Below are 115,343 nucleotides of genomic sequence, written 5' to 3'. Positions count from 1 at the left end.
AACTACCTTACTGAAAGGACGGATTAGCTCTGCAGGAAAGGGCGTTGCCGGGGTTGCTGTAACCGACGGAATTAATGTGGTACTTAGCAGCGCTAACGGTAACTATGAGTTGCTGAGTAATAAAACCACCCAATTTGTTTATGTGTCTTTACCATCGGGATATGAATTTCCGCATGAGAATAGCATAACCCGTTTTTTTAGAACGATTGATCATTCAAAAAGCAGCTTTGTTTCTGATTTCGAACTGAAGAAGCTGTCCCTAAGCGATGATAAGCACACGTTTATTGTATGGGGCGACCCGCAGATTCAAACGAAGAGGGATGCGGAATTACTGGTATCTCAATCTGCACCCGATCTGAAGGAAGTAGTAGATTCCTACCGGGATAAGGTTCCTGTACACGGCATTGGTTGCGGCGACCTGGTTTGGGATAAATTTAACCTGTTCCCCGATTATAAAAAGGCTATTGCCCTGAGTGGTGTTCCCTTTTTTAATGTGATAGGGAATCACGATATGGATCTCGAAGCCCGCACGGATGAGGGCTCAACCAGAACCTTCAGGGAGCATTTCGGTCCCACATATTATTCTTTTAACCGCGGTAAGATCCACTATGTGGTACTCGACGATGTGTTTTTTATGGGAGTAGCCAAAAGATATATGGGATATATTGGTGAAAATCAATTGCAATGGCTTGAGCAAGACTTAAAGCAAGTGCCGGCAGGCGCAACCGTAGTAGTGAGTCTGCATATCCCAACTAACACCGGCCAACATGCCAGAAATAAAGATACAACCCCGGAGCTTGGAGGCGTGGTAGTCAATCGCCAACGCTTGTATGACGTATTAAAGCCGTATCAGGTTCATTTTATGTCGGCACACACGCACTTCAACGAAGTTTGGATTGAAGATAACATGACCGAACATAATCATGGAACCGTTTGCGGCGCATGGTGGACCGGGCCAATCTGCGGAGACGGTACCCCTTCTGGCTATGGAGTGTATGAAGTGGAAGGCGACAAAATCAGTTGGTATTATAAAGCTACGGGACATCCTAAAACTCATCAACTGAGAATTTATCCGGTAGGTAAACATAAAGATTACCCGCAGGAGGCATGCATCAACGTATGGAATTACGATAAAAACTGGCATCTGGAATGGTTTGCCGATGGTCGGCCAATGGGGAAGCCTGAGCAGCGAACCGCTTACGACCCCTGGGCGCATGAAATGTTTATGGGAGCAGAGAAGCCGAATCCGAGAGGGTGGGTAGAACCGAATCTGACAGACCATCTTTTCTTTGTAAAACCCGATGCTTCGGTAAAAGTGATAAAGGTAAACGCCACCGATCCTTTTGGAAACGTATATACTGAAAGTTTAAACCTAAACGCCTGATGACGATGTCGGAAACAATCAAGACAATTCTGCTATTCATGTTTATGAATAGCAGTTTTTTTATGGTGCAGGCTCAGGAAAAGCTTCCGGTGTTCTTAAGCAATTACACATTTTCGGGCGGAAGAACCGAAGTGGGGCGTATCACTTTAGGTGGAAAAACGGTAAGAAATGTAGAGATCTCCGGAGATCATGCTAAAGTATTTACTGTTAGAGATGGAGTAATTTCCATCCTTCCAGAGTATAATCTTAAAGGCGCTCAGTATGATATTATTATCTCTGCGAGGAATAAAGGTGCTGTAGTTTTAGATACGTTTAAGATTATAAGCGATGAATTTATTCAAAATAAAGTAATTGCTCACAGGGGTGCCTGGAAAAATACCGGTGTTCCCGAAAATTCGATTGCGGCGTTAAAGCACGCCGTTAATTTGGGTTGCGCCGGCTCAGAATTCGATGTGCACATGTCGGCCGACTCTGTGTTACTGATTAATCACGATCCAAGCTTTCAGAACATTTCAATCGGGAAAACGGAGGCACAAGAGCTCACACAGCTGAAGCTGTCGAATGGTGAGAGCCTGCCAACTCTTGTGAATTATCTGAAAGAGGGGATAAGCCAAAATACCACAAAACTAATCCTTGAAATCAAACCATCGGCCGTGAGCAAAGAGCATAGTATTGCTACTGCTCGTGAGGTTGTGTGTTTGGTTAAAGCTTTGAAGGCACAGGCGTGGATCGACTACATAAGTTTCGACTATGAGATCTGCAAGGAACTACAGAGGCTCGACCCTTTTGCCAGAGTGGCCTATTTGAACGGAGATAAATCACCCCAGGAGCTTAAAAAAGATAATCTATGGGGCTACGACTACCACTTTAGCGTGTTGAAGAAAAATCCGGACTGGCTCTCCATCGCAAAACAGGAAGGACTTACTACCAATGCCTGGACCGTAAACGATAAGGATACGATGATGTGGCTTCTTGAACGGGGCATCGATTTTATTACTACTAATGAGCCGGAACTATTGCTTGAAATGGTGAAAAAATAGCTTGCGAAAGTTGTGAGCTAGCGTTTGAATAACGTTTAGTTAACAAGTCCGCCCTTAATATAAGCTTATTATTACGCTTTTGTTACGTTTCTTCAAAAGGCCGAAAAACACTTTTCGGCCTTCTACTTTCGCAAGAAAAATGTATGAAATCTTTTAAATCCTTACTATTTCTCATTTCCGTTACAACAGTATTTTTTGCCTGCAAAAAAAATAACGGAGACCCGTTTGTTGAGCCTGAACAAATTGTTCCTGAAAATCCTGCAACTTTTAGAGAGGTCTCTACTATTACTCTCGGAACCACCGGAGCGGCTGAAATTTCAACTTACGACCCTAAAACTAAAAAACTCTTTGTAGTGAACAACGCCGTAGGCTCTAAAGTCGACGTGATTGATCTAAGCGCTTTTCCTACGATCACCAAGTCTCAAACGCTCGATTTCTCTACAACAAGCGGAGTTGCAAATAGCGTGGCTGTGTCAAACGGTCTATTAGCAGTAGCACTCGAAGCTTCTATTAAAACCGATAATGGCGCTGTGGCGATACTTAATACGTCAACGCTAACTGAAACAAGACGTGTTACTGTAGGTGCTCTGCCCGACATGGTGACGTTTAGCCCTGACGGGAATTACATCGTGACCGCAAATGAAGGCGAGCCAAATTCAAATTATACAGTTGACCCTGTAGGTTCGATTTCTGTAATCGATATTAAAAACAATTACTCGGTTAGAACCCTGGATTTTACTTCATTTGAAAGCAGCTTGGCAAATCTTAAGGCTGCTGGCTTCAGAATGTATGGCCTAAATGCCACATTCGCGAAAGATATAGAACCGGAATATGTAACCATCGCCGCTGATTCAAAAAAGGCATGGGTTACACTACAAGAGAATAATGCCGTTGCAGAAGTAGATTTGATTGCTGGCACTATTCTAAGAGTCGTACCACTGGGTGTGAAGGATATCAGTCTTTCGGCAAACGCGTTCGATATAAGTGATCAGGATAATAAGATGGAATTGGGTACCTGGCCTGTGAAAGCTTTCTATCTTCCCGATGCAATTTCTATGTTCAGCCTGAATAATGTTTCGTACCTGGCACTTGCCAATGAAGGTGATACCCGTGATTACGGTGCTGCTTTTAATGAGGAGGTAAGGGTATCGGCTTTGACTTTAGATCCAACCCGTTTTCCAACTGCTGCAACATTAAAGTTGAGTGCAAACGCCGGTCGTCTTACGGTTACCAGGTTCAATGGTGATACAGATGGCGACGGAGATTTTGATGAATTATACACCACCGGTGGCAGAAGCGTGAGCATCATAAATGCAAGTAACGGCCAATTGGTAGCAGAAATAGGGAAAGATTTGGAGCAGCGGGTAATTGCTGCCGGAAAATACGATGATGGCCGTTCTGATAACAAAGGAGTGGAAGTTGAGGCTGTTACAGTAAACAAAGTCAATGGTCAGATGATCGCCTTCATTGGTATGGAGCGGGCGGATATGATCGCGGTTTATGATGTCAGCAATCCGATGAGCCCTGTTTTTCTTCAGTTGTTTGCTACGGGCGACGCTCCTGAAGGACTATTGTATATCAAGCCTAAAGACAGTCCGAATGGAAGAAGCATTTTAGTGGTGTCGAGCGAAGGCGATGGTTCGGTGAAATTGTACCAGCCAGATAAAATATAGCGCGAAACAGGCAGCCGGCCAATGCTGGCTGCTTGTTTTTATCAAAGCGGTTGTTAATGTTAAGATAACACAGAGGTTACCGATACTTAATTCCCTGCTAACCCCAGCTTAACATTGCGGTAATACTTTTGCAATGAATCAAAATTGTAAAAGGTGAAACACAATCTCATTATCAGAATTTTAGCTCTCGTACTTTTTACCGGAGTGTTAATTTCAGAAACCTATGCACAGGCACCGGGCAAAATAGTCGGAAAGATTACCGACAAAAAAACCGGTGAAACACTAATAGGTGTCACTGTAAAAATCTCAGAAACTAATAAAGGTACCACTACAGATGTGGAAGGGCGCTACGCTCTAAATGGCCTTACCGCCGGAACCTTCACGGTAGAGTTCTCTTATATTGGATATCCTACTAAAAAGATCTCGGATATTGCTGTTTCCGCAGGGAAGGTGACTAACCTGGATGTGGTGATGGAAGAATCTGGCCAAGAGTTGAAGGCGGTGGTGATTACGGCGACTGCGAAGCAGGAATCAATAGGTGGATTATATGCTCAGCAAAAAAATGCTATAAGTATGTCGAGCGGAATCTCGGCAGATGTCATCCGTCGTTCGCCTGATAAAAATACAGGCGAAGTGTTGAAAAGAGTAAGTGGTGCCAGTGTGCAGGATAACAAATTTATCGTTGTGAGAGGTTTGAGCGACAGATATAATAATGCGATGATAAACAATTCGCCTTTGCCAAGCTCCGAGGCAGATAGGAAAACCTTTTCATTTGACGTTATTCCATCAGCACTTATTGATAATGTTATTATAAGTAAAACAGCGACACCTGATCTTCCGGGTGATTTTGCCGGTGGAGCTGTGCAGATAAAAACTAAAGACTTTCCTGATCTAAAAAACTTGCAAATTAGTTACAGCGTTGGTTATAACAGCATTTCAACGTTCAAGCCGTTCTATGGTAATTCACGAAATATTCTAGACTTTTCTGGCTTTGGTGCGTCTTCAAGGGCTCTGCCAGCATCTTTCCCGGCATCTCGGCAACGATATGTCAACCAGTCGATAGACCAACGCGTTGCGCAGACTAAGCAGTTTGATAATTCTTGGGGCATAAATAATCTGGGAAATACGATGCCTACGCAAAGTTTACAGCTTGTATATGGTAACTCGTTCCGTTTTAAAAATGATAGCAAACTAGGGCTCATTCTTTCGACGAACTATCGAAATGCAGCTACGATTTCGCAAGAAGAGCGGAACGACTTTAATGAGTCCGGGGCCACAGGACGCGGTATTCCTTTGTTTCAATACAACGACAGTTATTATAATTTTAGCTCTACGCTGGGCTTGCTGGCTAATATATCCTATATAAAAGGGAATCATAAGTTTGCGTTGAAAAATGTTTTCAACCAAAGCTTTGAGGATAATTATCTCCAGCGTTCAGGAGTATTCGATCTGCAATCAAGGCAAAAGATTTCACAGCAAGAGGTGAATGATAAATCACTTCTTAACTCCGTTCTGGAAGGAGAGCATCTTTTATCGCAAAAAAATAAATCGCGATTGAGCTGGAACACTTCGTTTAGTCGAATCACAAATGACCAGCCCGATTTACGGAGACTTGCCTATGTGAAGAAGGTTACCGATGCCGCTGATGTGGCTTACCAGGCACAGGTTCCATCGGTTGCTACGCCCTCTACTGCTGGTCGCTTTTTTAGCGAGTTAGACGAAAATATTTATGGCGCTTCGGCGAATTATACCCTACCAGTTGAGATTAGAGGACAAAGCCAAACTATTAAGGCTGGATTATCGAAGCAATATAAACAACGTAACGTGTCTGCCAGAGTGCTGGGTTATGTTATAAATACTGATGACTTCGCGGCTTCTGAAGCTTTGCTAAGTCTTCCTCAGGGCGAACTTTTCAGCCCGGTTAATATAGCTCAGGATAAATTTTACCTTGAGGATATTACCAATCCTGCCAACACTTATAAGGGATCGGGAGATTTAAATGCCGGTTATTTAATGATGACCAATCAATTGTTCAATAAGCTTAAAGCAACCTGGGGCCTTCGCGTTGAAAATTACATTGAAACACTTAATACGCGTGATAACTCCGGTGCAGTGAACATCGACAATAATTATTTCGATATACTACCCTCAATTAATTTATCATATGCGCTTAACGATCAGTCTAATTTGCGGGCCAGCTATGGAAGAACTGTTGCACGCGCCCAGTTCCGCGAACTTGCTCCATTTAGTTTCTACGATTTCGTTACAGGGACTGTGAAAATCGGAAACACCGAGCTTCAGCGGACTTCCATTGATAATATCGACTTACGTTATGAGTTGTACCCTTCTACCGGGCAGCTGATTTCATTCTCAGTATTTTACAAGCATTTAATAAAGCCAATCGAAAGTAATATAATCTCAGGGTCGACCGCCGCAAGTAAATCGATCTCGTATATAAATGCTCCTGAGGCCGATGTTTTCGGGGCAGAAGTGGAGTTGAGACATAATCTCGGTTTCATTAATTCGGGTTCCAATTTTTTTAAGAACCTTGTTTTTACGGCAAATGCTGCTGCAATAAAATCGCAGGTAAACTTTGTTAATGCAGTAACAATATTAGATAAGAGACCGCTACAGGGCCAATCGCCTTACCTTATCAATACTGGCCTTCAATATTCGGCACCTAAGACAGGCTTACAGGCTAATGTGCTTTACAACAGAATTGGACGAAGGATCGCGATCGTTGGTTTCGGCCAATACAGCGGCGATACTTTTCAGGCTGATTATCCAGACATTTACGAAGCGCCCCGCGATCTGATAGATCTTCAACTATCTAAATCAGTCATCAGGAATAAAGGAGAATTGAAGCTGAGTATCAGTAACCTGCTTGATAGTGATGCAAATTTTTACCAGGACTTGAATACGAATAAGCGCTACGATTCTAACACAGATCAGCTAATTAACTCCGTTCAGTTCGGCAGAACCATCTCACTGGGGTTTGGATACCGGTTCTAAGATTTAATCATAAGGTAACATAAGTTTAAATGCCTGATAATACAGTGAACTTATTTTTGGACATCTTAATAAAAAGAAAGATTATGAATATTAAAAGAACTAAATTTTTTACGGTTATGCTGTTTGCAGCGTTAACTGTGTTCAGTGCTTGTAAAGATAATGATCCCGTTGACGGCGAGATTATAGCGAAGGAACAGGAAATCATAGAGGGTCAGATAACCTCTACAAAAACCCTTGATGCGAATAAAGTTTACCTTTTGAGAGGATATGTTAGAGTAATGGCAGGCGGAAAACTTGTTATCCCAGCAGGTACAGTAATTAAAGGTGAAAAGGCTACTAAAGCAGCACTTTTTATTGAAAAGGATGGTGACATCGAAGCAAATGGGACGGCATCTAATCCTATTGTTTTCACATCTGACCAAGCTGTTGGTGTAAAGAAAGAAGGTGATTGGGCAGGTATAGTTATCGCTGGTAAATCCACGGTAAATACAGCCGACGGAACCGCCAAGTATGAAGGAGGAATCTTGGGCGCAGGTGTTGCAGAGTATGGTGGAAACGTTCCTGCAGACAATTCAGGAAGCTTTACTTATGTGCGTATCGAATTTGCGGGATATCCGGTTGAAGCTGATAAAGAACTTAACGGACTGACCCTTTGCGGTGTAGGTAGCGGAACAACTATTCACCATGTTCAGGTTTCTTACGGCGGTGATGACGGCTTTGAGTTTTTTGGAGGAACCGTGAATGCAAGTCACCTGGTGGTTTACAGAACAGTGGACGATGATTTTGATTTCGATCAGGGATATACTGGCAAAATCCAGTACGGTATTTCTGTAAAAGATCCTAACCTTGCTGATAAAAGTGTTTCTAAAGCTATTGAGCTTGAGAATAAAGGAGCCGTAACAGGTGGTGTTTATACCAAGCCAATTATATCCAACTTTACCTTTATTGGTCCAGGAGCCAGCTCAAACGCCAATCATGGTGCAGCTATTCATTACGGACTTAACAGCAGAATGGTTTTAGCTAACTCCATTATTGTTAATGCCAGAGGAAATGCTGTAGAATTTACAGAGTTCCCGGCTGCTGAAGCGCTTGCAGGCAGAGCAGGGTTCTCTAACAATCTTGTATTTGGTAACGCAGCCAATTACGGTTTGTCTGGAACTGTAACTTCTTTTGCAGATGCAGCGGCTTTAGCCACCTTTGCAGGAACAAAAGGAAATGCGACTGTAGCCAATTTGGATGCAGCAGGGTTTAATAGCATTGAGTTGGGTTCTCCAAATCTAACTCTGAAGGCTTCTTCTCCAGCAAACGGAAAAGCAAAGTTTGAAGGCGAATTAGCTACTGGTTTCACTGTAGAGACATTTGCAGGCGCTATGGGTACTGTTAACTGGACAAACGGCTGGGCCAACTGGGATCCAAAAAATACTACTTACTAAAAAACTCTTCAATATTTCTAAAGCCCTGCCAACTATGGTGGGGTTTTTTAGTTTAACGCATATCTTGTGGTTCGGCCTAATTAATCTAATCATAACATTCGCCCTGTTTCACTTTGCTATATGATCTCGTATAGTCATAAATAGTATTTATGAAAAAGATCATCATTATTCCCCTTGTGTCATTAACCGTCTGTCTGGCATTCTGTTCTAAGAATAGCATTGAAGTTAGCCCAAATAATCTTTCCGCTTGCCAAGCAAACTCCCAATGCTCCTATCTTTTTTCAGACCAAGCCGATGTGGATTCTTTTCATCGGGTTCAATCGGGTGCACATCGTCTGTTTTGGTTTAAAGATGAGCGGAATTTAGGAGGGTGTCAATTAATATCCACCTTATGGATTAAAGCCCCACTTAACAAGAATGCATTTTTATTAGATACCAAAGATATTGCAAATGGTCTCGTTAGCTATTCTCAATTATGCATATGCTGCACGTTAATAGGAGTAAAGTCTATCGGTGGATATGTTAAAGGAATCAATACAAATCCGGAAAAAAGCTCCGATCAAACAAAGTGGCTGATCGAAGCTGAGATAGTTTTAGCTACCATCCATAGTAGCAAACCCATTGATACCTTATATATAAAGCAATACTTCTATCCTAATTTCGTGTATAATTGAATAATTAGCAAAATTGAGATGTAATTGATATTGTAGACATGCTGTCTATTCCTGAAATAGCTTGACAGGTTTTACAACTGAAAAAAATGAAAGAAGTAAAGTCTGAAAGAGCAAAAGAGTTGTTTCCCAAAGGCGAGAGTCAACATGAACGATCGTTTCGACGCTGGTTAGTCAGAGAGATTGAGGCTGGCCGTTTAACGCTGGGAGGGGCACTGGAAAGATTTGATTTTGGGAGTACTAACCCCGAGAGTTTGGTTCGGTCGTGGCTATATCGCTACTCTTCGCCGGTATTGTTAACTTTACCGGTATTACCTCGAGGTAAATGGTCTTTACAGTAGTGTAATTTGCCATTACAAAGCGTAAATTGACTATTACGACTAAGTAAATTGAATTAGCTAGGGCTCATAAGCATAAACCACTTCATATCCCACATTTCTATACTTAGCCGCGACCTGACCAATTTTCAGATCGCCTGCCTGTGGCGTTGGCTCGCAAACATAATACTTCTTTCCCTTATACATAATCGGCTTACCTACCGGTTTATCAAACTGTACGGCCATGGTGATATGGGTGGGGTAAAGCAGGGCAATCATCGGTAAATTATAAATCTCTTTTACCAGGTAGAAAAAGAGGGCGGCTCTGTCGTCGCAATCGCTATATTCTGAGAATAGCGTTTGTTCGGGTGTTAAGCGTTTTTCCTTCCCAAAATTTAGCTCATCATCTTCATATAAAAAAGCATTTCGGGTAAACCGCATCAGGTAATCAATCCCTTTTTTCTGACTCATCCCGGATAGCGTCGTTTTAAGCGATGGAATTAACGAGCTATAAGTCTCTCTGCTAAGAGGAATATTAAAATACGATTTGAAGTCTACCACCGGATAATTAGCAAATATGGTTTGCACCTGCGGCGTCAGTTTAATCTCAAAATGATAAACCTTCTGGCGATATCTGAACTGGATGTTTTTGATAGTGTAATCTTCAGGCTTAAAATCTGGCATCTGGGTAACCTTGTAGGAAAACACATGTTTTGCTTCTTCAAGAGCAAGTTCTACCGGATAAATTTTATTGTTCTTTAAATCAATGCCAGGGTAATCGTGAATATTGAGACAAACGTACTGGTGTCCATCGATAATATAAAACGGGATATCAGAAATATCATCCTCACTTTTTACATAGAAAAGAAGCTTGTCCCCCTCCAGGGCAAGTCTTGCATCATAACCGGTCTTCGACAGAAAAAACCATTTGTATAAAGTGTACCGGTAGTAGTTTTCGGCTTTGGGCGCGATTTGTTGCGCAGTTTTACGGATCAGCTGATAATATAACCAGTCGTTAAGCTGGTGTTTATCTTTATAAAGAGCAAGTGCCTTCAAGATCGATTGATGCTTGCTCTTGTTGATGTCCGTATAAAACGACTTGATAGACGATTCGGTTAACTCTCTTCCAAATGCCACACTTGTGCCCTGATCTAACTCAAAATTGAAGGTGTTACCATAAAACTCAAAGCTGTAATTCTGTGCCCTTCCAAGTGTAAACACCAAGATGAGACTGAGAAATATGCTCCAAAATTTATGGTTCCTGAAATCCATGATTGGGCTTAATAAAATGGTTACATAATGATAATATTAAATATACGTATTTAGTTTTGGTAAGTTGTGATAAGAATCACGCTAAGTGCCAAAATTCTAGCAGGCATTTTTACCGACATTTTACTGTCGCTTACCGACTTCTCTCTCCGTTCTGCCTAATCGCTATTGTTTACATGTTGAAACTCCTATACTTTTATTCCAGAATGTCATTGTTTGAAAAGTGGGGTAGGGAAGGGGAATCTTTATCAGCTTTAGATTTAAAAGGCATAAAAAGATTTTATCTAAGTTTGATTAATTATTTAGCAAATGAGCGAAGTACAATTTAAGAACAGGAAAGCGGGAGCAGCCAAGAAGTGGGTGGGGATTGCTTTGTTAATTTTAGGATCAATTTTTCTTTTACAAAGCCTTGGGCTTTTTATTCCCGATTGGATAATAAGCTGGCCCATGTTTTTGATAGCCTTGGGCATTTTCTTCGGTCAGCGACACGAATATCGCAATCCCTCCTCTTATATTTTGATCATTATCGGAGTAATTTTCCTGGCCGATGAGGTGCTCCCCCATGCAGATTTTGATGAGTTCGTCTGGCCCATTGCCATCATCGGAATAGGGATGTACCTGATTATTGGCAAGAAGAAGATTACCAATTGGGGTAAGTCTGATGATGGATTGCCGCCGCAGGATCTGGCTTGGGATAAGCGCGTGAACGAAGACAACGAGCCGATTGCTCCACCACCTTTATCCTCTGCAGATGATTACCTGGATATCGTGTCGATTTTTGGTGGTGTAAAAAAGAACATCGTTTCAAAGAACTTTCAGGGCGGAGAAATAGTAGCCATCATGGGCGGTGCAGAGATCATCATGACTCAGGCCGACATTGGCTCTTCCCGCGTCGAGCTTGAGATAACACAGGTGTTTGGCGGGACTAAAATAATTGTTCCACCACACTGGAAAGTATCATCAGACCTGGTGGCAATTTTCGGCGGAATAGAAGACAGGCGTCCATTTATGGCCGAAAATGCACATTCGGATGAGAAGCACCTGGTGATAAAAGGAACTTCAATTTTTGGTGGAATAGATATTCGCAGTTTCTAAACGTGTCAAAGTCATTATTGTCGTCAACCCGCGTATTAAGTTTCCTTGCCGCCGCTTGGCTGGTGTGGATGGCAATGCACGCAGCCACGTTTTATTGGCTGGGATTTGACTGGCGGATGGCTTTTGCCGATGCAGTTATTAGCAACGTTATTATCTTGCTTTGTGCCCTGATTGTGAGCAATACGCTGCGCTACTATCAGCCGGGAAAAGGAAAGTATTTTTATATCGTTGCCTGGTGCATATTGCTGGCAGCCTTAGCCGTTTTCCTTACCAGATTGCTGCTTCTGAAGATCTATAGCAATGATGCTGTATACGAGGGTATTATTTATAAATCCTTAATACTCCGGTTTTGTGTAGGCTTTTTATTGATCACAGGCATGGGCCTGATTAGTATGCTTTGGTATACTCAGCAGGAGCAAAAAGAAAACGAACGGCGTAAAACAGACGCCGAAAGATTAGCCCGCGATGCAGAACTTTACAATTTACGGCAACAGCTCCAACCACATTTTCTGTTTAACAGCTTAAACTCAATAAGCGCTTTAATCGGCCGCAGGCCTGATGAAGCACGGACAATGATTTACCAGCTTTCCGATTTTCTGAGAGGGACATTACGCAAAGAAGAAAATGAATTTGTAAGCCTCGAAGAAGAACTTCAGCATTTACAGCTCTATTTGGATATTGAACAGGTAAGATTTGGGCATCGCTTAAAAACCGAAATCAAGCAGGAGGAGGGCTGTAGCCGTTTAGTTTTACCGGCGATGCTACTGCAACCGCTGGTAGAGAACGCTATTAAATTTGGCCTCTATGATACAACCGGCGAGATAACCATTACTATCGACGCAAAGTGTGTTCAAAACTACCTTGTGCTGGTTATAAAGAACCCATACGACAAAAGCACCGTAAGGCCCAACAGCGGAACCGGCTTCGGCCTGGGAAGTATCAAGCGGAGGCTATACTTATTATTCGCCCGAACCGATCTCCTTGATACAAGCGGAGAAAATGATATTTTTACAACTACCGTTAAAATCCCACAAGTATGACGAAGGCAATCCTGATAGACGATGAGCCATTGGCCCGCGAAGTTGTAAAAGAATACCTCGAAGAATATCCCGAGATACTGGTAGTAGCAGAATGCGGCGATGGCTTTGAAGGCGTCAAGGCGATTGCGCAGCATCAGCCCGACTTGATATTTCTTGACATTCAGATGCCGAAAATTACCGGGTTTGAAATGCTTGAACTTATTGAGCATCGCCCGGGTGTGATCTTTACGTCGGCTTTTGACGAATATGCAATCAAGGCCTTCGAAGCCCATGCGATCGATTATCTGCTGAAACCGTTCTCAAAGGACCGTTTTAAAAAGGCGGTAGAAAAGTGGATTGAAAAGCAACATCTGAGCGAAGTAAAGCAGCAGGTTCAGGATTTATTGCAGAATGCTCCGGTTTCTCCGGCTCACAGCGAACGTATCGTAGTAAAATCTGGCAGCTCTATAAAAATTATTCCTACCACAGATGTTACTTACCTGGAAGCCTACGATGATTATGTGAAAATCCATACGTCGGAAGGTGTTTTTCTGAAGAATAAAACCATGCAATTTTTCGAGAACAGTTTAGACGACAAGCAATTCGTAAGGGTTCATCGCTCCTTTATCGTAAAGGTTCCCGAGATAACGAAATTGGAGCCTTATGAAAAAGATTCTTACAGGGTAATTATCAAATCAGGAGAAAGTATGCCGGTGAGTAAAACGGGGTATGTGAAGTTGAAGGCTCTGTTGCAATTGTAGGGTTAAGGTCTCCACAATCTAAAATCCCACAAACCTCTCCATCTGCTGCGCTGTAAATTTTACAGTGTCCGCTTTAAATAATTTACCGTGCTCATCAAACTCTTTATGGATGCTAGGGATATGCAGCTTCAGCGACATCACCTCCAGGTTCATATAATGGCATATTCCTGTAAAGTGATCCACTCCCCGGATATTTCCATATTTTCCTGTCGAAATTCCGACCAGTGCTGCTTTCTTTCCTCTGAAACTGGCGGGGAATTCACAGGCATCGATAAACACTTTTAAAATGCCCGGAAAACTGCCGTTGTATTCAGGGATAATAAAGATAAATTTTTGTGTGGACGTGATTAGATCCTGGATGGGCTGCCAGCTTTCGATCTTCTGATTCTCATACATCGCCGGGTGAATAATTTTTTCCGGGAGGTTTCCAAGGGATAATATTTCAGCGTTCAGGCCCATGCTTTGCAGGCCGCTTTTATAGTATTCAGCAACTTTGAGCGTGTAACTTTCGGGGCGGTTAGTACTTGCAATAATGGTTGTCATTTGTGGATAATATGTGTAAAACCAACAGGCGCTGCGCTTATTAAATTGTTTAAAGTTTGTATCTTAGGCGATTGTTAAATGGCTTTCAGAACGGCAAAAATAGTATTTTAATTTGCTAATAATCTTTCTGTAAGCGCAAATTACCCTTGAAACCAGGATAAAGAATGAGTAAGATTATCGCGTTAGCTAATCAAAAGGGGGGAGTTGGGAAAACTACTTCATCAATTAATCTGGCAGCAAGTTTAGCTGTGCTAGAATACCGCACCTTGCTGGTGGATGCTGATCCGCAGGCCAATTCCACTTCAGGAATAGGTTTTGATCCGCGCACCATCAAAGCAAGTATTTACGAGTGCATCATAAACGATGTAGAACCTCAGGATGCCATACAAAAAACAGAAACACCAAACCTGGATCTGTTGCCGGCACATATCGATTTGGTAGGTGCCGAGATTGAGATGATCAATCTCGCAGAGCGGGAGTACAAAATGAAACTGGTACTGGATAAGGTGAAAGATGATTATGATTTTATCATCATCGATTGTTCGCCTTCTCTGGGATTGATAACCATTAACGCACTTACTGCGGCTAACTCGGTTATTATACCTGTACAGTGCGAGTATTTCGCTTTGGAAGGCCTCGGAAAATTGTTAAACACTATTAAGATCGTTCAGAATCGTTTAAATCCCGAACTGGAGATCGAAGGAATTCTTTTAACCATGTACGATGTGCGTTTAAGACTCTCAAACCAGGTGGTCGAAGAAGTTAAAACGCATTTTCAGGATCTGGTTTTTGAAACAATTATTCAACGTAATACACGTTTAAGTGAAGCTCCCAGCTTCGGTGTATCAGTGATTATGCATGATGCTAATTGCAAGGGTTCAATCAATTATCTGAACCTGGCACGTGAGATAATCCGTAAAAACGGCATGGTTGGCGAAGCCGAAACAAAACAAGAAACCGTTATTTCATGACGTATCAAAAAAAGACAGGATTAGGAAGAGGATTAAGTGCGTTGTTGGATGATACAGAAGCGGTTCAGTCATCAAAACCAGCCGCGGAAAGTGCAAGCGAATCAAAGCTGACCACCTCTTTGGGGACAATCTCCCATATCAAAATAAGTGAAGTGGAGGTTAACCCATTTCAGCCCCGTACCGAGTTTGACGAAACTGCGCTTCAGGAGCTTTCAGACTCGATAAAACTGCAAGGCTTGATACAGCCGATAACTGTGCGCAGGGCAGGTGCCAATCATTATCAGCTAATTTCGGGTGAACGCAGATTAAGAGCATCTAAATTAGCCGGCCTAAGCGAAATACCAGCGTATGTTCGTACCGCTAACGACCAGCAAATGCTGGAGATGGCTCTTATCGAAAATATTCAGCGCGAGAACCTCAATTCGATCGAGGTTGCACTCAGCTTTCAGCGGATGCTGGATGAATGCAATTTGAAGCAGGAAGAACTTGGCGAGCGGGTGAGTAAGAACCGTTCTACCGTTACAAACTATCTGCGTTTGTTAAAATTGCCGCCGGCGATTCAGGCGTCTATTCGCGATAACCAAATTTCTATGGGGCATGCAAAGGCTATCCTCGGTCTGGAGGAAGTCGATAAACAGCTATACGCACATAGAGAAATCATTAGCAAAGGCCTTTCTGTTCGGAAAGCAGAAGAACTTGTTCGCGAGATTCAAAATATCGGAATAAAAAAGACTGAAACAAAAGCCCAGCCGGTGTCCTTTGAATTTAAAAAGATTCAGGATGATCTGGCTTCTAAATTCGCCACGAAAGTAACCCTTAAAGTGCAGGGGAATGGTAAGGGTGCTATCGAGATTCCATTTGTTTCTGAAGATGATTTAAGTCGTATCCTCGAATTATTAGATTGGTAATGCATTATTTAAGAGTTTTTTGGATTGTGCTTGGCTGCTGCTTTTCGCTGTCGGGCTTTTCGCAAACAGACTCGAATGTAGTGGTGGTTGATTCTACCATTCGGAATCCCGATGCCAAACGTAATCCGATTTTCAACGCCCCGAAAGATACTTCCGCTAATTTGAAGGTCGAGGGTAAAACTGTCGTTTTTAAGGACTCTGCCCGGCTCGCTTTAGAGCAGATGCCGAAAACAGCAAGCAGGCGATCGGCGATGATTCCCGGCTGGGGACAGGTAACCAACAAACGTTGGTGGAAAGTGCCTATAATTTATGGCGGTTTTGTGTCTTTGGGACTCGCTGTTGAATTCAATCAGCGGTACTATCGAAAATTTTTAAAAGAACTTCAGTTTCGTTATGAACACGAGGGTGAAACCAGCGACCCTGAACTTGTTGTGATTAAAGATCAGCAGGGCCTCCTCCAATACAAAGATTTTTACCGCCGGAACCGGGACTTAAGTGTCCTGGCGGGGCTGGGATTATATGCAATCAATATTATAGATGCATACGTAGATGCCAAGTTCTTCAGGTTTGATATCAGTGATGAACTTGGACTTAAGGTAACCCCGGCAGTGGTTCCAATGGTTTCTCATGCCCAGGTATCGGGCGTTCCGGGAATAAAGCTTCAACTCAAATTATAGCCACACCATTCAATAAGTAAGAAATGATAGCTATACTTGCAGCATCATTTTCAATAATAAATTTTTATAATGAAGATAGCCCTTCTTGGTTATGGTAAAATGGGTCGTATTATAGAGCAGTTCGCTCTCGACCGCGGCCACGAAATAGTATTAAAGATCGACGAAAATAACGTTGACCAAAAAAACTCCGAAAATCTGAGGCTTGCCGATGTTGCAATAGATTTTAGCACCCCTCATTCGGTAATTTCTAATATAGAAAGTTGCTTTGAGGCGGGTTTGCCTTTGGTGGTTGGCACTACCGGGTGGTACGATAGAATACCTGAAATGAAAAATAAATGCGAGGAGAGTAATAATTCACTTCTCTATGCATCTAACTTCAGCGTGGGCGTAAATGTGTTCTTCTTTGTGAATGAAGTGTTGGCAAAGATTATGAACCGTTATCCTCAGTACGATGTGCTGGTTGAGGAAATTCACCATACTCAAAAGTTAGATTCGCCCAGCGGAACAGCGATTACCATAGCAGAAGGTGTTCTCGATGGTCTGGATAGAAAAAAGGAATGGGTGAACGAGCTCGTGGGTAATGGCGAAGAAGTAGTTACAAAGCCCGATCAATTACTTATCGAATCGCATAGGATTGAGGACGTACCTGGTACTCACACGGTGGTGTATAGTTCGGAAGTGGATGATATTGAATTTAAGCACAAGGCTCATGGCAGAGCCGGTTTTGCTCTTGGAGCAGTGCTGGCAGCAGAATGGTTGCAGGGGAAAAAAGGCTTTTACTCGGTAAAAGACATGTTTGATTTTAATATTTAAAGTTCTTAATGGAAAATCTTGGATTGAATATAGTTCTAATCTTAATTCTGATAGGTTATCATCTTGGCCTGTGGAAGTTATTTATAAAAGCCGGCCGGCCAGGATGGGAAGCTCTTATACCGGTTTACAGCTTTTATATCATGCTAAAACTAACCGGAAGACCTGTCTGGTGGATGGTTTTATATTTTATCCCGGTAATTAACGTAATAGTTTGGATAAGCATCCTGATCGATTTTGCCAAGAGTTATGGCAAGGTTGGTTTTGGCGAGCATGTAGCCAGTATTGTGGTGCCGTTTATTGCATTTCCGGTATGGGGTTTTGATCAGAAGACAAAATATCTGGGTCAATCTGCTACGCAGGAGTTTAAAGAAAAGCATCCATATAAAAAGACCGCAGCGAGAGAATGGGCAGATGCCATCCTTTTCGCTGTGGTTGCGGCAACATTAATCCGGAGTTTTATTCTTGAGGCCTATACTATTCCTACTGGTTCGATGGAGAAATCGCTTTTAATCGGCGACTTTTTGTTCGTGAGCAAAGTGGATTACGGTCCGCGCATTCCGATGACACCGATTGCTTTTCCTTTTGCACATCACACCATGCCTGTAACAGGTACTAAGGCATATATCGACGCTATCAACTTAAAGTACAGAAGGCTTCCGGGTTTCGTTGACATTAAGCGCGGAGATGTGGTAGTATTTAACTACCCTGAAGGTGATACGGTGGTTCTTGAAACTCAGGCTGAAGCAAGTTATTATCAGTTAGTAAGGCAAATGGGCAGGGAGCAGGTTCGTTCCAATCCAGGCTTTACCATCGTGGAACGGCCGGTTGATAAAAGGGAAAATTATATTAAACGCTGTCAGGCTATTGGTGGAGATACTCTAAGTATTGTGAAGGGCCAGGTTTATGTGAATGGGAAGCCGAATGAAAATTCGCCTACCAGCCAGATCTCATTTCAGGTAAGCACAGACGGAACGTCTCTTAATCCGCAGGCGCTGCTGGATATGAATATTTCTTACCGGGAGGAGGCTTTTGGGGTGTATACCTTGCATATGACTTACGAACAGGCAAAAGTTGTTGGTGCCTGGTCTAATGTCAAATCAGTGCGACCTGAGATAAGTGAAGCTAATGTGTCGAGTCCTGCTATATTTCCTCATGATCCGCGATACAAATGGAATGAAGATAACTTCGGCCCATTGGTTGTTCCGGGCAAGGGACTTACTATTAAGCTGGATACTCTAAATCTTCCTTTGTACCGCCGCGCCATTGAGGTGTATGAAGACAACAAACTGGAGTTGCGCGGAAGTCAGATTTTTATAAACGATCAGCCCGCCACCTCATATACCTTTAAGATGGATTATTACTGGATGATGGGAGACAATCGACATAATTCCCTCGATTCAAGATTCTGGGGCTTTGTTCCCGAAGATCATATCGTTGGTAAAGCGAAATTTATCTGGATGAGTTTCGATGCCAACGGATCGTTCTTGAGTAAGATAAGGTGGGACCGAATATTTATGGGGATACATTAATCTGCCAGATAAGCAAGATTTTAAGTCCGGGAGCCGATGCTTCCGGACTTTTGTTTTTAGGACTTATTATGAACGATTAGATTCCGTCTATTCCCAAAGTTTTGGCCATTTCATTTAAATCCTTCACTACTGGGTCAACCAATGGAATCCCATGAATCTTCCGTTCAGCTTCGGCTTCTAACTCCGGCTCGCCGGGAATAACCAACGGTTGATTCGCATCAATCGGTTTTGCCGATTTAAAACGCTCTATCCAATTATCCATATGAGATTTAAACTCCTCCACTGGACGGAATCCATCTACCCGCATGGCGCCTACAAAATGTCCGATACCGAGTCCGGGAAGATTAGGTAGCGGATCAAGGAAGCTTACGAATGGAGGCACCCAGGGGCCATAGTTTGCTCCTGACAGCACTGCTGATAAAATATCCACAGTAGCTCCGAGGCCAAAGCCTTTATGACTGCCATGTTCCCTGTCGCTGCCTAAAGGTAGTAAGGAGCCGCCTGCTTTCAATGCATGAGGGTCTGTAGTATTGTCGCCAGAATTGCTTTGAACCCAACCCTCTGGGAGGGGTTTGCCAGCTCGTTGGGCAATTTCAAGTTTCCCATTTGCAGCAGCCGATGTTGCCATATCAATGACTACCGGGGGGTATTTTCCCGCGGGAAAGGCATAGCACATCGGATTGGTGCCAAGTAAACGTTCTGTAGTAAATGTTGGCGCAACCAGCGGACTTGCATTGGTCATTGCGAAGCCTATCATATCCCGGCGAATGGCTTCAAGCGCATGATAGCCTGCTATCCCGAAATGATTTGAGTTTCTTACGGATACCCAGCCGGAGCCATACTTTTCAGCTTTTTCGATGGCTAGCTTCATGGCAAATGGGGCAACAACTAAACCTAATCCGCTGTCTCCGTCTACGGTCGCTGTAGTTGCCGTTTCATGAACTATAGTGATATTGGGTGTCGGATTAATCCTTTTTTTCTCCCAGAGCCGGATATAGCCGCTCAGGCGGGCAACACCATGCGAGTCTATGCCTCGTAAGTCCGATGCAATTAAAACATCAGCTGCGAGCGCAGCATCTTTTTCTGTACATCCAATTCTTTTGAAAACAGCTTCTGTAAAGTTTCTTAACTTATCTTCCTGAATAATATAGGAACTCATAAACAAGGTTCAAGTATAGTGAATTTGAAGTCTAAGGGCTTGAAATGCTGGATCAAGCTCTCTATGAAGAGATCGCCATATTGAGTGTAGAGCAATCCAAAGTTTTCTGTACGTTCTTGCAGGCTCTTGCCCGGAAAATACTTTTCACGGAGATGCTCTATTTGCGATAAAGCGTCCTGATGGTTTCTTTTCTCCGCTTTGATTAATTTTTGTTCCAGATTTGACAGCGCCTTTTCTAGCCGCGCCTTAATCGCTTCGGTACTGGGAGCGAGAGTAGTATCGATTCGGGAAGCCCGGGATTTTAACTTCTCAAACACAATATCAAACTCCAGGTATTCCTCTTTCAAGCTAAGCTGATGTTCTGAATTAGCCAGCACCCATTCTTTCTGTATTGTAGCAGGTGCTTTGAAAATGTCTTTTATTGTTAGTTTAAGGCGATCCAATTTGGTGCTGAAAGAAGGACCTGCAATGAGTGCAGAGTTTCGGGGTACGAGAATAGGAAAGCTTATTCCGAACTGCTCAAAGTTCTGTTTTAACTGCAGCCAGTAAATAATTTCAGCTCCGCCGCCGACATAGGCAAGATTAGGAAGAATCACCTCCTGATACAGGGGACGCATTACCACATTCGGACTAAACCTTTCCGGGAATTGTTCTATTTCTGATATGATTTCGTCTTTGTTAAAAGAAATGCTGGTGTTTAAAACCTGCCATTTTCCATCCTCAAAAATTATTCGTTCCCGTAGTTTATCTTTCAGATAAAAAAAGTTTATTTCTCTGGCGTGAATCTGGGTGTGAAAGCCGGCATCTTCCAGCTCTTTTGATGTTTTGTTTATCGCAGCAAAACTTTTTTGCTCAACAACATCTCCTTTAATGTAGGGAATAAACTGCTTTTTCAGGTCTGTGTTGTCGGCATCAATAACCACAAGTCCATATTTGGAAAAGAGCTTGTGCACCAAAAACCGGGTAGCATCGGCAAGGGTATTATGGCATAGATAAGCTTCTCGTAAGATGGAAGCAAGTTTCTCAGAGTTTTCGGAAATACCTAATGCACTCTGATATGCTTTCAGTGTCGCTTCTATTGATGAAGGATCAATCCGCCCGGTTGCACCGCTAACTTTTTCATCCCAGCTAAACTTCTTACCGTGAAGCCTGGTATGATTGATCTCAGCGAAATCATGATCTTCAGTCGCCATCCAATATACCGGTACAAAATTCTTATCAGGATATTTGTCCTTTAGCTGATCGGCCAGGTTGATTGCTGTTACAATTTTATAGATAAAATAGAGTGGCCCGGTGAAGATATTAAGCTGATGTCCGGTTGTAATTGTATAGGTAGTGGGCTTGCTGAGACTGTCGATATTATCAAATACCTTGTTTGACTGTGTATTGTGATACCGGGGATCTGAATACTGGTCTTTTAATGTTCTTGCCAGTACATCGCGGCTAACTAAGGGCTCTTTTTCCGCGAGCAGCCTGCCGAAGGAATCGGGATCAGGCCAACAGGATATGTAAGGCTCTAGTTTGGAATCGTGCGATAAATAGCTCAACAAAGTATCCGAAAAGCTATTTGTTTCGCCGTAATCGATGTAGGTTGCTTTCATCGTGGAGACGAAAATAGGGGAAAACTTTTATTCTCCCCGCGATGCATCAACTATTTGACAATTTGTCCATATAAATCGAAATCTTCCGCACGATCGATTTTTACGTTTACGAAACTGCCTGATGTTGCGTAGTTTGTGCTGGCATGCAAAAGTACTTCGTTATCTACTTCCGGAGAATCAAATTCAGTACGTCCTACAAAATAATCGCCTTCTTTTTTATCGATCAGCACTTTAAAGGTTTTACCCACTTTAGCCTCGTTTTTCTCATATGAAATAGACTGCTGGATGTCCATGATCTCTTCCACGCGTTGTTCTTTTACTTCTTCAGGGATGTCATCTTCAAGAGAGTGAGCGTGTGTTTTTTCTTCGTGAGAATAAGTAAAGCATCCTAATCTGTCGAAACGAGTTTCAGCAACCCACTCTTTCATTTCCTGGAAATCCTTTTCCGTCTCGCCGGGATATCCGCAGATTAAAGTGGTTCTTAAGGCAATCTCAGGAACCCTGTCGCGAATCGTATTCACCAGGTCTATTGTCTTTTGTTTGCCGATACCTCTGCGCATTGACTTTAGCATATCGTCGCTGATGTGCTGAAGGGGCATATCGAGATAATTACAGATGTTTGATCGCTCATTCATTACATCCAGAACTTCCATCGGGAAGCCGGAAGGATAGGCATATTGCAGTCTGATCCACTCTAATCCATCTACGTCCGAAAGATTTTTTAAGAGATCACTTAGATTGCGCTTTCCGTAAAGGTCGAGCCCGTAGTAGGTGAGGTCCTGGGCGATAACCACCAATTCTTTAGTTCCGTTCCGAACTAAATTCTTTGCTTCTTGTACCAGTTCTTCAATGGGTCTGGATACGTGTTTTCCACGCATTAACGGGATAGCGCAAAATGAGCAGGGGCGATTACAGCCTTCAGATATTTTGAAGTAAGCGAAATGCGAGGGAGTAGTTAAAAGTCGTTCGCCGAGCAATTCATATTTATAATCTGCACCTAAGTTGGTCAATATATTTTGTAGGTCATTGGTTCCAAAAAAGGCGTCGACATTTGAAAGTTCTGCCTCAAGCTCTGGTTTGTAACGTTCAGAGAGGCAGCCGGTAACTACCACTTTCCCGACTTTACCCTGTTCTTTTAATTCGCTGTATTGAAGTATCGTATCGATCGATTCTTGCTTAGCATTGTCAATAAAGCCGCAGGTATTAATGACAATGATGTCGTCTTTAGCGTTGATGCCCGATTCATGTACGACATCTATCTGGTTGCCTTTCAACTGGCCCATCAACACTTCCGAATCGTATACATTTTTAGAACAACCCAAGGTAATTACATTCACTCTTGGTTTTATTGCTGGTTTATTAACCGAAACTTTCGTCCTCATTCCTTCTCTTCTTATTTGAACAGACTTTCAACAAATTCTTTTTTGTTAAACAGCTGTAAATCATTTATTCCTTCACCCACACCGATATACTTAACCGGGATTTTAAACTGATCTGAAATTCCTATTACCACGCCGCCTTTGGCTGTACCGTCAAGTTTTGTTAAAGCTAAAGCATTAACGTCTGTTGCCTGCGTGAATTGTTTACATTGTTCAATTGCGTTTTGGCCGGTGGATGCGTCAAGTACTAAAAGAATTTCATGCGGTGCTCCGGGGACAACCTTTTGCATTACATTTTTGATCTTAGTAAGCTCGTTCATCAAGGCCACTTTATTATGCAATCGTCCCGCGGTATCGATAATGGCAACATCCTCACCGTTAGCTACTGCCGATTGCAGTGTGTCAAAAGCGACTGAAGCAGGGTCTGAGCCCATTGGTTGCGCTACCACCCGCACATTTACTCTTTCTCCCCAGAGTTTTAATTGCTCAACCGCAGCTGCACGGAATGTGTCTGCAGCGCCCAGAACTACTTTGCTTCCAGTTAATTTTAATTTGTGAGCCAGCTTACCTATTGTGGTCGTCTTTCCAACACCATTTACGCCAACAACCATAATTACATAGGGCTTATGGCTTCCATATTCAAAATTTTCGAAATCGCTGCTATTATTTTCAGCAAGGAGATCCTGTATTTCTGTTCTCAGAATGCCGTTTAGCTCGGAAGTGTTCACGTATTTATCGCGAGACACCCGCTCCTCAATGCGTTCGATGATTTTTAGAGTGGTGCTTACGCCAACATCCGAAGTAACCAGGATCTCCTCCAGCTCGTCTAAAACTTCTTCATCCACCGTCGATTTGCCGATAACAGCTTTAGTAAGTTTAGAGAAAAGGCCTTCCTTGGTTTTTTCTAAACCTTTATCCAGGGCCTCCTGCTCTACCGGAGTAGTTTCTTTCTTTTTGAAAAAATCAAATAATCCCATGATTCAGATGTGTAGATTTTAGATGTGCAGATATGCAAATAAGAGCTTCAAATAAATACAAAAAAAGCCCTCCAGATATAATCAGGACGGCTCTTGAATATTTTAAAGAAAAAAGATTAAACTTTTTTAGCTTCAGCAATTGCGTCTTTAACGTGATCGTTATGTGCAATGATTTCTTTAAATGTGTAAGCGCCGGTTTTAGGAGACTTTACCATTGTTATTACTTTGGAATATTCTTTACCTTTTCCGGTTTTCAGGGTTGCAACTACTTTCTTTGCCATGTTTTCTTAATGATTGAATTGATGATTGTTTGTTTTAGAATGATTGCCTTATCAATCGATCTACACTATCCTCAATTATTTAATTTCTTTGTGAAGAGTTACTTTTCTCATGTTAGGATTGAACTTCTTCAATTCTAAACGCTCAGTAGTATTCTTTTTGTTTTTGGTGGTGATATAACGAGACATCCCAGGTACGCCACTTTCTTTTTGCTCAGTACATTCTAAAATAACCTGAACTCTGTTACCTTTCTTAGCCATTTCTTTTCTTTATAATAGATTAAATAGATCCTTTTTTAAGGAATTTATTAACTACGGCAGTAATACCGTTTTTGTTGATCGTTTTAATAGCTGAAGTAGAAACCTTTAACGTGATCCAACGTCCTTCTTCAGGGATGAAAAACTTTTTTACTTGCAAATTAGGATGAAATTTGCGTTTAGTTTTAACGTTCGAATTTGAAACGTTATAACCATTCATGGACATTTTTCCTGTTAAATCACAAATTCTCGACATGACTATAGTATAATGTAATATTTTTTAAACTCGGCCTCTTTAAAGAGTTTGCAAATATCGGTAGAAGAAATAACATACGCAACTAAAAATTGGAAAAATAATCAGGCTTTTTATATAACAATTGAGCGCTTCTTTAAGAATTCTCTGGCAGCCTTAAAGTAATGCCAGGAAGAGGCTGGTTTCTGGCCAAGCCCTTCGTGATTTTCTTTCGATTGTTCTATGATTTATATCTGTTACAACAATATTTCTGAAATCTTTTTAACTTGTGCGCCACATACAATAACCAATTCAACGAACTTAACTAATAATAAACAATATGCTTCATGAACCCGCAGCTGAAGTAGGTATCGAAAATGCCTCCAAAAAGAAGGCCTCGCTAGGCGTCTGGTTTTTCTTCCTCTATCTTTTCTTTTATGCCGGCTTTGTAGTTATCGGTGTTTTAAATTATGAACTGCTTGCTACCGAAGTGTTCGCCGGACTTAACCTTGCGCTGGTTTATGGAATGGGACTGATCGTTTTTGCGGTTTTACTCGGCATCCTTTATAATTTTTTCTGCTCGCGCTACGAAGATGATCTTAACACAAAGGAGGAGAAAGTATGATATACGAAGTTTCTTATATCGCTATATTTTTCTTTGTGATTTTTGTTGGCCTTGTATTAGGCCTTTCCTTTTATTTTGCGCGTAAAACCAGCTCTGCGTCGTCATATTACGCAGCCGGCGGCCAGATTCACTGGGCGGTAAATGGTATCGCTTTCGCTGGAGATTATTTATCAGCGGCATCTTTTCTCGGCATCTGCGGAATGATCGCGACAGTAGGCTTCGATGGGTTTCTATACTCTATCGGCTTTCTGGCGGGATGGATCGTAGCACTTTTCCTCATAGCCGAACCCTTAAAGCGACTGGGTAAATATACCTTTACGGATGCGTTGAACTCGACATTTAAGTCTAGAGCTATCACTCTCACCGCGGCGATCAGTACGCTTATCGTTTCCATCTTCTACCTTATTCCTCAAATGGTGGGTGCCGGCGATCTGGTAACTCCATTATTAGGATTTCCGCATTGGGTGGGAGTAGTGCTGGTTGGAGCGGTGGTGATTTTTATTGTCGCCAGCGCTGGTATGACCTCCACTACTTATGTCCAGTTTATTAAAGGAGCGCTATTATTGGTTTTGTCGATTATATTAACCTTCTATATTCTGAAAAACGGCTTCACTTTAAGTCCGGATCATCAAGGGAAAGCATATCACAAATACATAAATCTAACCCCTCAAATGGCTGATAGCAGTGTTGTTGCCGTGGAAGGCTGGCAGGTACTTGCGCAGCAGCAGGTGAAGGGTAAGGATTTTGTAAAGCTTGAGAAAGACGGCGTGGAAAGATGGTTTCATCTTGCGAAAAAAGAAGGCAACTTCGTCCTAAAAGAAGCTCTTTCGATATCTGATGGGTCTAACGGCGAGAAGCTTTATAACGGAGAGCCAAAAGAGAAAGCTAACTTTTTCCAGGTGGGCCATATGAGTAAAATTATTGTAGATGGAAAGGAAGTGGAAAAAACCGGTCCGGTAGGGCCATTCGAATTTTTGTCTACCATTAAAAGCAGTGAGATCGTCAGATTTTCTGAAGTAAAGTTTAGCGATGAAGGTAAAAAGGTGTCTCTGTTTATACAAAATCCTACATCCGGCGAAAGCTTTATGCTACCGGGACTAAAATATAAGATCGGAAAAGGGGCCAGCTTCTGGAGTCGTCTTGACTTTATTTCGTTAATGCTGGCGCTCTTTCTTGGAACGGCGGCGCTGCCACATATCCTGATAAGGTATTATACGGTAAAATCACAACGAGATGCCCGCAAGTCGACGATCCTGGCGATTGCAGCCATCGGAGTATTCTATATCCTCACTTTATATATGGGTTTGGGTGCGGCGATAAATGGTGTTCAGGATGTGGAGTCGAGCAATATGGCGGCACCGCTGCTGGCCAAAGGATTCGGGGTGGTGTTATTTTCCATTATATCTGCTGTTGCCTTTGCCACTATTTTAGGCACTGTAGCCGGATTGATTATAGCGTCGTCTGGCGCCATTGCGCACGATTTAATGGATAATTACTTCAAAGTGGATCTTAGCGACGGAAAGAAAGTGAAAGCCGGAAAAATAGCCGCCTTCGGCGTTGGCATCTTTGCAATCGCACTGGGTATAGCGTTTAAGGGAATGAATGTATCCTTTTTGGTGGGATGGGCCTTTTCAATAGCGGCGTCTGCAAATCTGCCGGCAATCCTTTTCCTGCTTTTCTGGAAGAGAACAACAGCCAGCGGGATTTCGGCCTCAATTGTGGTTGGAATTGTATCGTCTTTGCTGATCATCCTCACTTCGCCAACCATGTGGGACCGGTACGGTTTAGATCCGGCTACAGCCTTCCATAAGCTGGATAACCCGGCGATAATATCCTTTCCGCTCGCAGTACTTACAGCGTATATCGTTTCGCTTATGACGAAGAAAGACCGTGTAGAGAAGGTGATAGGATAGGGAAGTAAGCCTGGTCGATCGGGAAGATTAGAATTCGAACGGCTGGGTATTGATAGAATAGTTTGAAACAAAGTATAATCATAAAATGAATTTGCAGATCAAGTCTTTTGACGAGTATAAGCGTGTTTACGAGTACAGCGTAAATGAACCGGAAAAATTCTGGGCCGAAGTTGCCTCGTCTTTTACCTGGAAAAAAAGATGGAACTCGGTATTAGAATGGAATTTTAAAGAACCCAATATTAAGTGGTTTCAAGGTGCAACCTTAAATATAACAGAAAATTGCCTTGACCGCCACCTTGAAAATAATGCAGATACTCCTGCGATCATCTGGGAACCCAATGACCCCGAAGAGCATCACAGGGTGTTAAGTTACCGGCAGTTGCATGATAAGGTATGCCAGTTTGCCAATGTTCTGAAAAATAATGGCGCTAAAAAGGGCGACCGGATATGTATCTACTTGCCTATGGTGCCCGAATTAGCCATTGCTGTATTGGCTTGTGCAAGGATTGGCGCCGTGCACTCGGTTGTTTTTGGTGGTTTCTCTGCGCAGTCTATTGCAGACCGTATAAATGATGCCGCATGTTCTTTGGTTATCACTGCCGATGGTGGTTTCAGAGGCAACAAAAATATTCCGCTTAAAGATATTATTGACGACGCCCTGGTGCAGTGCCAGAGTGTAGATAAGGTTATTGTGCTAACACGCAGCCGGACGCCAATCTCTATGATTAAGGGTCGCGATGTATGGTGGGAAGATGAAATTAAAAAAGTAGAGACACAGGGAAATCCCGACTGCCCTGCCGAAGAGATGGACGCAGAGGATATGCTGTTCGTTCTTTATACATCCGGTTCTACCGGAAAGCCTAAAGGTGTGGTACATACCTGCGGAGGGTATATGGTTTATGCCGGATATACATTCGCCAATGTGTTTCAGTATCAACCGGGCGAAGTATATTTCTGCACGGCTGATATCGGCTGGATCACCGGTCATTCGTACATCGTTTACGGCCCGCTTTCACAAGGCGCAACCAATGTTATGTTTGAAGGAATTCCTACCTACCCGGATGCAGGTCGTTTCTGGGACATTGTAGAAAAGCATAAAGTTAATATACTTTATACAGCGCCTACAGCCATTCGCTCGTTAATGAGCTTTGGCGACGAGCCGTTGAAAGGAAAAGATCTAAGCTCAATAAAGAAATTAGGTTCTGTTGGAGAGCCAATTAACGAAGAAGCCTGGCATTGGTACGATGAGAAAATTGGAGCTAAAAACGCGCCGATAGTTGATACATGGTGGCAAACTGAAAATGGCGGGATTATGATTTCGCCTATTGCAGGAGTAACTCCCACAAAACCCGGCTATGCAACACTTCCCCTTCCGGGGATACAGCCCGTTCTGGTGGATGAAAACGGAAAAGAGATTGAAGGGAATGGGGTAAGCGGGAATCTTTGTATCAAATTCCCATGGCCCGGTATTATCAGAACCACTTACGGAGATCACGAACGTTGCAGGCAAACTTATTTCTCGACTTACGAGAACATGTATTTTACCGGCGATGGGTGCTTACGCGATGAAGACGGTTATTACCGGATAACGGGCAGGGTAGATGATGTGTTAAACGTTTCGGGCCATAGAATTGGAACTGCTGAAGTGGAAAATGCAATTAATATGCATTCTGATGTGGTGGAGAGCGCAGTGGTTGGTTATCCTCATGAAATTAAAGGACAGGGTGTGTATGCCTACGTAATTCTTGGCACTTCAAGTCATGATAAGGAACTCACCCGTAAAAATATACTCCAAACAGTTACCCGGATTATCGGCGCCATAGCCAAGCCCGACAAAATTCAATTTGTTACAGGTTTGCCCAAAACGCGTTCCGGTAAAATTATGAGAAGGATTTTACGGAAGATTGCCGAGGGCGATACGGCGAATCTGGGAGATACAAGTACATTGCTTGATCCGGCGGTGGTGGAGGAAATAAAGGAAGGAGCATTATAGCCGGACGTTCTCTTCAGCTTAAAGGGTGGTTATTAGTTAAATCACCCTTTTTTATTGAATGTGCCGATTGTTCCAAGCGTGGCACGGCGTTTACTTTATCAGCAACGGAGCTTTTTTGATCAGTGACGGAGCTTACTTTATTAGCGACGGTGCTTACTTTATCAGTGACGGAGCTTACTTTATTAGCGACGGTGCTTACTTTACCAGTAACGGAGCTTGTTTGATTAGCGACGGCGCTTACTTTACCAGTAACGGAGCTTGTTTGATCAGCGACGGAGCTTACTTTATCAGTAACGGAGCTTGTTTGATCAGCGACGATGCTTACTTTATCAGCAACGGAGCTTGTTTGATCAGTAACGAGCTTTATTACGCTAAAAATAACACTGCGGAAAATCTCTGCCTTTTACCGGGATTCTGAATTTCAGCGAAATTTCATGTGAGCCTTTTTCTATCCGCGACAATTTTGTAGAAGTAAAATCGTAGGAGTAGCCAACGGCTAAGGTAGGCAGAACGTATAGTTGGGCAATAGCGTTAAAAGCATCTTTCGAACGGTATGAACCACCCAGCCAAAGCCTTTCTGCAAAGAGTACGCTTGCATTCATATCGATAAGAACCGGTGACCCGTTTACATAATTTATAATCAGGTGAGGTTTGAATTTTATCATATCTGACAGTTCTGCAATGTATCCGCCTTGAAGAATATAGTGCGGCCTGTAAGTTGTGGAAGAAGCTAAATTACTTATTTCGCCCAAGGGCCTGTAGTAAAAGTGAGGAGATGAAAGTCCCACATAATATTTCGGGCCAAAGAATACTACCCCCAATCCAAAATTGGCGCGCATCTGACTTTGATCTTCAAATACGGGGTCGGTGGTAGATTGAGGGCTTCCGGCATAGTTCATGGAATATTCTGCACTGTATGAACTTAGTCCCCCATTAAAGCCAACAGCTAAATACGATTGTTCACCGACCGGTACACGTTGAGCAACCGTCAGGTAAACGCCTTTTTCGGTTATTACCTCGCCAATCTGATCTCTGATTATGGAAGCCCCGACGGAGGTGTTACTTTCGCCCACTGGAGTATGAATGGATAAGGTTTGAGTATTAGGAGCTCCTTTAAGTCCAACCCATTGCTGGCGATATAAGGATGTGATGGTTAATGCCTCGTCGGTTGCGGAATATGCCGGGTTCAGCGCTAAACCATTAAACATATACTGGGTATACATGGCTTTTTGCTGAGCCTGAAGATTGGTGCAGGCCAGAAGCATAATGATTAAGCAAAGATCTCTTCTGCCGGCCAGAAACTTCAGGCAGCTGGCGACAGCTGAAATATTCCTGCTTGAGCAGTTGCAAGTCCTTTCTCTAAGTCTGAGTATATGTAGTAGCCGCCCCATCATTTCTTTCGCTTCAAAATTATATATCCCTTGTTAACCTTTTGTGCTCCGGCAACTTTGGTGTTAATGATGTAATAATATACGCCATCTACCAAGTCCTGCTGTGTGTTAGTCAGAATGCCCCGGTTTGCCTTACCCCTGAACGCGTTGTTTTCATTATCATAATTTTTAATTCTGAAGACTTCATTTCCCCATCTGTTAAAAATCATTACCTCATTATCCGGATAAGCGGAAATATTGTAGATGAAGAAGGTCTCGTTGCCGGCTCCATCTTCGTTTGGAGATGTCAGCGGATCCGGCCTTATATCGGGATTTTCATCTTTACCGGAAGGAGGGTCGTTACCGGGAAACATATCATGGATCACCACTTCGGCGCCGGTGCCTATGTCGACATATTTGGAGGAGACGGCGCTAATATCGACGAAGATATATTCGTCGGTTTCTTTAATGTCATCTTTAATAGCGGTTAAGACTACTTTTTCCGTAGTTGAAGTTTGTCCTGCTTTAATTAGAATGGTCAGGTTTCCCGAAGGAGCATAATCACTTCCGGAAACTGCGTCGCCGGTGTAAGCTAGTGAAACGATTACATCTTCATGGAGCGCCGCGACCAACGTTGCCGTGATGGACACCGTACGTCCTTCATGCATTTCGGATACAGCAGGCGTCAGATTCACTATAGTAGGTTCATAGATTGCAAGCGTCACAGTTGCCTGGCTGCATTCCCCATCGGCATCGCATACAGAGTACCTGAAAGTCTGGGCTCCCGCAAAATTATTTGCAGGCGTATAAGTGAACGTCCCGTCGGGATTGAATACGAGTACACCGCTTGCAGGGCTTGACAATTGAGTGAATGTGAGTGTAGTTCCGTCGGGGTCGCGGTCGTTGGTTGCAACCGTTCCGTTGATAACATGATTTACCCGGGCATCGAAACTATCATCAATGGCGACAGGCGGAGCGTTTACGGCGAGTGTCAATGCATTCTCGCTTACGCAGATCCGGTTTGTGATGGTCCATTTGAAGCTATACTCGCCTGGTACATGACCAGAGATTTCAGTGTCAGGGCTTGCCGGGTTATCTATTCTGATGTTGTTAGGTCCTGAGGTTTGGCTCCATTGTCCCGTGCCTATAACTGCTGTATTAGCTTTTAAAGGAACTTTTCTGGTAATGCTGTAGCGTTTCGAAGGGTCACCATAGGTTTCTGCCTGTGTAGGCAGAGGTATTACTGTGATTGCATACTCGGATGATGGTCCCTGGCAGCCGTTGGCCAGAGCAGTAATCGTATATACAATCCGTCCGGGCGATGTTCCGGTTGCGAAAAGTGTTTGTGTCGGAATTACATCTGTTCCGCTCAATGCAGTTTGGCCGCTAACACCGGTGGAACTGCTTACGGACCACTGGAAAGTTGCTCCCGGAGTATTCGATGTCAGGGTAACGGGTGTTGAATTTTTACCTGAACAAATTTCCTGAGATAGGGGCGAGTTTGTAATTAATGGTTTTGGAACGGTGATAGTAAATGTTTGCGAGGGGCCGGGACAACCGTTTGCGGTTGGTGTAACTGTTATCCTGGCTATAAGTGCATTGTTGGATGTATTTGTTGCCACGAATGACGGAATGTTTCCAGTTCCTGTAGCTGCCAGGCCGATAGCCGGATTTGAATTAGTCCAGGTATAGGTTGTTCCCGGCAGAGACGAGCTAAATACTATTGGAGTGGTAGCACCATTATTACAGGTAAATACATTGTTCACAGGAGTTATAGCAGGCAGGGCTTTAATGGTTAGCCTAACAGTGGTTCTGGTTAAACTGACACATCCAGCCGTATTAACAGCTTCAGCATAATAAGTTACAGATCCAACAGTGTTTAATGTGGGCGAAGCGACGGCTGATCCGCCGATCGCATCGGTATACCAGGTAACGCCCGCTGGCGAGCCCAACACCGCTCTAGCGTCTAAAGTTTGAACGGGTGTGCCCTGGCATTGGGTAATATTATCAGAACTAACCGCAGGCGGCGGCGGAGCAGGTGTGATAGTTAAGATGACAGGCGTTCTGTCCACGCTGGAACAAGTTCCGTCAAAATATTGTGCGTAATAGGTTACCGTGCCTGTTGCGCTTAAAGTTGGCGATGTTACCAATGTACCACCAGTAGCCGAGGTATACCAGGTCACACCATTCTGCGAAACTAGCACAGTTCTTGCATCCAGTGTCTGAATTGGCTTTTTCTCACATTCGCTAATTGAACTTGCTGATACAGCCGGAGGCGCCGGAGCAGGCGTAATGGTTAAGGTAACCGGAGTTCTTAGGATGCTGGAGCAGGTTCCGTTGAAATATTGCGCGTAATATGTTACGGTGCCCGTTGCGCTTAAGGTTGGCGATGTTACCAATGTTCCGCCCGTTGCGGCGGTATACCAGGTCACACCATTCTGCGAAACTAACACCGTTCTGGCATCAAGAGTCTGAACTGGCCTTTTCTCGCATTCTGTGATAGAATTCGCAGATACAGAGGGAGGTACGGGTGCTGGTGTAATGGTCAGGGTAACTGGAGTTCGTACGACACTTGAACAGGTTCCATTAAAGTACTCAGCATAGTAAGTTACTGTCCCCGTTGCTGCCAGAGTAGGAGAAGATACAAGGGTTCCTCCTGTTGCGGCAGTGTACCATGTTACTCCTGTAGAGGAAGATAATACGGTTCTTGCGTCAAGCGTCTGTAGCGGGCTTTTTTCACATTCTGTAATAGAGTTAGCGCTTACAGAAGGCGCTGCCGGCGCAGGTGTAATAGTTAATGTAACCGGAGTTCTGGGAACACTGTAGCAGGTTCCGTCGAAATATTGTGCGTAATATGTTACTATTCCTGCGGTGCTTAAGGTTGGGGAAGTGACGAGGGTTCCTCCCGTTGCCGCTGTATACCAGGTTACACCACTTTGTGAAACCAGAACTGTTCTGGCATCGAGGGTTTGCACGGGATTTTTTTCACATTCTACAATAGAACTTGCCGTTATCGCAGGAGCAGGAGGCGCCGGAGTTATGGTTAAAACCACTGGTGTTCTTGAGGTGCTTGAGCAGGTTCCGTTAAAATATTCGGCGTAGTAAGTAACAGAACCGGTATTGCTTAAAGTGGGAGAGCTTACTACCGAACCACCGCTGGCGGCTGTATACCACGTAATTCCCGCTGAGGAAATCATGGCATCATTAGCATTTAGTGTTTGAATCGGACTGGCCTCGCATTGAGTGATGTTGCCGGAACTGGCTGGTGCAGCGGGTGCAGGTGTAATAGTTAAGCTAACAGGCGTTCTGGATACACTGGAACAAGTGCCGTTAGAATATTCAGCATAATAAGTTACTGTGCCGATGGCGCTTAGCGTAGGCGATGCCACTGCAGTGCCACCGGTAGCAGCTGTATACCATGTAACTCCAGTAGCTGAAGCTAAGGCACTGTTTGCATTTAAAGTCTGAATCGGGTTAGTCTCACATTGGCTAAGATTACCCGAACTTGCCGGAGCCGGTGGAGCCGGAGTAATGGTTAGTGTAACGGGAGTTCTCAAAATGCTTGAGCAAGTGCCATTCGAATATTGTGCATAATAGGTTACGGATCCCGTACTATTCAAAGTCGGCGAAGCAACTACTGAATCATTCGCTGCGGCATCGTACCATGTAACCCCACTGTTAGAAGCCAATGCATTATTAGCATTTAGAGTCTGGATGGGACTGGTCTCACATTGGGTAATATTACCTGAGCTTGCCGGAGCCGCCGGAGCCGCTGTGATGGTTAAAGTAACCGCTGTTCTGGCCAAGCTTCTGCATGATGTAGTATTGTTAACAGCCTCGGCATAAAGTGTTCTTGAACCGGCAGTAGTACTTGTAAAGGTAGCAGGGCTAACCATATTTCCGCCTGTAGCGGCATCATACCAAACGATGCTATGTCCGGCAGGTACGGATGCCGTTGCGGTCAGCGTTTGAGAAGAACCATTTTCACAAACCGTTACATTTCCCGGTAAGGTTGGAGCCAGCGGAGCGGGGTTAATGGTAAGAGTAACCGCTGTTCTGGCTACACTGGAACACGTGCCGTTAGAATATTGTGCATGGTAGGTTACCGAACCGGGAGTATTTAAGGTGGGCGAAGCAACCACCGAACCGCCTGTAGCAGTATCATACCATGTTACCCCGGTAGTTGAAGCCAGGGCACTATTAGCATTTAAAGTTTGAATCGGACTGGTTTCACATTGTGTAATGTTACCCGAACTTGCAGGAGCCATTGGCGCTGCATTAATGGTTAAGACAACGGCTGTTCTGGACAAGCTTCTGCAGGAAGTAGTGTTGTTAACAGCCTCTGCATACAAGGTTGCAGAGCCGGCAGTTGTGCTTGTAAAAGTAGGAGGAACTACATTCCCGCCCGTAGCGGCATCGTACCAAACAATGCTGTGTCCGGCGGGTACGGATGCGGTTGCGGTCAATGTTTGAGAGGTCCCGTTTTCACAAACCGATACATTTCCTGGTAAAGTTGGAGCAAACGGAGCTGCATTAATAGTTAAGGTAACAGGCGTTCTGGATACACTGGAACAGGTGCCGTTAGAATATTGAGCATAATAAGTTACAGTTCCGGTGGCGCTTAAGGTTGGAGATGCTATTACTGAGCCACCCACAGAAGCAGTATACCAGGTAACCCCGGTGGTGGATGCCAGTGCGTTGTTTGCATTTAAGGTCTGGATAGGACTGGTTTCGCACTGTGTAATATTGCCTGAACTTGCGGGTGCTAAAGGGGCAGCAGTAATGGTCAGTGTAACCGGAGTTCTGTTGATACTTGAACAACTGCCATTAAAATATCCGGCATAATAAGTTACAGTTCCCACAGTGTTCAACGTAGGAGATGATGTTGATGTATTTCCTGTTAACGTGGTATACCAGGTAACCCCGCTGTTAGAAGCCAATGCATTGTTAGCATTTAGAGTTTGGATGGGACTGGTCTCACATTGGGTAATATTACCTGAGCTTGTCGGAGCCGCCGGAGCCGCTGTGATGGTTAAAGTAACCGCTGTTCTGGCCAGGCTTCTGCATGATGTAGTATTGTTAACAGCTTCGGCATAAAGTGTTCTTGAACCGGCAGTAGTACTGGTAAAGGTAGCAGGGCTAACCATATTTCCGCCTGTAGCGGCATCATACCAAACGATGCTATGTCCGGCAGGTACGGATGCCGTTGCGGTCAGCGTTTGAGAAGAACCATTTTCACAAACCGTTACATTTCCCGGTAAGGTTGGAGCCAGCGGAGCGGGGTTAATGGTAAGAGTAACCGCTGTTCTGGCTACACTGGAACACGTGCCATTAGAATATTGTGCATGGTAGGTTACCGAACCGGGAGTATTTAAGGTGGGCGAAGCAACCACCGAACCGCCTGTAGCAGCATCATACCATGTTACCCCGGTAGTTGAAGCCAGGGCACTATTAGCATTTAAAGTTTGAATCGAACTGGTTTCACATTGTGTAATGTTACCCGAGCTTGCAGGAGCCATTGGCGCTGCATTAATGGTTAAGACAACGGCTGTTCTGGACAAGCTTCTGCAGGAAGTAGTGTTGTTAACAGCCTCTGCATACAAGGTTGCAGAGCCGGCAGTTGTGCTTGTAAAAGTAGGAGGAACTACATTCCCGCCCGTAGCGGCATCGTACCAAACAATGCTGTGTCCGGCGGGTACGGATGCCGTTGCGGTCAATGTTTGAGAGATCCCGTTTTCACAAACCGTTACATTTCCTGGTAAAGTTGGACGGGCAGGAGCAGGGTTGATGGTTAATATAACCGCAGTTCTTGTGGTGCTTCTGCAGGATGTCGCTGGATTTACGGTCTCGGCATATAGTGTTCTGGAGCCGGCAGTAGTACTGGTATAAGTTGCGGGACTAACCACATTTCCTCCCGTAGCGGCATCGTACCAAACAATATTCATCCCCGGCGCTGCTGTGGCATTCGCTGTTAAGGTTTGCGAAGCTCCGTTTTCACAAATCGTTACATTTCCTCCGGAAGTAGGCGGATCAGGGCGGGCATTAATGGTAACGTCTGTGGTTGCCGTGGCTGTAGCAGCGGTAAGGCAAACCGCAGCATCGGTTATAACTACGGTATAAGTTCCGCTGGCAGCGGCTGTTACCGAGGGGATGCTTACTGTTCTTCCTGTAGCTGTAAATCCATTCGGCCCAGTCCATGTATAGGTTGCGCCCGTGAGATTTGGGTTTGCGGTAAGTGTCAAGGTGGAACCGGCGCATAGCTGACTGCTGCTGCCGGCGCTAGCAGGGCTGTTACTGCTGGCTGTTAAATATGGAATAGCGCTGAGAGTATAATCGTTAGGATCGTTACCGGGTTTGGTATAGGTAACATAATAGACCCCATCAGCGGCTCCGGTTAAACAAAGCGATTGATCTACTAATGGCTTGGTTACACAGTTTACTGTATATGTTCCCGAGTTATCGCTCAAATCAAACCTCACTCCAAGGGAGTTTGGGCCCAGAATGATCTTAAACTGGATGGAGTTTGTTGTTCCGCTGCAGCAAGACCCTGACTGTCTTTTTAGACCCGTAAGAGTCTTTGAAGGGGTAGCCCTAAGATCAAACTCATAGAGTGGTATATCAGAGCAGGGCTGTTGCGAATAAGCTCTATTAGCACTACACAGGCTCAGTATAAGTACGAAAAATACAGGTAAAAAATTCAAAAATGATACACGCTTTAAAGCAGATAAGGCAGATGAATTATATGAGCGTAGTTCATTCATAAAATAGGACTGTGTGGCCTCCATTTGAATTGATAGACTTTGCTTTTTACGTTTCGACATCTCCGAATGTTACACATTAACTTAAAAGAAATAAAATGGGGTTGTACTGTTTGGCATGAGTGATAGATCAGAATGAAAAAGATGCTTAGGATACTTCTAATAAGCTATTCTTCCGCGGGTTGCAGAGGTGATATGTGAATTAATATTCCCAAAATATTTTTTTTGGGGAATTAATGTAACGCTACGCTCCGGTTTCCGTATACCGCTGATCGTTGCTTAAGAGTAGAAATAATCTACCACCCGGCTTAATGGATTTTACAATTTTTGACTCGTTTAAAAGATATGTGTATTGCTCCTTGCCAAAGATTTGGCCGGGTTTGTCAGGCGGACTTATTTTCCTGTTTTTCCTAATATCATCACAGCATTCTTTTGCAGAAGGAAGTAAGGAGTTAAATCCTGACGGAGGGCACAGGGTCTATTTATACACTTCAACTACAACTACCGGATCTCTTCCCTGGGCCAGCCAGGGGCTGGTAAGAGTTTACGTTCAAGCCGGTGAAACCATTAATGTTGGGTCTAGCGTCCAGGGCTTGAATGGTAATGGTACCATGATCCTGGTTTCGCCAAACGGGAACATTTATACCTCTGGTACGGCAGCAACTGCCACTGGTCTTATCAGCACCAGGGCCCAGGAGATGGCGGGCCCCTTGCCCAATGCAGGTGGCTACACGCCATATAAGGTTACTGCTCAAGCTTCAGAAGCCGGTGTTTGGTCTGTGTTTTTTGTAGGTAGCAATGGTACCAACAGTGGTACCAATACCCCCGATGAGAGGCTTAGCGCCAATGCCTGGGATCAACCTAACAATTCTCCTTATATAGCAGCTTTCGATGTCTCGGTACGGAACGCCGCGAATACGGCTTTTATCCCGGGAAGAGCTTATATGAATCTGCTCGAAGGAACCATGGGGGATTTTGATGCAAAATTTACAGGGAAAGTTAATGTGCTTACTAATGACGGTTACATTTATGATATAAATGCGAATGGGTTGGCCGGTAATGCTTTTGCTTTCTTCTCTAATAACAAAGGTTTTAAAAGCGGCGGTAATCCCAGTTATTTAAGCCAGGATGGCACCTCTGTCGCTACTATTCATCCGCCGCTTTCCGAAGATACTGCCACAGACATCACTCATAAATTGTTTTTTAATACTCCGGCGGCCGATCTGCCTGCTTCTGCACCCGCCCGAACAACTACTGGATTGTCGGCTGATAACGGATCGGCAACAACTACATGGTTAAAAACTACTCCTATTGCGCCAACACTTACTAACTTTTCTTTTATTGGGAAAGAAGGTACGGCAAACCAGGCAGGAGCATTGAGCACTATGGGTGGTTATTTCAGCTTTGTTGCTAACCAAACGGGTAACTACAGTTTAAAAATTGATGCTAATAAGGATGGTGATTATACTGATGCCTCTGACCGGATTATCACAAATGCCGCAATAGCAGGAACAAATACAGTTTTCTGGGATGGTTTGGATGGGGCAGGGGTTCCGGTAGTGGGCTCATACACCAGTTCGTCAGTACAGGTAGTACTGCGTGCTGGTGAAGTACATTTCCCTTTGTTGGACGTGGAAAATAATCCATCAGGAATAATTATCACCCGGACAAACGGTGTGGGCTCGGGAGATCAAACTGTTTATTGGAACGATTCGAACATCTCATCTACTACTAATCCATCCAGTCCGCTCAATACCTCTGTAAATGGAACCAGTAGTTCTACTAATGGTCATAAATGGGGGTCTACAGGATATAACTCAGGTAGTTTCGGAAACGATAAAGGTCTTGATACCTGGACGTACGTGTTCAGTACTCCTGTTACTCCGGCTACTCCAATTGAATTTTTGCAGGCTAATTTAGAAGTTCTGCCTATCACCAAAAGCAAGACTACCGGGATATGTATCGGGCAGCAGCAAACTTATATAGTATCGGTCAGGAATAACGGACCGAGCGCCGTGAGCGATGCTAAATTCAGTTTCACCTTCCCGGCAGAACTAACCGGGGTAGTAATAACGCCTGTTCTTACTTCAGGTACTGCCAGTGTAGTATCGAGTAACATTGTCGGAAGCCAGTACAACGCCTCCTTAAATATGAATAACGCGTCGGTTTTGACGTTTACAATCACAGGAACGGTATCTACCTTACCTGCCTTGAATACACTTACTGTTAAGGCAACCGTGATGAGGCCTGCCGATGTTTACGACCCTGATGCTACTAATCCTGACGCTGATATTCCTACTGACCCTCAATTGGAATGTGATTCGGCGCCAAGTGGCTCCGGTTGTAATAACATTCAAAGCGATTCAACTCCTGTTTTAATCAGTAATATCAGTATTGCTAATGTCTCGAAAGCTGAAGGGTCGGGAGGAAGTAACAATATGATTTTGAGAGTCACAGCCTCTCCGGTAAACACAAGCTGTGATATTACAGTTAATTATGCAGTAACAAACGGTATTACCAATAGCTCAGATTTTGCTGGTGCAATCACGGGAACTGTAACCATTCCTAAGGATTCTACAGGCGTAAATATTGGAGTTCCTATTGCAACAGATCAAATCATTGAAGCGAACGAAACCTTTACAGTTACTCTTACGAACCCAAGCAGCGGTGGAGTAATTACTACGGGAACGGCTACCGGAACAATTTTGGACGATGATAATATACCGGTAAATAAGTTACTTGTTATTACTGGCACGGATGGCGCCGAAGGGGTTTCGCCGGGTGCTACCTTCACCATAGGCTTTCCTACAGGAATCACTGCAGATAAGGATACCGAAATCCAATATACTCTTACCGGTACAGCAACAGGCGGCGGTACTGATTATACGGGTTTGACCACGGGCACTATTATTATTCCTGCTCTTACAAACAGTATTACCATCACACTTCCGGTTATTGATGATGTAGTACTGGAAGGAAATGAAACAGTAATTGTAACCACCGGAACCATCACAACGCCTTACACCGGTATAAGCGTATCAAATTCTCCGGTAACCCTGAATATTGCTGATGATGATAATGCTATTTTAATCAGTGGTCCTGCGCAAGTGGTGGAAGGTAATAATGGAGTAACCTACGTGACGTTTAGAGTTTCACTCGATATTACGACCAGCAGTTCTTTTACAATAGATTATCTAACGGAAGATGGTGTTGCTACCTCAGCGGATAACGATTATGTTGCTAAGTCGGGTACTTTAACTTTTACAGGGTCGAACCCCGGAGAGTATTTTGATATTCAAATAGCCATTAACGGAGATCTTAAAATTGAAGGAAATGAAGCTTTCAAAGTTAAATTAGACAATCTCTCCAACGATTTTGGCGGTTTATTAACCATTAGCGGTTCACCCGCTACGATGTCGATTCTCGACGATGATAACAATGCAGCTAATAAAACGATAACCATAACAAAAGTAGATGGCGCAGAAGGCGGTGCACCTGCAGAGTTTATATTCAGCTTCCCTTCAGGGGTATCAACAGATGCTGCCACTACTATCAATTACACGCTTAGCGGTGTGGCTGTAGGAAATGGTACTGATTATAATGGGTCAACTACCGGAACGGTGACTATTGCTGCCGGAGCCAATAGTGGTTCTTTTACCCGGACCGTGGTAGACGATCTGATTATAGAGGATTCTGAAGACGTAACTGTTACAACAGGAACCGTTACCAACAGTAAGTATAATGGTATCGGGGTGTCAAACTCACCTTTCCCGTTAAATATTCTTGATAACGATAATACGACCGCGAACAATACAATTACGTTAAGTACTGTAGGGAGTGGGTCAGAACCTTCTTCCAACGGCCAGTTTATGGTAAGTTATCCTGCCGGGATTGTCCGATCGACCCCTACAACAGTGAATTACAGCATAGCAGGTACTGCGGCGAATGGTACAGACTATACAACACTTTCTGGCTCAGTAATCATTCCTGCAAATACTAATTCTGCGCCTATATATATAGCTGTGCTGGATGATCAAATCATTGAGCCCACAGAAACAGTGTCGCTGACTTTAACCTCTGCTACCAGTGGTAGTGTTTCTCTAAACGTAACTCCGGGGGTGCAAAGCATCAATATCACCGATAATGATAATATCCCTGCAAACAATGTTATTACGTTAAACAAAGCCTCGGACGCCGAAGAGGGATTGGTAGACGGACAGTTTAAGGTGAGTTTCCCTTTAGGATATACCAGCTCTGTGGCTACCACGGTAAACTATGCCATTACCGGTACGGCAACAAATGGCACCGATTATACCAGCTTAACAGGCCAGGTGATTATTCCGGCAGGGGCCAATTCAGCTGATATCGATATTTTGGTAAATGATGACCTTATTATTGAAAGTACCGAGACCGTAAGTCTAGGTTTATCCAGCGCTACCAACTCCATTTCAGCATTGTCAGTTAACCCTCTGACGACGGTAACCGCTGATCTTCGGGATAATGATAACATCGCTGGAAATAGCATCATCACTTTAACAAAGGTTTCGGATGGCGCTGAACCGGGAACCAACGTTGAATTTTTAGTAAGTTATCCGGCAGGGGTGACCAGTGCAGCAGCTACTACCGTTAACTACCTGATTTCGGGAACCGCGCTTAATGGCACAGATTATGCCACTTTAGCCACGTCAGTAACCATCCCGGCAGGAGCGAATTCCGCACCGATAATTGCTACGGTTTCTGATGATCAGTTAATCGAGGCTACCGAAACAATCGTTTTAACTCTCACTACGGCAACAAGCAGTATCAGTGTACCCGGATTGACGGTAAGCCCGGTGACCGGAGTAAGTGCAGATATTATTGATGATGAGAATACACCGGCAAACACTAAAATAGTTCTCACAAAAACAGCCGATGGGGCAGAGCCAGGAACAAAGGCTCAATTTACGTTTAGTTATCCTTCGGGGATTACCAACTCCGCACCAACAATTGTAAATTATATTGTAGGCGGAACAGCTGTTAATGGCACAGATTATACATTGCCCGATAACACCACTATAACCATCCCTGCGAATACCAACTCGGTTGTAATGGATGCTATTGTATCAGATGATCTCATTATCGAACCTACCGAAACCATAACAATTGACTTAATTACTGCTTCGAGCAGCACTATTTCAGCGATAACATTGGAGCCTGTTGGCGCTGTAACGGCAAATATCGACGACAATGATAATACCCTTGCAAACAAAACCATTTCCATATCGAAAGTTGACGGGGTGGAAGGGATGCTCAACGGCAGCTTTACGTTTAGCTTTCCTGCGGGGATCAAAGCAAGCGCCCCTACAGATATCACATTCTATCTAACCGGAACGGCTGATGGCAGCGGGACGGATTATACTGCTTCACCTTCTGCTGTTACAATTACTATCCCTGCGGGACAAAATAGCGTAACGCTCCCTCTTTTAGTGTTGGAAGATGATATCATCGAGGATGTCGAGACGGTAACATTAACCACAACAGGCGTCAGCAACACCGATCTGCCGGGAATAGTAGTAGCTAATTCGCCTCAGACTTTAAACATATCAGACAACGACGATAATACCACGCTAACGGTAAGTAATGCAACAGTAACAGAAGGAAACTCTGGTTTTGTTTCTATGAACTTTACCGTAAGTCTGGCAAAGGCCACCGGAAGAAGCTTTTCGGTAAAATATACTACTGAAGATGGTACAGCTACCTCAGCTGGAAATGATTATTTAAGCAAACAGGATGTGCTAAACTTCTCTGGAATGCCTGGTGAATCATTTACTGTTTCCGTTCAGGTAAGGGGCGATCAGATGATCGAAATGAATGAAGCGTTCAAGTTAAAGCTGTATGATCTATCTGATCCATTTGGCGGACGCTTAACTTTCGCCAGTTCTACAGCTACAGGTACCATTACAGACGACGATCTGATTCCTGCAAATACTAGTATCACGATCACTCAAACTAACGGTTCAGAAACGGGCCCAGTGCCAGCGTCGTTCACCTTCAGTTTCCCAACCGGAGTAAGCGCAGATGCCCCTACTACGATTAACTTCGGCTTGAGCGGTACAGCCACCGGCATAGATTATACCGGTGCAGGCAGCAGCTCGGTTACCATCCCGGCAGGTGATAATAGTTTTACCCTCAGCCTTCCGGTAATTGACGATACTCTGATAGAAAATACCGAGACGGTTATTCTTACTTCAGGTTCGGTAAGCAGCCCTTACGGGATAACCGTAGCCAACTCACCGCAAAGCCTTGAGATAGCAGATAACGATAATGCTACGTTAGTTATAAGCGGAGCAACCGTAGCCGAAGGCAACAGCGGAACTACTACCTTAAGCTTTACGGTAACTCTTGATAAAGCTACCGGCTCACCCTTTACGGTAGATTATGCTACATCAGGCGGAACCGCCACGGCCGGAAACGACTATACCGCAAAAAGCGGAACGCTGAGTTTCAATGGCACGGCAGGCAGTCAAACGATCGTGGTGTCGGTTACCGGTGATCAGAAAATTGAACCCCATGAGAACTTTACTATCGCGATAAGCAACTTAAGCAGCAGCTTTGGTAACCGCTTAACTATTCCGGCAGCAGGCAGCACCGCCACAGGTACTATCACTAATGATGACAGCGGAGTGATCACGATCACACCAACCGATGGAATGGAAGCAGGTTTGGTACCAGGTACCTTTACCTTCAGTTTCCCGGCAGGGGTAACGGTAGATGCTCCAACCACTGTCAGTTATACCCTATCCGGAACAGCAGAAAGTGGAAACGATTATACCGGGGCCATCAGCGGAAGCGTAGAGATACCGGCCAAGAGCAACAGCATTACACTAACCCTCCCGGTACTGGCAGACCTGGTAGTAGAAGATACCGAAACGGTGATCCTGACTACAGGAATCATTACCAGTCCTTACGCAGTAACAGTAGGCAACTCGCCTCAGAGCCTGGATATTATCGATAAAGACCAGGCAGTGCTTAGTTTAACTGGTCCGGCAACCATTACCGAAGGCGATAGCGGCAGCCAGCTGGCAACCTATACGGTTACCCTGAACCAGGCGACAGCGGGCAGCTTCACGGTGGATTATGCAAGTTCGAACGGTACAGCAAGTATTGCCGATAACGATTATGAAAGCAGCAGCGGCCGGTTAACCTTTGCAGGAACAGCAGGTGAGACAGAAACATTTACGGTACAGATCAACGGCGATCAGAAGATCGAGGCAGATGAGAACTTTAGTGTTGTCTTAAGTAATTTGATCAGTTCGTTCAGCAACAAACCTGTGGTTCAAAGTACCCCGGTAGTAACCAGCATTAAAAACGATGACTCGGGAGTAATCACGATTACTTCTACCAATGGTTCAGAAACAGGCCCTGTACCAGGAACGTTTACTTTTAGTCTGCCTGATGGGGTGACTGCAGATGCGGCGACTGTTATTTATACAGGACTAACCGGAACTGCTATCGGCATAGATTATACCGGCGCTGGTACCAGCTCTGTTACTATCCCGATAGGAGAAAATAGTTTTACATTGACGCTTCCGGTTATCAACGATGCATTGGCTGAAAACACTGAAACCATTATTCTTACTACAGGTTCGGTTGATAGTCCTTACGGGATAACTGTAGCAAACTCACCACAAAGTCTTGACATTGCGGATAATGACAATGCCACCCTAAGCATAAGCGGAGCAAGTATAGCAGAGACAAACAGCGGAACTACCACATTAAGCTTTACGGTAACACTGGATAAAGATACCGGCGCTCCGTTTACTGTAGACTACGTTACAGCCAATGGAACAGCGACAGTATCGGATAATGACTATGTAGCAGCAAGCGGATCGTTAACATTCAATGGAACGGCTGGCAGCCAACCGATCGTAATAACTGTAAAAGGAGATCAAAAGGTAGAACTTGACGAGAATTTTACTGTAACATTAAGCAACTTAAGCAGCAATTTCGATAACCGCTTAAGCATTCCGGTTGCCGGCAGCACAGCAACAGGCACCATCAACAATGACGACACTGGAGTAATAACCATCACGTCTACCAACGGATCAGAAACAGGTCCTGTTGGCGGATCATTTATTTTTAGTTTCCCTGCCGGTGTGAGTATGGATGCTCCGACGACGATCAACTATACCTTATCAGGAACAGCAGAAAGCACTAAAGATTATACGGAAGCCATCAGCGGAAGCGTAACCATACCAGCCACGGAGACCAGTGTTGTATTGCCGCTCGGCGTTCTTGATGATGCGGTTGTAGAAGACACTGAGACCATCATACTGACCGCCGGAACAATAAGCAGCCCGTACACGGTAACCATAGCTAACTCGCCACAAAGCCTCAATATTATTGATAACGATCAGGCTGCAGTAACATTAACAGGCCAGTCAACTATTACCGAAGGCAATGACGGTACACAAACAATTACGTATACAGCCACACTTAATAAAGCTACGCAGAGCGGTTTCACCGTAGAATATGCTACGGCAGATGGAACCGCTACTCTGGCTGATAACGATTATGAAAGCGGTACTGGGATATTAACATTCGCGGGGGCCGCAGGCGAAACGAAGACCTTTACGGTTGTGGTGAACGGCGATAAGAAAATTGAGGCGGATGAGGAGATCAGTGTCGCTTTGAGTAACCTTGTAAGCTCCTTAAGTAACCGTCCGGTAATTCAGACCACTCCGGTAGTAACGACTATCGAAAATGACGATTCGGGAATTATAACGATCACTTCTACCAATGGCTCGGAAACGGGTCCGGTATCAGGAACTTTCACCTTCAGTTTCCCAACCGATGTGAGTTCTGATGCGCCAACGACCATTAACTTCGGTTTAACCGGTACAGCCACCGCAGTGGATTACACTGGTGCAGGTACCAGCTCTATCATTATCCCAGCAGGCGAAAATAGTATCACGCTGACGCTGCCGGTAACCAATGATGCGTTAATAGAAGGTACAGAATCAATCATCTTAACTACAGGAGCGGTAAGCACTCCTTACGCTTTAAGCATAGCAAATTCACCACAAAGCTTAAATATTACTGATAATGATAATGCCACGTTGACGGTAGCAGGCGAAACTAAAGCCGAAGGCGATGCAGGAAATAAAGTGCTCAACTTTACAGTTACTTTAGATAAAGAAACCGGGACGCCATTTACAGTAGATTATATTACCTCTGATGGAACAGCCAAGGTATCGGATGACGATTATACAGCCAAAAGCGGAACCTTAAGCTTTAGCGGAGCAGCAGGTGAAAGCAGGATTGTAGCCGTATCTATCACGGGCGATGAGAAGATAGAAGCTGACGAAAACTTCACGCTGGCCTTGAGCAATCTGTCGAAGTACAGCGATGCCATAGTGATCAATGGATCTCCGGCAACCGGGATAATCGACAACGATGACACCGGAGTCATTACTATTACCCCGGGAAGCGGATTGGAGACGGGCCCTGTACCTGGCAGCTTTACATTTAGTCTGCCTGCCGGGATGACAATGGATGCACCGGTAACCATTAATTATACCTTATCCGGAACAGCAGAAAGCGTTAAAGATTATACCGGAGCTATCAGCGGAAGCGTAACCATTGATAAAGATGAGAACAGTTTCACCTTAACAATACCGGTAGTTGACGACGCGGTGATCGAAGACACAGAAACTGTGGTTTTAAGCACCGGAACTATAACCAGTTTGTACCCTTTAACGATAGCCAACTCACCGCAGATTTTCACGATCACCGATAACGACCAGGCTACAGTAACACTGACCGGCCAGCCCACCATCGCGGAAGGAAACAGCGGCAGTCAATTAATTACATATACTGTTACTCTTGATAAAGCAACACAGGGTAGCTTCACAGTAGATTACGCTACAACAAATGGCACGGCTCTTTTGGCCGATGATGATTATGAAAGCAGTAGTGGCCGCTTAGCTTTTGCAGGCACGGCAGGCGAGACAAAGACTTTTACAGTTCAGATTAACGGAGATCAAAAAATAGAGACGGATGAAAATTTTAGTGTTAGCTTAAGTAACCTGATTAGTTCATTAAGCAATATACCGGTTGTTCAAACCACCCCGGTAGTTACCACTATTGAAAACGACGACTCAGGAATAATAACTATCACCTACGGAAATGGCTCGGAAACTGGACCGGTACCGGGTACTTTTACATTCAGTTTCCCGACAGGAGTAAGCTCGGATACTCCAACGACGATTAATTTCGGTTTAAGCGGAACGGCTACCGGCATGGATTATACCGGCGCAGGCACCAGTTCCATTACTATCCCGATAGGAGGAAATAGCACTACACTAACACTCCCTGTAATAAACGATTTAATTGCTGAAGGGAAAGAAACTGTTATTCTGACCACAGGCACCGTTAGCAGCCCTTATGGGATTACGGTTGCTAATTCGCCGCAGAGCCTGGAGATTGCAGATAATGATAATGCTTCCCTTAGCATCAGCGGAACAACAGTTGTAGAGGGCAATAGCGGAACAACGGCTATGAACTTTACCGTGACGCTGGATAAGGCTACTCGTCCGTTTAGCGTAAACTATGCAACTTCAGATGGCACAGCCACTACGGGTACTAATGATTATGTTGCCGCAAGCGGAACATTAAACTTTGCTGGTACTGCAGGCGAGAGCAAAACGATAACGGTAACTGTTACAGGCGATGGTAAGGTTGAGGCCGACGAGACCTTGAGTATGACGATAAGCGATTTGAGTGACGCGTTTGATGGTCGCCTGAATATCGCTACCAATACCGCAACAGGTACCATCACTAATGACGACAGCGGGGTGATCACTATCACTTCGACCGATGGTATGGAAGCAGGCCTGGTACCCGGTACGTTCACATTCAGCTTCCCGGCAGGGGTAACCATAGATGTTCCAACGACGATTAATTATAGTTTATCGGGAACCGCAGAAAGTGGAAAGGATTATACCGGCGCCATCAGCGGAAGCGTAACCATACCGGCTAATACTAACAGCTATGAATTAAGCCTTCCGGTTCTGGCAGACCTTGTGGTGGAAGATACTGAGACGATTATTTTGACAACGGGAATCATCGGCAGTCCTTACACTGTAACGGTAGACAACTCACCGGAGAGTTTAAATATTACAGATAAAGATCAGGCGGTACTGAGTTTAACAGGCCCTGCAACAATCACCGAGGGCGATAACGGCAGCCAGTTGGCCACCTATACCGTTACCTTGAATCAGGCTACAACCAGCAGTTTTAAAGTGGATTATGCCACAGCAAACGGAACGGCTACCCTTGCAGATGATGACTATGAAAGCAGCAGCGGCACCCTAGAGTTTGCAGGCACAGCGGGCGAAACAGAGACTTTTACCGTTCAGATAAACGGAGATAAGAAAATAGAGGCGGATGATAATTTTAGCGTTAAGTTAAGTAACGTCGTTGGTTCATTTAGTAATCTTCCGATAGCTCAATCCGCTCCGGTAGTAACAAATATTAAAAACGATGATTCAGGAATAATTACCATTACATCGTCTAATGGTTCGGAAACAGGCCCGGTGCCGGGAACATTTACGTTCAGTTTTCCGGCAGGGGTGACTTCGGATGCGGCGACAATAGTTTATTTCGGATTAACCGGTACAGCTATCAGCGCTGACTACTCTGGCGCGGGAACGCTTTCTGTAACCATTCCGGCGAATGGAAATAGTGCGGAGGTAGTTCTAGGTGTGAATGACGATCTGGTTATTGAAGGGACAGAAACGGTTGTATTAACCACTGGCGCTATTGACAGCCCTTACGGGATAACAGTTGCAAATACATCTCAGAGCCTGAATATTGCAGACAATGATAATGCTACTCTAAGTTTAGCCGGCGCGACAATAACCGAAGGTGATAGCGGTACCAAAGTAATAAGCTTTACAGTAACACTGGATAAAGCTACCAGTCCGTTTAGTGTTGACTATGCAACAAGCGATGGGACCGCTACAATAGCCGATAGCGATTATACGCCCGGAAGCGGAACTTTGAATTTCGCCGGTACAATTGGTGAAAGTAAAACAGTAGCCATAGCCATTACCGGCGACAAAAAGATAGAAGTCGACGAAAGCTTTACCATGACGTTAAGCAATCTGTCTGATCATTATAATAATACGTTGGTGATAGATGGTTCGCCTGCAATGGGTATAATTGGTAACGATGATACCGGTGTTATCACAGTTACTCCCGGGAACGGATCAGAAACTGGTCCGACGCCGGGTACTTTCACGTTTAGCTTACCTGCAGGTACCACAACAGGCGCTCCGATTACCATTAATTATACATTATCAGGAACCGCGGAAAGCGCTAAAGATTATACCGGGGCAATCAGCGGAAGCGTAATAATTGGTAAAGATCAAAACAGTACCACACTGACGCTCCCTGTAATTGACGATGGGTTGGTGGAGGACACCGAAACGGTCACTCTAAGTGCCGGGATAGTAAGCAGTCCGTATATCCTAACGGTAGGCAATTCTCCGCAGAGTTTTACGATAAGCGATAATGATCAGGCGACAATAACTCTGACCGGCCAGCCTGCTATTACTGAAGGAAATACCGGTACTCAATTAATCACTTACACAGCAACGCTTGATAAAGCGACTCAAGGTAGTTTTACCGTAGATTATGCCACTGCAAATGGATCGGCATCTATAGCAGATAACGATTATGAAAGCAGCAGCGGCCGGTTAACATTTGCAGGCACAGTAGGCGAGACCAAGACCTTCACCGTTCAGATCAATGGCGACGGAAAGATTGAGGCTGATGAGAACTTTAGCGTTACATTAAGCAATCTGATTAGTTCTTCCAGCAATCGTCCGGTCGTTCAAAGCGTTCCGGTAGTAACAACTATTGAAAATGATGATTCGGGAACAATAACTATTACATCTGAAAACGGTTCAGAAACGGGCCCAGTGCCAGCGTCGTTCACCTTCAGTTTCCCAACCGGAGTAAGCGCAGATGCCCCTACTACGATTAACTTCGGCTTGAGCGGTACAGCCACCGGCATAGATTATACCGGTGCAGGCAGCAGCTCGGTTACCATCCCGGCAGGTGATAATAGTTTTACCCTCAGCCTTCCGGTAATTGACGATACTCTGATAGAAAATACCGAGACGGTTATTCTTACTTCAGGTTCGGTAAGCAGCCCTTACGGGATAACCGTAGCCAACTCACCGCAAAGCCTTGAGATAGCAGATAACGATAATGCTACGTTAGTTATAAGCGGAGCAACCGTAGCCGAAGGCAACAGCGGAACTACTACCTTAAGCTTTACGGTAACTCTTGATAAAGCTACCGGCTCACCCTTTACGGTAGATTATGCTACATCAGGCGGAACCGCCACGGCCGGAAACGACTATACCGCAAAAAGCGGAACGCTGAGTTTCAATGGCACGGCAGGCAGTCAAACGATCGTGGTGTCGGTTACCGGTGATCAGAAAATTGAACCCCATGAGAACTTTACTATCGCGATAAGCAACTTAAGCAGCAGCTTTGGTAACCGCTTAACTATTCCGGCAGCAGGCAGCACCGCCACAGGTACTATCACTAATGATGACAGCGGAGTGATCACGATCACACCAACCGATGGAATGGAAGCAGGTTTGGTACCAGGTACCTTTACCTTCAGTTTCCCGGCAGGGGTAACGGTAGATGCTCCAACCACTGTCAGTTATACCCTATCCGGAACAGCAGAAAGTGGAAACGATTATACCGGGGCCATCAGCGGAAGCGTAGAGATACCGGCCAACAGCAACAGCATTACACTAACCCTCCCGGTACTGGCAGACCTGGTAGTAGAAGATACCGAAACGGTGATCCTGACTACAGGAATCATTACCAGTCCTTACGCAGTAACAGTAGGCAACTCGCCTCAGAGCCTGGATATTATCGATAAAGACCAGGCAGTGCTTAGTTTAACTGGTCCGGCAACCATTACCGAAGGCGATAGCGGCAGCCAGCTGGCAACCTATACGGTTACCCTGAACCAGGCGACAGCGGGCAGCTTCACGGTGGATTATGCAAGTTCGAACGGTACAGCAAGTATTGCCGATAACGATTATGAAAGCAGCAGCGGCCGGTTAACCTTTGCAGGAACAGCAGGTGAGACAGAAACATTTACGGTACAGATCAACGGCGATCAGAAGATCGAGGCAGATGAGAACTTTAGTGTTGTCTTAAGTAATTTGATCAGTTCGTTCAGCAACAAACCTGTGGTTCAAAGTACCCCGGTAGTAACCAGCATTAAAAACGATGACTCGGGAGTAATCACGATTACTTCTACCAATGGTTCAGAAACAGGCCCTGTACCAGGAACGTTTACTTTTAGTCTGCCTGATGGGGTGACTGCAGATGCGGCGACTGTTATTTATTACGGATTGAGCGGAACTGCACTAGGTAGTGGAACGAATTATGATTATACTGCCATTCCGGGTATTGGCTCCATCACCATCCCTGCAAACTCCAATAGCGCTACGTTAACGCTTAATGTAAATGATGACGCGGTTATAGAAGGAACGGAAACAGCCATTCTGACTGCCGGATCACTTAACAGCCCATATGACATTGTGGTAGTAAATTCACCGCAAAGCCTTGATATAGCAGATAATGACAACGCTATTTTAAGCCTGACAGGCGGAACAGTAATTGAAGGTAACAGCGGTACGCAAGTGTTGAGCTTTACTGTAACATTAGATAAAGCTACCAGTCCGTTTAGCGTAGATTATAAAACTAGCGACGGTTCAGCTACCATTGCTGATAACGACTATAGCGCCTTAAGCGGAACCTTAAATTTCGGCGGCTCTGCGGGCGAGAGCAAAGTAATAACCGTATCTATTACGGGTGATCAGAAGATTGAGGCGAATGAGAACCTGGCAATAGAATTAATCAATCTGTCTAATCATTATAACAACACTTTAGTGATTAGTGGCAGTCCGGCAACCGGGACAATCATTGATGATGACAACACCGTCAGCAATAAAAGTATAATCGTTACCACAGTAAACGGCGCTGAAGGCGGAGCCAATGCGAGTATGAAATTCAGTTTCCCTGACGGGGTAAGCAGTGATGGTATCACATCTATCCCTTATACGCTGGGTGGCACCGCGCAGGATAATGGCATTGATTACAACATCGCTTCAACCGGGATATTATACATTCCGGCGGGTAAGAATAGTGTAACGCTCGATCTTGCAATAAGCGATGATCCGTTTATTGAAGGAACTGAAACGGCTATAGTGAACGCGGGCATTATCAGTAATGATAAATATACCGGCTTAACGTTGAGCAATGCTCCTCAAACAATTTTTATTGCTGATAATGATGTTGCTTCACTGTCTATTGCCGGTCCGGTTACTATAACGGAAGGAAATAACGGCTCACAAAAAGCAGTTTTCAATGTAATGCTTGATAAAGCCACAGGTAGCGGGTTTTCTATTAGCTATAGTACTGCCGACGGAACAGCTCTGGCCGCGGATAATGATTATATCGCGGTGTCTAACGGAGCCGTAGTATTTGAGGGGAAAGCCGGCGAAGTTCAGAAAATAGAGATCTCCATAATCGGAGATAAGAAAATTGAGCTGAATGAAAATTATCAGGTGCGCTTAACCGGTTTGTCTTCAGATTTCGGTGGAGCTCTGACTTTCAGCAGTACATCCGCTACGGGAACTATTATTGACGACGATAATAACAGCTCTAACAGGCAGATCACCATTTCTAAATCAGACGGTACAGAAGGTGCAGCAGATGGCAGTTTTACGTTTAGTCTGCCGGCAGGGATAACGCTGGACGCCCCAACGACCATCAACTATACTTTAAGCGGGACAGCTAAAGGCGCCGGAATTGATTATAGCAACTCTCAGGTCGGATCGCTGGTTATCAAGGCTGGCGAAAATTATGCCGTCCTTACCATCGACGTGGTAGACGATTCCGGACTCGAGCCGTCAGAAACCGTTATCGTTAATACGGGCGCTGTAACCAATAATAGCTATAATGGCCTTACAGTGCTGAACTCACCTCATGCTCTTAATATAGAAGACGATGATAACGCTTCCATATCCATAAGCGGGCCTGTCCAGGTAACTGAAGGAAATGCCGGAACAATAAACGCAGTGTTCAGGGTTACCCTGAATAATTCGACTGGAGATCCTTTCACTGTGAATTATACCACTAAAGATGGTACAGCCACAGTTGCAGATAACGACTACATCGCTTCATCCGGAACCTTAACTTTCTCGGGTGTAGCAGGCGAGTTTGAAAATATTACGGTACCTGTAAGAGGAGATTTGAAAATTGAGAAGAACGAGAGGTTTACCGTTGAGTTGAACGGTCTTTCAAATGATTTTGATCAGCGCCTGCTTATCACAGGTTTACCTGGAGTTGGTACAATAAGGGACGACGACAATACAGCAGCCAACAGAAGAATCATTATATCGAGAGTTAACGGTGCAGAAGGCGGTAATGATGCCCGGTTCAAGTTTAGTTTCCAGGCCGGCGTTTCTGCCGACGATTGGACAATTCTAAATTATACTCTAAGCGGAACAGCTTTAGGTGATGGTGCTGATTATGCTGCAGCGTCTAAGGGGTCGGTAACTATCCCTCCGGGCGAGAACAGTGCGGTGCTTGATCTCGCAGTAATCGATGACGCAGTTATAGAAGCCACAGAAACCGTTATTTTAACGGCAGGTACTATCGAGAATAATTCGCATACCGGACTTAATACAAACAATTCGCCATTGTCTCTTAATATTACCGATAATGATGAGGGCGAGCTGAAATTAAGTGGTCCGGTGCTGGTGCAGGAAGGCAATAGCGGTCCGACGCTTGCTACTTTTAGTGTCACACTACTGGGTGCAACCGGCAGTCCGTTTAGTATTGGTTATGCAACATTTGATGGCACTGCCAAGGCTTCTGATGACGATTATGTAACCAAAGCAGCCAATCTAAATTTCCAGGGAATTGAAGGTGAAGTACAAACGATTACCATCCTGGTTAACGGGGATTATAAAATCGAAAGTGATGAGGAGTTCAATCTAATCCTCCGTAATTTGTCCAATACTTTTGGTGATAAATTGAAATTTAGCGGCCTGCCGGTTAAAGGCAGAATACTGAACGACGACAACGGAACCATCACCATCACCAAAACCGACGGCAAGGAAGGCGCAGGTGGCGGCATCTTCACATTTACCTTACCCACCGGTGTTTATTCGGATAAGCCGATTGTTATTCCTTATAACCTGAGCGGCACGGCACTTGGTAATACCGTAGATTACCTCGTAAACACCACAGGTAGCGTAACTATTCCTGCAGGGTTAAGCAAAGCAAATTTAAATCTCGTGATCAATGATGACTCAATCATCGAGCCTGCAGAAATAGTGAAAATTTCAACAGGTATTGTATTAAGCAGTATGCCTAATGCCGTTTTGGTAGAGAATTCGCCGGTGGAATTAACTATTGATGATAATGACACCGCGCCTATTGTGATCACTAATCCGGTGATCGTAAAAGAAGGGAACAGCGGATACGTTACTGCTGTATTCAGCGCAACTCTTCCTTTAGCTACGGCAGAAGGCTTTACATTTGATTATGCCACAGCAGATGAAACAGCTAAAACAGGGGACGACGATTATGTAGCATCGACCGGCAAACTAACTTTCGCGGGAAGAGCCGGCGAGGTTCAGAAGATTTCGGTTCAAATCAAAGGAGACGTTAAGGTGGAAGGCGATGAGAAATATCTCATCAACCTGGATAATTTATCGAACACATACAATGGTCGCTTAAGTTTCGAATTCCCGTCGGTTACAGGCGTAATTCACGATGACGACATAGCCCCCGCGGCGGTTTCGGATTTCGCAACAACGCCAGAAGATGTTCCGGTAACTTTTTCTCTTACAGCCAATGATAATGATCCCGATGGCATAGATCCAACAAGTATTGTCATCAAGACTCCTCCTGCTAAGGGTGAAGTGAAGGTGAACAGGGATGGTACCGTAACCTATACGCCTGCGCCGGATGATAATGGTATGCATCAGTTTACCTACACTGTTAAAGATCTTACCGGTTTAGAATCGAACGAAGCAAATGTTACTGTAACCGTTACGCCGGTTAGCGATCCTCCAATTGCAGAAGACGATAGTTTCTATGTTCTGAAAAACGGCACTTTGAGAGAAAACGTGAGTTCGAATGACGCAGATCCGGATGGGGAAGCCATTAGATTTAAGGTAACAGCTCCTCCTTCAAATGGAACCTTAGTGTCTTTTAATGAGACAGACGGTTCGTTTATTTACACCCCGACAGAGGATTTCACCGGGTTGGATCAATTTACTTATCAGGTAGCAGATGCAGGCGGTCTGACCGATGATGCGGTTGTTACCCTGGGTGTTCAGCCAAAAACAAAAGTAAAATTAAGCCCTACATTGGTTTCTGTAAAAGAGGGTGAAGTTGTAAAAATAACAGCCGAGTTATCTGAGCCATTGCTTCAGGATGTTAACCTGACGATAGAATATAGAGGCGATGCGGAGATAGAAAAGGATTATACTTTGAGTGGCGACTTTACCTCATTCCTGATCAAAGCCGGAGACACCGCCACTACTCAGGAGCTTGTTTTAACCACTGTTCGGGATTATGTGAAAGAGGGCGATGAGGTAGCGGAGGTAAATATCGCAACAGCTACACCAAGTCTGTTTGTTGAGATAGAAAGCGGCTCGGAAGTTACCATAACTGAACTTCTCCCCGCCGACAAACCGGTTGGTCCGGATGAAAACGGCGACATAGCTCCTGATCCATACACATCACCTAACGGCGATGGGCTTGGTAATGAAAGTTTTGTTATTCAGAATATTACCAAATATCCTGACAACGAAGTGGTGATTTTCAACCGCTGGGGTAATGAAGTGTTTCGCGTTAAGGGTTATGACAATAAAGAAAAGGCATTTACCGGGGTTGCTAATGCGGGATTATTTGTCAATAAAGACAGCGTTCTGCCAGACGGAGTTTACTACTTTATTATTCATACTAAAGTGGATAACGTAGCTAAATTGAACAAGGGATACGTAATTATTAAACGTTAGAGAGATGAGGAAATTAGCCGTTGTAGTTCTATTAATATTGGTCACCATAGTTGGGAGAGCACAGCAACAAGCTATGTACACTCAGTACATGTTTAATACATTGGCTATAAACCCAGCCTATGCGGCGGTAGACGAATCTTTGACAATCACTGCATTGTCGAGGCATCAGTGGGTGGGATTTAAAGGTGCGCCTAAAACACAAACGTTTGCTATACACACGCCCATAAAGGAATCAAACAGCTTTGTGGGTGCACTGCTGATTAACGATCAGATAGGAGAGGTGCTTAAAGAGACCGGAGGGTATTTCACTTTTTCGCAACGGGTTGAGATGGGGGCAGAGTCCTATCTTTCTGTGGGGGTTAATGGTGGACTTAGCAGCTTCCGTGCTGATTATTCGCAGAACTACAGTTACAGCCCCGAGTCAATGAACGACCCGAAATTCTATAATTCTAGTACCTTGAGAGGAAATTTTGGAGTGGGGGTAATGCTCTTCTCCGAAAAGCACTATATCGGGCTTTCATCGCCGCATTTTTTCGCAAGAGATTTTACCTCTTTTACCAAAGAAGCGTCTTCGCCTAAAGTAAAGCCACATTTTATGCTTCAGGCGGGTTCTCTGTTTGAATTGAGCTATGATTATAAATTTAAACCTAATGTATTGGTTAAGTACGTTAACGGCTCTCCGATGCAACTGGATGTAAACGCCAATATGCTAATCAAGGAGATCTTGTGGCTCGGCGCTTCATACCGGTCTTTCGACTCATTTGATGCTCTGGCATCTGTATTCATCACACCCGATATTCAATTTGGCTATTCCTACGATTTTTCTAATACAGAGCTTTCCAAAGCCCAAAAAGGCTCGCACGAGGTAATGCTCAAATTTCGTTTTGCAGTGAAGGGCAGAGACCATCGGGCTTGTTACTTCTGATTTGGACGCCTGGTAAGCCCAAACTATTTCGTCCTCAGCCTGTTCCAACTATACACCTAATTATAAAGAACATGGACAGATTAGAATTAAAAGGAAAATGGAACGAGCTTAAGGGCAAAGTCAAACAAGCTCATGGAGACTTGACGGATGATGATCTGCAATATGAAGAGGGCAAAGAAGACGAGCTATACGGCCGTTTACAAACCAAAACCGGTAAAACGCGCGAAGGCGTTATAGATTGGTTGAGAAGTTTATAAAACAAAGGGTTTTTCAAATCCGTCTTGTCGACGGTTTTAACGCAGACAGCGTTCCAAAGGCTGTCTGCATTCTTCAAAACTATTGTTCCTGCGCATTAACAATAAATTTATCGTAAAAAACTGCCCAGCCATAGCTCATTACGGCCCTCCACATCTCAACATGAATCTTTTTAGTGATATGATTATATCTGGGATTAAACGAGCTTTTATAAGTGCTACCGGTGAAAGTACCGATAGGTGCCCGCCCAAACGAAAAGTTTATCCCGTCAGAAGAGTATCCCATAAATAATCGGCCTCCGCTTCCGTATCCGTTCAGATTGGTAGTGGTTACCAACATCATCCACAGGTTTCTCATTTTTCTTACTTCCAAATGCCAGGGTTCCTGGTTATTACCCCAGGGCCTGCCGCTGATACTCACTAAATCGAATCCTTTTCCTTTTTCAGGATTGAAATTGAGAGGGTCGGATGAAGACATTCTCCTGATCGAATATTTGTTGAAATAATTCCCAGGTTCGCTTTCCGGCCCACAAACGGCATAGCAGTAATATTTGCCGTCGCTTTTAAGGAACGAAAAGGAGGGTGAGATAACATCGACAACGCCGTATGGCATTTTGCAGACTAGTATTTTCTCACTCCAATTAATTCCATCGCTGCTTTTTTTAACGTAGATCGAACGGCTGTCTTTCGCCGTCAAACGCCAGTAGCAGTATAAAATGTTTTTGTCGAGAAGCAGGTCAACATCAGAGTTAAAGCCGATATCCGGCGGGCAGGGCTCAATCGGGTTGAGAATACCTTTTGGCTCAATCCAGGTTCGGCCGTCGTTCGAACAGAAGATATGCGGATTTTCATACTGACTATCTGTTCCCGGGTACGGCGTTAAAGCTGCCCAATAGTGGTAGCCATTCCAGGGCTTTTCGAAGAATTGAACAGAAGGATGAGTCCAGCCCGAAGAGGCTAAATGCAAAGTGGGCCGTGTTCCGTTTATTTCGCGTCCTTTCGCCAGTGAGTAAAAGCTGATGGGCTGTGCCGAAGGATTCACCAGGATCGATTGGATATCGAGCGACTTGAAAACAGTATTTAAACTTAAGGAATCCGGTGTCGGACCCGAGATCAAAGTGTCGGTCTTCGCAACAACCGGTGGCTCTGGTTCGGTATACTTATCTTTTCTACATCCCGCAATAACAATAAAAAGGCAAAGAGCCAGTAGCCGCAAAGCGGATAACTTCATCATACTTAAATCTTATAATTGCTTGTTGGTTAGTCTTTTGGGAAGACCGCTCATCATCTCCCGGCAATGTAACAAGAAAGTTTCGTTATTCAAACAGCCCATCTGAGCATCTAATTTTTTTGTGCTCTCGCCCAGCCGTTTCCTTTTTTGTAGTTTTACTTAAATTTTGATGCTAAGAAATCTTTGCTGGTTGAAAATTTGTACGAGCTTAACATCTCGTTAAACTTGACAGCTGATAGAAAATAATATTCTCTGATGAAGAACAATAAACCCACCATTTTAGTGGTGAATGATGATGGTATAGATGCGCCGGGAATTAAAGTCCTGATGGACACTATGAAAGATCTGGGAAAGGTGGTGGTGGTAGCTCCGGATGGCCCGCAGTCGGGTACCGGGCATGCCATAACAATAGCGAAACCTCTCCGTCTCGACAGAGTGCATATCTATCCCGATATCGAAATGTATAAATGTTCAGGAACGCCTGTTGATTGTGTTAAGTTAGCTGTAAATCAGGTGTTTAAGGGTAAAAAACCAGACCTGTGCGTTTCTGGAATTAACCATGGTCTTAACCATTCGATTAATATCCTCTATTCCGGAACCATGTCGGCTGCCATGGAAGGAGCCATAGAAGGAATTCCTTCTATCGGATTTTCTTACGATGACTTTACCTACGATGCCGATTTCAGCAAGTGCGTACCCTTTATTAGGGCGATTGCCAATCAGGTGCTGGAGCATGGCTTGCCTGCAGCCACATTACTAAATGTTAATTTCCCGAAAACAGGCGCCGCCCGTGGAATCAAGATTTGCCGTCAGGCGAATGCCAAGTACGCCGAAGAGTTTGATGAGCGTTTAGATCCGCATCAGCGAAATTATTATTGGCTTACGGGTGTTTTTCAGTCGGGAGACAAAGGCGAAGATACCGATGTTTGGGCTCTGGATAATGATTATGTGTCTGTTGTGCCGGTACAATTTGATTTAACGGCACATCATGCAATTCCAATTTTAAATAGCTGGCAATTTGATGTTAAAGCGTGACAATGTTTGGTTAGGGGCTGTGCTTGGATTAGTGCTTCCCGCCATAGCGTATTTCTTCGTCGAAATACTGAAAAAGAATGTTAGGGTGTTAGAAAAGGATGATTTACTTTATATAGGATGTGTTGCGCTGAATCTTATCCTGGTAAGGTATTATTTTAAAGAGTACAAGGAAAATACCGCCCGGGGGATAATAGGCTCCACATTTATATGTGCCTTTATTTTCTTTTATCATAAAATTCAACAATGACTTATTACCTCATTGCGGGCGAAGCATCCGGTGATTTGCATGGAGCAAACCTGATGAAAGCGTTGAAGCAGCAGGATGCTGATGCAAAGTTTCGCATCCTTGGCGGCGATCTGATGCTTGCTCAGGGTGGGGACTTAGTTCGCCACTACTCAGAAATGGCCTTTATGGGATTTGTTGAGGTAATTTTGAATTTGCGCACGATCTTCAGGAATTTAAATCATACGAAGGCAGACCTTTTGGCACATAAACCAGATGCCCTGATTCTCATTGATTTTCCGGGATTTAATCTGAAAATAGCACAATTTGCCAAAGAGAACAATATTAAAGTATTTTATTATATCTCGCCAAAGGTCTGGGCCTGGAATCAGAAACGGGTATTGAAAATTCAAAAGGTGGTAGATAAGATGTTTTGCATACTTCCATTCGAAGTAGATTTCTATAAATCATGGGGCATGACGGTCGACTATGTAGGGAATCCTTTACTGGATGCCATTTTTGATTTTAAGCCCAACGGGAATTTCAAACAGCAACACGCTTTAACGGGTAAGGCTTTGGTGGCTCTCCTTCCGGGAAGCAGGAAGCAGGAGATAAGCCGGATTTTGCCCGAGATGCTGAGTATTACAGAGGGGTTTCCTAAATATCAGTTTGTTATTGCCGGGGCGCCTGGTTTTGATGAAGACTTTTATAAAGAAATTATCGGAGAAAAACATGTACCGGTAGTCTATAACCAGACCTACGACCTGTTGGAAAACTCAGAGGCTGCAATTGTAGCGTCGGGAACCGCAACACTTGAAACGGCACTATTCGAAATCCCACAGGTAGTGGTCTACAAAGGTAATCCTGCCAGTATCGCTATTGCACGCTTGCTGGTGAAGATTAAATATATATCGCTGGTGAATCTGATAATGGATCAGCCGGTGGTAACGGAGCTAATTCAGGAAGATTGTAATGTGGCATCGCTGACAAAGGAATTAAATGCAATTTTGCATGACCCCTTAAACCGCAGCCAGATGCTGATTAATTACCAGCAACTGGCTGAGAAGATGGGAGAACCCGGTGCTTCAGCAAAAACTGCCAGGTTAATTATTGAAACTCTAAAAATTAATCGTTTCTAAGGCGTCTCTGCTGGTTTCTTACCGGAACAAGAGCAGGTTCCTTTTTCTTCAAACCATTAATAAATTCTGAAACTAACTCTTTTAATCTTTCAAACATAATCTAACCCCTTTTCTAAATTACGAACGTAATCTTATTCTTACGCTCAATGTAGTTTATTATTGTTTCAGTTGCTCCCGCGAAGTGATTTTTTTATTAAAATCTACGTCCAAAAAATCCACTGCTTGTGATATTGATTTTTACTTGTTTGGAGATGATAAGGTTATGTTTTTTCTGTGTTATTTTTTACTTTATGCGTTTACATTTTAGGAAGGCGGATTTGATTTTAAAAATGTTTTTCATCTCTTTGCAGCCTTATTGATTTTTTATGGCAAAAGCTTTTCTTTTCGACTTAAACGGAACAATGATTGATGATATGGATTACCATACCAACGCCTGGCAAGATGTGTTAAATAACGATCTTGGCGCCAGCTTAACCTGGCAGCAGGTAAAAATGGAAATGTATGGAAAAGGGGAAGAGATGCTGGTAAGGGTTTTCGGAGAAGATCGGTTCGCCGATGAAAAGGAAATGAGTAACATCGTATTCGAGAAGGAAAAGAAATATCAGCAGGCTTTCCGGCCTCATTTGAAATTGATTAACGGACTCGAAAAGTTTATTGAAAAGGCAGATGAACGTGATATCAAAATGGCTGTTGGCTCTGCAGCGATCATGTTTAATATTGATTTCGTACTCGACGGACTCAACATTAGAAAGTATTTTCCGGTAACCATCAGTGCCGATAATGTTGAAATGAGTAAGCCAGATCCTGAGACTTTCTTAAAAGGTGCAGCTGCTTTAGGTGTCGATCCGCAGGATTGTATTGTGTTTGAAGATAATCCTAAAGGCGTACAGTCCGCCCTAAATGCCGGAATGAAAGCGGTTGTGATTACCACGATGCATGAAGAGCACGAATTTGAAGGCTTGCCGAATATTCTGAAATTTATTGAGGATTATGATGATCCGTTTTTGGAGAGTTTATTGGTTTAATAGGCCACGAAGGCTCAAAGTCGCTAAGTCTTTATTATTCATCATATGACTCAGGCAGATTTGCTATAGTCATCTGATGAATATTTAAAAGCAAAAAGCCGGAACGAAATGTCCGGCTTTTCATTTTGGATTTAATTTAAGCTTTATTCAACTGATAATAGGCTTCGCTCCAGCGAAGCTCATTTTTAAATTGATATAGGTTGGTTTCTTTGCCAATCTTTACAAACTCAATTCCTGCCATCTCAGCAAAGTCTTGCATATGCTCAGAAGTCAGGTTCTGACTGTATCCGGTATGGTGAGCGCCACCTGCTAAGATCCATGCAGCGCAGCCTGTCTTCATATCTGGATATGGTTTCCACAATACGCGGGCAACAGGTAATTTTGGAAGGTCGTTTTGCGGAGCCACTGCTTCGACCTCATTCACGATCATGCGGAAACGATTTCCCATATCTACAATTGATGCGTTAAGCGCCGGGCCTGCAGCTACGTTAAATACTAAACGAACCGGGTCTGATTTGCCGCCAATTCCTAGAGGATGAATTTCACATTTAGCTTTGCCATCGGCGATAGATTCACAGATTTCAAGCATGTGAGAACCTAAAACCAGAGGGTTTGATGGATCAAAGTGGTAGGTATAATCTTCCATAAAGGCATTTCCGCCCGGAAGTCCGCTACCCATAACTTTCATCGCGCGAACTAATGCAGCAGTTTTCCAGTCACCTTCCCCCGCAAAGCCATATCCCTGGCCCATCAGGCGTTGCGACGCGATTCCTGGCAATTGTGCCATTCCATGCAGGTCTTCAAACGTGTCCGAAAATCCTTTATAATTTCCTGCTTCAAGGAAAGACTTCATGCCGAGTTCAATCTTTGCTGCATCCCTTAAAGAAGAATACTGGGCGCCGCCTTTACGTAATGAATCCATTACAGCATAGCGCTCTTCATATTCGGCAGTTAGTTTGTCAACGTCCGCATCGCTGATCTGGTTAATAACTGATACCAGGTCGCCGATACCATGAGTGTTCACAGAAAAGCCGAATCTTAATTCTGCTTCCACTTTATCGCCGTCGGTTACAGCCACATAGCGCATATTATCACCAAAGCGAACAAACCTTGCACCTTGCCAGTCGTTCCATCCTGCTGCTGATCTGCTCCATGCATTCAACTGATCTAACACCTCAGAGTCTTTCCAGTGACCTACAACTACTTTGCGGTTAATGCGCATTCTCGACATGATGAATCCAAATTCCCTGTCACCATGAGCGCTTTGGTGAAGGTTCATGTAATCCATGTCGATAGAGTTCCATGGAATGTCTCTGTTGAATTGCGTGTGTAGATGCGCAACCGGCTTCTTCAAGATCTTTAAACCGTTGATCCACATTTTAGCAGGAGAGAAAGTATGCATCCAGGTGATGATACCGATACAATTTGGCGACACGTTAGCTTCCTGACAAATTGCAAAAATTTCTTCTGTGCTTTTTACTGTTGGTTTAAATACAACTCTTACCGGGATTTGCGCAGCATTATTTAATGAGTTTGCAATTTCCTGCGAGTCGGCCGCTACCTGCTTAAGCGTTTCCTCTCCGTATAGATCCTGGCTTCCTGTTACAAACCAGACTTCAAATTTTTTTAAATCGATCATTATTGGGGTTATGTTATGTATTAAGATTGTCCGTAGTAAGAATTAGGGCCGTGTTTTCTTTCGAAATGTTTTTTAATTAATGAATCTTTGAGCTTGGGTGCCTGCGGATTAATTTGTTCGGTTAATAAGGCCATTTGAGCACAAGTTTCTAATACTGCACTGTTATACACCGCCTTATTTGCTGTTTTTCCCCAGCTAAAAGGCGCGTGGTTTCCAACCAGAACCATTTCCACCTCTTCGTAGCTCAAACCGCGTTCTTTGAAACAATCCATTATCTGGAAACCGGTTTGATATTCATAGTCGCCTTCGATCATCTTGTCGCTCATTGGTGGCGCACAGGGGATATCAACTGTCAGGTGGTCGGCATGTGTGGTTCCAAAAATCGGAATGTCGCGCTGGCTTTGTGCCCAGGCAGTTCCATAGGTAGAGTGCGTGTGCACTATACCGCCAATTTTGTCCCAATGTTTGTAAAGCACGGCGTGTGTTAGTGTATCCGACGAGGGGCGAAGGCTTCCTTCGACGATCTTTCCGTCAAAGTCTACGATCACCATTTTCTCTGGTGATAAGTCCTCGTAAGGAACACCGCTTGGTTTGATTGCAAAAACTCCGAGTGAGCGGTCGGCCGCACTAACATTCCCAAAAGTAAAGAGCACCAGCCCCAGCTTCGGTAACTGCATATTGGCTTCGTATGCCTCTTGTTTTATGTGTTGGTATTGACTCATTTAGAAAGTAAAATGAAAAAGTGAAATGTAAAAGAAGCTTCCCGCAATTAACTGTTAACCATCTGTCCGGTCTCTGATGCCGTAAAGCTTTCAATGAAATTACCGGCTTCAGAGTATTTCTGATAACGTTTCGCAAATACAGCAACACGTTCTGCGTTCGGATGATACTCTGCGTCAAACCCTTGACCCATCGCAGCCATAGCATCTTCTACTTTCGGATAAAGTCCTGCTGCAGTGGCGGCGAACATTGCCGCACCAATTGCACAAGTTTGATCTGATTTGTGGATTTTGATAGGCATATTCATTACGTCGGCCATCATCTGCATAATGAAAGGCGATTTTTTAGCAACGCCGCCCATTCCAATCAGTCCTTTAACGGGGATACCCTGATCGATAAACCGGTCTACAATTTTCTTGGCGCCGAAGCAGGTTGCCTCTACCAGTGCGCGGAACATTTTTACAGCATCGCTGCCCAGATCAAGACCCAGAAAAGCCCCTTTCAATAATTGACTCGCATCTGGCGTACGCCGGCCGTTTAGCCAGTCTACTGCCAGTTCGCCCGATTCTTCGAGCGGAAGCTGATCGGCGAGTCTGCTCAGCTCGGGGATGATCTTGCTTTCCACTTCCTCAATTAATTTTTTTGCCGTTTCGGCGTCAATAATACTTGATTGAGCCAGAAGGTTCTTCAATGGCCAGGCCAATACGTTTTTATACCAGGCATAAGCATCTCCGAAAGCAGATTGCCCGGCTTCCATACCGATCATCCCGGGGATAATTGAACCATTAACCTGTCCGCAGATTCCATTTACCAAAGTATCTTTAACCTCGTTGGCTGGGGCTACCAGCATGTCACAAGTGGATGTACCCATCACCTTGCTTAAATAGTAAGGTTCTATCTGACCACCTACGGCACCCATGTGAGCATCAAATGCGCCTATTCCTATCACTACATCTGTAGAAAGGCCCAGCTTTTGAGCCCATTCTGCACTCAGTTTACCTGCTTGTTCTGCTGACGTATATGTTTTGTTCGAAAGTTTAGAAGTAATGCCTGCTAAAACAGGATCTAAAGACGCAAAAAAGTCTTCCGGCGGTAAGCCACCAAATTCTTCGGCCCATAAGGCTTTATGACCAGCAGAGCACACCCCGCGTTTTATTTCAGATGCCTTTGTCCCACCTGTAAGTAAGAATGGGATCCAGTCGCAATGTTCCACCCATGAAGCCATGGAATTTCTTACCGCCTCGTCTTCTCTCAATACATGCAATAACTTGGCCCAAAACCATTCAGACGAATAAATACCGCCAACCAGTTGAAGGTAATTTGTTTCAAACTTCTCGGCATGTTCATTTATTTCGGCTGCTTCTTTTACCGAAGTATGATCTTTCCACAATACAAACATCGCATTGGGGTTATTCTCAAATTCGGGTAGAAGCGCGAGGGGGACGCCATTTTCATTAACAGCAACAGGAGTTGAGCCCGTTGTGTCTATCGAAATGGCTTTAACTGATGCGGCTATATCTTGTCCGGCCAGAGCGAGACATTCTTTAATTGTTTTTTCCAGCCCTTCCACATAATCCAGCGGATGCTGCCTGAATTGGTTCTCTGAAGGATCGCAAAACAATCCTTGTTTCCAGCGCGGATAATAGTATACAGAAGCTGCTACTTCCTGCCCGTTTGCTGCATTTACCAGTACCGAACGTACAGAGTCGGTCCCGTAGTCCACACCGATCACAAAATTTTGAGTATTCATAAATATCGTTATTCGTGTCTAAATAACACTTATTTTTTCAAATATTAAAATACTAATTGAATTTATGTGAAAAAAATCGAAAGCGTAGCGACTTAAAGTTAGTCTAAATTGCAGTGGATTAGGCGGTTAGGAAGGCCTGTGGGTTGGGTATAAAGTTCAGAAAGGCCTGGAATTTATCCTTATAAATTGCCGGGTCCAGTTTATAATAATAGGCCCCTTTTTTTGACCCGCCTTTATCCTTTTCATCCTGTCGTATCAGTAAACCGGTGGATAAAAGTTTCCGGCTGAAGTTACGTTTGTCGAGTACGGTATCATATACATTCTCGTACAAAGTTTGAATTTGCGGAATAGTAAATTTTTCTGGAAGCAGTTCAAACAGCAGGGGGTGTAATGCCGCTTTGTAGCGAAGCATTTCCCTTGCTTTTTCTACCATGTTATTGTGATCGAAAATGAGCTTTGGAGCTTCCTTCAAAGGAAACCACTCAGCGTGATAATCGTCACTCAATTGCTTCTCATATTTATGAATGTCGATAAATGCAAAGTATGCGATGCTTAGGGTACGCTCGATAGGGTCGCGTTGCGGCTCGCCAAAGACCTGCATTTGCTCCATATAGACACCTTCCAGACCTGTAAGCTGTTTCAGAATCCGGGCTGCGGCTTCGTCTGTACTCTCGTTGGGCTCCATAAAGCCCCCCATTAAGCTCCATTTATTCTTCTCTGGTTCAAAACCTCGTTGAATAAGGAGCAGCTTAAGAATTTCGCCGTCGAAACCGAAGATGATGCAATCGACTGCAACGAGAATCCGGGTTTGTTTGGAGTATCGGGTCATTTTCCATGCAATAATAAAATATATATGTCAATACCACAATTATTGTATCGAATGATTATAATTGTACTATTGACATTTAAAAAATCTTTTATACTTTTAACCCGGTAAAGGCTGCAGCCTTGAAGTGTTGAACCAATAAAACCAAATTATGAAGAAATTATTTCCACTGGTATGCCTGGTAGTCTATTCTGTTGCAGGAATAGCGCAGAGCCCTGTTAATATTAGCTTGAATCCCGGAGAAGCTAAGCATGTTATTAATAAACATATTTACGGGCATTTTGCAGAACACCTGGGCAGAAGCATTTATGACGGATTTTATGTAGGAGAGAAATCCAGTATTCCTAACACAAATGGGATAAGAACTGATGTTGTAGACGCTTTGAAGAAGTTAAAGGTGGCCAACCTTCGTTGGCCGGGGGGATGTTTTGCCGATACGTATCACTGGAAAGATGGAATTGGGCCTAAAGACAAAAGACCAACCATAGTAAACACCTGGTGGGGAGGCGTAACAGAGAATAATAGCTTTGGAACCCACGACTTCTTAAATATGTGCGAGCTATTAGGCACAGAGCCGTACCTGGCGGGTAACATGGCAACAGGAACTCCCCAGGAGCTGATCGACTGGGTTCAATATGTCAATTTCTCTGGCGAAAGCCCTATGTCCAAACTCCGCCGTGAGAATGGCCGTGAAAAGCCATGGAACGTAAAATTCTGGGGAGTTGGAAATGAGGCCTGGGGTTGCGGAGGGAATATGACTCCGGAGTATTATGCAAATGAATTTAGAAAGTATTCAACCTTTATGACTGGTTGGAGCAATGATAATAATGTGTTTCGCATAGCATCGGGCGCAAATTCTGCGGATTACAACTGGACGGAGGTAATTATGAAAAACGTTCCGGGAAATTTAATCGAAGGAATGGCGCTTCACCACTATTCTGTGATAGATTGGGGTAAAAAAGGCCCGTCGACAGCCTTCACCGAAGACCAATATTTTACAACGATGCAGCGGGCGCTCCAGATGGAAGAGCTGGTTACCAGGCATTCAGCCATCATGGATAAATACGATCCTAAGAAGAAGGTTGCCCTGGTGGTAGACGAATGGGGTGGATGGTATGAAGTGGAGCCAGGTACAAACCCCGGCTTTCTCTATCAGCAAAACACTATTCGCGATGCGATGATTGCAGGAGTAACACTTAATATTTTCCACAATCATGCTGATCGGGTGCGAATGGCTAATCTTGCGCAGGCGGTAAATGTGCTGCAATCGGTTGTCTTAACGAAGGATGCCCAGATGATTTTAACTCCTACTTATCATGTAATGGAGATGTATAATGTACATCAGGATGCCACCTTGATTCCATTAAAGATTGAAAATGTTAATGAGTACACCCTGGGCGACCGCAAGCTGCCTGCTGTTTCAGCTTCCTCATCACGCGATAAAAATGGAGTTGTTCATATTTCGCTGGTAAATATTGATGCCGGCAAGGGCCGTGATATAGTTTTGGATTTGAAGGGGCTTAAGGCAAGTGCCGTTACTGGCCGTATCCTGGCTTCCAAAAAAGTGCAGGATTATAATTCGTTTGAAAAACCTGATTTGATTAAACCGGCAGCGTTTAAAGATGCTAAGATAAAGAATGGCAAATTGGAGCTGAAGTTGCCCGCTGCGTCTGTAGTGGTTCTTGCACTGAAATAACAATTAGAGAAAAGCCTGCTTCCAAAAGCGGGCTTTTTTTTATGATTTTTTTAAATGTTATTTTGACAATTGTTGTTTTTTTTAGTATTATTGATTAAACCAATTAGTACACCGATTCCCTAAGCTTCGGCTTAAAAACCAGTGCGTTATAACTTTTATTAAAATGGCTTTAAAAACATCGAAGAGTGAATGTTTTTCGGAGTTTGCTGAGGATGAAAACTCTGTTTGGCGCCTGTTCAAAGCGGGAGACAAAGCGGCCTATGCATGTTTGTATGAACAGTATTCGGCGTTGTTGTTTCGCTATGGGTGTAAGGTAGTATCTGATAAGGAGTTGGTAAAAGATTGCATGCACGATCTCTTTACCGAAATATGGCGTAATAAGACTAGTCTATCAAACCCTGTTTCGGTAAGAAATTATCTCGTTAAATCTTTACGGAATAAACTTATCCGTGAATTAAGTAAACAAGCCAAATTCATAAGTAATGAGATCCTTGATGAAACGGAACAGGGGCATGTAAATTCCAAAGAATTTGACTGCGTTTTCAGCGAGACGAAGCATGAGAATGAAAAAAAACTGATCCGGGCTCTGAGAACGCTGACTAATAAACAAAAGGAAGTTATCTTCTTATTGTATTACAATAATCTGAGTCCCGCAGAGGTTGCGGCGATTATGTCTGTTTCAGTTCGCACAATTTACAACACTGCATTTAATGCAGTCCAATCATTAAAAGCAGAAATGGCGGCAGCCATGATCCTTTTGTTGTTACACAAAGATTCATTTTAGCAGAACGTTTAATTACTTTTTTGCTCTTTTTTAATTTTTTTAAAAAAAAATTAAAAAAGCTTGGTAAAAAAGGTGACTTGCTGTCTAATGTATATAAACCAACCAATTAAAAGTTTATATGCATTTCCAAAAGTTCAGCCTTGACAGTCTAATTCTCGACCCTGATTTTATAAAGTGGGCTAAAAGTCCCATTAAAGAAGACGGCTCGAGATGGATAGAATGGGCATCGCTGAGTGCCGAAAATAAACGTATCGTAGAAGAGGCAAGAGAGATTATTCTCGAACTTGCACGAGACGAAGATACTCCGGTTCAACAAGAGCTTGCTGAGTTATGGAGCCGTATTTCTGCTTCAAATGAGGCTTTCGATGGTCAGCAAACCCGTTCACCGCGAATAGGTCTCTTAGGTATGATCAAAACATGGCAGCGGGTTGCTGCTGTGGTGACAGCATTTCTGTGTGTAAGCATCCTCGCATTTCTTTTCCTGAACCGGGATATAGAATGGGAGACCACCTATGGGCAAAATAAAAAGATCATCCTCCCGGACGGGTCTGTGGTAGTCTTAAATTCCAACTCTTCCGTTTCGTATCCGTCAAAATGGGAGGACGAGTCTCCCAGGGAAGTATGGTTAAAAGGAGAAGGTTTCTTTTCAGTTACTCATAAAAGTAATTCACAACGGTTTGTGGTGCATACAGACGATCTCGATGTTCAGGTTTTAGGCACCAAGTTCAATGTTAATACCAGACGTGGAAAGACGCGGGTGATCTTAAATTCTGGTAAGGTTAAGCTATTCCTGCAGAAAGAGCAAAGCAGAGTGGTAGAAATGCGACCGGGGGATTTGGTTGACTTCTCTGCCACTCAGGCACGCTTACTGAAGAGAGCGGTAAAAGCATCTAACTATAGTTCCTGGGTAGAAAATAAACTTGTATTTGAAGAAAGTACTTTAAAAGAAGTAGCGCAGGTTTTGGAAGATAGTTATGGATTCAAAATAACGTTTACCGATCCGGAACTCGCAAAACTCAGCTTTACAGGTACCATAGATTCGGGGAATGTAGATCTCCTGTTCACTATCCTTCGCAAAACGTTTAATCTTTCAATTATTAAAGCAGAAGAAAAAATTACTATTCAAAAAAGCAGCCAGTAATTTAAGAAAACCAATTATTAACCAAAATAAATCAAAAAGAATGAGAAGTTTTATACTCGGAGTTTATGCGGTGTTGCTAATAGCTGAGCCAGGCTATGCGCAAACCGATGCCTTGTCAAAACCCTATGCTTATGCAAGCGCCGACAAGGTCGATTCAACCAGGCCGCAGCGAGAAAGGAGACAGCAGTTGTCGGCTGCTTTGAAATCTCTGGAGAGCCAATACAATGTTCGTTTTAATTATAACAGTAAGCTGGTCAAAGACAAGGAGCTTAGCATCAATTCGATAGGTGTGGGTACACATCTTGAAGAAGTCCTTGGCAGAATATTAGAACCGTTTGCGCTAAGTTATGAGAAGGTTAAAGAGAATTATTACATCATTCTTAAAAATGAAAGAAATTTAGCAGATGTTACGGTTCAAGGTACAGTGACGGATAATGCGGGAGAGCCGCTTCCTGGTGTTAGTGTGCGTTTAAAGGGAAGTACGTTAGCCGTTACCACCGACGTAAACGGCACTTATTCGCTTAATATTCCAGACGGTAGCGGCATATTGGTATTTAGCTATATAGGTTTTACCACTCAAGAGATTCCCGTAGATAGTCGTACCGTCATAAATGTGAAGTTGCTTGACGATTCTAAAACGTTGCAGGAAGTTGTTGTAGTTGGTTATGGTACGCAACGGAAAGTTGATATTACCGGTTCTGTAGCCATAGTGGACGTACAGGATATGAAACAAGTTTCGTCAAACGATGTCGGACAATTGCTTCAGGGCCGCGCATCTGGTGTAACGGTTAACAGTGATGGCCAGCCGGGGGCGTTTCCGCAAGTGAGAATTAGAGGGATTGGTACCTTTGGAAACTCAGACCCTTTGTATGTAATTGATGGCGTGCCAATTAACGGTGTTCCACGAGATTTCAATCCAAATGATATTGAATCGATGCAGGTGTTAAAGGATGCATCGGCGGGTGCTGTTTATGGTTCACGTGCGGCTAATGGGGTTATAATTATTACTACCAGACAGGGAAAGAAAAACACTCCATTGAAAGTTGAGTACTCCGGATACTATGGCGTAGACAAAGTATGGCAAATAATGCCGGTGACTTCGAGGGCAAACTATCAAAACTTAAACAATGAAGCCCGTTTTAATGCTGGAAAACCGTTAGCGCCGGCGAATGATCCCAATTCACCAAGATACATTACCAACATCAACACAGACTGGCAGGCCGAAGGGCTAAAAACTGGCAATCGTCAAAACCATTATATAAATTTTTCGGGCGGAGGAAATAACACTACCTACAACGTGTCAATGGACCTGTTTGATAATAATGGAACCTTTGTTGGTAACGGGCCAAGTTATAAGCGTTATACGGGGAGGGTTAATACAACCGCTGAGAAGGGGATATTTAAAATCGGTCAGACGTTAAGTTATACACGTTCTCAAGAAAACGGTTTGACAAACGGTGACGGCGTTTTGCTTGGAGCCCGACCACCGCTAATTAATGATCTGGTTTTCGCAATTCCTACTATGGCGGTTTATGATTCGTCTGTAGACGGGGGATTTGGAGGAACCTTACAGGAACGCGAAGATGCTATTTCCTTAAACGGGATAGGATATAATAGTCTGGTGAAAAATACAGCTGATGTTGACCGTATATTTGCTACAGTTTATGGTGAGTTGCAGCTGCTAAAGCTAAATGGACATAACCTGAAATTTAAAACTAATTTAGGTTATGATCGTGTAATGGTCCGTAACTACGGTTTTATTCCCACTTTCAATCTAGGGTATTTTTTCCCTAATCCCACTGCCAGGGTAAATGATAATTCAAGAACTATCGGAAGCACACTAATTGAAAACACCTTGGCCTACGAAAAAGCGTTTGGCAAACATTCTTTAAATCTATTAGCAGGGCAAATGTACCAAAGAGATCTGGACCTACTCAGAACGGGTTACGCTGAAGGGTATCAGTTTCCCGAACTGCCGGTTTTGGCAACGGGTGAAACAAACACTGCAGGGTCTGACGATCGGTACCATGGACTTGCATCTTATCTGGGCCGTATTAATTATAATTTTGATCAGAGATATTTACTGACAGCAACTGTTAGAAGGGATGCATCTTCAAGATTTGCCCCGGTAAACAGAGTAGGGTATTTTCCTTCTGTGGCATTAGGCTGGCGCATAAGTGAAGAACCGTTTTTTAAAGGATCCGATGCTTTTATTTCTAACCTGAAGATTCGGGCAAGTTATGGTAGGTTAGGTAATGAGAATATTGTAGACTATGCCTTTACGCCCCTCATCAACCCAAATGCAGTATATACTTTCAATGATCAGAGGGTAATCGGGGGGATACAGACTAATGTAGTTTCTGAAACTATCAAATGGGAAGACAGAACCACTTCAAATATTGGATTTGATGCAACTTTCCTAAATGGCCGGTTTGATTTATCAGCTGAGTATTATAATGCCAAAAGTGAGGATATTTTAATTGGAATACCAATTCCGGCCTCTGTCGGATCTATCAATGCTAATCCCACAGTAAATGCTGGATCGTTGAGGAACTCAGGTATAGAGGTTACGACTGGGTTCCATAAAAGTTCAGGAGACTTTAAATTTGATATCTCTGCAAACTTTACTACAATAAAAAATAGGGTGCTCGCACTAGGGAATAATGTGAAACACCGCGACGGCGTGGGTTCAAGATCGGAGCTTGGTGGCGAGGTGGGAAGACACTATGGATGGGTGGCTGATGGCTTATTTCAATCGAAGGAAGAAATTACGGCTCATGCCTTCCAGTTTCCTGGAACAGCGGTTGGTGATATAAAATTCAGAGATCTGAATGGCGATAATATTATTAACGATGCCGACAGAACATATCTGGGAAGTGGAATCCCTAAGTATACATATGGACTGAATTTTAATACTTCGTATAAGCGTTTTGATTTTACAGTATTCGCTTCGGGAAGTGCAAAGTTCTTGATTAATAGCAGGCTTTATCGGGACTTAATGCATACTGCCGGAGATGCGAATTACCATCAGGACATCATTAACCGATGGACCTCAACAAACACCAATACTAACATTCCGCGCTTAAACTGGGACGATGAAAACCAAAACGGACGTGATTCAAATCGCGAAGGCTGGTTGCAGGATGGTACTTATCTAAGGATAAATACCTTGTCTCTTGGATACACCTTGCCTGCATTTATTAAAGGATTGTCAAGTGCCAGGATTTACACAACTGCTCAAAATATCTATACTTTCCAAAAGTACAAAGGCTATAATCCTGATTTTACTGCGGGTGTATTAGAGCCTGGTTTTGATAATGGTTCTTATCCCAAGCCAAGAAGCATAATGTTTGGCGTACAAGTTGGATTTTAATCGATGGCTATAATTTAAGAAATAATCATGAAAAATTTAAAATTCTATATACTGGGCGTAGTTTTCTTAACGGCCTGCGATAAAAAATTAGATCTTGTAGATCCCAATCGTCCTACATTAGCTAGTTATTGGAAATCAGAGACACATGCATTTTCGGGTATAACCGGAGTTTATAATGCCCTGATAACAGACGGTACTTATCAGCGTTCTTTCCCAGGACTGACCGATAGCCGTGGTGACGATTTTCGAGGAGACAGTCCTTGGGGCGATTTAGAGCAAACAGGAAAGTTTATCATACCGAACACCTCTGCACCTGTACAATGGATATGGCGCGACTTGTATATGGTCGTTTTTCGGGCAAATCAAGTTATTCAAAATGTTGAGCGGATGGATCCTGCCACGATCAGACCCGAAGCAAAAAACAGAATTATGGGCCAGGCGTATTTTCTCAGAGGTTTGGCTTATTACAATCTGGTAACCACGTTCAAAGCGGTTCCTCTAATAACAACGCCGCCAATAGACCAAACGGAGTATTTTCCAGCAACTGCATCGGAAGTTGATTTATGGAATCAAATATTCTCAGACTTCGAATCGGCTGAGACTATGTTGCCTGTTACCTATGACGATGTTGATGGCCCTGATAAAGGACAAAAAGGCCGCGCGACGAAGGGCGCTGCTGCCGGGATGCTGGGAAAAGCCTATTTATACAGGGAGCTGTGGCAAAAGGCCGCCGACCAATTCGATAAGTTCTTTAAAGCGCCGTTGCAAGGAGTTTATTCATTAATGTCCGATTATCGCGATAATTTTAAGGCCACTAATGAGAATAATGCCGAGTCGTTATTTGAGGTTCAATTTAGTGCAGAAGGTGGATCTGTGCCAAATTGGACTGGTGAGCCGAATGCCAACTGGCGTCAGTTCGAAGCTTTTTCTATCACCTACGGTATGGACGGCAAGGGTTTTTCAGATTATCTGCCTACCAAATGGATTTATGATGAATACAAACTCGAAAAAACCACAGATAATAAAAGCGATCCCCGTTTGTTGGCGACCATTGCCAGCTACGAGCCTGCCGACAACTCTACAATGGCCTATGGCGTTCCATGGCCTCATCCTCAGGACCGGATTTACCCAAGGAAGTATACCTATGATGGTTTAGGTCCGGCACTCGAAACTTTTGAGGGTGGTGGTATCAATTATCGGGTGCTGCGTTATGCCGACATCCTATTGATGTATGCCGAAGCTTTAAACGAATTAGGCAGGACTCCAGAATCGTATCCGTTAATTCAGCAAGTTCGAAACAGGGCTAAACTGCCCAATCTGAGCTTAATAAAACCCGGAATGACTCAGCCTCAAATGCGCGAGCAGATTTATCATGAGCGGGCTTTAGAATTCGCCATCGAGGGTCAGCGTATAAACGATATCATTCGCTGGAAATGGTTATATAATCCTACCAAGCTGGCCATGCTTAAGGCAAATGATGCAGATTTCAATACCTGGACGCCCGGGAATGAGTATTTGCCAATTCCACAGTCGGAACTTGCGGCAAACAACAACCTGTCTCCCAATTCAGCTAATTAACCGAAAAGAGAACTAAGCATTGAGCTTACAAAAAATAAGATATGTATAAATCAATCAGTAGAGTTTTAACTCCAGCACTTGTCGCGCTGACGCTCTTTACCGGCTGTAAGAAAGTGGTCGAGCCGATGACAGAGGTAGATCCGGGGATTTTCGCAGAGAAGCCCTTTGATATCAACAACATCAACGATACTTATTCCGCTATAAGCTCCTCGGCCTTTTACCGGCAGTGGGGACCTTATAATACTCATGATCCATCTATTATTAAGGACGGAGAGTGGTTCTACAGCTATAGTACAGACGTTCAATATGGTGGTACGGCACGTGTGGGCATCATGGTACGTAAATCAAAAGACCTGGTGGATTGGAAATATGTAGGATGGGCAGTAAACGCGCTTCCTGCTATGGCAGTAAATCATATAACCTCTAACGGAGCTACCCCGGTAAATGGGCTTTGGGCGCCTTATATTATGAAAGTTGGTTTCGAGTTCAGACTGTATTATTCGCTCGCTCCAACTGTGGGCCGCACAAGCGCTATCGGTTTACTTACCTCTGCATCCCCGGAAGGGCCCTGGACAGAAGAGGGGCTGGTGGTTACTTCGGTTAATTCAGGTCCGGGAACAAACGCGATAGACCCCTCGGTGGTAGTTACTCCATCCGGACAACATTGGATGGTATATGGATCGTCCTGGGATGGCTTGTTCGGGCTTCAGTTAAACCCTCAAACGGGCCTTGCCCTGGCATCTGGCGATAAAGGGACGAGAATAGCCAGGAGGGGAACCACCAACGGTGTGATCAACGGAAACCTCGAAGGACCTGAGATTATTTACAACGCTCAAACCAATATGTACTATTTGTTTGTAGCTTACGATTGGCTTTCTACAAAGTATAATGTAAGGGTTTTCCGGTCGGCCAATCCAAACGGTCCGTTTCTTGATTGGAACGGTGTGAACGTCGATAATACATTCGACAACGGCCCGATGATTCTCGCTCCGTATAAATTTATGGATCACGGAGGCTGGGCTGGTGTATCGCACGTTTCTGTGTTCCAGGATAACGGGCAGTACTACATGGCGCATCAGGGTAGGCCGGGTGTTGACCGGGCATTTATGGTGATGCATGTTCGGAAAATTTTCTGGACACCGGAGGGCTGGCCAATTGTGTCGCCGCAAAGGCATGCGAACGTTCCAAACACTGCTGTAGCACAGAGCGAGATAGCTGGCGATTATGAACAAATAGTTCAGGGATATGCAACGGTGCCAGGCTTTGATAAAGAGCAGACCGATCCTCAATATAACGTTGCCTTTAATACTACATTAAATGCTGACGGAAAAATTAACGGAGATCCTAATAACACCTGGGCATACAATGCACCATGGCTTGAACTTCGTTGGGCTGGCGGCTTATTTATTGATAAGTTGCATGTGTCAAGGGAACGCGACTGGGAAAAGAAAAAAACGTCAACTTTGGTCATGACCGGATTAAACGGTGGCGGCCTTTCGATCTGGATGAAAAAAAAGTAAATCCCTGCTGTTCTATAAAACCTGCTGTATCGCTTATAGCAGGTTTATTCTTTATAAAGGTTTTTAATAAATGTTCTTTTGACAATTGTTAATTTAATATCTTTAGAATTCTACTTCCAATTATTATCATTTGAAACTGTCAATTATACCTCTTCATATATTATGAAAAAAATATTTAAGCTTCTTTTTGCTATACCGGTTTTTCTGATTTCCATTCAGTCGATCGTATTTTCTCAAACTTTCAAAATCAAACCCAACCAACACACCGCCACCGTATCGCCCAACATGTGGGGCGTCTTCTTCGAAGACATCAACATGGGAGCCGACGGCGGAATTTATGCCGAATTAATAAAAAACCGATCCTTCGAATTCTATAAACCCTTAATGGGATGGACGGTGCTTGGAAAGAAAGAAGAAGGTGACCTGTTAGTTCTGAACCGCGAAGCAACAAACAGTGCCAATCCCCGATTCTTGCGGGCTAAAGTCAATAATAAGAGAAAAGGCGACATGGGAATTGCCAATGAAGGTTTCCGTGGGATGGGGATAAAAAGCGGGTTACGATACGACTTTTCTGTGATGTACCGCCAGGCCAATCCGGGTGTAAAAATGCATTTGGAGCTCATAAATTCAAAAAATGAAGTGATTGGAAGAGGAGAGATAAGCCCCTCCGGCGCCGGTGACGAATGGAAAAAACAGTCGGTTAGTTTTAACGCAACAGCTACCGAGCCTAAAGCCAAACTTAATATCTGGTTTGAAGGCAGTGGGGTAGTTGATTTAGATATGATTTCCTTATTTCCATCAGATACCTGGAAAGGACGCCCGGGTGGAATGAGAGCCGATATGATTCAGTTGCTGGCAGATATGAAACCGGGCTTTATCCGATTCCCGGGAGGCTGTATTGTTGAGGGACACGATCTTTCTCTGCGTTATCAGTGGAAAAAGACCATTGGTCCGGTTGAGGAAAGAGAACTTATTGTTAACCGTTGGAACTCTGAATTTGCACACCGACCAACGCCAGATTATTTTCAAACCTTTGGACTCGGCTTTTTCGAGTACTTCCAGATAGCTGAAGATATTGGTGCGGAGCCTCTTCCTATTCTGAATTGCGGTATGGCCTGTCAGTTTAATACCGCCGAGGTAGTTCCTCTTGACCAGTTAGAGCCTTATATTCAGGACGCTCTCGACCTTATTGAATTCGCAAATGGTGATGCAAATTCAAAATGGGGGAAGGTTCGTGCTGAAATGGGACATCCTAAATCTTTCAACTTAAAAATGCTCGGCGTAGGTAACGAGAACTGGGGCCCGCAATATGTTGAGCGCCTTCAGGTTTTCCAAAAGGCAATTAAAGCTAAATATCCAAATATTGAGATCATAGCCAGCTCGGGAACCGACCCAAGCGGCGATCGCTTCGATTATTTGAACGCAGAGTTGCGCAAAATGAAGGTTGAAGTTATTGATGAGCATTTTTATCGCAGGCCTGAATGGTTCCTTGAGAATGCTGCCCGCTACGACAATTATCCCCGAACCGGCTCTAAAGTTTTTGCAGGCGAATATGCCGCCCAAAGTGATAAAACTGTTAGTGTGAACAATAAAAACAACTGGCAGACAGCAATTGCAGAAGCAGCGTTCTTAACTGGTCTTGAGCGTAATGCAGATGTGGTGGTGATGGCATCGTACGCACCTTTATTTGCTCATGTAGACGGCTGGCAGTGGACTCCGGATATGATCTGGGTAGATAATCTGCGCTCGTATGGTACACCGAATTATCACGTGCAAAAACTATATTCTACTAATAAGGGCACCAATGTAGTTCCGATACTTCTTGACAATAAAACCGTTAGCGGACAGGATGGGTATTATGCATCGGCTACCGTTGATAAAAACACAAAAGAGCTTATTATTAAGGTGGTAAATAACTCTGATAAATCGCGAAACGCTGATTTTGAAGCTGAGGGAATAAGGTTTGGATCTAAGGGCACTGTAACCAGCGTTGCATCGGGAGATTTGGAAGCTGTAAACTCTCTGGATAAACCTGCAGAAATAAGCCCGAAACAAACACCTGTATCTGTAAAGAATAAGAAGGTTGAAGTTCGGCTTGCGCCATATTCTTTCAATGTTATACGTATTAAAATGATCTAAAATGAAAAGACTTATTCTGGTTTTTCTGTTCTTTCACAGTCTTCTGTATGGCCAGGAATTACGTACAAATATTTCAGTTCACGATCCTGTTATGGCAAAACAGGGAGATACCTATTATCTTTTCTGCACCGGGCAGGGAATATCGATCTGGTCGTCAAAAGATTTAACGAACTGGAAACGGGAAAAGCCGGTCTTCTCCGAAGCTCCCAAATGGGCCGTCGAGGCTATCCCAACTTTTAAAGGGCATATTTGGGCGCCGGATATTAGCTTTTATAATGGCAAATATTATCTCTATTATTCTGTATCCGCGTTCGGAAAAAATACGTCTGCTATTGGTCTGGCTACAAATACTACCCTCGACCCATTGGGCGCAGATTATAAATGGGTAGACCACGGTAAGGTAATTCAATCATTTCCGGGTAAAACTAACTGGAACGCCATTGACCCCAATATTATCGTAGACAAAAAAGGAACACCTTATATGAGTTTTGGATCGTTCTGGGACGGTTTGAAGCTAGTTAAATTGACACAGGATAGGATGAACATAGCTGAGAATCCAAATAATTTGCAAACGATCGCAAGTCGTAAGCTAAAGCCTGGTACAGAAAATCCCCCTTCGATAGACGACAATCCAAAAGATGCGGGAGGAAATGCAATCGAAGCCCCGTTTATTTTCAAAAAGGGGAAATACTATTATTTGTTTGCCTCTACAGATTATTGTTGTAAAGGCCCGAAACGTACTTATAAGATGATTGTTGGCAGGTCCAAAAAAGTAACCGGGCCTTATCTCGACAAACACGGTGTTTCAATGGCACATGCCGGCGGTACACTACTAATGGAAGGTGATAAAAACTGGTATGGAGTGGGGCATAATTCCGTTTATAATTTTGATGGCAAAGATTATCTGATTTTCCATGGATACGATGCCGCCGATGCCGGCAGGTCGAAATTACGGATAGAAACATTAGAATGGGATACTAAAGGCTGGCCATTCGTAGTGGCGCGGAATTGAAGCTATTCATTGTTCAGTACGTTTAAATAAAAGATACATGAAGAATATTGTTGCCGGCTTGTTAATAATTCTCTCTGGCGGAATGCCGGGCTTGTTCGCACAAACTGCCACGGGCCAGCTAAGTCAATCACAGCCGCCGCCCCGCAACTTGCATTTGAGCGAAATTATGCTTCGGGACGCTTGTATCCTGACTGACGAAACAACAGGCACATATTATATGACCGGTCCCGGAAGGCGCGCCAGTGTAGTGCAGTATACAAGCAAGGATCTAAGAAACTGGCATGGTCCGAAAACGATATTTAAAACGCCGGAAAAGTTTTGGGGCGATACCGCTATAAATTCGATATGGGCACCAGAGCTTCAGCATTATCGGGGCAAATACTACCTCTTCCTAACCTTTAGTACCGATCAGCTATTGCCTGAACAATGGCTTAACTGGCGGCCCAGAGTTGTTCGCGCCTCACAGATATTGGTTGGAGATAGTCCGGAAGGGCCCTTTAAACCGTTTAACGATAAAGGAATAACACCAAAGGGCATGATGACGCTGGACGCCACTTTGTATGTGGAAGACGAAAAGCCGTATGTGGTGTATGCTCATGAATGGGTACAGATTTCGAACGGCACAATAGAGACAATTGCATTGAAGGATGATCTGTCGGATACTATCGGACTGCCGAAATTGCTCTTTCGGGCTAATTCCGCTCCCTGGGTAGAGGTGGCGTCTAAAGAAGAAGGTTGTTACGTTACAGACGCACCTTATTTCTATAAAAGTAAATCAGGAAAGCTTTTTATGATTTGGTCGAGCTTTACTTCCGGAGGGTATTCGGTAGGAAACGCCATCTCCGAGTCTGGACGACTTGCAGGGCCCTGGACGCACGATCCGAAGGCGCTATACACCAAAGACGGTGGACACGCCATGTTGTTCAAAACATTAAAGGATAATAAACTGATGATGATATTTCATTCGCCAAACGGGCCCCAGGCGCAACCTCGTTTGTTCGAAATGGAAGATACCGGCACTACACTTCGGATTCTTAAGGAGTTTCGTTAACAGCATTATCTTTTACGGCAAAACGTTTTTAAAATAATTCCTGTAATTTCAGCGCTCCAACTAATCCCGATGAAAAGGCTAATATTTTGTTGTTTATTAACTCTATTATATCTCGCTGGATATAGCCAGAAAAATACTTTGCAGAGTTTTCCTCTCTCGCAGGTGAAAATTGGCGACGGTCCGTTTAAAAATGCCCAGCAAACCGATTTGAAATATATCCTGGCCCTTGAACCCGACCGCCTGCTCGCTCCTTTTTTAAGAGAAGCCGGTATCGAACCAAGAGCGAAGCTTTATGGAAACTGGGAAAATACGGGCTTAGACGGGCATATTGGCGGACATTATCTTTCTGCACTTTCGCTGATGTATGCGGCAACCGGCGACGGCGAGATGCAAAAACGTCTTAACTATATGATCGACTGGCTTGAGACTTGTCAGAAAAAGAGCGGAAATGGTTATGTTGGTGGCATCCCCGGAAGTAAGGCGCTTTGGGAAGATATTGCAAACGGTAAAATCAATGCCGAGAGTTTTGCACTCAATAAAAAATGGGTGCCTTGGTACAACATACATAAGCTATATGCAGGCCTGGCAGATGCATATCTTTTAACAGGTAATCAAAAGGCGAAGACGGTCTTAATAAACCTGTCCGACTGGTGTTTAAATCTTACATCAAAACTTTCCGATGAACAGATCCAAACGATGCTTCGCAGCGAACATGGCGGCATGAATGAAGTGTTTGCCGATGTCGCACTCATCACGGGCGATAAAAAATACCTTGAACTTGCCCGTAAATTTTCGCATCAAACTATTCTGCAGCCCTTGCTTCAAAATAAAGATGCCTTAACGGGACTCCATGCCAATACACAGATCCCAAAAGTAATTGGATTTATGCGAGTTGCAGAGTTAGAAGGTGATAAAGAATGGGCCAACGCCGCAAACTTTTTCTGGGAGACCGTTGTGCAAAACCGAACAATATCTATCGGTGGAAACAGCGTACGCGAGCATTTCAATCCGGTGAATAATTTTATGCCGATGCTTGAGTCGAAGGAAGGGCCGGAAACCTGCAATACCTACAATATGTTGAAGCTAAGCAAGCGTTTATTCCTTTCGAATCCTCAGGCGAAATACCTCGACTATTACGAGCGGGCCATGTATAATCATATCCTTTCATCTCAACATCCTGAAAAAGGAGGCTTTGTTTATTTTACACCTATTCGTCCCCAGCATTACCGGGTTTATTCAAAAGTCGACGACAGTTTTTGGTGCTGCGTGGGATCAGGCCTGGAGAATCATGGAAAATATGGCGAGCTGATCTATGCTCATACCGATAAGGATCTCTTTGTAAATCTATATATGGCATCCGAACTCAACTGGAAGGAAAGGGGCATCAAATTAATTCAGAAAACAGAATTTCCGTTTAAGGAAACCTCCGAAATCAAGGTACAGCTAAAGGGTACTAAAACATTTGCGCTTAACCTGCGGTACCCATCCTGGGTTAAAAACGGGGGGATGAAACTACGCATCAACAATAAGCCGGTGACATACCAAAGGGATGAATCGGGCTATATTGCGATCAAGAGGAGCTGGAAGAATGGAGATGTAGTATCGGTAACATTGCCAATGGAGACAAAGGCTGAGCCTTTACCGGACAACTCCCCCTGGGTGTCGTTCGTGCACGGGCCGGTTGTTTTAGCCGCAGTAACGGGAGACGCCAATATGCCCGGCCTGATTGCAGATGGCACTCGTATGGGCCATATTGCCAATGGACCTCTGTATTCGTTGGAGGATGCACCAACTATTTTATCTGCTCAAAATAAATTTAAGCCTTCACTGGAACGCGTGCCGGGTAAACCGCTAGCATTCAGGGCTTCGAACTTAATTTACCAGGAGAAGTATAAAAACCTCGAACTGGTCCCGTTTTTCCAGGTACACGATGCACGTTATATGCTATACTGGCCGGTAAATACAGCCGAGAAGATAAAAGCATCTCAAGAATTATTGCGTCAGCAAGAAACTATGAAGCTTTCACTTGAAGCTGCTACCATCGACCAGGTTGCGCCGGGAGAACAACAACCTGAATCTGACCACAACTTCCAAAGCGAAAAATCCGAAAATGGTGTATTTAAAGATCGGCACTGGCGCCATGCGCAAGGTTGGTTCAGTTATGATCTTAAAAATCCTGATAAAGCTGCACGAAAACTTCGTATAACGTACTACGGAGGTGATAATGGTAGAAATTTTGATATTTATATGAACGATTTTCTTCTTCAAACTGTGAAGTTAGATGGGGCAGGTGGAGATAAATTTATTGACGTTGACTATACATTGCCGCAGGAACTGGTGAATAAATTTTCGGGTAAGCCCCTGAAAGTAAAATTTGTCGCTCATCCTGGTTCTATTGCTGGGGGCGTTTACTACGTGCGCCTGCTGAAGTAGTGTCCGGATTAAAATAAATAATTGTAATGTTGACAATTTTATAAATAATCATTTACTTTAGAGCTTTATCTCCAAAACCCAAAATAAACTAAAATGAAAACCAACTTAGTGCTATTTTTAGCCGCAGGCATTTTGTCTTTGTCGGCCTGTGATTCGTCGCAACAGCAAACCGGCAATTCAGATTCAACAAGTACAGATTCAACTTCAAATATGATACCCAGTAAAGCAAATTATCAGGATACTGTTGAGGGAAAAGCAACAGATCTATATGTATTGAAAAACGCTAATAACATGCAGGTTGCGATCACCAATTTTGGCGGCCGGGTTGTAAGCATTATCGTTCCTGATAAGGATGGAAAAATGACGGATGTGGCTTTAGGGTATGAAAAGCTTTCGGGTTATCAGAAAGCAAATGAGCCTTATTTTGGAGCCATTATTGGCCGCTACGGCAACCGGATCGGAAATGCTCAGTTTCAGCTGGACGGAAAAACATATAAACTGGCGGCCAACAACGGCCCTGCCTCTTTACATGGCGGCCCGACCGGTTTCCACGCAAGAGTTTGGGATGCTAATCAGGTGAATGATTACACGCTGGAACTTTCTTACGTTTCTAAAGATGGAGAAGAAGGTTTCCCTGGTAATTTGACCTGTAAGGTTGTTTACACGCTAACTGATGATAATGCTATCAAAATAGATTACACGGCAACTACTGATAAGGCAACTGTAGTAAACCTTACCAACCATACTTATTTTAACCTTAATGGTGAAGGTAATGGAGATATTAACGACCACATTTTAAAGATAAACGCTACAAAGTTCACACCTGTTGATGCAGCTTTAATCCCAACAGGCGAATTGAAGGATGTGGCAGGCACGCCTTTCGACTTTACCAAGCCAACCGCAGTTGGTGAGAGAGTTGATGCAGATGATGCACAGTTAAAACTGGGTAAAGGATACGATCACAACTTTGTGTTGACAAACGGAGATACCACAATGAAACAGGCCGCCTTAATTACCGGGCCGAAAACAGGTATCAGCATGGAAGTTTTAACCACCGAGCCGGGTATCCAATTCTATGGTGGTAACTTTATGGAAGGTAAAGAGAATGACGGAAAAGCAGGAAAAGCCTATCCGTTCCGTACAGGCTTTTGTTTAGAAACTCAGCATTTCCCTGATTCACCTAACAAGCCATCTTTTCCAACTACGACTTTAAAGCCAGGAGAAACTTATAAAACCAGTACTATTTACAAGTTCACCGCGGCTCAACAATAATAAAAATTAATCAGGAAAAGGCTTTTCAATCATACGCGGTATGCATTGAAAAGCCTTTGTTATGTTACAACCATGAAAAAGACCTTTTCTCTTCTTTGTATTTCTATTATTGCGGTATTTACTTCCTCTGTAATAGCGCAGCATGTGGTAAAAAGTCCGGATAAAAACTTATCAGTTAAGATTTGGCTGGGCCCCGCTGGCAATGCTGTTTATTCCATCCACAATAAGAAAGTTACTGTATTAGAAGAATCAAAACTTGGCTTGGTTCGAAACGACGAAAATTTTAGCGCAAACCTTTCATTTGTTTCTGCTTCTCCGGTTTACCCTGTTTCTGAGCGGTATGAGCTTTTAACGAGTAAATCCCGTTTGAATGAATATCATGCTAATAAGCAGGTATTTAGGTTAAGAAGCCAGAAAGGCCAGCTTCTTGACATCATATTTCAAGTGTCAAACGACGGTGTAGCATTCCGTTATTTTTTTCCGGAAAGTTCTGGCGAGATAAAAAAGATTAGTGAAGAATTGACATCGTTTAATTTCAAAGCGGATGCCACTGCCTGGTTGCAACCAATGTCTGATGCTAAGACCGGATGGGAAAAAGTGCACCCATCTTATGAAGAATATTATCAGCAAAATATCCCGGTAGGAACACCTTCGCCTATTAAAGCAGGTTGGGTTTACCCGGCCTTGTTCAAGACAGGAAAGAATTGGGTGTTGATCACAGAAACCTTCCCTAATGGCGACTATTGCGGAACCCGGCTCAAAGCCGAATCGCCTGGCGGTGAATATAAGGTTGGATTCCCTCAGCCGGAAGAAGTTTTTCCTGGAGGAGCATTAAACCCGGAATCGAAATCACCATGGTATTCTCCGTGGCGAATAATTACAGTAGGCTCTCTGAAAGCCATTACTGAGTCTACGTTGGGAACCGATTTAGCTGCGCCTGCTGCGGTAAAGCTGGATGCTGCTGTAATTAAGCCGGGCAAATCTTCCTGGAGTTGGGCGATTCTGAAAGATAACTCGATTCTTTACGATGTCCAAAAGCGATTTATCGATTATGCAGCAGACATGCGCTGGGAGTATTGTTTGATTGATGTAAACTGGGACACGCGTATCGGATACGACAAAATTAAAGAGCTTGCTGACTATGCAAAAACAAAAAACGTTGGCCTGATATTATGGTACAATTCGGCCGGAAGCTGGAATAGTACGCCTTACCATCCAAAAAGCGCCCTTTTAACGCATGAACAACGTGTTAGGGAGTTTAAACGCATACAGGACATAGGTATTAAAGGTATCAAGGTAGACTTCTTCGGCGGCGACGGCCAGTCGATGATGAACTATTACATTGACATTTTAAAGGATGCGGCTGCTCATAATCTGCTGGTGAACTGTCACGGCTCAACCTTGCCCCGTGGATTACAACGCACTTACCCTAACCTTGTATCGATGGAAGCAATCAAAGGCTTTGAGTTTGCAACTTTCGAGCAGGCAAATCAGGATGTACAACCTGGTCATTGCACCATTCTCCCGTTTACCCGTAATGCCTTCGACCCAATGGATTATACACCAATGGTGTTACATGAGATTCCGAATATAAAACGCAAAACAAGTAATGGCTTTGAGCTGGCGCTTCCGATACTTTTCCTTTCGGGAGTTCAGCATTTGGCGGAAACGCCGGAAGGCATGAAGCAGGTTCCAGAGTATGTTAAAGATCATTTACGCAATTTGCCCGCCTATTGGGATGAAGTCAAGTTCATAGAGGGTTTCCCCGGAAAGTCGGTAGTTATTGCCCGTCGCTCCGGCAGCAAATGGTATGTGGCTGGTATAAACGGCCAGGCGTCAGAAAGTCGCATGGACCTGGATCTGTCATTTTTAAAAAAATATAGGGGTACGATAATCACTGACGGTGATGCGCCATTTTCCTTTGAGCAAAGACCGATAGCTGCTTCAAGGAAAACTAGCCTAAGGGTTAAGCCTGCCGGCGGGTTTGTGATGGTATTTAACGAAAAATGATAAAGTGAATGGTTTCTGTATCCGTGATTTGCTGATAATTATTGGATACTAAACATTGTATCAAATTATCTATCTTAGTTATCGAACCTGTTGTGCTTTAACCATTATTTTCCAATGCGATATCTGCTTTTCTTAAGTGCCTGTCTGCTTTTCCTGCAGCCATCGAAAGCCTCTGATAATCCACAGCTGGATTATTTAGGTATAGAGCACGGACTTTCAAATAACGCGGTTAACTGTATTTATCAGGATAAGTACGGCTTTATGTGGTTTGGTACCTACGATGGCCTGAACTTTTTCGACGGCTATACCTTTAAAACCTACCGAAATCGACTGAATGATCCAAACTCGCTGGTAAATAACTGGGTGGTTGCAATACACGAGGATTATCGGCATAACATTTTGGTGGGCACGAAGCAGGGGGCAAATATTTTCAATATAGTTACGGGTAAGTTTTCGCTGGTTCAATATCGCCCATTCAAGGAAGAGAAGGTAGAGCAGCTTAGTTATGCAACCAACGGCTTCGATAGCGACAAATCCGGAAATGTATTTATAGCCACCGCAGGAAGGGGATTAATCATTCTGGAGAAAGGTAGCAAAGCGGGGCATCAAATTCCGTTTCACGTAGACGGGCATAATGGGAACTACCATGTTCAATCGGTTAAGGTTGATAACAATAATCGTGTTTGGCTTTTTATCCAGGGATATGGATTAGCGCTTTATGATCAGAAGAACAAGTCTATAAAAATTATAAATTCGGTCATTCAGGTAGCAAAATGTATCCAACCTGATGGCGCAGGTAATGTATGGATTGGAAACGAGTATGGAGTTCATGAATACCATATAAAATCCAGGAAGATTATCTCCCATCACGAGGAAGAAGGTTTTTTGTCGGCTAATAACATTCATGGACTGCTGTTAGACAGAAGCGGCCAGTTATGGATAAGTACCGACGGCGGAGGGGTAACTATCCTTGATCTAAAGTCGAGGAAACTGCGTTATTTATTACCCGGAAAAGATAAAGGTATGTTGACTAGTGGGGCGGTTAATGCGGTTTTTGAGGATAAGGAAGACCGGAAATGGATTGGTACATTACGGGGCGGTATTAATGTTCTTGACAGCCGGAAAAACCGTTTTAAAACCATCGCCCATAATCCTTTGTCAAAAAATTCCGTCCTCAGTAATTTTATCCTTTCTTTTTGTGAAGACAAAAAATCTAATGTCTGGATTGGTACCGATGGAGAGGGCATAAGTTATTGGGATAGAAAAAATAATCTGTTTACCAATTATCGTCACCGGCTTGCCGATCCGAAATCCCTGAGCAATAACAATGTCGCAGGTATTGTAAGCGATTCTGCTAATGAAATTTGGGTCGCTACCTACGGAGGTGGTATTAATAAATTTAATGCTTCGTCAGGTTCGTTTATACCTTACAGCTGCTATAACCCAGTAACAAAAAACACTGACCAGAACGCCTGGGGGATTTATGAGGATAGGAAAAAGACCTTGTGGGTGGGTACCTGCACCGGCGGCGGGGTATATCAGTTAAACAAAAATTCCAATAGGTTTGAATTATTTGATGCCAGCCTGGGCGACATACTTTCGTTTTTTGAGGATAATGACGGAAATCTTTGGGGTGGCAACTTCACTGAATTAGTTAAAATAGACCGGTTTACAAAAAAGCACAAACGATACCTATTCGGCCGGGTGGTACGGGCCATTTACGAAGATAAAAAAGGCAGATTCTGGGTGGGTACCGAGGGAGCGGGGCTTTTGTTATTTGACCGAAAGACTGGTAAGTACGAAACGTATACAGAGGATGAGGGCCTGCCAAACAACGCTATCCTGAATATTTTGGAAGATAATGCCGGCAACTTGTGGCTTAGTACCTTCAACGGATTATCGCGTTTTAATCCAACAACCAAACGGTTTAAAAATTTTTATGAGTCAGACGGTTTGCAGAGCAACCAGTTCAACTACAATGCCGCATTAAAATTAAGATCGGGGGAACTGATTTTTGGAGGGATAAAAGGATTCAATATTTTCTTCCCTCAAGAGATAAAAAGCCTCAGCAACTCTCCAAAGCTCATAATAACAGGCTTGCGAACTAACAATATTCCTTATGGTCAGGAAGGTTCCGCCCACGAGTTAAAAAACATCTACGAGGTTGATGAAATAACCCTGCCATACGATAAGGCAGTCTTGTCGGTCGATTTTGCAGCGTTGGAATACTCATCACCCAATAAGATCTTTTATTCATATTATTTAGAGGGCTGGGATAATAACTGGAATCATGCAGGTAAAACCAGGACTGTCAACTATTCGAAGCTGCGTGAAGGAAATTATCGCCTTCGTATAAAATCTACTAATGCAGAAGGTGTCTGGTTAAATAATGAAAGAGTTTTAGTGGTAAAAGTTCTGCCTCCATGGTGGCGATCGTGGTGGGCATATTGTTTATACGGGATCAGCGCTTTATCAGCACTTTATCTGTATACACTTTATCATAAGCGCCAGAACTATTTAAGATACCAGATTGAACTCGCTAATTTAAAGGTCGAGCAGGAAAAGGAATTAAATGAGAAGAAGCTTTCGTTCTTTACGAATATATCGCACGAATTCAGAACCCCGCTCACCTTGATCATAAGCCCTATTCAAGAGTTTTTGAACAGCCGTAACGCACAGGTCGATTCAAAAGAATTAACAGTCGTTTATAGAAATGCCCGCCGGTTACTTAGTTTGGTTGATCAGTTGCTTCATTTCCGAAAATCTGACGCTGATGAATTAAAGGTAACTAAGTTTAATTTGGTGGTTTTTTGTAAGGAGGTATACCTGTGCTTCATACAGCAGGCAAAGTCTAAGAACCTGGATTTCGAGTTTATTTGCGATGCGAAGGAAATTGAGATTTATGCCGACAAAGAAAAAATTGAAATCGCTTTGTTTAACCTGATCTCAAACGCTTTCAAATTTACACCCCTTGGCGGGAAAATAAGTTTCAGCCTGTCAGACTCGGATTCTGAAGTGCAGCTCATCATAGCAGATACTGGCCCAGGGATATCAGACGAAGTCGGCGAAAAGTTATTCGATAAGTTTTATCAGGTAAGTGATAAGGAAAGTAACAATAAAACAGGGTTTGGAATCGGCTTATATCTAGTTAAAAAGTTTGTCGAAAATCACTCCGGAAAGGTTTCGTATTTAAGCGAAAAGGGTAGAGGCACAATCTTTAAAGTCGAGTTGCTTAAGGGAAAAGACCATTTTGACTCGAAATTGGTATCAGAAAGTCTGGGCGAAATGCCGGTTTTCCTTGATGAATTGGTTGGAAATGTTTTGCCAGAGATGCCAGAGGCGCTTTCGGACGGAAAAGCAGACATCGAGCTCGTATCTGAAAAGGCAACTATGCTTATTATTGATGATAATGAGGATATAAGGAACTATATAAAGAGGATTTTTCAGTCGAGCTATACAATTATTGAGGCTGGCTCTGGTGAGCAAGGATATTTATTAACCCAAAAGCATATACCGGATATCGTTATTACCGATGTGGTGATGGGTGAAATGAGTGGGGTAGAATTGTGTTTGAAGATAAAAGAAGATCCGGCTTTAAGCCACATTCCTGTAATTCTATTAACTTCTAGCTCTTCGGCCGAAATTAAATTGAAAGGGGTTGAAGGCGGCGCTGACGACTATATTACAAAGCCCTTCGATAAAGATATTCTTATTGCCCGGGTTATCAATCTGCTGAAGAGCAGAACGAATCTTCAAAGGTTTTTTTATAATCATATCACATTCAAGTCCGACGATTCCAAAGTTTCTCCCGAGTTTAAAGACTTTCTTCAAAAGTGTATTACAATAACTGAAAAGCACCTTGATAACCCCGATTTTAATATCAAAACGCTTGCTGATGAAATCGGGATCAGCCACTCTGCGCTGTATAAGAAAGTAAAATCTATTTCCGGCAAGTCGATAAACGAATTTATTCGATTTATACGCTTGAGAAAGGCGGCTGAGTTATTTATCAACTCTGATTGCAACGTAAACGAAGGTGCGTTTCAGTCGGGCTTTAACGACATAAAGTATTTTCGGGAGCAGTTTAGCAAGTTGTTCGGAATGAAGCCTTCCGAGTATATAAAATCGTATCGCAAACCGTTTAGCCAGTCGTATAAGCTCAATCCAAAAATTACGAAAAGTTAGAATTACCAGGCCAGGTTTTTTAGCCGTTTTAGTGTTTTAGAGTTCAGAAGTACTGATAATCTCAAATTTTGATCAGAACCCCCCTTTCATTTTCTCATTTTACCCCTCAAAGGCCAGCAGGATTTATTCAATATTTGAATGCGGCGCGAATATCTGCGTTCATGACAATGCGATAAAACTCAATAATGGTTTGATGACAAAGCAAAAGCGTAAATGCCTTTTTCTTATGAGCAGAGTATTGTCCGTGCAAAAATGTGTCTTCCGTTTTAAAATACGCCCGCTGCGGTTAAGATCTGCTATTACTAAGACTCTCCCCTATATAAAAATTGGTTATAACGGTATGCCGGCTCCCAACCGGCTGCCATTTTCATCTTTAAATTTAATGTATTGAAACTTATCCATCTATTACTCCTGGTGTCATCTATGTGTTTTGCCGGAAAGCTTTCCCCGTTGCAAACTAATATATATTATGTCGATGCTATCGAAGGCCAGGATACAAACACCGGCACATCTGCTGAGCAAGCCTGGAAATCACTGTCGCGGGTTAACAGCCACAAATTTAAGCCCGGGGACAAAGTCCTTTTTAGAGCGGGAAGGATTTATGAAGGGCAGTTTAAGCCTTCGGGCTCTGGTGCTAAAGGTAGTCCTATAAAGGCCGATAGTTATGGAGAAGGATATAAGCCGCGCCTGCAGGGAAATGGAAGAGTTGCAGCTACCGTGCATTTATACAACGCAGAATATTGGGAGATACAGAATCTTGCAGTGTCTAATCAGGGTGCCGGGCGCAGCCCGAAGCGTTATGGGGTACATGTCGAGCTTAAGGATTTCGGTACTGCCCGGGATATCGTTTTAAAAAACCTCGATGTACACGATGTAAACGGGAGCCTGATTAAAAAGGAAGGCGGAGGCGCAGGTATAGTTTTTTCCAATTCGGGAGACAGCATCAGGTCTAATTTTAACGGTCTTACGGTGGAAAGTTGCACTTTAAGCCGTACTGCAAGAAACGGAATTCTGATTAACGGCAACTGGGAGCGAACCGCGTGGCTACCTAACCTGAATGTGGTGATTAAGAAGAATCTGCTTGAAGGTGTTCCCGGAGATGGAATCGTCCCGATAGGATGTGATGGCGCTTTGATTGAACATAACGTAATGCGCGACTGCCCCCGGCTTCTGCCAGATGGTGAAGCAGCAGCCGGCATATGGCCATGGAGTTCAGATAATACTATCATTCAATATAACGAGGTAAGCGACCATAAGGCCCCCTGGGATGCTCAGGGCTTTGATTCTGACTGGAATTGCAGGAATACCGTTATCCAATATAACTATAGTCACGATAATGAGGGCGGATTTGTTTTGATCTGCGATGACGGGGCAGCCGACAAACGGTGGAGCGCCGGCAACACCGGTACCATCATCAGGTATAATCTCAGTGTAAACGATGGCCTGCGAAACACCGGGAAGCACGCCGGGTTCTCTCCGGTTATCCATATTGCCGGTCCGGTGAAGAATACTATGATTTACAATAATGTACTATATATTACCAGCAAGCCGGCCGGTGTGGATAGTGCCTTACTGGAAATATCAGACTGGGCAGGCTTTGCCGACAGTACAGTATTCGCAAATAATATTTTTTATGCCAAAGGCAAGGTAAAGTATAGGCTAAATAAGGGTAATCGTATTATATTTGAGAATAATATCTATTACGGTACGCACATAGATAGACCTAAAGACCCGTTCGCTATAGTTTCGGACCCCGCTTTTATGATAAAAGAAGCGCCTGGCAGGCCAGGTTTTTATAGCGGGCAAAATTTTCGGGTATCAAGCCGTTCGCCCGCAATAGCAAAGGGTAAAATAATGACAAAGGATCCGGTAAAAGATTTTTTTGGAAATACCGTAAAGCAAAATGCCAGGCCATCAATCGGTCTGCACCAGGTAAATTAATTATGATCCAAAGATTGAGTATATTATTTCTATTTATCGCCAGTGTTTCTGTTGCTCAGATTCAACCTGAGATTAGTATTACAGATGTAGGTGAAGGTTGGGCAAATAACTCGGTAAATGCCATCATTTTTAGAAAGAACTCGCTTGTCACTTATCGGGATACACAGTTCATTGCCTACTACAACCAAGCCAGGTACATGGTGCTGGGCAAGCGGAAGGTAGGACAGTCTGACTGGATTCTGAAACAAACGCCTTTTCAGGGAAATACAAATGACGCGCATAACTCCATCAGTATCATTGCCGACGGCGACGGGTATCTTCACGTTTCATGGGACCATCACGGACACCCTTTACGATATGCGAAAAGTCTTAGTCCCGGGTCTCTGGATTTAACGGAAAAGCTTGCCATGACTGGCGATGATGAATCGAATGTTACATATCCCGAGTTTTATGTTATGCAGGATGGTAACTTATTGTTTTTGTATCGCAGCGGTTCATCTGGTCAGGGTAATCTGGTTGCGAACAAGTACAACTATAGAAACAAAACATGGGCGCGCCTTCATAACAATCTGATTAGTGGAGAACGGGCAAGAAATGCCTACTGGCAGGCTTTTGTAGATCATAAAGGTACTATTCATGTTTCCTGGGTATGGCGCGAAAGTCCTAATGTGGCGAGTAATCATGATTTAGGGTATGCCTGCTCCAGAGATGGGGGGCTTACCTGGCAAAAATCGAACGGAGAAAAGTATGCGCTACCCATAACGCAAGCGACTGCGGAATATGCCTTTAAGATCCCTCAGAACAGCGAGCTGATTAATCAAACTTCTATGTCTGCCGATAAGAAAGGAAACCCTTTTATCGCCACATACTGGCGGGAGGCGAACTCTAAGATCCCGCAATATCACATAGTTTACTACGGTAAGCAAGGCTGGAATGTATTAAACCTGGATTTCAGAAAAACTGCTTTTTCGTTAAGCGGAGGCGGAACCAAACGGATTCCCATATCCCGGCCACAAATTATGATTAACAACAAAAAATCCCGTCCAACAGGATTATTGCTCTTTAGAGATGAAGAGCGTGGAGGGAAAGCCTCTGTTGTGAAGATAAAGAATTTTCAAAAGAACAAATGGAATGTGTTCGATCTAACAGAATCTTCCTTAGGATCCTGGGAGCCCACTTTCGATACCGAATTATGGAATAAGAAGAGAATACTCAATTTGTTTATTCAGAACGTGCAACAGGTAGATGGAGAAGGCAAAGCCGATATTCCAGCTCAAATGGTGCGTGTGCTGCAATGGAAACCAGATTTTTAATCAAATAACCAATGAAATTTTTAAAACTACTATCAATACTCTTCACAGGCGCATTGTTCTCCGCATGTCAGGTTCAAAAAGCAAAGGTTGGAACGTCGGAAGCAGAAGTATTAAGCATGATAGAAAAAGTAAATGGCTACTGGCAGTCTAAAAACACCCCCAAGGAGCGTGCTTTTTGGGATGTTGCGGCCTATCATACGGGAAATATGGAGGCTTACGCGATTACAAAAAATGAAGCTTACCGCAATTATTCTGAGCAGTGGGCCGAACATAATCAATGGATGGGAGCCAAATCGACTAATAAAGCCGAGTGGAAATATTCTTATGGCGAAAAGGATGATTATGTGCTCTTCGGCGACTGGCAGATTTGTTTTCAAACATATATTGATCTTTATAATCTGGATAAAGACGAGAAGAAGATTGCACGTGCAAAAGAAGTAATGGAATATCAGATGAGTACCCCCAAAAATGATTATTGGTGGTGGGCAGACGGACTCTATATGGTTATGCCTGTAATGACCAAACTTCATAAAGTAACGGGCAACAAACAATATCTTGAGAAACTTCACGAGTATTTTACTTATGCAAACAGTATTATGTACGATCAGGAGGAGAAACTGTACTTCCGTGACGCAAAATATGTTTATCCTAAACACAAAAGCACCAGCGGCAAAAAAGATTTTTGGGCCAGGGGCGATGGATGGGTATTTGCAGGTTTAGCAAAAGTGCTGAAAGACCTTCCCCGAAATGATCCACACAGGGAAGAGTATATTTCGAAATACAAAGGAATGGCTGAAGCCATAAAGAAATCCCAGCAGCCAGAAGGATATTGGACACGCAGTATGCTTGACCCCTTGCATGCACCCGGACCCGAAACCAGCGGAACCGCGTTTTTTACATACGGAATGCTTTGGGGTATAAATAATGGCTACTTAAGCAAGAAAGAATACCTTCCCGTGGTAGTAAAGAGCTGGAGTTACTTAACAAAAATTGCTTTGCAGCCAGATGGAAAGATTGGCTATGTTCAGCCCATAGGTGAGAGGGCGATACCAGGCCAGGTGGTGAATCAAAATTCCACTTCAAATTTTGGTGTAGGCGCGTATCTTTTGGCAGCCTCAGAGATGTATAGATTTCTCAATAAATAGTAATGAGAGTGAATCCAAAACTTTTCCAGGCCTTCGTATGGCTGTTGGTCATGCAATCTTTTACGGCAGTGTATGCTCAAAAACCGGCTAAAAAGACTACAGCCTATTTATTTGCTTATTTCACCGGGAATAGCAAAGATGGCGAAGCAATTAGATTTGCCTTGAGTGACGATGGGTATCGTTATAAAGCCTTGAATAATAACCAACCCATTCTTAGTTCTGCCAAAATAAGCTCAGAGGGGGGCGTGCGCGATCCGCATATATTGCGCGGAGCTGATGGGAAGACCTTTTATATGGTTGTTACCGATATGGTTTCGGCAAAGGGATGGAATTCAAACCGCGCTATGGTGTTGTTAAAATCAAAAGACCTGGTAAACTGGACCTCCAGCGTGGTAAATATTCAAAACAAGTTCCCTGGAAACGATAATTTGCTTCGTGTGTGGGCTCCTCAAACCATTTACGATCCCGAGGCAAAAAAATACATGCTTTATTGGTCCATGAAACATGGGAAGGATCCTGATAAGATCTATTATGCTTACGCGAATAGTGATTTTACAGATATCGAGACCAGTCCCAAACAGCTTTTTATAAGCCCTACCAATGGTGGTTGTATTGATGGCGATATTGTATTTAAAGATGGGAAGTATCACCTGTTTTTTAAAACAGAAGGCGCTGGTTCTGGAATAAAAATCGCCGTTTCGGATAAGCTAACAGAAGGATATGTGTTGCAGGATAGATATGTGCAGCAAACTAAGGATCCGGTAGAGGGCTCCGGTGTTTTCAAATTAAATAATGAAGATGCATATATCCTGATGTACGATGTGTACACCAAGGGTAAGTACCAGTTCACCAGGAGTGCCGATCTGGAGAATTTCAAGGTTATCGATAACGAAGTTTCAATGGACTTTCATCCCCGCCACGGAACCGTAATGCCGATTACACGGAAGGAAGCTAAGCGATTAATGAAAAAGTGGCCCTCATCGGCACAGAAGTAGTTGCCTTGTGCTATCTTTTGTCGGTACTTGGAAATAGTATCAACATAGATTCCTTGTCAATAAAGCGGATGCAATTGTATGATCATCTTTCGTAATCGAAAAGCTGACAAATAAGTCTGAGTGCTTTGCGATTGCAGCGTCGGCTGCCGGTTATTGTTATCAAAGGGCCTGTATTGAACATTTACCACCTCAATAAGATGAATTTTACCCCTTTATTTACGAGTCGCTATGGCGTCGTTATAATGGGTTTTATGTAATATCGTGTCATAATATTTTAGAATAATGAAGATATTTTCTAGCAAACTGATTCTCTGCCTGGCATTCCTTTTTGCCGTTCACCAATTTGTGTTTGGACAAAGCCAAAACAATGAGTGGGAAAACCCGTCTGTGCTCGACTTTAATAAAGAAAAGCCACACGCTACTTTTATGCTTTATAGCGATGCCACAAATGTAAAGGCAGATAACTATTCAAAATCTCCCTATCATCAATCGTTAAACGGAAAATGGAAATTTGTCTACGTAGACAAATATGCCGATCGGATAAAGGACTTCTATAGAACTGATCTTGATGATAAAAATTGGGCCGACATTCCTGTACCCTCCAACTGGGAGCGTAAAGGCTTCGGCATCCCGATTTATACCAACGTTACCTATCCGCATCCCAGAAATCCACCCTTTATTGGTGAAAACAATCCGGTAGGAACGTATAGAAGGTCTTTTACAGTTCCAGAGCAATGGGATGGACAGGAAATATTGCTGCATTTCGGCTCGATTACCGGATATGCCCAAGTGTACGTTAACGGGCAGAAGGTTGGGATGACGAAGGTGTCAAAGTCGCCGGCCGAGTTTAATGTAACCAGGTTTTTAAAAAAGGGGAGCAACCAGTTAGCGGTTCAGGTATTCCGCTGGCATGACGGAAGTTACCTCGAAGATCAGGATTTTTGGCGTCTCAGCGGTATTGAGCGCGATGTATACCTTACTGCGATGCCAAAGGTAACTGTATGGGATTTCTTTGTGAAGGGAGATTTGGATGCGCAATACAAAAATGGCTTGTTTTCGGCTGATGTGGATTTGAGGCAGTTCGCGGGTAATACTAATAAAAATGGTGTACTTACGGTTCAATTGTTTGACAGAGCGGGAAGAAGTGTGTTCTCTCAGAGTAAGGATTTCTCTTTTGCGAATGACACGATGAAAACGATTAGCTTTTCAGGCTCGATAAATAATCCATCAAAATGGAGTGCCGAAAATCCTTATCTGTATGATTGCGTAATTTCCATGTCGAACGGGCAGGGAGCTATAGTTAGACATACTGGCTTAAAAGTTGGGTTTCGTAAAGTTGAGATCAAGAATGCTCAGCTTCTGATTAACGGTGTTTCGGTTTATTTCAAAGGGGCAAATCGCCATGAGCACGATGATGTGGAAGGGCACGTGGTGAGTCGTGAGTCGATGATCAAAGATATTCAATTGATGAAACAGTTTAATCTCAATGCGGTAAGAACCAGCCATTACCCTAATGATCCGTTATGGTATAAACTCTGCGACCAATATGGTTTGTATTTGGTTGACGAAGCTAACATCGAAACTCATGGTATGGGAGCGGAGTTTCAGGGAGGCTTTGACAAATCAAAACACCCAGCTTATCTGCCAGAATGGGCTCCAGCGCATACCGACAGAATCCGGCGGATGTTCGAGCGTGATAAAAATCATGCATCGGTTGTTATCTGGTCTATGGGAAATGAGTGCGGAAACGGACCGGTGTTTTATGATGCTTACAAATGGCTGAAACAGCGCGACCCAAGGCCGATTATGTTTGAGCAGGCAGGCGAAAATTCCAATACAGATATTGTTGGTCCGATGTATCCGGGTATAAATTCCATGGAATCATATGCTGCTGCCAAAAAGGAGAGGCCTTATATTATGTGCGAATATTCGCATGCAATGGGAAACAGCAACGGAAATTTCCAGAAATACTGGGATATTATTATGAGCAGTAAACATATGCAGGGAGGTTTTATATGGGATTGGGTAGATCAGGGAATGCGCTCCACTACCGCCGATGGTCGCACATACTGGGCTTATGGAGGCGATCTGGGAGGATATCATCTTCAAAACGATGAGAACTTCTGTGCAAATGGGCTGGTGTCAGCAAATCGGATCCCTCATCCCGGCTTGTATGAGGTGAAAAAAGTTTATCAAAACATTCTTTTTAAAGCCAGGGATTTGTCAAACGGGATAATTTCCGTTCAAAATTTGTTCGATTTTACCAATCTTGATAAGTACAACTTTAAGTGGGAATTATACCGTAACGGCGAAAAGATAAAGGAGGCGCCGTTTACAGTAAGCCTTGCTCCGCATCAAACTAAAGACGTGAAGTTAAAGGTTCCGATGTTTAAGTCGCAACCTGGGAGTGAATATTACTTAAATGTTTTCGCTTACACAAAAACTCCCACAGAGCTGCTTGATGCTGGCCATGAAATTGCTCGTGAACAGTTCAAAAAAGCCGGAGACTATTTTGCCAGCGAACAGAAGTCTGACGGAAAACTGCAGGTTACGAAAGAAGGGAATAAAGTATCTTTTTCGACGGGAAATATAAGCGGTGAATTTGATACCCGCACCGGCAGACTAACCCGGTATACTTCGAAGAATAATGGGCAATGGGCCATTCGCCAGTTTCCTGAGCCTTACTTCTGGCGGGCACCAACCGACAATGATTTCGGAAGTAAAATGCAGATCAATCTGGCCATCTGGCGCTCTGCCCACGTCGATAGAACTGTTAAGAGTGTCGTTGTAGGCGAATCTACAGCTGCCGGTTTGCCTATAAATGTTCAATATGAGCTATCAGGAATCGCGGTGCCTTATACAGTTGATTATCTGATCCAAAACGATGGATCGATCAAAGTAACTGCGTCTATGGATATGACTGGTCGAAATTTGCCAGAACTGCCCCGTTTCGGTATGAGAATGGAATTGAACAGAAACTACGATCAGCTGGCGTACTATGGTCGCGGGCCATGGGAAAATTATAGCGACCGGAATACTGCTTCATTTGTTGGTATTTATAAAGACTTGGTAAAGAACCAAACCACCTGGACGTATATCCGTCCCCAGGAAAGTGGTTATAAAACAGATGTAAGGTGGCTAAGTCTTACTAATAGCGAAGGCAAAGGCTTGTTGGTAGAAGGAGTGCAGCCGCTTTCCTTCAGCGCATTGAACAATCCGAGCGAAGATTTTGATCCCGGAGCCGGCCAATACAAAAAACAGCAACATCCTACAGATATAAAGCCACGTTCGGATGTTTTTCTGAGCATCGATTTAAAACAACGTGGCGTGGGTGGCGACAACAGCTGGGGTGCTTTACCACATCGCGAATATAGGTTGCTGGATAAAAAATACACTTATAGCTATATTTTGAAGCTAATAGATTAGTATAAATTCGTATAAGGAGTCCATCTCTTGTAAGGGATGGATTCCTGCTTTTGGGGAGATACGAAAAAAGAGAATCATGGCCGGGCATGCCAGATGAGTGTTTGGAAAGCAGATTATAACTTTTTCCCCATGCAAATGCTGTTCGCAATATGAAGGTAAGGCCCGAAAGCTGCAATCTTCTCAAATCCGTGTTTTTCATACAGCTTAATTGCCTCGGGTTGCTTGCTTCCGGTTTCCAAAACTGCATTTCGATAAAGTAGCTCTTTCGCCCATCTGGTAAGTGCCTCTATCATTAATGAAGCCACTCCGAATCCGCGAAAATAAGGGTTGACGTACATGCGTTTAATTTCAACCGTATCGTCGTTAAGTTCTTTGAAGCATCCGCACCCTACGGTGATGTTTGTGATTTGAGCAATAACAGCGGTATCTAAAGCGTTCAACTGGATGTTCGTATCGTATTTATAGTCAGCGTTGCTGTAGCGGTTTATTAGGTCGTTATCCAGCTCAAGAATCAGATTTTTAAATCGTTTATCATCACTTGTGGTTCTTACTATCTCTATCATGCCGTTATTTAGTTAAATACAAGCGATAAATAAAATTTATACTATAAATATCGAAATTTATTACGCTATTTTCAATAATTGTTGGGTTTTATTAATAATGGTTTGAAATTTTATTAGATAAATTTAATTGTACTCGTTTTGTCGGCAAGTATTTAAGGCTTTTGTCTACTTAGACGGCGAATTGAAAAGGTTTATTGCCTATTCCCAAAAAAGTAGTGAATACAATAGAATGTAAAACCCGGAAATAATTAAAATTATGCCAGTCATCAAGGATGCGCCCGTTCTGAAAAATAAAGTTATGATTATGCCGGCTATCAGCATAAGCAGTCCGCAGAGAAAGTAAACTCGTTTTAACGCGAATGACTCGGGGGCTTTTCGAACGTCTTCGCGAATTTCGACATCGGGCTTTAAGGGCTTGGGTTGTAAGGTGTCTTCGCTATTGGAATCACGCCGAATTTGCGGGGTTTTCGGGCTTCGGTTGATGCGTTGTGTGTTGGTTTCGCTTACGACAGGTTTTCGCGACCGCAGCTTTTTCTTAGCCTGCAGGCGAGGCTGCGTCTCTAGTTCAGAGAGATCGACCCTTGGGACTACGATGACTTTTATAGCAACAGTTTCAACAGCGGCCGTGTCTTGCAATGGCGCAATTCCGGCTTGCGCCCCATAGAACACCAGAGTAAACAAAACAATTACCGTCTGTTTTAACATCAATGTTAAGTGTAAACCTATTACTTAATAGGCCCAGACGAAGAATTACTTGCTGTTGCCTACTTGTTATTTATAGTCATTAGATAGGCGTCTTCCATAATCCGTTCAAACTCATCTAAATCAAACGGTTTTCCTATTGATAAATCGGCGCCTGCCTCTTTTGCCAATTGAGTAATGTTATCGTTAGCCGTAGAATAAACTACGGGGATCGAATGATACACCGGATGGCTTTTTATGCTTCGCGTTGCCGCGATTCCTCCAGTGTCGGGAATCCAATTATCCATTATAATTACCGATGGATTGGAGCTTTCGATCTGCTCGATTATTCCATTTACGTGTTCGGATGTGATCACCTCCCATCCGGCTCCGGTAAGCACCAGGTCCAAAACTTCCAGGATTTCCTTGTCATCATCACAAACTAAAACTCTTTTCATATAGTACGATAGATTATAAATACCTTAACTGATCTAACTTCACAGCTTCCCCAATATCAGTTAACGATTATTTGGTTTTTTTGATGTTGTACTAAGGTATAAAAAAAGCTAAATATTGATGATTTAAAATTTTCAATGAAATCATTGGAATGCTGGAACACAAGGATCGGCCCTGAAGTGTCAGGCCGCCTGCGACGGACGGTTGCCCGATTGTTTCTCTTGCTTTTTCTTAAATCTGGATAAGTCGGCCTTAAGCTTAAAAAGCAATTCCAAATCAATCAATTTCTCAATAACTTTTGTAGAATTGTATTTATTCATAGCTCTCGTTTTTAGCATATATACTAATTACATGCCAAAAGCGTTTTAGCTCGTTTCTGAGAGAGAAACCTGTTTGTCAATTTTCTGAGTGTACTAAATTGCGGACGTTTCGACGGTTCTCGAGATCGTTAATATGAAACACGTGATAAAAGCAAAACGCCGGTGTTATCTCCCGGCGTTTCTTCTATTGGATTTAATTTTTCTCAATCGGTACTTTTATACAAGTTATAAAGTATCGGGATATTGCCGATCATCGCAAAAAGAACTATGCAGATCACGGTTATTTCGAGTGATGAACTGGCTGTTGCTACAAAATACATCATCTCCAGCAATAGGATAACTCCGATAAGCGCTGTGATCCTTTTGGCGAAAAGCCAGGCTCGTGGTGTTTCAGAAAGTTGATAAGTCATATCATGAAATTTAGTTCGACCAATGTTTATGATTAATGGTTAAGGTATTGATTATATAAAGTTAACGCTATGATAATAAAAATGTTTTATAGGGGCTCTATACGAACAGCGCAACTTTTTTTAAATCTGAGCGAACCGTATAATACTTGTTGGAACATTTAATTACCGGTTACGTAATACAGATATTGAGCTTTGAATGTATGTGGCTCATTAATAAAAGACCATGATTATAGCAATTGTTGATGATGATCCGCTTCAGCATTATATTCTGAAAAACATGGCAGCCTCTTTAGAACCATCGCTAACATTCATTAGCTTTTTTAATGGGAAGGAAATTCTGGATTATCTGAATCAGGATAATTTGTTACTCTACCCCGATGTTATTCTCCTCGATTTAAAAATGCCCTTTAAAGATGGTTGGGGGGTTCTTGAAGAATTCAATTCTTTTAAAACCGCTGTGAAAGATAATATAAAAGTATACATCTGCACCTCATCAATTGATCCCGACGATGCCGCCAGGGCTTCGGGAGTTGCTCCCCTGCTGCGAAAGCCTGTTAGCTATGAAGATCTTATCAGGGTAATAACTGAGAGTGGTAAATAGGAGTGTAAGGTTTGTTAAATATTTGTTGCAACTTGTATTGGTAATTGTTAACTTCAGTTCCCCTAACCAATTATTTTTATGGACAAAGTTTACACAACTCCTGTAAAATCGAAGCCCAGTAATTCTGAAAATTTTGAAGTAACATATGTAGACGGTGATGGTGCTGTTATTCATGGCCTTGTAAAGCAGATAACCTACAGCGACTTTCAGGTCTATATTAAAGAAAAGGATGTGATCATTCATTGCACGAAAGATGAAGATGGAACTTTATCGTGTAAGTTGAACAGTCATGGCAATCCTGGCTGGGTAGACGGCGTGAGCGGGGAGGTGGCTAAAAAGTTAAGGTAATAAGTCTATTTTGGAGGATCGAGTACTATAAAGGGAGTGTAAACCAGAAAGTGCTTCCATTGCCAGGTTCGCTATCCACAGCAATTTGTCCGCCGTGCCTGGATATGATCTCTTTGCATATAAAAAGCCCTAATCCGAGGCCTGATATCTGGCTGCCGGAAGAATCCACCCTGTAATAACGGTCAAACAAATGTTGTTTTTTCTCTGCCGGGATGCCTGGGCCGTAATCCATTACCGACACTTTTGCGTATTCACCTGTTTTTTCAATACTGATGGTAATCTCCTTCGATTCCGGCGCATATTTTACGGCGTTGTTGACTAAATTAACCATCACCTGGTCAATTCGGTGTGGATCTATGCAGGCCGATAGATCAAGGTCGCCGACGGTTTTGATGATATAGTTATCGGCTCTTACATGTTGACAACAATCATTCATTAGCTTAGACAATACAACATCTTCCTTATTCAGACTCAATTGCCCTTCGTTAAGTTTGGTAACATTCAAAAGATCGTCTACCAGAAATCCGAGTTTATCAATACTTTTATTAGACTGATCTACGAATCTGGTAAGTATTTCCGATTCCGGAGTTCTCTTAATTAATCTGCTGATGAACTGTAAAGATGCTTTTAAAGTGGTTAGAGGAGTTTTTAATTCGTGACTTGCTATTCCTATAAAGTCATCTTTTTGCTGCTGAAGCTGCTTTTGTTCATTAATGTCGGTGCAGGTTCCAAACCACCTTATTATCTGGTTCTCTTCGTTATAAATAGGTACCGCCCTTCCTAAAACCCAAAGATATTCGCCAGTGCTTCCATTCTTTAATCTGTACTCTACTTCATAGGTGTCGCCTGTGGACAACGAATGATTCCATTTCTCCCAAGCGGCGAGGCGGTCATCAGGGTGAAATAAATCTGCCCATCCCTCACCCTTAACCTCGTCGTAGGTGGTGCATGTAAATTCATACCACCGCTTATTATAATATTCGTGATATCCCTGAGCATCTGTCACCCACACCATTTGAGGCATTGAATCTGCTATTTGCCGCAATTCTCTTTCACTTTCTTCGACTCTTTTTCGGGCCATTACCTGTTGAGTGACATCCACACCGATGGCCATCACGCCTATAATGGTTCCGTCCGAGTCTTTCAACGCTTCGTATACAAAATTTAAAAATACCTGTTCAATCTTACCGTTTCGGGGCAGGTCCGCAGGTCGTTCAAGCGCAGTAAATGTATTTCCGGTTGTTAGAACGTCGTCGAGAAGCTGCTCAAAACCCTGTCCTTTCGCTTCGGGTAGTCCATCAAACAGCGGCTTTCCGATAATTGATTTAGACACTCCCCAAAGCTCAATCATCTTCTCATTGGCGATATCAACAATCAACGACGAACCCTTTAAGATGCAGATAGCTACAGGCGCCTGCGCAATCATATTTCTGAGATCTCTTTGGCTGTCTTCGACTGCTTTTCTTGCGTTAACAAGCTCGGTTACGTCAGTCGCATTACATAAAACACCCCAAATGGCTCCTTCCTGATTTCGCAAGGGTTGATAGGTGAATTTGAAATAAAACGTTCTGAGCACGCCGCCCACTTCCAGATCTGCTCTGTCGTTTTCAGAATGATAAGGAACGCCGGTTCGATAAACCCTTGATAGCAGGTCGGGGAAAGCTTGTCCGCTCAATTCTGGTACACCCTCAAGAATAGGTTTGCCAATTACCGCAGAAGTTTTGCCCCATGCATTTAGAGTGGCTTTGTTTGCATATTCAACCACAGCATTTTCTCCGCTACATACATATATCGGATCAGTTGAAGCTTCGAAAATATCAAAAAGGTGACTTTGAAATAGAGTGGTAAGCGGCACTTTTTTTATTTATTAAAGAGTATGCGAATTTAAATGTTTTAGCTTTATTAAGAAAGGCGAATAAGAGAAGCTGGCGTTCCTGATCCTTGCGTTCCAAAGCGCTTAATAGATTTCAAGTAGGGAAGGGTATTGGTTTTTCTGATGCCCAAAATGTTTTTTATCTTTCCTACGATCTTAAACACCTGTTTAATTCCAATAAAAAAAGCCCATTCTGAAAACGCGTTGTCGTTTCAAAATGGACAAGCTCTTGTTCTCTTATTCCGGAGTCAACAAAGGTGTAAACAATTTTAAAGCTTAAAATAAAGGTACGCTTTAGCCTTTATATCACCCCTTCATCAGCAAAACTAAAGTAAGATTCAGAAGTCAAGATCATATGATCTAATACTGCTATATCCAGCAGTTCTCCAGCACTCTTCAACTTCCTGGTTAGATTGATATCAGCTTGACTTGGTCTTAGACTGCCACTCGGGTGATTATGACTCAGGATTATTCCAGATGCTGTACTTTTCAATGCTGCTGCAAATATCACTTTTGGATCAGCAACAGTTCCAGAAATTCCACCTGTAGTGATCTCCATCATTCCAAGAACTCGATTAGCTCTGTTCAGAAGCATTACTTTAAAAGTCTCGATAAACTCGATGGTTTCCAATGCTTCTGGAGTACTTGAAATGCGTCTGATGATTTAGTAATTTTTGGTCTTTCTGATGCCTTGACTTTTGATTTGTAGATTAGTTGCACCTCGGCAACTGTAAATAGGTTTTGTTCCGTAACGTTATGATTAATTGTTTGGAACTCACCCAGGCTAAGAGAAACCAAGTGCAAAAGGAAACGGAATAAATGGACATAAGAGGGTTGGATTGCAGGGTTTATGCCGTAGTCTTTTGTACGCTACAGCAGCTCTTGCCTAACTTTGTGTAAACTATTAATGATTAGCCTACCCATCCTTTAAACACAAGCAATCGGTAACCTTCAGAAAAAACATCGTAGAAGTTATCATGGAAATTATAATCTCTTTAATGCTTGTAGTGGTGCTTGTTATGATCTATGACTTGATAACTGCACCAATTGTTGATGAGAATGAAAATCTACTAATCTCAGACACAAACAGTAAAGAAGAAATCGGTTTTAGCTACGAAAAGATTATCCTTTAATCTTCCACTCATTACCCCGCACATTTTTTATCCTATTCTTTTACTTATATACCCTGGTAAAAGAAAATGTAAGTGCCACCTGATCTTCTTCTATACTTCTAGTGATCTAATCCGCTTTGCTGACTTGAGTCCAGCTACTTTTCCAAGAATTATTCCCACTAGCATAAACGAAACATAATAAGGTGTATTAAACCTCGATTCGGTAATGTCTGCCTGTATACCAGCAATTAGTTCTATAGCCACTCCAAAAAACATTGCTATTGATAGGTATCTATTGAATCTACCAGTTGAGTTGTAAAATGCAATAAGGAATGAGGCTGAGAAATATACAACAGCAAAAATCAGCGCACTAAGCCCAATTGCATCTGTACCTATACTTCTTGTTGATGCTGCAAGCAGCTCCAGTACAACACTAAACACTACCAGGAAGACAGTTGATGGCTGCTCAAATAATGTTTTCAATTTCAGGTTCTCAGTCTTGTTAATGCTAAATGTTAAACTGACAGCTCCGCCAATCATACTTAATAGTGCTAAGTAATAGCTGAACTCGGCTAGATCATTGCCGAATTCACGAATGGGATAGGTTAAGGCGACGCCAGCGCTCTTTTTGTAAAGCGGAGTCCCGGTATTAATATTAGTAAAAGCGGGAGAAAAAACGGGATAAATGAGAGACAGACAATACGTAGTGTGTTATACTGAACCTGTTTCTCTATAAACTGCGAGATTTCATTTTTCTTTCTAGCTATATAGAAAACAAAGAAGGTAACTAATAAATGAAAGATCGTTACAATGAGAGTGCTTTCAATTGAAGAGCTGTAAATCGTATAAACAGTTAGATAAAACATTCCCACACACAGCAAAAAAAGAGAGGGCAGTGAATAACACAGGTTAAAACCTATAATCAAGTAGGCCCATATTCCATTCATTTTTACAGAAGCATTAACCTTACTGTATTCTTGAGTGAGAACGTCTTCGTTACCAAGCCGCTTACAAGCTATAATGAATGCTTCTTCTTCAGACAGCCCTCGGTTTATCAATGAATCTGTTGCATCATAGAGATGTGCAGACAGCTCTGCTGCGTCAGAGTTGGTAATACTACCCTGATTCTTTATGAAGCCAATATAATTGTCTACAGATTGCTTGAGGTTGAAAGTGGAAGGTTCCATAGTTTATGTATGAGTTGGCTAACAAAGTTTAATTGAGAATACTGTTGTTCGAGTTCTTGTGTTCCATTGGAAGTAAGCTTATAGTATCGTCTTTCTCTTCCGGAATCAGCCTTTTTCCATACACCTTCGACCCATTTTTTGGCTTCCATCTTTTTCAACACGGGATATAGCGTGCCTTCAGCAACTGCCATTTGCCCACCAGACTTTTCCCGGAGCTCCTGTATAATCTGATAGCCATAACTTTCCTGTCTTCTAAGTATTATCAATACTAGAGGAGCAAGGGAACTGGCCATCAAATCCTTATTAAGTTCAATCACAGAACAAACATACTTAGAAGTTCTAAGTATAGCAACAATAATTAACTATTTTCGACTGATTATAAATTATATTAGAACTAGCTATCTATGAGGTAAGCCTTTTAACTAAGATTCTTAAGCAGGTAGTTACGCTTCAGCAGGCTAAAGCTTAACTTTGTGAGAACTAATAATGATAACAACTTCCTTTCTAATACTTATTTATAGGCTTTAAAGGCTATGGGGAAACACTTTAGGTTGTCACCAATTTAATTAATATCTTGATAGCTGTTTAAATGACGACAAATAGCCCAAGCCTTTACTGGTCCTTTGCTGAAAAGCTAGCATTCAGATTCGCCTTTATTCTGTTCTCGCTATTCATAGTATTCTTTAATAATGGCGTGTTTCCGTTCTTTAATGTTATCGTTGGTGAAATTGCTGCAAATATCGTTATCTGGCTTGCCAACGGTGTGCTTGGCATGAACTACATTCCCTCCATTAAACCTAGTGGGAGTGGAGACACTACACACCATTACGTTATACTACTATTCATCTCTATTCTTTCCTTAACTAGCTGTCTATTATGGACTTTAATCGATAAAAAAAGGAACAATTACAATAACTTATTTTATTGGTTAAGTGTAGGTGTGAGGTTCTATCTAGGAATTATGCTTATCCATTATGGCCTTATAAAAGTAATCAAGATGCAATTCGGATCTCCGGATCTGATGCGTTTACTAACTCCGTATGGCGATTCTTCACCAATGGGACTAGCTTGGACATTCCTCGGCTTCTCTGACGGCTACAACGTTTTCATGGGGATTGCAGAATTGCTCTGTGGATTACTATTGTTTAGACGTACCGTTACTATCGGGGCTATTATCGCACTAATGGTTTCTGCGAACGTTATGGCTATCAATTATTTTTTTGATGTTCCCGTAAAGATATTGTCCACTGCGGTGGTTATAATGAGCCTTTTCCTCCTGGCACCCAACTTTACTCGTCTGATTGACCTTTTCTTTAAAGGTAAGCCTACCTGCCTTCAAGTTCTGGGGCCTGCCTTGATACCGAAAAAATGGTTCTTATATGGTACACCTATAGTCAAATATCTCTTCATAGCATATTGCATATTACCAGCAGTCTTTTCTGTTCTTGAACGAAGGCACAGTTATGGAGACGGAGCACCAAAATTACCACTGTATGGGATATATATTGTTGATTCTTTTAAATCAGAATCACCAATAATAAAATGGGACAAATTAATAATTCAGCGGAGCACATATTCAGCAATACAATTGGAGAATGACGATACTGAGTATTGCAATATGTCTGTGGACACGGTTAAGCACCAACTGGAAATTGTTTTCAAGGATGACTTGAACACTCGTCATCAATTCAGTTATCATGCTCTTGATTCCGACAACTTAGACCTCGTAGGTACATATTTCGATCAGAGAATAGTAGTGAAATTAAAAAGAAAACGTCTTGAATTAATAGAAAGACCGTTCAATTGGATTAGCGAAGATCCATATAATCGATAGTAAGAAGTAACTGCACATTTTTTTAACTACTCCTTTCTTTATATATCCTTTAAAAAGAAAACGTACGAACATACCTAGTCGTTAACTTAACTGCTACCTAATATTTCCTTTTAAAAAGGCTTCTAATTCGACAGGACTAATGTTCTTTGACACTATTTCTTGGTCAGAGTTTAGTAGGAAATTTGTAGGGAACGCATTTATTGAGTATCTGGAAGCATTTACACCATCTGTATCCCAATATTGCGGCCAGGCTAAATTATGTTGAGCGATAGCATTCCTCCACTGTAATTCATATTTCCTCTTATCGGTTGAAATACCAATAATCTCAAACCCTTTATCATGAAATCCATTGTATATTGAATCCAACTTGGGGAACTGAGCAATGCATGGGCTGCAGTTACTATACCAAAAGTCTACTAGAGTAAACCGGTGCTTACTTGTAGCTTTGAGAGGCTGTTTGTCAAGATTGAACACGTTCATCTCTGGAAATCTTTTACCGACCGCCAAGGATCGCCCAATAGAAAGTCTATTTGCGAGTTGTCTACCAGTAAAAGTAGCTTTCAATGTAGGAGATAGCTTTTCAAAAGCAGTATCAAAGATTGGTTCATAACCGGAAAAAGACGCTATTTGTACAAGCTTCCATAGGCCCAAGTATGAACCTGGATGGGACGCAATATAACGCATCAATATACTGTCACTCTGCTGATACAACTCATTCTGAGTCTTCCTCAGTACAACTTCGATATTTTCAGGAACTTTTCCATCGTAAGCCTTCCTCAGACTATCCCAATGATGGTAAAACATATCGGATTTGATTTTACTTGCCTTGAAGGCACTTAAGTAATCTCCATAATACTCTCTCATCACTTCATTGTTAATAACAGGAGTTTTGCGAAAGTCATTTATATCCAATTTCAAAAGTTGTTTACCCTTATCGATCAAAAATAACCCAGAAATCATGTTCCCATTGTACTTTGCCATTACTCCCTGAGGATAGGATAACGTTCCTGCAAGGGTAAATTTCCCATTTTTTACTTCAGATTTACTGTGAATTCGGCTTGGGTAGTAACTAGAATCGCCCAATGTAATTAATTCAATTGAGCCTGTATCTGCGTTGATTGATCCGTTTATGATAAACTGTTCGACCTTATCTTGAGCGTAAGCAACACCGAATGTGCCTATGAAAATTATTATGAACTTAAAGACAAGTGATGGTTTCATGCTTTCTGTTTGGGTTAACTACCGCTAATCTATAAGATCAAATGAGGTATTATCTGTATTTTAACGTTTTTTAACAAGTTTGTCCAAGCTACACATTCATATGTAAGATGCTCAACCTCTACGTTAAGATGCACATTTTATTACCTGTCTGTGTAGTTATATACCCTTGTAAATAAAAACGTGTGATCTATGTTGGTCTATTTTATTTAAACGGAAGGGCTGTTGAATTAAATCTGGTAGAGCCTCAATCTATAAATCAATTAACCCGTTTTATCTTAGGTAATTGGTTTTTATACATTTCAGGACTCCACTTCATTCCCCGTTGTCTCACGTACTCAGACAAAGGTTCAACTTCAGCACGTCTTTTATCGACATTGTTTGGATCAACCAATGGTAGAACACACCATAATTTGGTGTGCTGGTTATATCCAACTTAAGTTCCATAGATTTACAACTTGCCCAGACGTATTGCTACTCGATCTTCCAAAAAGGTAAGGTCGCTTCTGCTAGCATTACCTAGCTTTGCTGCCTCTCTAACTATAGGCAGATACTTTTGTTGCGTTTGCAACTTCGAGTGTTGAATTACCAAAAATAACGCTTCATTTGCTTTACTCCCCATTTTGTCAATACCCAGCCAGCCGTATTTATCCAATATTTAGAGACTTTAATAAGGTCGATACTGTCCTTGTAATGCATAGCCTTTACAAGACTATCTACCAACGATTGTGATGAGTTTGCATATTCGCTTGCCTTTAAGTAGGCGTTTCTGACGGCTTGGTCTTCATCGTGTATTTTAGATAACTCTTCTCGAAGCTGTTCAAAATCGTGAGAATAGCCTGTAACAGTTATAAGCGAAAGATAATTATTAAAAAGGTGAAAATTTTCATTTAAGTTAAAGTTTACTTTAAGCAAATTCCTACACTTCACTTCAAAATCAAGGTTTATATACCCTGGACTAGTAAGTGTAGGAAGACTAAGCATGCTCATCTTTGAGCTACTTACTTAAAAGCAAACCATTCAGAGACTTACTTATAGCTGCTATGACTTCTTGTATATAATTTTCGAAATACCTAATCCTATTAACCCTATTACCATCGCACACGCTAGGTCAAGCAAAAAATTTACAGGGTAAAAATGATGTGCTTCATACTCATACATTGAGGGAATTGCACTTTCATGTTTATAGAAATGATTTGGAAAGCCATACACCGTCACATAATCTGTTGAATGAATAAACAGAGAAATAGCTGTTAAAAGTAAGAAGCCAATAAGAGTGCTTATTAAGAAAGTTTTCATCTGTATTTATTTACAAGGTAAGCCTTTTAAATAAATTTTATTATCACCAACTGCTCACTTTCTAAAGAAGCAGATCTGACATCTTTCACATCAACAATGTGCTTTTGTCTACAGGAATCTAATGCTCGACCTTCCTTTACTGCTTCAACGAAATGATCTGGATTTGTCACCTTAATTACTTTTATTGCTAACTCTTTTGAAGATAAGGGTCAAAGCATAAGTTACTTACTCTGTCATGAGTTACTCTTAAAGCAACAGCTTATTCATTAGTTGCTAATTTTTTTGTAGTCTTTAATACAATTGCTACGGAAGCCAAAATCAAGTATTATGGCAGTATTTCATTCTATTTTGGGTGAAACATGGGTGTAAACAAAGGAGTCAACAACCACTTCCTGAAACTAAAAAAAGCTCTTCAAAAACCTATCAAAAGGCCTCTAAAGAGCTTCTAGTTGTGGAGAATATCGGAGTCGAACCGATGACCTCTTGCATGCCATGCAAGCGCTCTAGCCAGCTGAGCTAATCCCCCAATGAGGTTGGCAAAAGTAATCAAAAGTTGATAAGTGGCAAATAAATATTGGAAATAGGCGTATATGAAATTTTCATCATTTTTTTCTAAAGCTAACGGATGTATTCCATCAGTCAGTAAAAGAAAAGATCTTCAAACGGGGAGAATGAAGACCTTTTTAACTAACCAATTATAAACCTGAGACAAATATAACAACTAGGCTATAATGTCTACAGTGATCTAAAATATTTAACAAACATTTAACATACGTTGAACTGTAGTCCGCCGGCGTTCAAGGTCCGAAAAACAGATCAGTCTTCTAATTTTGAAACTTTTTTATCTTTTTGTCGGCCGGAAGGCTCATTTTCATCAGCCTGATCTTCCTCCGAAGTGGGCGAGATTGGGTTTTCATCGTCGTCAACTTCCGGAGCATTTATGAGGTCATAAATCATCCAAAGTAATCCGATGATCATCACGGAGATTATTAATTGCATTACGTTTTCCTATAGAAACAACTTCTACGAGCCAATTTTAAATAAGTTCGGCTAAATATAGGGAAACTTAGGAATAACGCTGAAAAGCAAGGGAAACGACAGGGGCCTACATTCTGAATCGTAACGATACGGAACGCCCCAGGGCCTGGATGAATTCGGGATCTATAGCTTGTGTGCCACCTTTTTGAACCCAAACTTTCCTCTCATCTTTCACCATGTCGATAGTTTCACCGTTTAGCACAATTTGTAGCTCCGTAGTTGATTTGTTAATCGCAGAACTGTTATTTATATGGTAGACATAATCTTTATCGTTATATGTAATCCGCATTGGTAAGGCCATAGATGTATTTTTATTCTGTACAATTTTTTAAATGCTCACCTGGCTCAAATTAGCAGGGCATTTCTCCTTATCAAACGGCGCACCAAAACATTATTGTGCATATACAAAAAAATAGTCCTGCTTTTGGCAGGACTATTTTTTCTTGTTGTTTAACTGAGGGAAAAAGAACGAGTGTGTAAATTCTTAGGTAAATGATGATATTTTATGCAACCTGAAGCCCATCGTTTGATTTAGGGCGCAAGGTTTTTATAATGTTGTTTTTGGTGTTTTTTAGTGCGTCTAACTCTTGTGATAAGATGTTCAATAATTGTTTGTCAAATCTTTCACTTAATTTGATGATTGTAGGTTTTTCTTGCTTCTTCATATTTGTGTTTTTAGGTTGTGGATTTTTTTTCTTTATCTTCTTCGCCTTCCTCAGGCTCGCTTAAGTTGTTTTTTCTGCGTTCGGCTTCATGCTTTTGACGCAGAAGCTGTTCGACGTCTCTTTGATCTTCTGCCTTTTCAGGGTTCGAAGGATTTTCCCAATCTTGCCCTTTTTCAGTAGACTCATTCGGGATTTTAATTTTATTAACTACTGTCATGCTATGTCGCTAATCTGAGTTAAGCTATTCCATTATCGTACCAAAGTATTTAATAGTCTACCAAAACCCCTTCTAAGACGTAAGGGCGTGGTTTTTTAGCGATAAACAGTGAGATTTTCTTTTCATAGCCGGAATTTCTGTAATGAAAGATGTACAGCCTATCGCCCTAAGCAAAGGATTTCTTCAATTTCTGTATGTACTTTAGGACGCAAGGTTGAAATGTGGATATTTAAAAGTTTTACAGCCTCACATAAGTATTAGTTTTGTATTTTACACTGGGCTTTGTCAAATCAAAAGCCCCTTTCATTACAAATGGCCGAAGAAATTAAGTATAGTGAAGACAGTATACGCTCTTTAGACTGGAAAGAACATATTCGTTTACGTCCTGGAATGTATATCGGAAAGCTTGGCGACGGGTCGGCTTATGATGATGGTATTTACGTCTTGCTTAAAGAAATTGTCGATAACTGCATCGATGAGTTTGTAATGGGGGCTGGAAGAAGCATCGAAATATCCATTTCAGACCATAAAGTCTCAGTTCGCGACTATGGCCGGGGGATTCCACTGGGCAAAGTGATCGACTGCGTGTCTAAAATAAACACCGGGGGTAAATATGATTCAAAGGCCTTTCAAAAGTCTGTAGGATTGAACGGTGTTGGTACTAAGGCTGTAAATGCCTTGTCGAATAATTTCGTTGTGCAGTCGTATCGTGATGGAAAGACCAAGATTGCAGAGTTTGCTAAAGGTGAATTGACTCGGGACGAACCTGAAAAGGACACTACACAGCGAAACGGTACAGCGATCACCTTTATTCCCGACGAAACTATTTTCAGGCACTACCGGTACATTCCAGAATTTATTGAAAATATGATCTGGAATTACGTCTATCTAAATTCCGGTTTAACAATAAACTTCAATGGTAAAAAGTATTTTTCTGAAAGGGGATTATACGATTTGCTTGAGA

General features: G+C 43.0%; 80 protein-coding genes and 1 tRNA gene (2 of these 81 cut by a window edge). 47 read left to right on the top strand and 34 right to left on the bottom strand.

The window, feature by feature from the left end:
• The 6 genes from J3P43_RS11015 to J3P43_RS10990 all read left to right on the top strand — a co-directional run.
• Positions 1-1,384 carry the 3' portion of a calcineurin-like phosphoesterase C-terminal domain-containing protein gene (locus tag J3P43_RS11015; protein ID WP_255902215.1) on the top strand. It extends 110 nt beyond the left edge of the window, so only the last 1,384 of its 1,494 coding nucleotides appear in the window; its start codon lies off the left edge, out of view; the stop codon is at positions 1,382-1,384.
• A 44-nt stretch (positions 1,385-1,428) separates the two neighbouring features.
• Positions 1,429-2,424, top strand: a complete 996-nt coding sequence (locus J3P43_RS11010) for a glycerophosphodiester phosphodiesterase (RefSeq protein WP_255902213.1) — start codon at positions 1,429-1,431, stop codon at positions 2,422-2,424.
• Positions 2,425-2,567: 143 nt separating this feature from the next.
• A complete protein-coding gene (locus J3P43_RS11005; protein WP_255902211.1) occupies positions 2,568-4,097 on the top strand; it encodes a choice-of-anchor I family protein in 1,530 nt (509 codons plus the stop codon).
• 153 nt (positions 4,098-4,250) lie between these two features.
• Positions 4,251-7,109: a TonB-dependent receptor gene (locus J3P43_RS11000; RefSeq protein ID WP_255902209.1), complete on the top strand. Its 2,859-nt coding sequence runs from the start codon at positions 4,251-4,253 to the stop codon at positions 7,107-7,109.
• 83 nt (positions 7,110-7,192) lie between these two features.
• The gene (locus J3P43_RS10995) at positions 7,193-8,542 is read left to right on the top strand and encodes a beta-helix domain-containing protein (protein WP_255902207.1); all 1,350 of its coding nucleotides are present in this window, start codon (positions 7,193-7,195) and stop codon (positions 8,540-8,542) included.
• A gap of 149 nt (positions 8,543-8,691) precedes the next feature.
• Complete coding sequence (locus J3P43_RS10990; RefSeq protein WP_255902205.1) at positions 8,692-9,216, top strand: hypothetical protein; 525 nt, start codon at positions 8,692-8,694, stop codon at positions 9,214-9,216.
• Positions 9,217-9,611: 395 nt separating this feature from the next.
• On the opposite strand, the gene J3P43_RS10985 is transcribed toward J3P43_RS10990, so the two are convergent.
• Positions 9,612-10,802, bottom strand: coding sequence for a hypothetical protein (locus J3P43_RS10985; protein WP_255902203.1), 1,191 nt, complete (start codon positions 10,800-10,802; stop codon positions 9,612-9,614).
• Positions 10,803-11,108: 306 nt separating this feature from the next.
• Between J3P43_RS10985 and J3P43_RS10980 the strand changes: the two genes are divergently transcribed.
• The 3 genes from J3P43_RS10980 to J3P43_RS10970 are packed head-to-tail and all read left to right on the top strand — an operon-like array spanning position 11,109 to position 13,674.
• Positions 11,109-11,894, top strand: a complete 786-nt coding sequence (locus J3P43_RS10980) for a LiaF transmembrane domain-containing protein (RefSeq protein ID WP_255902201.1) — start codon at positions 11,109-11,111, stop codon at positions 11,892-11,894.
• A 2-nt stretch (positions 11,895-11,896) separates the two neighbouring features.
• Positions 11,897-12,934 carry a sensor histidine kinase gene (locus J3P43_RS10975; RefSeq protein ID WP_255902199.1) on the top strand — a complete coding sequence of 346 codons (1,038 nt, stop codon included), beginning with the start codon at positions 11,897-11,899 and terminating at the stop codon, positions 12,932-12,934.
• Positions 12,931-13,674: a LytR/AlgR family response regulator transcription factor gene (locus tag J3P43_RS10970; RefSeq protein ID WP_255902196.1), complete on the top strand. Its 744-nt coding sequence runs from the start codon at positions 12,931-12,933 to the stop codon at positions 13,672-13,674. Before J3P43_RS10975 ends, J3P43_RS10970 begins: the two co-directional genes overlap by 4 nt.
• Positions 13,675-13,692: 18 nt before the next feature.
• Here the strand turns inward: J3P43_RS10970 and J3P43_RS10965 are convergent, their stop codons facing one another.
• Positions 13,693-14,217 (bottom strand): NADPH-dependent FMN reductase, encoded by a 525-nt coding sequence (locus J3P43_RS10965; RefSeq protein WP_255902192.1) that lies wholly within the window; start codon positions 14,215-14,217, stop codon positions 13,693-13,695.
• 164 nt (positions 14,218-14,381) lie between these two features.
• Between J3P43_RS10965 and J3P43_RS10960 the strand changes: the two genes are divergently transcribed.
• The 5 genes from J3P43_RS10960 (at position 14,382) to lepB (ending at position 19,115) form a co-directional block, all read left to right on the top strand.
• Entirely contained in the window at positions 14,382-15,188 is an 807-nt protein-coding gene (locus J3P43_RS10960; protein WP_255902190.1) for a ParA family protein, read from the top strand.
• On the top strand, positions 15,185-16,096 hold the full coding sequence (locus J3P43_RS10955) for a ParB/RepB/Spo0J family partition protein (protein ID WP_255902188.1): 912 nt from the start codon (positions 15,185-15,187) through the stop codon (positions 16,094-16,096). Before J3P43_RS10960 ends, J3P43_RS10955 begins: the two co-directional genes overlap by 4 nt.
• Positions 16,096-16,773, top strand: a complete 678-nt coding sequence (locus tag J3P43_RS10950; protein WP_255902185.1) for a DUF5683 domain-containing protein — start codon at positions 16,096-16,098, stop codon at positions 16,771-16,773. Before J3P43_RS10955 ends, J3P43_RS10950 begins: the two co-directional genes overlap by 1 nt.
• 69 nt (positions 16,774-16,842) lie before the next feature.
• Entirely contained in the window at positions 16,843-17,586 is a 744-nt protein-coding gene (dapB, locus tag J3P43_RS10945; protein ID WP_255902183.1) for a 4-hydroxy-tetrahydrodipicolinate reductase, read from the top strand.
• 8 nt (positions 17,587-17,594) lie between these two features.
• The gene (lepB, locus tag J3P43_RS10940; protein WP_255902181.1) at positions 17,595-19,115 is read left to right on the top strand and encodes a signal peptidase I; all 1,521 of its coding nucleotides are present in this window, start codon (positions 17,595-17,597) and stop codon (positions 19,113-19,115) included.
• A gap of 76 nt (positions 19,116-19,191) precedes the next feature.
• Here lepB and J3P43_RS10935 read toward each other — a convergent pair whose 3' ends face one another.
• The 7 genes from J3P43_RS10935 to rpmB all read right to left on the bottom strand — a co-directional run bounded on the left by J3P43_RS10935 (position 19,192) and on the right by rpmB (position 25,023).
• A complete protein-coding gene (locus J3P43_RS10935; protein WP_255902179.1) occupies positions 19,192-20,274 on the bottom strand; it encodes an Ldh family oxidoreductase in 1,083 nt (360 codons plus the stop codon).
• A complete protein-coding gene (gene bshC / locus J3P43_RS10930; protein ID WP_255902177.1) occupies positions 20,271-21,875 on the bottom strand; it encodes a bacillithiol biosynthesis cysteine-adding enzyme BshC in 1,605 nt (534 codons plus the stop codon). The genes J3P43_RS10935 and bshC overlap by 4 nt, the downstream gene beginning before the upstream one ends.
• Before the next feature lie 50 nt (positions 21,876-21,925).
• Entirely contained in the window at positions 21,926-23,257 is a 1,332-nt protein-coding gene (rimO, locus tag J3P43_RS10925; protein ID WP_255902176.1) for a 30S ribosomal protein S12 methylthiotransferase RimO, read from the bottom strand.
• A gap of 11 nt (positions 23,258-23,268) precedes the next feature.
• Positions 23,269-24,231 (bottom strand): signal recognition particle-docking protein FtsY, encoded by a 963-nt coding sequence (gene ftsY, locus J3P43_RS10920; RefSeq protein ID WP_255902174.1) that lies wholly within the window; start codon positions 24,229-24,231, stop codon positions 23,269-23,271.
• A 116-nt stretch (positions 24,232-24,347) separates the two neighbouring features.
• Positions 24,348-24,512, bottom strand: coding sequence for a DUF4295 domain-containing protein (locus tag J3P43_RS10915; RefSeq protein ID WP_255902172.1), 165 nt, complete (start codon positions 24,510-24,512; stop codon positions 24,348-24,350).
• A gap of 75 nt (positions 24,513-24,587) precedes the next feature.
• Positions 24,588-24,770: a 50S ribosomal protein L33 gene (gene rpmG / locus J3P43_RS10910; RefSeq protein WP_255902170.1), complete on the bottom strand. Its 183-nt coding sequence runs from the start codon at positions 24,768-24,770 to the stop codon at positions 24,588-24,590.
• Between the two features lie 19 nt (positions 24,771-24,789).
• Positions 24,790-25,023, bottom strand: coding sequence for a 50S ribosomal protein L28 (gene rpmB, locus J3P43_RS10905; protein WP_255902168.1), 234 nt, complete (start codon positions 25,021-25,023; stop codon positions 24,790-24,792).
• Positions 25,024-25,339: 316 nt separating this feature from the next.
• Here rpmB and J3P43_RS10900 point away from each other — a divergent pair, with 316 nt between their 5' ends.
• The 4 genes from J3P43_RS10900 to J3P43_RS10885 all read left to right on the top strand — a co-directional run bounded on the left by J3P43_RS10900 (position 25,340) and on the right by J3P43_RS10885 (position 29,948).
• Entirely contained in the window at positions 25,340-25,624 is a 285-nt protein-coding gene (locus tag J3P43_RS10900) for a DUF485 domain-containing protein (protein WP_255902166.1), read from the top strand.
• Positions 25,621-27,537 carry a solute symporter family protein gene (locus tag J3P43_RS10895; protein ID WP_255902163.1) on the top strand — a complete coding sequence of 639 codons (1,917 nt, stop codon included), beginning with the start codon at positions 25,621-25,623 and terminating at the stop codon, positions 27,535-27,537. Before J3P43_RS10900 ends, J3P43_RS10895 begins: the two co-directional genes overlap by 4 nt.
• An 85-nt stretch (positions 27,538-27,622) precedes the next feature.
• Positions 27,623-29,530 carry an acetate--CoA ligase gene (gene acs, locus J3P43_RS10890; protein WP_255902160.1) on the top strand — a complete coding sequence of 636 codons (1,908 nt, stop codon included), beginning with the start codon at positions 27,623-27,625 and terminating at the stop codon, positions 29,528-29,530.
• Between the two features lie 58 nt (positions 29,531-29,588).
• Complete coding sequence (locus tag J3P43_RS10885) at positions 29,589-29,948, top strand: hypothetical protein (protein ID WP_255902158.1); 360 nt, start codon at positions 29,589-29,591, stop codon at positions 29,946-29,948.
• On the opposite strand, the gene J3P43_RS10880 is transcribed toward J3P43_RS10885, so the two are convergent.
• Positions 29,902-30,795, bottom strand: coding sequence for a PorP/SprF family type IX secretion system membrane protein (locus J3P43_RS10880; protein ID WP_255902156.1), 894 nt, complete (start codon positions 30,793-30,795; stop codon positions 29,902-29,904). The two genes, J3P43_RS10885 and J3P43_RS10880, sit on opposite strands and share 47 nt — an antisense overlap.
• Before the next feature lie 125 nt (positions 30,796-30,920).
• Positions 30,921-37,721: an Ig-like domain-containing protein gene (locus tag J3P43_RS10875; protein ID WP_255902154.1), complete on the bottom strand. Its 6,801-nt coding sequence runs from the start codon at positions 37,719-37,721 to the stop codon at positions 30,921-30,923.
• 248 nt (positions 37,722-37,969) lie between these two features.
• On the opposite strand from J3P43_RS10875, the gene J3P43_RS10870 reads away from it, so the two are divergent.
• The 3 genes from J3P43_RS10870 (at position 37,970) to J3P43_RS10860 (ending at position 57,958) form a co-directional block, all read left to right on the top strand.
• Positions 37,970-56,776 carry a Calx-beta domain-containing protein gene (locus J3P43_RS10870; protein ID WP_255902152.1) on the top strand — a complete coding sequence of 6,269 codons (18,807 nt, stop codon included), beginning with the start codon at positions 37,970-37,972 and terminating at the stop codon, positions 56,774-56,776.
• A gap of 4 nt (positions 56,777-56,780) precedes the next feature.
• Positions 56,781-57,701: a PorP/SprF family type IX secretion system membrane protein gene (locus tag J3P43_RS10865; RefSeq protein ID WP_255902150.1), complete on the top strand. Its 921-nt coding sequence runs from the start codon at positions 56,781-56,783 to the stop codon at positions 57,699-57,701.
• A 71-nt stretch (positions 57,702-57,772) separates the two neighbouring features.
• Positions 57,773-57,958 carry a CsbD family protein gene (locus J3P43_RS10860; RefSeq protein WP_255902148.1) on the top strand — a complete coding sequence of 62 codons (186 nt, stop codon included), beginning with the start codon at positions 57,773-57,775 and terminating at the stop codon, positions 57,956-57,958.
• Between the two features lie 79 nt (positions 57,959-58,037).
• Here J3P43_RS10860 and J3P43_RS10855 read toward each other — a convergent pair whose 3' ends face one another.
• Complete coding sequence (locus J3P43_RS10855; protein WP_255902146.1) at positions 58,038-59,189, bottom strand: hypothetical protein; 1,152 nt, start codon at positions 59,187-59,189, stop codon at positions 58,038-58,040.
• Positions 59,190-59,441: 252 nt separating this feature from the next.
• On the opposite strand from J3P43_RS10855, the gene surE reads away from it, so the two are divergent.
• From surE to J3P43_RS10835, 4 genes are all read left to right on the top strand, one after another.
• A complete protein-coding gene (surE, locus tag J3P43_RS10850; RefSeq protein ID WP_255902144.1) occupies positions 59,442-60,221 on the top strand; it encodes a 5'/3'-nucleotidase SurE in 780 nt (259 codons plus the stop codon).
• Positions 60,208-60,468, top strand: a complete 261-nt coding sequence (locus J3P43_RS10845; protein ID WP_255902141.1) for a stationary phase survival protein SurE — start codon at positions 60,208-60,210, stop codon at positions 60,466-60,468. Before surE ends, J3P43_RS10845 begins: the two co-directional genes overlap by 14 nt.
• Positions 60,465-61,583: a lipid-A-disaccharide synthase gene (gene lpxB, locus J3P43_RS10840; protein ID WP_255902138.1), complete on the top strand. Its 1,119-nt coding sequence runs from the start codon at positions 60,465-60,467 to the stop codon at positions 61,581-61,583. Before J3P43_RS10845 ends, lpxB begins: the two co-directional genes overlap by 4 nt.
• A 365-nt stretch (positions 61,584-61,948) precedes the next feature.
• Positions 61,949-62,608, top strand: coding sequence for an HAD family hydrolase (locus J3P43_RS10835; RefSeq protein ID WP_255902135.1), 660 nt, complete (start codon positions 61,949-61,951; stop codon positions 62,606-62,608).
• A 136-nt stretch (positions 62,609-62,744) separates the two neighbouring features.
• Here the strand turns inward: J3P43_RS10835 and araA are convergent, their stop codons facing one another.
• The 4 genes from araA to J3P43_RS10815 all read right to left on the bottom strand — a co-directional run bounded on the left by araA (position 62,745) and on the right by J3P43_RS10815 (position 67,546).
• Positions 62,745-64,247 (bottom strand): L-arabinose isomerase, encoded by a 1,503-nt coding sequence (gene araA / locus J3P43_RS10830; RefSeq protein WP_255902132.1) that lies wholly within the window; start codon positions 64,245-64,247, stop codon positions 62,745-62,747.
• 20 nt (positions 64,248-64,267) lie between these two features.
• Positions 64,268-64,969, bottom strand: a complete 702-nt coding sequence (locus J3P43_RS10825; protein ID WP_255902130.1) for an L-ribulose-5-phosphate 4-epimerase — start codon at positions 64,967-64,969, stop codon at positions 64,268-64,270.
• Positions 64,970-65,016: 47 nt separating this feature from the next.
• Positions 65,017-66,717, bottom strand: coding sequence for a ribulokinase (locus tag J3P43_RS10820; RefSeq protein ID WP_255902128.1), 1,701 nt, complete (start codon positions 66,715-66,717; stop codon positions 65,017-65,019).
• A 118-nt stretch (positions 66,718-66,835) separates the two neighbouring features.
• Positions 66,836-67,546 carry an NUDIX hydrolase gene (locus J3P43_RS10815; protein ID WP_255902126.1) on the bottom strand — a complete coding sequence of 237 codons (711 nt, stop codon included), beginning with the start codon at positions 67,544-67,546 and terminating at the stop codon, positions 66,836-66,838.
• A gap of 148 nt (positions 67,547-67,694) precedes the next feature.
• Here J3P43_RS10815 and J3P43_RS10810 point away from each other — a divergent pair, with 148 nt between their 5' ends.
• From J3P43_RS10810 to lacZ, 18 genes are all read left to right on the top strand, one after another.
• The gene (locus J3P43_RS10810) at positions 67,695-69,239 is read left to right on the top strand and encodes an alpha-N-arabinofuranosidase (protein WP_255902124.1); all 1,545 of its coding nucleotides are present in this window, start codon (positions 67,695-67,697) and stop codon (positions 69,237-69,239) included.
• Positions 69,240-69,402: 163 nt separating this feature from the next.
• On the top strand, positions 69,403-70,023 hold the full coding sequence (locus J3P43_RS10805) for an RNA polymerase sigma factor (RefSeq protein ID WP_255902122.1): 621 nt from the start codon (positions 69,403-69,405) through the stop codon (positions 70,021-70,023).
• A 118-nt stretch (positions 70,024-70,141) separates the two neighbouring features.
• A complete protein-coding gene (locus J3P43_RS10800) occupies positions 70,142-71,164 on the top strand; it encodes a FecR family protein (RefSeq protein WP_255902120.1) in 1,023 nt (340 codons plus the stop codon).
• Between the two features lie 40 nt (positions 71,165-71,204).
• Positions 71,205-74,537 (top strand): SusC/RagA family TonB-linked outer membrane protein, encoded by a 3,333-nt coding sequence (locus J3P43_RS10795; protein WP_255902118.1) that lies wholly within the window; start codon positions 71,205-71,207, stop codon positions 74,535-74,537.
• Positions 74,538-74,564: 27 nt separating this feature from the next.
• Complete coding sequence (locus tag J3P43_RS10790; protein ID WP_255902116.1) at positions 74,565-76,115, top strand: RagB/SusD family nutrient uptake outer membrane protein; 1,551 nt, start codon at positions 74,565-74,567, stop codon at positions 76,113-76,115.
• Positions 76,116-76,156: 41 nt separating this feature from the next.
• A complete protein-coding gene (locus J3P43_RS10785) occupies positions 76,157-77,635 on the top strand; it encodes an arabinan endo-1,5-alpha-L-arabinosidase (protein WP_255902113.1) in 1,479 nt (492 codons plus the stop codon).
• Positions 77,636-77,797: 162 nt separating this feature from the next.
• Positions 77,798-79,774 carry an alpha-L-arabinofuranosidase family protein gene (locus J3P43_RS10780; protein ID WP_255902110.1) on the top strand — a complete coding sequence of 659 codons (1,977 nt, stop codon included), beginning with the start codon at positions 77,798-77,800 and terminating at the stop codon, positions 79,772-79,774.
• 1 nt (position 79,775) lies between these two features.
• Positions 79,776-80,786 (top strand): arabinan endo-1,5-alpha-L-arabinosidase, encoded by a 1,011-nt coding sequence (locus J3P43_RS10775; protein WP_255902108.1) that lies wholly within the window; start codon positions 79,776-79,778, stop codon positions 80,784-80,786.
• Positions 80,787-80,823: 37 nt separating this feature from the next.
• Entirely contained in the window at positions 80,824-81,837 is a 1,014-nt protein-coding gene (locus J3P43_RS10770) for a glycoside hydrolase family 43 protein (protein ID WP_255902106.1), read from the top strand.
• Between the two features lie 138 nt (positions 81,838-81,975).
• Positions 81,976-84,270, top strand: a complete 2,295-nt coding sequence (locus J3P43_RS10765; protein WP_255902104.1) for a glycoside hydrolase family 127 protein — start codon at positions 81,976-81,978, stop codon at positions 84,268-84,270.
• Positions 84,271-84,363: 93 nt separating this feature from the next.
• Positions 84,364-85,542: an aldose epimerase family protein gene (locus tag J3P43_RS10760; RefSeq protein ID WP_255902102.1), complete on the top strand. Its 1,179-nt coding sequence runs from the start codon at positions 84,364-84,366 to the stop codon at positions 85,540-85,542.
• 72 nt (positions 85,543-85,614) lie between these two features.
• Positions 85,615-87,552 (top strand): glycoside hydrolase family 97 protein, encoded by a 1,938-nt coding sequence (locus J3P43_RS10755; RefSeq protein WP_255902100.1) that lies wholly within the window; start codon positions 85,615-85,617, stop codon positions 87,550-87,552.
• Positions 87,553-87,666: 114 nt separating this feature from the next.
• Positions 87,667-91,737 carry a hybrid sensor histidine kinase/response regulator transcription factor gene (locus tag J3P43_RS10750; RefSeq protein WP_255902098.1) on the top strand — a complete coding sequence of 1,357 codons (4,071 nt, stop codon included), beginning with the start codon at positions 87,667-87,669 and terminating at the stop codon, positions 91,735-91,737.
• A 387-nt stretch (positions 91,738-92,124) separates the two neighbouring features.
• Entirely contained in the window at positions 92,125-93,678 is a 1,554-nt protein-coding gene (locus tag J3P43_RS10745) for a right-handed parallel beta-helix repeat-containing protein (RefSeq protein ID WP_255902096.1), read from the top strand.
• 2 nt (positions 93,679-93,680) lie between these two features.
• On the top strand, positions 93,681-94,991 hold the full coding sequence (locus J3P43_RS10740; protein WP_255902094.1) for a BNR repeat-containing protein: 1,311 nt from the start codon (positions 93,681-93,683) through the stop codon (positions 94,989-94,991).
• Positions 94,992-95,002: 11 nt separating this feature from the next.
• Positions 95,003-96,136 (top strand): glycoside hydrolase family 88/105 protein, encoded by a 1,134-nt coding sequence (locus J3P43_RS10735; RefSeq protein WP_255902092.1) that lies wholly within the window; start codon positions 95,003-95,005, stop codon positions 96,134-96,136.
• A gap of 2 nt (positions 96,137-96,138) precedes the next feature.
• Entirely contained in the window at positions 96,139-97,131 is a 993-nt protein-coding gene (locus J3P43_RS10730; protein WP_255902090.1) for a glycoside hydrolase family 43 protein, read from the top strand.
• A gap of 282 nt (positions 97,132-97,413) precedes the next feature.
• Positions 97,414-100,557, top strand: a complete 3,144-nt coding sequence (gene lacZ, locus J3P43_RS10725; protein WP_255902088.1) for a beta-galactosidase, LacZ type — start codon at positions 97,414-97,416, stop codon at positions 100,555-100,557.
• 113 nt (positions 100,558-100,670) lie between these two features.
• Here the strand turns inward: lacZ and J3P43_RS10720 are convergent, their stop codons facing one another.
• The 5 genes from J3P43_RS10720 to J3P43_RS10700 all read right to left on the bottom strand — a co-directional run bounded on the left by J3P43_RS10720 (position 100,671) and on the right by J3P43_RS10700 (position 102,987).
• Complete coding sequence (locus tag J3P43_RS10720; protein WP_255902086.1) at positions 100,671-101,120, bottom strand: GNAT family N-acetyltransferase; 450 nt, start codon at positions 101,118-101,120, stop codon at positions 100,671-100,673.
• 198 nt (positions 101,121-101,318) lie between these two features.
• Complete coding sequence (locus tag J3P43_RS10715; protein WP_255902084.1) at positions 101,319-101,825, bottom strand: MFS transporter; 507 nt, start codon at positions 101,823-101,825, stop codon at positions 101,319-101,321.
• A gap of 59 nt (positions 101,826-101,884) precedes the next feature.
• Entirely contained in the window at positions 101,885-102,259 is a 375-nt protein-coding gene (locus J3P43_RS10710) for a response regulator (protein WP_255902082.1), read from the bottom strand.
• Between the two features lie 180 nt (positions 102,260-102,439).
• Positions 102,440-102,577 carry a hypothetical protein gene (locus J3P43_RS10705; protein WP_255902080.1) on the bottom strand — a complete coding sequence of 46 codons (138 nt, stop codon included), beginning with the start codon at positions 102,575-102,577 and terminating at the stop codon, positions 102,440-102,442.
• Between the two features lie 203 nt (positions 102,578-102,780).
• Positions 102,781-102,987, bottom strand: a complete 207-nt coding sequence (locus J3P43_RS10700) for a hypothetical protein (RefSeq protein WP_255902078.1) — start codon at positions 102,985-102,987, stop codon at positions 102,781-102,783.
• A 223-nt stretch (positions 102,988-103,210) separates the two neighbouring features.
• On the opposite strand from J3P43_RS10700, the gene J3P43_RS10695 reads away from it, so the two are divergent.
• A complete protein-coding gene (locus J3P43_RS10695; protein WP_255902076.1) occupies positions 103,211-103,588 on the top strand; it encodes a response regulator in 378 nt (125 codons plus the stop codon).
• A gap of 78 nt (positions 103,589-103,666) precedes the next feature.
• Positions 103,667-103,936: a hypothetical protein gene (locus J3P43_RS10690; RefSeq protein ID WP_255902074.1), complete on the top strand. Its 270-nt coding sequence runs from the start codon at positions 103,667-103,669 to the stop codon at positions 103,934-103,936.
• A gap of 25 nt (positions 103,937-103,961) precedes the next feature.
• Here the strand turns inward: J3P43_RS10690 and J3P43_RS10685 are convergent, their stop codons facing one another.
• The 5 genes from J3P43_RS10685 to J3P43_RS10665 form a co-directional block, all read right to left on the bottom strand.
• Entirely contained in the window at positions 103,962-105,791 is a 1,830-nt protein-coding gene (locus J3P43_RS10685) for a PAS domain-containing protein (RefSeq protein WP_255902071.1), read from the bottom strand.
• 319 nt (positions 105,792-106,110) lie between these two features.
• The gene (locus J3P43_RS10680) at positions 106,111-106,440 is read right to left on the bottom strand and encodes a JAB domain-containing protein (RefSeq protein WP_369414794.1); all 330 of its coding nucleotides are present in this window, start codon (positions 106,438-106,440) and stop codon (positions 106,111-106,113) included.
• 592 nt (positions 106,441-107,032) lie between these two features.
• On the bottom strand, positions 107,033-107,461 hold the full coding sequence (locus J3P43_RS10675; RefSeq protein WP_255902068.1) for a hypothetical protein: 429 nt from the start codon (positions 107,459-107,461) through the stop codon (positions 107,033-107,035).
• Between the two features lie 65 nt (positions 107,462-107,526).
• Entirely contained in the window at positions 107,527-108,108 is a 582-nt protein-coding gene (locus tag J3P43_RS10670) for a permease prefix domain 1-containing protein (protein ID WP_255902065.1), read from the bottom strand.
• The gene (locus J3P43_RS10665) at positions 108,072-108,425 is read right to left on the bottom strand and encodes a PadR family transcriptional regulator (RefSeq protein ID WP_255902062.1); all 354 of its coding nucleotides are present in this window, start codon (positions 108,423-108,425) and stop codon (positions 108,072-108,074) included. Before J3P43_RS10665 ends, J3P43_RS10670 begins: the two co-directional genes overlap by 37 nt.
• Before the next feature lie 272 nt (positions 108,426-108,697).
• Here J3P43_RS10665 and J3P43_RS10660 point away from each other — a divergent pair, with 272 nt between their 5' ends.
• Positions 108,698-109,942: a hypothetical protein gene (locus J3P43_RS10660; RefSeq protein ID WP_255902059.1), complete on the top strand. Its 1,245-nt coding sequence runs from the start codon at positions 108,698-108,700 to the stop codon at positions 109,940-109,942.
• Positions 109,943-110,035: 93 nt separating this feature from the next.
• Here the strand turns inward: J3P43_RS10660 and J3P43_RS10655 are convergent, their stop codons facing one another.
• The 8 genes from J3P43_RS10655 to J3P43_RS10620 all read right to left on the bottom strand — a co-directional run bounded on the left by J3P43_RS10655 (position 110,036) and on the right by J3P43_RS10620 (position 114,379).
• Positions 110,036-111,163: a TlpA disulfide reductase family protein gene (locus J3P43_RS10655; protein ID WP_255902056.1), complete on the bottom strand. Its 1,128-nt coding sequence runs from the start codon at positions 111,161-111,163 to the stop codon at positions 110,036-110,038.
• A gap of 582 nt (positions 111,164-111,745) precedes the next feature.
• Complete coding sequence (locus J3P43_RS10650; protein ID WP_255902053.1) at positions 111,746-112,150, bottom strand: hypothetical protein; 405 nt, start codon at positions 112,148-112,150, stop codon at positions 111,746-111,748.
• A gap of 51 nt (positions 112,151-112,201) precedes the next feature.
• Positions 112,202-112,459: a hypothetical protein gene (locus J3P43_RS10645; RefSeq protein ID WP_255902050.1), complete on the bottom strand. Its 258-nt coding sequence runs from the start codon at positions 112,457-112,459 to the stop codon at positions 112,202-112,204.
• A 452-nt stretch (positions 112,460-112,911) separates the two neighbouring features.
• Positions 112,912-112,985: transfer RNA gene (locus tag J3P43_RS10640), tRNA-Ala, on the bottom strand.
• Between the two features lie 290 nt (positions 112,986-113,275).
• Complete coding sequence (locus tag J3P43_RS10635) at positions 113,276-113,458, bottom strand: hypothetical protein (protein ID WP_255902047.1); 183 nt, start codon at positions 113,456-113,458, stop codon at positions 113,276-113,278.
• Between the two features lie 106 nt (positions 113,459-113,564).
• Positions 113,565-113,798 (bottom strand): hypothetical protein, encoded by a 234-nt coding sequence (locus J3P43_RS10630; protein ID WP_255902044.1) that lies wholly within the window; start codon positions 113,796-113,798, stop codon positions 113,565-113,567.
• A 202-nt stretch (positions 113,799-114,000) separates the two neighbouring features.
• Positions 114,001-114,162, bottom strand: coding sequence for a hypothetical protein (locus J3P43_RS10625; RefSeq protein WP_255902041.1), 162 nt, complete (start codon positions 114,160-114,162; stop codon positions 114,001-114,003).
• Between the two features lie 10 nt (positions 114,163-114,172).
• Positions 114,173-114,379, bottom strand: coding sequence for a hypothetical protein (locus tag J3P43_RS10620; protein ID WP_255902038.1), 207 nt, complete (start codon positions 114,377-114,379; stop codon positions 114,173-114,175).
• 312 nt (positions 114,380-114,691) lie between these two features.
• On the opposite strand from J3P43_RS10620, the gene J3P43_RS10615 reads away from it, so the two are divergent.
• Positions 114,692-115,343 carry the beginning of a DNA topoisomerase IV subunit B gene (locus tag J3P43_RS10615; RefSeq protein WP_255902035.1) on the top strand. 1,247 nt of this gene lie beyond the right edge of the window, so the window shows 652 of its 1,899 coding nt (coding positions 1-652); it begins with the start codon at positions 114,692-114,694; the stop codon falls past the right edge of the window.

The organism is Paradesertivirga mongoliensis, from assembly GCF_024436395.1.
In the GTDB taxonomy this organism is placed as follows: Bacteria; Bacteroidota; Bacteroidia; order Sphingobacteriales; family Sphingobacteriaceae; genus Paradesertivirga; species Paradesertivirga mongoliensis.
The sequence above is the reverse complement of the archived record's forward strand: the minus strand, read 5'-3'. Positions and strand labels throughout refer to the sequence as shown.

Coding starts and splice junctions, on each gene's coding strand:
- J3P43_RS10900 (WP_255902166.1), top strand. CDS start 25,340: ATGCTTCATGAACCCGCAGCTGAAGTAGGTATCGAAAATGCCTCCAAA.
- J3P43_RS10730 (WP_255902090.1), top strand. CDS start 96,139: ATGAGAGTGAATCCAAAACTTTTCCAGGCCTTCGTATGGCTGTTGGTC.
- J3P43_RS10785 (WP_255902113.1), top strand. CDS start 76,157: ATGTATAAATCAATCAGTAGAGTTTTAACTCCAGCACTTGTCGCGCTG.
- dapB (WP_255902183.1), top strand. CDS start 16,843: ATGAAGATAGCCCTTCTTGGTTATGGTAAAATGGGTCGTATTATAGAG.
- J3P43_RS10720 (WP_255902086.1), bottom strand. CDS start 101,120: ATGATAGAGATAGTAAGAACCACAAGTGATGATAAACGATTTAAAAAT.
- rpmB (WP_255902168.1), bottom strand. CDS start 25,023: ATGTCGAGAATTTGTGATTTAACAGGAAAAATGTCCATGAATGGTTAT.
- J3P43_RS10885 (WP_255902158.1), top strand. CDS start 29,589: ATGTGCCGATTGTTCCAAGCGTGGCACGGCGTTTACTTTATCAGCAAC.
- acs (WP_255902160.1), top strand. CDS start 27,623: ATGAATTTGCAGATCAAGTCTTTTGACGAGTATAAGCGTGTTTACGAG.
- J3P43_RS10655 (WP_255902056.1), bottom strand. CDS start 111,163: ATGAAACCATCACTTGTCTTTAAGTTCATAATAATTTTCATAGGCACA.
- J3P43_RS10660 (WP_255902059.1), top strand. CDS start 108,698: ATGACGACAAATAGCCCAAGCCTTTACTGGTCCTTTGCTGAAAAGCTA.
- J3P43_RS10650 (WP_255902053.1), bottom strand. CDS start 112,150: ATGAGCATGCTTAGTCTTCCTACACTTACTAGTCCAGGGTATATAAAC.
- J3P43_RS10810 (WP_255902124.1), top strand. CDS start 67,695: ATGAAGAAATTATTTCCACTGGTATGCCTGGTAGTCTATTCTGTTGCA.
- J3P43_RS10705 (WP_255902080.1), bottom strand. CDS start 102,577: ATGAATAAATACAATTCTACAAAAGTTATTGAGAAATTGATTGATTTG.
- ftsY (WP_255902174.1), bottom strand. CDS start 24,231: ATGGGATTATTTGATTTTTTCAAAAAGAAAGAAACTACTCCGGTAGAG.
- J3P43_RS10750 (WP_255902098.1), top strand. CDS start 87,667: ATGCGATATCTGCTTTTCTTAAGTGCCTGTCTGCTTTTCCTGCAGCCA.
- J3P43_RS10800 (WP_255902120.1), top strand. CDS start 70,142: ATGCATTTCCAAAAGTTCAGCCTTGACAGTCTAATTCTCGACCCTGAT.
- J3P43_RS10955 (WP_255902188.1), top strand. CDS start 15,185: ATGACGTATCAAAAAAAGACAGGATTAGGAAGAGGATTAAGTGCGTTG.
- J3P43_RS10670 (WP_255902065.1), bottom strand. CDS start 108,108: ATGGAACCTTCCACTTTCAACCTCAAGCAATCTGTAGACAATTATATT.
- J3P43_RS10860 (WP_255902148.1), top strand. CDS start 57,773: ATGGACAGATTAGAATTAAAAGGAAAATGGAACGAGCTTAAGGGCAAA.
- J3P43_RS10845 (WP_255902141.1), top strand. CDS start 60,208: ATGTTAAAGCGTGACAATGTTTGGTTAGGGGCTGTGCTTGGATTAGTG.
- J3P43_RS10895 (WP_255902163.1), top strand. CDS start 25,621: ATGATATACGAAGTTTCTTATATCGCTATATTTTTCTTTGTGATTTTT.
- J3P43_RS10995 (WP_255902207.1), top strand. CDS start 7,193: ATGAATATTAAAAGAACTAAATTTTTTACGGTTATGCTGTTTGCAGCG.
- J3P43_RS10700 (WP_255902078.1), bottom strand. CDS start 102,987: ATGACTTATCAACTTTCTGAAACACCACGAGCCTGGCTTTTCGCCAAA.
- J3P43_RS10625 (WP_255902041.1), bottom strand. CDS start 114,162: ATGAAGAAGCAAGAAAAACCTACAATCATCAAATTAAGTGAAAGATTT.
- J3P43_RS10635 (WP_255902047.1), bottom strand. CDS start 113,458: ATGCAATTAATAATCTCCGTGATGATCATCGGATTACTTTGGATGATT.
- J3P43_RS10760 (WP_255902102.1), top strand. CDS start 84,364: ATGAAAACCAACTTAGTGCTATTTTTAGCCGCAGGCATTTTGTCTTTG.
- rimO (WP_255902176.1), bottom strand. CDS start 23,257: ATGAGGACGAAAGTTTCGGTTAATAAACCAGCAATAAAACCAAGAGTG.
- J3P43_RS10795 (WP_255902118.1), top strand. CDS start 71,205: ATGAGAAGTTTTATACTCGGAGTTTATGCGGTGTTGCTAATAGCTGAG.
- rpmG (WP_255902170.1), bottom strand. CDS start 24,770: ATGGCTAAGAAAGGTAACAGAGTTCAGGTTATTTTAGAATGTACTGAG.
- J3P43_RS10710 (WP_255902082.1), bottom strand. CDS start 102,259: ATGAAAAGAGTTTTAGTTTGTGATGATGACAAGGAAATCCTGGAAGTT.
- J3P43_RS10875 (WP_255902154.1), bottom strand. CDS start 37,721: ATGTCGAAACGTAAAAAGCAAAGTCTATCAATTCAAATGGAGGCCACA.
- lacZ (WP_255902088.1), top strand. CDS start 97,414: ATGAAGATATTTTCTAGCAAACTGATTCTCTGCCTGGCATTCCTTTTT.
- J3P43_RS10740 (WP_255902094.1), top strand. CDS start 93,681: ATGATCCAAAGATTGAGTATATTATTTCTATTTATCGCCAGTGTTTCT.
- J3P43_RS10960 (WP_255902190.1), top strand. CDS start 14,382: ATGAGTAAGATTATCGCGTTAGCTAATCAAAAGGGGGGAGTTGGGAAA.
- J3P43_RS11005 (WP_255902211.1), top strand. CDS start 2,568: ATGAAATCTTTTAAATCCTTACTATTTCTCATTTCCGTTACAACAGTA.
- J3P43_RS10735 (WP_255902092.1), top strand. CDS start 95,003: ATGAAATTTTTAAAACTACTATCAATACTCTTCACAGGCGCATTGTTC.
- J3P43_RS10870 (WP_255902152.1), top strand. CDS start 37,970: ATGGATTTTACAATTTTTGACTCGTTTAAAAGATATGTGTATTGCTCC.
- J3P43_RS10695 (WP_255902076.1), top strand. CDS start 103,211: ATGATTATAGCAATTGTTGATGATGATCCGCTTCAGCATTATATTCTG.
- araA (WP_255902132.1), bottom strand. CDS start 64,247: ATGATCGATTTAAAAAAATTTGAAGTCTGGTTTGTAACAGGAAGCCAG.
- J3P43_RS10770 (WP_255902106.1), top strand. CDS start 80,824: ATGAAGAATATTGTTGCCGGCTTGTTAATAATTCTCTCTGGCGGAATG.
- J3P43_RS10780 (WP_255902110.1), top strand. CDS start 77,798: ATGAAAAAAATATTTAAGCTTCTTTTTGCTATACCGGTTTTTCTGATT.
- J3P43_RS10775 (WP_255902108.1), top strand. CDS start 79,776: ATGAAAAGACTTATTCTGGTTTTTCTGTTCTTTCACAGTCTTCTGTAT.
- surE (WP_255902144.1), top strand. CDS start 59,442: ATGAAGAACAATAAACCCACCATTTTAGTGGTGAATGATGATGGTATA.
- J3P43_RS10950 (WP_255902185.1), top strand. CDS start 16,096: ATGCATTATTTAAGAGTTTTTTGGATTGTGCTTGGCTGCTGCTTTTCG.
- J3P43_RS10880 (WP_255902156.1), bottom strand. CDS start 30,795: ATGCTTCTGGCCTGCACCAATCTTCAGGCTCAGCAAAAAGCCATGTAT.
- J3P43_RS10915 (WP_255902172.1), bottom strand. CDS start 24,512: ATGGCAAAGAAAGTAGTTGCAACCCTGAAAACCGGAAAAGGTAAAGAA.
- J3P43_RS10825 (WP_255902130.1), bottom strand. CDS start 64,969: ATGAGTCAATACCAACACATAAAACAAGAGGCATACGAAGCCAATATG.
- J3P43_RS11010 (WP_255902213.1), top strand. CDS start 1,429: ATGAATAGCAGTTTTTTTATGGTGCAGGCTCAGGAAAAGCTTCCGGTG.
- J3P43_RS10965 (WP_255902192.1), bottom strand. CDS start 14,217: ATGACAACCATTATTGCAAGTACTAACCGCCCCGAAAGTTACACGCTC.
- J3P43_RS10865 (WP_255902150.1), top strand. CDS start 56,781: ATGAGGAAATTAGCCGTTGTAGTTCTATTAATATTGGTCACCATAGTT.
- J3P43_RS10815 (WP_255902126.1), bottom strand. CDS start 67,546: ATGACCCGATACTCCAAACAAACCCGGATTCTCGTTGCAGTCGATTGC.
- J3P43_RS10990 (WP_255902205.1), top strand. CDS start 8,692: ATGAAAAAGATCATCATTATTCCCCTTGTGTCATTAACCGTCTGTCTG.
- J3P43_RS10675 (WP_255902068.1), bottom strand. CDS start 107,461: ATGATTGGCGGAGCTGTCAGTTTAACATTTAGCATTAACAAGACTGAG.
- J3P43_RS10805 (WP_255902122.1), top strand. CDS start 69,403: ATGGCTTTAAAAACATCGAAGAGTGAATGTTTTTCGGAGTTTGCTGAG.
- J3P43_RS10835 (WP_255902135.1), top strand. CDS start 61,949: ATGGCAAAAGCTTTTCTTTTCGACTTAAACGGAACAATGATTGATGAT.
- lpxB (WP_255902138.1), top strand. CDS start 60,465: ATGACTTATTACCTCATTGCGGGCGAAGCATCCGGTGATTTGCATGGA.
- J3P43_RS10755 (WP_255902100.1), top strand. CDS start 85,615: ATGAAAAAGACCTTTTCTCTTCTTTGTATTTCTATTATTGCGGTATTT.
- J3P43_RS10820 (WP_255902128.1), bottom strand. CDS start 66,717: ATGAATACTCAAAATTTTGTGATCGGTGTGGACTACGGGACCGACTCT.
- lepB (WP_255902181.1), top strand. CDS start 17,595: ATGGAAAATCTTGGATTGAATATAGTTCTAATCTTAATTCTGATAGGT.
- J3P43_RS10645 (WP_255902050.1), bottom strand. CDS start 112,459: ATGAAAACTTTCTTAATAAGCACTCTTATTGGCTTCTTACTTTTAACA.
- J3P43_RS10715 (WP_255902084.1), bottom strand. CDS start 101,825: ATGTTAAAACAGACGGTAATTGTTTTGTTTACTCTGGTGTTCTATGGG.
- J3P43_RS10790 (WP_255902116.1), top strand. CDS start 74,565: ATGAAAAATTTAAAATTCTATATACTGGGCGTAGTTTTCTTAACGGCC.
- J3P43_RS10630 (WP_255902044.1), bottom strand. CDS start 113,798: ATGGCCTTACCAATGCGGATTACATATAACGATAAAGATTATGTCTAC.
- J3P43_RS10620 (WP_255902038.1), bottom strand. CDS start 114,379: ATGACAGTAGTTAATAAAATTAAAATCCCGAATGAGTCTACTGAAAAA.
- J3P43_RS10985 (WP_255902203.1), bottom strand. CDS start 10,802: ATGGATTTCAGGAACCATAAATTTTGGAGCATATTTCTCAGTCTCATC.
- J3P43_RS10690 (WP_255902074.1), top strand. CDS start 103,667: ATGGACAAAGTTTACACAACTCCTGTAAAATCGAAGCCCAGTAATTCT.
- J3P43_RS10970 (WP_255902196.1), top strand. CDS start 12,931: ATGACGAAGGCAATCCTGATAGACGATGAGCCATTGGCCCGCGAAGTT.
- J3P43_RS10855 (WP_255902146.1), bottom strand. CDS start 59,189: ATGATGAAGTTATCCGCTTTGCGGCTACTGGCTCTTTGCCTTTTTATT.
- bshC (WP_255902177.1), bottom strand. CDS start 21,875: ATGAAAGCAACCTACATCGATTACGGCGAAACAAATAGCTTTTCGGAT.
- J3P43_RS10935 (WP_255902179.1), bottom strand. CDS start 20,274: ATGAGTTCCTATATTATTCAGGAAGATAAGTTAAGAAACTTTACAGAA.
- J3P43_RS10980 (WP_255902201.1), top strand. CDS start 11,109: ATGAGCGAAGTACAATTTAAGAACAGGAAAGCGGGAGCAGCCAAGAAG.